This window comes from Persicobacter sp. CCB-QB2, assembly GCF_001274635.1.
Lineage (GTDB): Bacteria > Bacteroidota > Bacteroidia > Cytophagales > Cyclobacteriaceae > Persicobacter > Persicobacter diffluens.
Map to the genome: position 1 here is coordinate 403701 of NZ_LBGV01000001.1, position 115343 is coordinate 519043.

General features: G+C 42.7%; 102 protein-coding genes and 3 pseudogenes (2 of these 105 cut by a window edge). 52 read left to right on the plus strand and 53 right to left on the minus strand.

What is annotated here, in order from left to right; all coding sequences use genetic code 11:
- Together NG22_RS01945 and NG22_RS01950 are read right to left on the minus strand one after the other, a co-directional pair.
- Nucleotides 1–691, minus strand: the start of a protein-coding gene (locus NG22_RS01945; RefSeq protein ID WP_053406863.1) for an ABC transporter ATP-binding protein. It extends 1145 nt beyond the left edge of the window; the window shows 691 of its 1836 coding nt (coding positions 1–691); the start codon lies at nucleotides 689–691; the stop codon falls past the left edge of the window.
- A 92-nt stretch (nucleotides 692–783) separates the two neighbouring features.
- On the minus strand, nucleotides 784–1905 hold the full coding sequence (locus tag NG22_RS01950) for a tetratricopeptide repeat protein (RefSeq protein WP_053404154.1): 1122 nt from the start codon (nucleotides 1903–1905) through the stop codon (nucleotides 784–786).
- 448 nt (nucleotides 1906–2353) lie between these two features.
- On the opposite strand from NG22_RS01950, the gene NG22_RS01960 reads away from it, so the two are divergent.
- Nucleotides 2354–3364, plus strand: a complete 1011-nt coding sequence (locus NG22_RS01960; RefSeq protein ID WP_053404156.1) for a transposase — start codon at nucleotides 2354–2356, stop codon at nucleotides 3362–3364.
- A 160-nt stretch (nucleotides 3365–3524) separates the two neighbouring features.
- Here the strand turns inward: NG22_RS01960 and NG22_RS01965 are convergent, their stop codons facing one another.
- Nucleotides 3525–5237 carry a sodium:alanine symporter family protein gene (locus tag NG22_RS01965; RefSeq protein ID WP_253275641.1) on the minus strand — a complete coding sequence of 571 codons (1713 nt, stop codon included), beginning with the start codon at nucleotides 5235–5237 and terminating at the stop codon, nucleotides 3525–3527.
- A 343-nt stretch (nucleotides 5238–5580) separates the two neighbouring features.
- On the opposite strand from NG22_RS01965, the gene gcvT reads away from it, so the two are divergent.
- Complete coding sequence (gene gcvT, locus NG22_RS01970; RefSeq protein ID WP_053404157.1) at nucleotides 5581–6669, plus strand: glycine cleavage system aminomethyltransferase GcvT; 1089 nt, start codon at nucleotides 5581–5583, stop codon at nucleotides 6667–6669.
- A 54-nt stretch (nucleotides 6670–6723) separates the two neighbouring features.
- Here the strand turns inward: gcvT and NG22_RS01975 are convergent, their stop codons facing one another.
- From NG22_RS01975 to NG22_RS01985, 3 genes are all read right to left on the minus strand, one after another.
- On the minus strand, nucleotides 6724–8208 hold the full coding sequence (locus NG22_RS01975) for an NADH-quinone oxidoreductase subunit N (protein ID WP_053404158.1): 1485 nt from the start codon (nucleotides 8206–8208) through the stop codon (nucleotides 6724–6726).
- Between the two features lie 10 nt (nucleotides 8209–8218).
- Nucleotides 8219–9934 (minus strand): NuoM family protein, encoded by a 1716-nt coding sequence (locus NG22_RS01980; RefSeq protein ID WP_053404159.1) that lies wholly within the window; start codon nucleotides 9932–9934, stop codon nucleotides 8219–8221.
- A gap of 399 nt (nucleotides 9935–10333) precedes the next feature.
- Nucleotides 10334–12430 (minus strand): ATP-binding protein, encoded by a 2097-nt coding sequence (locus NG22_RS01985; protein WP_053404160.1) that lies wholly within the window; start codon nucleotides 12428–12430, stop codon nucleotides 10334–10336.
- Nucleotides 12431–12767: 337 nt separating this feature from the next.
- On the opposite strand from NG22_RS01985, the gene greA reads away from it, so the two are divergent.
- The 3 genes from greA to NG22_RS02000 all read left to right on the plus strand — a co-directional run bounded on the left by greA (nucleotide 12768) and on the right by NG22_RS02000 (nucleotide 16703).
- Nucleotides 12768–13241 (plus strand): transcription elongation factor GreA, encoded by a 474-nt coding sequence (gene greA / locus NG22_RS01990; RefSeq protein ID WP_053404161.1) that lies wholly within the window; start codon nucleotides 12768–12770, stop codon nucleotides 13239–13241.
- Between the two features lie 30 nt (nucleotides 13242–13271).
- Nucleotides 13272–13664, plus strand: coding sequence for an HIT family protein (locus NG22_RS01995; RefSeq protein ID WP_053404162.1), 393 nt, complete (start codon nucleotides 13272–13274; stop codon nucleotides 13662–13664).
- A gap of 450 nt (nucleotides 13665–14114) precedes the next feature.
- Nucleotides 14115–16703 (plus strand): TonB-dependent receptor, encoded by a 2589-nt coding sequence (locus NG22_RS02000; RefSeq protein ID WP_053404163.1) that lies wholly within the window; start codon nucleotides 14115–14117, stop codon nucleotides 16701–16703.
- Nucleotides 16704–17638: 935 nt separating this feature from the next.
- Here NG22_RS02000 and NG22_RS02005 read toward each other — a convergent pair.
- Nucleotides 17639–18226 carry a hypothetical protein gene (locus tag NG22_RS02005; RefSeq protein ID WP_053404164.1) on the minus strand — a complete coding sequence of 196 codons (588 nt, stop codon included), beginning with the start codon at nucleotides 18224–18226 and terminating at the stop codon, nucleotides 17639–17641.
- 251 nt (nucleotides 18227–18477) lie between these two features.
- Here NG22_RS02005 and NG22_RS02010 point away from each other — a divergent pair, with 251 nt between their 5' ends.
- Nucleotides 18478–19398 (plus strand): T9SS type A sorting domain-containing protein, encoded by a 921-nt coding sequence (locus tag NG22_RS02010; protein ID WP_053404165.1) that lies wholly within the window; start codon nucleotides 18478–18480, stop codon nucleotides 19396–19398.
- Nucleotides 19399–19829: 431 nt separating this feature from the next.
- On the opposite strand, the gene ruvC is transcribed toward NG22_RS02010, so the two are convergent.
- Nucleotides 19830–20381, minus strand: a complete 552-nt coding sequence (gene ruvC / locus NG22_RS02015; protein WP_053404166.1) for a crossover junction endodeoxyribonuclease RuvC — start codon at nucleotides 20379–20381, stop codon at nucleotides 19830–19832.
- On the opposite strand from ruvC, the gene NG22_RS02020 reads away from it, so the two are divergent.
- Both NG22_RS02020 and NG22_RS02025 read left to right on the plus strand, forming a co-directional pair.
- Nucleotides 20368–21318, plus strand: coding sequence for a lysylphosphatidylglycerol synthase domain-containing protein (locus NG22_RS02020; protein ID WP_053404167.1), 951 nt, complete (start codon nucleotides 20368–20370; stop codon nucleotides 21316–21318). The two genes, ruvC and NG22_RS02020, sit on opposite strands and share 14 nt — an antisense overlap.
- Before the next feature lie 14 nt (nucleotides 21319–21332).
- Nucleotides 21333–22451, plus strand: a complete 1119-nt coding sequence (locus NG22_RS02025; protein WP_172674307.1) for a glycosyltransferase — start codon at nucleotides 21333–21335, stop codon at nucleotides 22449–22451.
- A 426-nt stretch (nucleotides 22452–22877) separates the two neighbouring features.
- On the opposite strand, the gene NG22_RS02030 is transcribed toward NG22_RS02025, so the two are convergent.
- Nucleotides 22878–23702 carry a carboxypeptidase-like regulatory domain-containing protein gene (locus NG22_RS02030; RefSeq protein WP_053404169.1) on the minus strand — a complete coding sequence of 275 codons (825 nt, stop codon included), beginning with the start codon at nucleotides 23700–23702 and terminating at the stop codon, nucleotides 22878–22880.
- Nucleotides 23703–23787: 85 nt separating this feature from the next.
- Between NG22_RS02030 and NG22_RS02035 the strand changes: the two genes are divergently transcribed.
- From NG22_RS02035 to NG22_RS02105, 15 genes are all read left to right on the plus strand, one after another.
- Complete coding sequence (locus NG22_RS02035; RefSeq protein WP_053404170.1) at nucleotides 23788–24039, plus strand: hypothetical protein; 252 nt, start codon at nucleotides 23788–23790, stop codon at nucleotides 24037–24039.
- An 11-nt stretch (nucleotides 24040–24050) separates the two neighbouring features.
- On the plus strand, nucleotides 24051–25304 hold the full coding sequence (locus NG22_RS17540; RefSeq protein ID WP_253275642.1) for an ABC transporter permease: 1254 nt from the start codon (nucleotides 24051–24053) through the stop codon (nucleotides 25302–25304).
- Nucleotides 25305–25308: 4 nt separating this feature from the next.
- Entirely contained in the window at nucleotides 25309–26529 is a 1221-nt protein-coding gene (locus NG22_RS02045; protein ID WP_053404171.1) for a PP2C family protein-serine/threonine phosphatase, read from the plus strand.
- Nucleotides 26520–27167, plus strand: coding sequence for a polysaccharide deacetylase family protein (locus NG22_RS02050; RefSeq protein WP_053404172.1), 648 nt, complete (start codon nucleotides 26520–26522; stop codon nucleotides 27165–27167). Before NG22_RS02045 ends, NG22_RS02050 begins: the two co-directional genes overlap by 10 nt.
- 194 nt (nucleotides 27168–27361) lie before the next feature.
- On the plus strand, nucleotides 27362–28138 hold the full coding sequence (locus NG22_RS02055; protein ID WP_053406866.1) for a TatD family hydrolase: 777 nt from the start codon (nucleotides 27362–27364) through the stop codon (nucleotides 28136–28138).
- Nucleotides 28139–28153: 15 nt separating this feature from the next.
- Nucleotides 28154–29233 carry an asparaginase gene (locus NG22_RS02060; protein ID WP_053404173.1) on the plus strand — a complete coding sequence of 360 codons (1080 nt, stop codon included), beginning with the start codon at nucleotides 28154–28156 and terminating at the stop codon, nucleotides 29231–29233.
- A gap of 250 nt (nucleotides 29234–29483) precedes the next feature.
- Nucleotides 29484–30305 carry a MotA/TolQ/ExbB proton channel family protein gene (locus NG22_RS02065; RefSeq protein ID WP_053404174.1) on the plus strand — a complete coding sequence of 274 codons (822 nt, stop codon included), beginning with the start codon at nucleotides 29484–29486 and terminating at the stop codon, nucleotides 30303–30305.
- Between the two features lie 61 nt (nucleotides 30306–30366).
- Entirely contained in the window at nucleotides 30367–30690 is a 324-nt protein-coding gene (locus NG22_RS02070; protein ID WP_053404175.1) for a hypothetical protein, read from the plus strand.
- A gap of 6 nt (nucleotides 30691–30696) precedes the next feature.
- Nucleotides 30697–31278, plus strand: a complete 582-nt coding sequence (locus NG22_RS02075) for a biopolymer transporter ExbD (protein WP_053404176.1) — start codon at nucleotides 30697–30699, stop codon at nucleotides 31276–31278.
- Nucleotides 31278–31745 carry a biopolymer transporter ExbD gene (locus tag NG22_RS02080; protein ID WP_053404177.1) on the plus strand — a complete coding sequence of 156 codons (468 nt, stop codon included), beginning with the start codon at nucleotides 31278–31280 and terminating at the stop codon, nucleotides 31743–31745. Before NG22_RS02075 ends, NG22_RS02080 begins: the two co-directional genes overlap by 1 nt.
- Before the next feature lie 304 nt (nucleotides 31746–32049).
- Nucleotides 32050–32784: a 1-acyl-sn-glycerol-3-phosphate acyltransferase gene (locus tag NG22_RS02085; RefSeq protein ID WP_053404178.1), complete on the plus strand. Its 735-nt coding sequence runs from the start codon at nucleotides 32050–32052 to the stop codon at nucleotides 32782–32784.
- On the plus strand, nucleotides 32774–33061 hold the full coding sequence (gene gatC, locus NG22_RS02090; RefSeq protein WP_053404179.1) for an Asp-tRNA(Asn)/Glu-tRNA(Gln) amidotransferase subunit GatC: 288 nt from the start codon (nucleotides 32774–32776) through the stop codon (nucleotides 33059–33061). The genes NG22_RS02085 and gatC overlap by 11 nt, the downstream gene beginning before the upstream one ends.
- A gap of 545 nt (nucleotides 33062–33606) precedes the next feature.
- On the plus strand, nucleotides 33607–36537 hold the full coding sequence (locus NG22_RS02095; protein ID WP_053404180.1) for a hypothetical protein: 2931 nt from the start codon (nucleotides 33607–33609) through the stop codon (nucleotides 36535–36537).
- A 157-nt stretch (nucleotides 36538–36694) separates the two neighbouring features.
- Complete coding sequence (locus NG22_RS02100) at nucleotides 36695–36937, plus strand: hypothetical protein (RefSeq protein ID WP_053404181.1); 243 nt, start codon at nucleotides 36695–36697, stop codon at nucleotides 36935–36937.
- Nucleotides 36938–37022: 85 nt separating this feature from the next.
- Nucleotides 37023–37754 (plus strand): ABC transporter ATP-binding protein, encoded by a 732-nt coding sequence (locus NG22_RS02105; RefSeq protein ID WP_053404182.1) that lies wholly within the window; start codon nucleotides 37023–37025, stop codon nucleotides 37752–37754.
- Between the two features lie 70 nt (nucleotides 37755–37824).
- Here the strand turns inward: NG22_RS02105 and NG22_RS02110 are convergent, their stop codons facing one another.
- The 10 genes from NG22_RS02110 to cdd all read right to left on the minus strand — a co-directional run bounded on the left by NG22_RS02110 (nucleotide 37825) and on the right by cdd (nucleotide 49898).
- Nucleotides 37825–38253: a hypothetical protein gene (locus tag NG22_RS02110; RefSeq protein ID WP_053404183.1), complete on the minus strand. Its 429-nt coding sequence runs from the start codon at nucleotides 38251–38253 to the stop codon at nucleotides 37825–37827.
- 10 nt (nucleotides 38254–38263) lie between these two features.
- Nucleotides 38264–39163, minus strand: a complete 900-nt coding sequence (locus NG22_RS02115) for a hypothetical protein (RefSeq protein WP_053404184.1) — start codon at nucleotides 39161–39163, stop codon at nucleotides 38264–38266.
- Nucleotides 39164–39253: 90 nt separating this feature from the next.
- Nucleotides 39254–42364: an ATP-binding cassette domain-containing protein gene (locus NG22_RS02120; RefSeq protein ID WP_053404185.1), complete on the minus strand. Its 3111-nt coding sequence runs from the start codon at nucleotides 42362–42364 to the stop codon at nucleotides 39254–39256.
- A gap of 76 nt (nucleotides 42365–42440) precedes the next feature.
- Nucleotides 42441–42803 carry a DUF1987 domain-containing protein gene (locus NG22_RS02125; RefSeq protein ID WP_053404186.1) on the minus strand — a complete coding sequence of 121 codons (363 nt, stop codon included), beginning with the start codon at nucleotides 42801–42803 and terminating at the stop codon, nucleotides 42441–42443.
- A gap of 28 nt (nucleotides 42804–42831) precedes the next feature.
- A complete protein-coding gene (locus tag NG22_RS02130; protein ID WP_053404187.1) occupies nucleotides 42832–43359 on the minus strand; it encodes a SiaB family protein kinase in 528 nt (175 codons plus the stop codon).
- A 125-nt stretch (nucleotides 43360–43484) separates the two neighbouring features.
- Nucleotides 43485–46865: a PAS domain S-box protein gene (locus NG22_RS02135; RefSeq protein ID WP_053404188.1), complete on the minus strand. Its 3381-nt coding sequence runs from the start codon at nucleotides 46863–46865 to the stop codon at nucleotides 43485–43487.
- 20 nt (nucleotides 46866–46885) lie between these two features.
- Nucleotides 46886–47704, minus strand: coding sequence for a GAF domain-containing protein (locus NG22_RS02140; RefSeq protein WP_053404189.1), 819 nt, complete (start codon nucleotides 47702–47704; stop codon nucleotides 46886–46888).
- Complete coding sequence (locus NG22_RS02145; protein ID WP_053404190.1) at nucleotides 47701–48297, minus strand: chemotaxis protein CheB; 597 nt, start codon at nucleotides 48295–48297, stop codon at nucleotides 47701–47703. The genes NG22_RS02140 and NG22_RS02145 overlap by 4 nt, the downstream gene beginning before the upstream one ends.
- Before the next feature lie 18 nt (nucleotides 48298–48315).
- The gene (locus NG22_RS02150) at nucleotides 48316–49143 is read right to left on the minus strand and encodes a protein-glutamate O-methyltransferase CheR (RefSeq protein WP_053404191.1); all 828 of its coding nucleotides are present in this window, start codon (nucleotides 49141–49143) and stop codon (nucleotides 48316–48318) included.
- A gap of 272 nt (nucleotides 49144–49415) precedes the next feature.
- Complete coding sequence (cdd, locus tag NG22_RS02155; protein WP_053404192.1) at nucleotides 49416–49898, minus strand: cytidine deaminase; 483 nt, start codon at nucleotides 49896–49898, stop codon at nucleotides 49416–49418.
- A 93-nt stretch (nucleotides 49899–49991) separates the two neighbouring features.
- Between cdd and NG22_RS02160 the strand changes: the two genes are divergently transcribed.
- The 4 genes and pseudogenes from NG22_RS02160 (at nucleotide 49992) to dapA (ending at nucleotide 54988) form a co-directional block, all read left to right on the plus strand.
- On the plus strand, nucleotides 49992–51323 hold the full coding sequence (locus NG22_RS02160; protein WP_053404193.1) for a saccharopine dehydrogenase family protein: 1332 nt from the start codon (nucleotides 49992–49994) through the stop codon (nucleotides 51321–51323).
- A 243-nt stretch (nucleotides 51324–51566) separates the two neighbouring features.
- A pseudogene (gene ligA, locus NG22_RS02165) lies at nucleotides 51567–53566 on the plus strand (NAD-dependent DNA ligase LigA).
- Nucleotides 53567–53569: 3 nt separating this feature from the next.
- On the plus strand, nucleotides 53570–54091 hold the full coding sequence (locus NG22_RS02170; RefSeq protein ID WP_053404194.1) for a hypothetical protein: 522 nt from the start codon (nucleotides 53570–53572) through the stop codon (nucleotides 54089–54091).
- A gap of 6 nt (nucleotides 54092–54097) precedes the next feature.
- Nucleotides 54098–54988, plus strand: a complete 891-nt coding sequence (gene dapA, locus NG22_RS02175; protein WP_053404195.1) for a 4-hydroxy-tetrahydrodipicolinate synthase — start codon at nucleotides 54098–54100, stop codon at nucleotides 54986–54988.
- A 61-nt stretch (nucleotides 54989–55049) separates the two neighbouring features.
- Here the strand turns inward: dapA and NG22_RS02180 are convergent, their stop codons facing one another.
- Both NG22_RS02180 and NG22_RS02185 read right to left on the minus strand, forming a co-directional pair.
- Nucleotides 55050–56147 (minus strand): TIGR04133 family radical SAM/SPASM protein, encoded by a 1098-nt coding sequence (locus NG22_RS02180; RefSeq protein ID WP_053404196.1) that lies wholly within the window; start codon nucleotides 56145–56147, stop codon nucleotides 55050–55052.
- Nucleotides 56144–56590 (minus strand): radical SAM-associated putative lipoprotein, encoded by a 447-nt coding sequence (locus NG22_RS02185; RefSeq protein WP_072159019.1) that lies wholly within the window; start codon nucleotides 56588–56590, stop codon nucleotides 56144–56146. The genes NG22_RS02180 and NG22_RS02185 overlap by 4 nt, the downstream gene beginning before the upstream one ends.
- A 558-nt stretch (nucleotides 56591–57148) precedes the next feature.
- Between NG22_RS02185 and nadE the strand changes: the two genes are divergently transcribed.
- The 4 genes and pseudogenes from nadE to NG22_RS02205 all read left to right on the plus strand — a co-directional run bounded on the left by nadE (nucleotide 57149) and on the right by NG22_RS02205 (nucleotide 64268).
- On the plus strand, nucleotides 57149–59026 hold the full coding sequence (gene nadE / locus NG22_RS02190) for an NAD(+) synthase (RefSeq protein WP_053404198.1): 1878 nt from the start codon (nucleotides 57149–57151) through the stop codon (nucleotides 59024–59026).
- A 321-nt stretch (nucleotides 59027–59347) separates the two neighbouring features.
- On the plus strand, nucleotides 59348–60451 hold the full coding sequence (gene lgt / locus NG22_RS02195; protein ID WP_053404199.1) for a prolipoprotein diacylglyceryl transferase: 1104 nt from the start codon (nucleotides 59348–59350) through the stop codon (nucleotides 60449–60451).
- Nucleotides 60452–60524: 73 nt separating this feature from the next.
- Nucleotides 60525–61925: a BamA/TamA family outer membrane protein gene (locus NG22_RS02200; RefSeq protein ID WP_053404200.1), complete on the plus strand. Its 1401-nt coding sequence runs from the start codon at nucleotides 60525–60527 to the stop codon at nucleotides 61923–61925.
- A gap of 223 nt (nucleotides 61926–62148) precedes the next feature.
- A pseudogene (locus tag NG22_RS02205) lies at nucleotides 62149–64268 on the plus strand (S46 family peptidase).
- A gap of 139 nt (nucleotides 64269–64407) precedes the next feature.
- On the opposite strand, the gene NG22_RS02210 reads toward NG22_RS02205, so the two are convergent.
- Nucleotides 64408–65034: a toxin-antitoxin system YwqK family antitoxin gene (locus tag NG22_RS02210; protein WP_053404201.1), complete on the minus strand. Its 627-nt coding sequence runs from the start codon at nucleotides 65032–65034 to the stop codon at nucleotides 64408–64410.
- Nucleotides 65035–65165: 131 nt separating this feature from the next.
- On the opposite strand from NG22_RS02210, the gene NG22_RS02215 reads away from it, so the two are divergent.
- Genes NG22_RS02215 through NG22_RS02230 form a run of 4 tightly spaced genes read left to right on the plus strand, consistent with a single transcriptional unit; the run spans nucleotide 65166 to nucleotide 68166 of the window.
- The gene (locus NG22_RS02215; protein WP_053404202.1) at nucleotides 65166–65399 is read left to right on the plus strand and encodes a hypothetical protein; all 234 of its coding nucleotides are present in this window, start codon (nucleotides 65166–65168) and stop codon (nucleotides 65397–65399) included.
- Between the two features lie 51 nt (nucleotides 65400–65450).
- Nucleotides 65451–66242 (plus strand): hypothetical protein, encoded by a 792-nt coding sequence (locus tag NG22_RS02220; protein ID WP_157600817.1) that lies wholly within the window; start codon nucleotides 65451–65453, stop codon nucleotides 66240–66242.
- Nucleotides 66239–67363, plus strand: coding sequence for a hypothetical protein (locus NG22_RS02225; protein WP_053404204.1), 1125 nt, complete (start codon nucleotides 66239–66241; stop codon nucleotides 67361–67363). The genes NG22_RS02220 and NG22_RS02225 overlap by 4 nt, the downstream gene beginning before the upstream one ends.
- On the plus strand, nucleotides 67360–68166 hold the full coding sequence (locus NG22_RS02230) for a hypothetical protein (RefSeq protein ID WP_157600818.1): 807 nt from the start codon (nucleotides 67360–67362) through the stop codon (nucleotides 68164–68166). Before NG22_RS02225 ends, NG22_RS02230 begins: the two co-directional genes overlap by 4 nt.
- Here the strand turns inward: NG22_RS02230 and NG22_RS02235 are convergent.
- Nucleotides 68157–69638, minus strand: a complete 1482-nt coding sequence (locus tag NG22_RS02235) for a S8 family serine peptidase (RefSeq protein ID WP_053404206.1) — start codon at nucleotides 69636–69638, stop codon at nucleotides 68157–68159. The two genes, NG22_RS02230 and NG22_RS02235, sit on opposite strands and share 10 nt — an antisense overlap.
- A gap of 115 nt (nucleotides 69639–69753) precedes the next feature.
- On the opposite strand from NG22_RS02235, the gene NG22_RS02240 reads away from it, so the two are divergent.
- Nucleotides 69754–71043, plus strand: a complete 1290-nt coding sequence (locus NG22_RS02240) for an aminopeptidase P N-terminal domain-containing protein (protein ID WP_053404207.1) — start codon at nucleotides 69754–69756, stop codon at nucleotides 71041–71043.
- Nucleotides 71044–71162: 119 nt separating this feature from the next.
- Complete coding sequence (locus tag NG22_RS02245; protein ID WP_157600819.1) at nucleotides 71163–71582, plus strand: hypothetical protein; 420 nt, start codon at nucleotides 71163–71165, stop codon at nucleotides 71580–71582.
- A 35-nt stretch (nucleotides 71583–71617) separates the two neighbouring features.
- Here NG22_RS02245 and rnc read toward each other — a convergent pair whose 3' ends face one another.
- From rnc to NG22_RS02260, 3 genes are all read right to left on the minus strand, one after another.
- Nucleotides 71618–72295 (minus strand): ribonuclease III, encoded by a 678-nt coding sequence (gene rnc, locus NG22_RS02250; protein ID WP_253275643.1) that lies wholly within the window; start codon nucleotides 72293–72295, stop codon nucleotides 71618–71620.
- A 75-nt stretch (nucleotides 72296–72370) separates the two neighbouring features.
- A complete protein-coding gene (fabF, locus tag NG22_RS02255) occupies nucleotides 72371–73624 on the minus strand; it encodes a beta-ketoacyl-ACP synthase II (protein WP_053404210.1) in 1254 nt (417 codons plus the stop codon).
- Between the two features lie 21 nt (nucleotides 73625–73645).
- Nucleotides 73646–73879, minus strand: coding sequence for an acyl carrier protein (locus tag NG22_RS02260; RefSeq protein WP_053404211.1), 234 nt, complete (start codon nucleotides 73877–73879; stop codon nucleotides 73646–73648).
- Nucleotides 73880–74217: 338 nt separating this feature from the next.
- Between NG22_RS02260 and NG22_RS02265 the strand changes: the two genes are divergently transcribed.
- Nucleotides 74218–74646: an IPExxxVDY family protein gene (locus NG22_RS02265; protein ID WP_157600820.1), complete on the plus strand. Its 429-nt coding sequence runs from the start codon at nucleotides 74218–74220 to the stop codon at nucleotides 74644–74646.
- 276 nt (nucleotides 74647–74922) lie between these two features.
- Here NG22_RS02265 and NG22_RS02270 read toward each other — a convergent pair whose 3' ends face one another.
- The 5 genes from NG22_RS02270 to NG22_RS02290 form a co-directional block, all read right to left on the minus strand.
- The gene (locus NG22_RS02270) at nucleotides 74923–76488 is read right to left on the minus strand and encodes an NFACT RNA binding domain-containing protein (RefSeq protein ID WP_053404213.1); all 1566 of its coding nucleotides are present in this window, start codon (nucleotides 76486–76488) and stop codon (nucleotides 74923–74925) included.
- An 11-nt stretch (nucleotides 76489–76499) separates the two neighbouring features.
- Entirely contained in the window at nucleotides 76500–77258 is a 759-nt protein-coding gene (locus NG22_RS02275; protein ID WP_053404214.1) for an MBL fold metallo-hydrolase, read from the minus strand.
- Nucleotide 77259: 1 nt separating this feature from the next.
- The gene (locus tag NG22_RS02280) at nucleotides 77260–77541 is read right to left on the minus strand and encodes a hypothetical protein (RefSeq protein ID WP_053406867.1); all 282 of its coding nucleotides are present in this window, start codon (nucleotides 77539–77541) and stop codon (nucleotides 77260–77262) included.
- A 349-nt stretch (nucleotides 77542–77890) separates the two neighbouring features.
- Nucleotides 77891–78262: a response regulator gene (locus NG22_RS02285; protein ID WP_053404215.1), complete on the minus strand. Its 372-nt coding sequence runs from the start codon at nucleotides 78260–78262 to the stop codon at nucleotides 77891–77893.
- 2 nt (nucleotides 78263–78264) lie between these two features.
- Nucleotides 78265–82509 carry a PAS domain S-box protein gene (locus NG22_RS02290; RefSeq protein ID WP_053404216.1) on the minus strand — a complete coding sequence of 1415 codons (4245 nt, stop codon included), beginning with the start codon at nucleotides 82507–82509 and terminating at the stop codon, nucleotides 78265–78267.
- 221 nt (nucleotides 82510–82730) lie between these two features.
- On the opposite strand from NG22_RS02290, the pseudogene NG22_RS02295 reads away from it, so the two are divergent.
- Nucleotides 82731–83554: pseudogene (locus tag NG22_RS02295) on the plus strand (hypothetical protein); the annotation flags it as partial.
- A gap of 283 nt (nucleotides 83555–83837) precedes the next feature.
- On the opposite strand, the gene pfkA reads toward NG22_RS02295, so the two are convergent.
- A complete protein-coding gene (pfkA, locus tag NG22_RS02300) occupies nucleotides 83838–84809 on the minus strand; it encodes a 6-phosphofructokinase (RefSeq protein ID WP_053404217.1) in 972 nt (323 codons plus the stop codon).
- Nucleotides 84810–85097: 288 nt separating this feature from the next.
- Between pfkA and NG22_RS02305 the strand changes: the two genes are divergently transcribed.
- The 6 genes from NG22_RS02305 to NG22_RS02340 all read left to right on the plus strand — a co-directional run bounded on the left by NG22_RS02305 (nucleotide 85098) and on the right by NG22_RS02340 (nucleotide 92057).
- Complete coding sequence (locus NG22_RS02305; protein WP_053404218.1) at nucleotides 85098–87524, plus strand: YfhO family protein; 2427 nt, start codon at nucleotides 85098–85100, stop codon at nucleotides 87522–87524.
- 210 nt (nucleotides 87525–87734) lie between these two features.
- Nucleotides 87735–88319 (plus strand): ECF-type sigma factor, encoded by a 585-nt coding sequence (locus tag NG22_RS02310; RefSeq protein WP_053404219.1) that lies wholly within the window; start codon nucleotides 87735–87737, stop codon nucleotides 88317–88319.
- 12 nt (nucleotides 88320–88331) lie between these two features.
- On the plus strand, nucleotides 88332–88751 hold the full coding sequence (locus tag NG22_RS02315; RefSeq protein WP_053404220.1) for a PH domain-containing protein: 420 nt from the start codon (nucleotides 88332–88334) through the stop codon (nucleotides 88749–88751).
- A gap of 646 nt (nucleotides 88752–89397) precedes the next feature.
- Entirely contained in the window at nucleotides 89398–90426 is a 1029-nt protein-coding gene (locus NG22_RS02325; protein WP_053404222.1) for a Rieske 2Fe-2S domain-containing protein, read from the plus strand.
- Nucleotides 90419–91096 carry a hypothetical protein gene (locus tag NG22_RS02330; protein ID WP_053404223.1) on the plus strand — a complete coding sequence of 226 codons (678 nt, stop codon included), beginning with the start codon at nucleotides 90419–90421 and terminating at the stop codon, nucleotides 91094–91096. Before NG22_RS02325 ends, NG22_RS02330 begins: the two co-directional genes overlap by 8 nt.
- Before the next feature lie 226 nt (nucleotides 91097–91322).
- A complete protein-coding gene (locus NG22_RS02340; protein WP_157600821.1) occupies nucleotides 91323–92057 on the plus strand; it encodes a phosphatase PAP2 family protein in 735 nt (244 codons plus the stop codon).
- Nucleotides 92058–92339: 282 nt separating this feature from the next.
- On the opposite strand, the gene trxA is transcribed toward NG22_RS02340, so the two are convergent.
- Nucleotides 92340–92690: a thioredoxin gene (gene trxA, locus NG22_RS02345; protein WP_301280963.1), complete on the minus strand. Its 351-nt coding sequence runs from the start codon at nucleotides 92688–92690 to the stop codon at nucleotides 92340–92342.
- A gap of 179 nt (nucleotides 92691–92869) precedes the next feature.
- Between trxA and NG22_RS02350 the strand changes: the two genes are divergently transcribed.
- From NG22_RS02350 to NG22_RS02380, 7 genes are all read left to right on the plus strand, one after another.
- Nucleotides 92870–95488, plus strand: coding sequence for a valine--tRNA ligase (locus NG22_RS02350; RefSeq protein ID WP_053404226.1), 2619 nt, complete (start codon nucleotides 92870–92872; stop codon nucleotides 95486–95488).
- A gap of 195 nt (nucleotides 95489–95683) precedes the next feature.
- A complete protein-coding gene (locus NG22_RS02355) occupies nucleotides 95684–96571 on the plus strand; it encodes a hypothetical protein (protein ID WP_053404227.1) in 888 nt (295 codons plus the stop codon).
- Between the two features lie 204 nt (nucleotides 96572–96775).
- Nucleotides 96776–99928, plus strand: a complete 3153-nt coding sequence (locus NG22_RS02360; RefSeq protein WP_053404228.1) for a two-component regulator propeller domain-containing protein — start codon at nucleotides 96776–96778, stop codon at nucleotides 99926–99928.
- Between the two features lie 274 nt (nucleotides 99929–100202).
- Nucleotides 100203–101078 carry a hypothetical protein gene (locus NG22_RS02365; protein WP_053404229.1) on the plus strand — a complete coding sequence of 292 codons (876 nt, stop codon included), beginning with the start codon at nucleotides 100203–100205 and terminating at the stop codon, nucleotides 101076–101078.
- A gap of 169 nt (nucleotides 101079–101247) precedes the next feature.
- Nucleotides 101248–101742: a hypothetical protein gene (locus NG22_RS02370; RefSeq protein ID WP_053404230.1), complete on the plus strand. Its 495-nt coding sequence runs from the start codon at nucleotides 101248–101250 to the stop codon at nucleotides 101740–101742.
- A 200-nt stretch (nucleotides 101743–101942) separates the two neighbouring features.
- Entirely contained in the window at nucleotides 101943–102206 is a 264-nt protein-coding gene (locus NG22_RS02375; RefSeq protein WP_053404231.1) for a hypothetical protein, read from the plus strand.
- The gene (locus NG22_RS02380; protein ID WP_053404232.1) at nucleotides 102203–103348 is read left to right on the plus strand and encodes a site-specific integrase; all 1146 of its coding nucleotides are present in this window, start codon (nucleotides 102203–102205) and stop codon (nucleotides 103346–103348) included. Before NG22_RS02375 ends, NG22_RS02380 begins: the two co-directional genes overlap by 4 nt.
- 368 nt (nucleotides 103349–103716) lie before the next feature.
- Here NG22_RS02380 and NG22_RS02385 read toward each other — a convergent pair whose 3' ends face one another.
- The 20 genes from NG22_RS02385 to NG22_RS02480 all read right to left on the minus strand — a co-directional run.
- Complete coding sequence (locus tag NG22_RS02385; RefSeq protein WP_053404233.1) at nucleotides 103717–104691, minus strand: DNA/RNA helicase domain-containing protein; 975 nt, start codon at nucleotides 104689–104691, stop codon at nucleotides 103717–103719.
- Nucleotides 104688–106376, minus strand: coding sequence for a hypothetical protein (locus NG22_RS02390; RefSeq protein WP_172674399.1), 1689 nt, complete (start codon nucleotides 106374–106376; stop codon nucleotides 104688–104690). Before NG22_RS02390 ends, NG22_RS02385 begins: the two co-directional genes overlap by 4 nt.
- On the minus strand, nucleotides 106337–107299 hold the full coding sequence (locus NG22_RS02395) for an ArdC-like ssDNA-binding domain-containing protein (RefSeq protein ID WP_053404235.1): 963 nt from the start codon (nucleotides 107297–107299) through the stop codon (nucleotides 106337–106339). The genes NG22_RS02390 and NG22_RS02395 overlap by 40 nt, the downstream gene beginning before the upstream one ends.
- Entirely contained in the window at nucleotides 107296–108387 is a 1092-nt protein-coding gene (locus NG22_RS02400; protein WP_053404236.1) for a DNA cytosine methyltransferase, read from the minus strand. The genes NG22_RS02395 and NG22_RS02400 overlap by 4 nt, the downstream gene beginning before the upstream one ends.
- The gene (locus NG22_RS17705; RefSeq protein ID WP_157600823.1) at nucleotides 108384–108533 is read right to left on the minus strand and encodes a hypothetical protein; all 150 of its coding nucleotides are present in this window, start codon (nucleotides 108531–108533) and stop codon (nucleotides 108384–108386) included. The genes NG22_RS02400 and NG22_RS17705 overlap by 4 nt, the downstream gene beginning before the upstream one ends.
- Nucleotides 108530–108952 carry a 3TM-type holin gene (locus tag NG22_RS02405; RefSeq protein WP_053404237.1) on the minus strand — a complete coding sequence of 141 codons (423 nt, stop codon included), beginning with the start codon at nucleotides 108950–108952 and terminating at the stop codon, nucleotides 108530–108532. The genes NG22_RS17705 and NG22_RS02405 overlap by 4 nt, the downstream gene beginning before the upstream one ends.
- Nucleotides 108933–109577, minus strand: coding sequence for a glycoside hydrolase family 108 protein (locus NG22_RS02410; RefSeq protein ID WP_053404238.1), 645 nt, complete (start codon nucleotides 109575–109577; stop codon nucleotides 108933–108935). The genes NG22_RS02405 and NG22_RS02410 overlap by 20 nt, the downstream gene beginning before the upstream one ends.
- A complete protein-coding gene (locus NG22_RS02415; RefSeq protein ID WP_053404239.1) occupies nucleotides 109574–110017 on the minus strand; it encodes a hypothetical protein in 444 nt (147 codons plus the stop codon). Before NG22_RS02415 ends, NG22_RS02410 begins: the two co-directional genes overlap by 4 nt.
- Complete coding sequence (locus NG22_RS02420; RefSeq protein ID WP_053404240.1) at nucleotides 110014–110355, minus strand: hypothetical protein; 342 nt, start codon at nucleotides 110353–110355, stop codon at nucleotides 110014–110016. Before NG22_RS02420 ends, NG22_RS02415 begins: the two co-directional genes overlap by 4 nt.
- Nucleotides 110356–110444: 89 nt before the next feature.
- Complete coding sequence (locus tag NG22_RS02425) at nucleotides 110445–110627, minus strand: hypothetical protein (RefSeq protein ID WP_053404241.1); 183 nt, start codon at nucleotides 110625–110627, stop codon at nucleotides 110445–110447.
- On the minus strand, nucleotides 110620–111411 hold the full coding sequence (locus NG22_RS02430; protein WP_053404242.1) for a hypothetical protein: 792 nt from the start codon (nucleotides 111409–111411) through the stop codon (nucleotides 110620–110622). Before NG22_RS02430 ends, NG22_RS02425 begins: the two co-directional genes overlap by 8 nt.
- A gap of 16 nt (nucleotides 111412–111427) precedes the next feature.
- Nucleotides 111428–112168 (minus strand): hypothetical protein, encoded by a 741-nt coding sequence (locus tag NG22_RS02435; protein WP_053404243.1) that lies wholly within the window; start codon nucleotides 112166–112168, stop codon nucleotides 111428–111430.
- A 12-nt stretch (nucleotides 112169–112180) separates the two neighbouring features.
- Complete coding sequence (locus NG22_RS02440) at nucleotides 112181–112396, minus strand: hypothetical protein (RefSeq protein WP_053404244.1); 216 nt, start codon at nucleotides 112394–112396, stop codon at nucleotides 112181–112183.
- Entirely contained in the window at nucleotides 112393–112725 is a 333-nt protein-coding gene (locus NG22_RS02445) for a hypothetical protein (RefSeq protein ID WP_053404245.1), read from the minus strand. The genes NG22_RS02440 and NG22_RS02445 overlap by 4 nt, the downstream gene beginning before the upstream one ends.
- On the minus strand, nucleotides 112726–113508 hold the full coding sequence (locus NG22_RS02450) for a hypothetical protein (protein WP_053404246.1): 783 nt from the start codon (nucleotides 113506–113508) through the stop codon (nucleotides 112726–112728).
- Complete coding sequence (locus NG22_RS02455; protein ID WP_053404247.1) at nucleotides 113469–113882, minus strand: hypothetical protein; 414 nt, start codon at nucleotides 113880–113882, stop codon at nucleotides 113469–113471. The genes NG22_RS02450 and NG22_RS02455 overlap by 40 nt, the downstream gene beginning before the upstream one ends.
- A 1-nt stretch (nucleotide 113883) precedes the next feature.
- On the minus strand, nucleotides 113884–114141 hold the full coding sequence (locus tag NG22_RS02460) for a hypothetical protein (RefSeq protein WP_053404248.1): 258 nt from the start codon (nucleotides 114139–114141) through the stop codon (nucleotides 113884–113886).
- Nucleotides 114142–114400: 259 nt separating this feature from the next.
- Nucleotides 114401–115033: a hypothetical protein gene (locus NG22_RS02470; RefSeq protein ID WP_157600824.1), complete on the minus strand. Its 633-nt coding sequence runs from the start codon at nucleotides 115031–115033 to the stop codon at nucleotides 114401–114403.
- Nucleotides 115030–115323, minus strand: coding sequence for a hypothetical protein (locus NG22_RS02475; RefSeq protein ID WP_053404251.1), 294 nt, complete (start codon nucleotides 115321–115323; stop codon nucleotides 115030–115032). Before NG22_RS02475 ends, NG22_RS02470 begins: the two co-directional genes overlap by 4 nt.
- Before the next feature lie 3 nt (nucleotides 115324–115326).
- A protein-coding gene (locus tag NG22_RS02480; protein ID WP_053404252.1) for a hypothetical protein crosses the window boundary here: on the minus strand, nucleotides 115327–115343 show its 3' portion. Its footprint extends 358 nt past the window's final position; only the last 17 of its 375 coding nucleotides appear in the window; its start codon lies off the right edge, out of view; its stop codon occupies nucleotides 115327–115329.

Genomic DNA, 115343 nt, shown 5'->3' on the forward strand with positions numbered 1-115343 from the left:
TAATGCTTGCAAAAGACTGGGCGTGCTTTTTGGAGACCCCTTTTAATCTTTTGGCTAAGCCGGCAATCACTCCGCCGGAAAGTGGCAAAACCAAAAGGGCCACCAGCGTAAGCTTAGCAGACATATTGAACAGCAAGACAAAGTACATGATGATGATCAATGGCTCTTTCAATACTACTGTCCAGGTCTGAACCACAGAGTTTTCTACCTCCGAAACATCAGAAGTAATTCTGGCGATAATGTCACCTTTGGGGTGTTTGTTGAAAAAGCCTAAGTGAAGCTTATTAATTTTATCAAAAGTGATTTTGCGCAGGTTATAAATCACCCTGGAGCGTACCGATATCAAAATTAATTGAGAAAGGTAGCGGAATAAGTTTGATAAGAAATTCGAAACCAATAATACTCCACAAACATATTGTAATGCTCCCGCAGGACCGTAGTCGTTGATGTACTGCGTAAAATAGTAATTGAATAAGCCAATGAAATAGTCTTTGGAAAGCGCAAATTCCGGTAAGACCGTTACTGCATTTGCTTTGGCACCTTCCGCATCAAATAGTAAGTTTAATACCGGGATTAAAAGCGTAAAATTAACCAGGCTAAATATGGTGGTCAATAAAGTCAGGGTGATATATATGGGGACCTTAACGCCAACAGGTTTGGCGAATTTTAAAATTCTAAGGTATTTTTTCATTAAAAGATTGCCTAAAGGCATTTATTAAAACAGTGCACAAATTAGGGCAATTCTCCGCAGTTTTAAAAACAATCCAACTGCAATTAGGTGAATTAGGGCTCACAGTATTGGTTGAGATAGTTGTTGGCCTTTTCCGGACTGAAATCCAATGCCTGGCGAAAATCGTAGCAAGCCTCCTGTAAGTGATTGAGTTCTATATGTGCCATGCCTCTTTCGATATAGGTAAGACCGTATAGGTTTTTTACCCGGAATAGCCGATCCCGGTCATCTTTGGGATCCAATTTTTTCATTTCTTTTTCAAAACGATCCAGGGCCGTGGTAAACAGCTCAATGGCTTTGAAGTAATTTTCTTTATTATGAAAAGCCAACCCCAGATATCGCCAGGTTTGTCCGGTTTCATCTTTATACTTAATAGCAGCATTAAAATCCTTAACGGCCAGATCGTAATTTCCTTTTTTCATGAAAAGCATTCCCCTTTCAAAAAGCTGCTTTTCATCGTATTCTCCCCAGCTAATGGATCGGGTAAGGTCATTCAGGGCCAGATCATCCTGATTGGATTTCAGATAATAATTTCTCCGGATATTATATAGTTCATTGTCCCTTGGGGAAAGGGCAATGGCTTTGTTAATGTCGATAATGGCAGCCCCCAAATCCGGTTCGCCCAGTCTTAAATCAATGGTGGTGGCGTATAAATAGGCCCGGCGTTTATAGAAGTCAGAATTGTTGGGATTGATATTGATGGCTTTGTTCAGGGAGGCAATCGCCTCGGTCTTGGGCTTTCGTTGCAGAAAGTTGATGTAACCTTTTTCGGCAAAACCATCGGCATAATTGGGATTTAATCGAATCACCTGATTGATATCTTTTTCGGCAGAAACGAGATCTTTCCTTTTCCGGTGTAAAATGGCCCGCTGATATAAATAGCTAAAAGATTGAGGCGTATTAGGACCAATCTGATCAATGATATAGGTATAATCTTTTATTCCCGCGGAGTATTTCGCCTTGGCATCATGAATTTGCGCTCGCAAAAGGAAGGCATTTAAAAAGCTGCTGTCTCCTTCAATGGCCTGATTGATGTACTCCAAAGCAGCAGTGTAATCCTGGATGTCGTATTTGCCTTTCGCCAATGTGAAGTATTGGCGGGCATCAATTTGCGCAATAGAACAGGGGGCAAATATCCAAAGACAACATAGCGTGCTCAGCAGTTTTTTGATCATTGTATGGGAATAGTATGATTAAAAATAATGTTGTAAAAATACAATAAATAATAATAAAACCGAGTTTTTGCGTGATTCGACTTTGATTTTTACGTTAAGTCGGGTTTTTCATACTTAAGCCAGATTATTTATGCTTAAATCCTCGTTTAGCTGAATCCAAGAAAGCAGAGAAAGGCGGAGAAAGCAACCTGCCAAGTTGGGATTGCATAAGAATCAGTAAATCCAAAATTAACAAGCTGAAATAAAATTTGCTGCCGTACACAATTTTTTTCACTAAATATCTTGATAAATCAAAAGGAGAACGCATTTTCGTGTATCCAAACCCACTCAAACCCATCCTCCTTTGATATGAACTTTAAAGATCTAAAAAAAATTTGAATCCATATTTATTTCTGCTGAAAATAAAGGTGCTGCTCACTCTAAAAGAATTATAACCCTCTCATTGATAGTGTATACTATTATCCGGCATGGGGAATCATCACTGGAGAAAATCGGAAGAAATGTTACTTTACCGATAGATAAGGAGAGTCGCGTTAAAAAAGTTAAACGCTTTCTTGATTGTAAATATGTTGACCATAAAACATTTTTTCTTCCCTACATTATTCATCTAATCAATGCATTATCTCATATTCCTCTTGTATTTGTTATTGATGGGTCTGAAGTAGGCAATGGTTGTACCGTTTTAATGATCAGTCTTTACTATAAAAAAAGAGGAATCCCAATTTGCTGGGTGGTTAAAGAATGTAAAAAAGGTCATCTTCCGCTTAACTTACACTTAGATGTTATCAACTCTCTTTCAGAAATTATTAGAGGGATCGATCAAAAAATTATTTTTCTGGGAGATGGTGAATTTGACCATGCTGAAATTCAGCTACTTTGCGCTTCAAATGGTTGGCAATACGTTTTGAGAACTGCAAAATCAAACAAGTTCTACAATGCACAGGGAGAATCGTTTAAATTAAAAGACTTGACTCCGGATAAGAATTTAACAACATTCCTATTACCTGACGTAGAATTTACAGAAAACCGTTACGGACCAATTCAAGCTTTAATTTGGCATTCTCCGAAACATAAAAGTCCAATATATTTGGTTAGTAATATGGATTGCGCTTTGGATATTACGACTTATTATAAGCGAAGGTTTAGTATCGAAACCATATTTGGTGATATCAAATCTCGCGGATTTCATATTCACAAAACCAGAATTGCAAAGGCAGACCGATTGACCAATATGCTCATTTTCGTCTGTTTAGCCTTTTTGATTTGCATTCTATTTGAAACCTACCATACTGAATACCAATCATGTTTAGCTCTTTTTTTGAGAAAGAATCGGACTGATCAGTATTCATTGTTCCAAATAGGATTACGAGCCCTTAGGTGGTTTTCAGGAAAGGAAATGTATAATGAATTACTGAATGAGTTTTGCAAAGATCCTTTTAAGTATTTTTGTGTACGGTAGTGAAAAATAAAACTCCTTATGGTATCTAGCTGCATTTAGTGGGGAATAATTCCGCTTGAATTTTTGCTCCTGGACTTTAGCATTACCTGGATTCTAATTTTAAGTGCAAGTTTTTTTGGCATAAAAAAAAGGTGAACCCTGTGGGCTCACCTAAGATCATTTATTTGATTAGTTCCTCTGGTTTATCCGATGGGTGTTGCCCGGGAAATTCATTATCGAAGTCATTCCAATATTCCTGAATGGTAGTCTTCATTTCTTTATGAAGCGTCAGTATGCCGAAGAGGTTCGGCAAGGTCATCAGTGCAATGGCGATGCCCGAGAATGTCCAGATAATGGTGGTGTCGGTGAAAGAGGCAATGAAAAAAGAGACGACATACACCACCCGGAACCAGATGACTGATCTGCTGCCGAAAAGGAAGGTCATGGCCCGGTCTCCGTAGTAGGACCAGGAAATGGCCGTGGAAAAGGCGAAAAGTAGTAGCCCAATGGTGACGATATACTTTCCTTTCTCCCCCAAAAAGCTTTTCGTGAAAGCTATGGCCGTCAGAGGAGAGGAGTGCAGCAGTGATTTTCCCTTAAAAATGATACTTGCTTGACTGTCCCATTTGCCCTTGGTAAAGCGCAGGCTTCCATTATAGGGCATGGTGCCCTTTTCGGTTTTGGTGAATATTTGGATGTCCTCCGCCCAGGACCGGTTATGAAAGACCGTTACATTATTTTGTATTTGCCCGTCAACCACCTGCATCTCACCACTAAAGGTGGGCAGGCTTTTGCCCCCGCTGAAGTATTTGGCCACCGCGGTTTTATCGGCCTGATTGTTTTCATTGAAATGGTCCCTGAGTACGACCATATCAGAGTTTTGGAAAACGTTTTCATGCTTTTCTTTCCAAACACCCGAGGAAAGTAATACTAAGCCGGTTAAAGAACAAATGACGATGGTATCAATAAAGGGTTCCAAAATCGCTACCATTCCCTCTGATACCGGTTCGTGTGCTTTCGCAGAGGCGTGTGCAATAGGTGCTGATCCCTGACCGGCTTCATTGGAAAATAAGCCCCGACCGACTCCTTTGGTAAAAGCAAAGGAAATCGCAGCGCCTAAAAATCCTCCCGATGCGGCGGATCCGGTGAAAACATCCTGAAATACCGCTGATAGGGAAGGTAAAATATTTTCATAGTTATAAATGATGACCAATAAGGCTCCAACAAGGTAAATAAACGCCATAGCAGGCACTAATCTTGAGGTGACCGCCGCGATTCTCTTAATTCCTCCGATGATGACGCCTGCCAAAAGCACGGCCAATACCGCTCCGGTGATCCAGTGGGGAATGCTGAAAGTGGAGAACATGGCGTTGGAAATGGAGTTAATCTGCGGCAATGAACCCGTCCCGAAAGAAGAAATTACCGTGAAAATGGCAAATGCGGCTGCCAGTTTAGGCATTTTCAGGCGGTTTTTCATAAAATACATCGGTCCGCCGGCCATGGTGCCATCCGCTGTTTTTTCCCGGTATTTGTGGGAAAGGGTAACTTCCACAAATTTGGTGGTCATGCCGAAAAAGGCGGTGACGACCATCCAAAAGATGGCGGCAGGACCTCCCAGGTGTACCGCTAGTGCTACGCCGGCTATATTTCCGGTTCCAACGGTGCCACTTAAAGCAGTGGATAATGCCTGAAAATGAGAGGTATCTCCCTCATCGGTGTCCTTATCGTATTTGCCTGAAAGAATTTTCAGTGCATGTCCGAAATACTTGATTTGGGGAAAACCGAGATAGATGGTGAAGAACAAACCCGTTCCTAAAAGGGCGAAGACAAACCACATCGACCCGCCAATATAGCTGTCGATGGTGGCTAGAAAGTTGTTAAGTGATTGAATCATTTGGTATTAGTCAATGAAAATTGGGTTTATAGCACCCCTTGGTTAAGATTTTGGTGAGGGGGAAGATTAAAAGAAAAGACAATATTATGAAAAATTGCCTTAAACTTAATTTTTGATGCCATTTTTCTTGATTTGAGAAATTTTATTTCGTGAATTTTCAAAGGGATTAGAGATGATATTTTGGGATACTTTCTATCCCTTTTAGCACAGCGAAAAGAGTTTGGAATACGGGCGCATATAGCGCTGAGACCTTTAATTTTCCTTTTTTTTCGGCGAATAATAATTACATTTGTTCAGCTGTTAATCAGCTTAAAACCGTAGAACAAAACCCAAATTTTTTAATATGGAGTTAAAAAAAGTAGCGCTTAACGATTTGCATGAAGAATTAGGTGCAAAGATGGTTCCTTTTGCAGGCTATAATATGCCTGTTCGGTATACCTCAGATATTGAAGAGCATAAAACCGTAAGGGAAGGCGTCGGGGTCTTTGATGTATCCCATATGGGCGAATTCATGTTGAGAGGTCCAAAAGCTTTGGATTTGATTCAGCGCGTGACCTCCAATGATGCTTCAAAGCTATTTGATGGCAAGGCGCAGTATTCCTGCTTACCGAATAAGGATGGTGGAATTGTAGATGATTTGCTGGTTTACCGCATTTCGGAGCAAGAATACCTTTTGGTAGTGAATGCTTCCAATATTGAAAAAGACTGGAACTGGATTTCTTCTTTCAATACCGAAGGCGTAGAGATGGAGAATATTTCAGACAGCATGTCTTTGTTTGCCGTTCAGGGGCCGAAGGCAGAGGAGGTATGCCAAAAACTGACGGATGTAAAGCTTTCAGAAATGGGGTATTATACCTTCACTATGGGGCGCATTGGAGATGTGGATGATGTGCTGATTTCTGCTACGGGCTATACCGGTGCCGGTGGATTCGAGCTTTATGTCATGAATGAAGATGCGGAGGAAGTTTGGGAGGCTTTATTTGAAGCCGGAGCAGAATTTGACATTAAGCCCATTGGTTTGGGTGCGCGGGATACCCTGCGTCTGGAGAAAGGATTCTGTTTGTATGGAAATGACATCGACGATACCACCTCTCCTCTGGAAGCTGGTTTGGGTTGGATCACTAAATTCACCAAAGACTTTACCAATGCCGAGGCCCTGAAAGCTCAGAAAGAAGCGGGTGTTACCAAGCGATTGGTGGGCTTTATTATGGAAGAAAAAGGAATTCCACGTCATGATTATCCTATTTTCGATGCGGAGGACAATGAAATTGGTCGTGTGACTTCCGGATCTATTTCACCTATGCTGGAAAAGGGAATCGGGCTGGGATATGTGGAGAAAGCATTTTCAAAAGCGGGTTCTGAAATTTTCATTGGGGTGAGAAAAAGAAGACTAAAAGCGGTGGTGGAAAAGCTGCCTTTATACAAGGACTAAAATAAAAAAAGCAGTTTGAGGATTTTCAAACTGCTTTTTTTTGATTGAATATTATTAAAGAATAATCTGCGGAGCAAAAAACAAAACGATTAGCGGAAGGATAGCCACAAATAAGGCGATGCGGTAGGCCCATTGCAATCGGTTTTCAATGACTACTTCTCGTCTTCGGTAGAAATGGTAATCTTCCTCTCCCTCTTCCTGAAAATAGAAATGATAGGGAAGACGAATATAGTAGAACAAAGCGATAACGGTATTCAAAACGCCAAATACCAATAAAAGCAGGTAGATGGTGGTTGAAGTAGTCTCGTATTGTTCCCATAACGCCAGAAAGACCATCAGTTTGGCATTAAAGCCGGCAGTAGGAGGGAGTCCGGTCAGGGAAATCATAACGATCACCAATCCGATTCCCCAAAGGGCATGTTTCTTACCCATGCCATTAAAGTCTTCATAAGTGATGGCCTTCTTACCGGTTTCAAAGTATTGCACCAGCCCAAAAGCGGCCATATTCATGATGCCATAAATCGCGGCATAGAACAGACCGGCATCCCAGGCCGATTTTGCCGGAACGATGATGCAGGCGATCAGAAATCCGGCATGGGATACTGAAGAATACGCCAGCATTTTTTTGACCTCCTTTTGTCCCAGCGCCAGTAAATTTCCGGCCGTCATCGAAACCAGGGCAATAAAGCCTAAAGCCACAATAATGGCCTGTTTTGCTTCTGCAGAAAGTGGGGGCAAGAGCTGCATGATTCCCATAAAGCAGAAAAAGGCGGCAATTTTTGGTAAAGTGGCAAATAGTGCGGCGATAGGGGTCGGCGCATTTTGGTATACATCTTCCACCCAGGGATGAAGCGGTACCGCGGTGAGCTTGAATAAAAGTCCAATTACAGCCAGAAAAGCAGCAAAAGCCAAAATGCTAACCGGTGCCGTTGATAAATTCATCCAGAAGGAACCGTCTGTCAGGGATAAAGTGCCGGTCAGGCCATAAAGAATGGACATGCCGTAGACTGTTAATGCAGAAGCAATTGCGCCGAATAGCAGGTATTTTAAGGCGGCCTTATTTCCTTTTTCATTAAAGCTGAAGGCAGTTAGCCCGTAAGCGGAGAAAGAAAGAAGCTCTACCGCCAGATAAATCATTAATAAGTTATCTGACATCACCAGCGCTGAACCTCCCAATAGGATGGCGGCTTTTAACAACCAATATTCCATTCTTTCTTCATTTTTAAGCTGTACTTCTACGGCACTTAAATGAAGGGAAAATAAATACAGACCGCCCAATAAAAGCTGCCCGGCAATGCGGTAGTTGTCCAGGCTGATCATGCCCAGAAAACCATTATCCCACTGCCCGTTCCACTGGTTGATTTTTAAGAGGATATAACCGATACCGAAAATCCAGCTCAGGGATTTTCCGACCATAGCCGGCTTTTTCCATGGAATAATGCAGGCAATGGTCAGTAGCAAAATCAATGCTGCCACCATAGCCTCCGGCAAAACCATGGGAAGGGACTGGATGATATTTTTTAAAATTGAAATATCCATAGGAAAAGGCTTAGGCTCCCATTACCAATTTGATCCAGGCGCCCACGCTGCCGTTAATTAAATCAAGTAGTAAAGCTGGGAAAAGTCCATAAAGAATGGTTCCGATCACTAAAGGAATCATAACCACATATTCTTTGGAGGTCATATCGACCATGGCCGATTCCCATTCCGGCTGACGTACAAAGTATTTTCCAAAGAACATTCTTTGAAGTGTCCATAAATAATAGGCAGCCCCCAACAGTAAGCCTAGTAAGGAAACAATGGCCATCCATCTTGGCAATAAGCCATTGATGCCCGAAGAGGAGAATGCGCCCAGGAAGACGAATACCTCAGCAATAAAGCCGCTGAAAGCAGGCAGTCCCAAAGAAGCAAAGAAAGCAATAATCACAATGGTAGTGAACTTTGGTAGCTTTTTGGCCAGCCCACTGTAATTTTCAATTCTCCGGTCATGGGTACGGTCATAAATGAATCCGGCGATCAGGAATAGTAAGGCGGAAATTAATCCGTGGCTAAACATTTGATAGATCGCACCACTTACCCCTTCTGCTGTACCGGAGGCCAAGCCCAATAGTACAAAACCCATATGGGAAATGGATGAATAGGCAATTAGCTGTTTCAGGTCTTTTTGAGCCAAGGCGTTCATCGCACCATAAATGATGGATAGCATGCCGATAAATCCTACCACCCATGCCCAATGATGGCCCGCATCAGGGAATATGGCGTATGCCGTTCTAAGCAGTCCGTAACCTCCTATTTTCAATAAGATGCCGGCCAATACGACTGATACCGGCGTGGGCGCTTCCACGTGTGCATCCGGTAACCAGGTGTGGAAAGGCACCATGGGCAGTTTAATTCCAAAGCCTATAAATAATAATAGGAATGCCCAAAATCTGAAGTTCATACCTAATAATTGTCCTTCATAAAGGCTGCTGAAAATGGAATCGGGAATGAAATTTTGCGCATCCATCATATGCACCATATTGAAGGTGCGTACGATTTTGTCCGCTGGAATCAATTGGTTGGCTAAAGCATCCTGTACTTTCAGAATTATGGACGGATCTACTGCGCGAAAGTCCTGCGCCCAACCCATTGCAACGGCCGTCATTTGAGGGTCAATCACAGAGCTGTATAGTCCGATCATGACCAATAAAATTAATACCGAGCCCAGCAGGGTATATAAGAAAAATTTGATTGCAGCATATTCACGGCGTGGTCCGCCCCAGATTCCGATCAGGAAATACATCGGAAGCAGCATGAATTCAAAGAATACATAGAAAAGGAAGAAGTCCAGGGAAACAAAACAGCCCATAATTGTGCCGCTCAATAACAGCATCAGGGCGTAGTACCCTTTGGTTTGTGTAGTAATTCCCCAGCTTCCGTAAACGGCCAACAGCATGACCAGGGCAGAGAGGAGCACCAGGCTAATATTGAGTCCGTCAATACCGACGAAATATTGAATGGAAAGCTGCCCTAAGCTTCCTAATTGCATATGGATCCAGTCCAGTTGCTGAACGAACTGGTAACCTTCAATAGCGTTAACGCCTACCGGAGCACCTTCCCCACTGAGGTAATTTCCTAAAAGGATTAGGGCTAAAACAAACTGCGCGCCCACACCACCAATGGCGATTGGACGATACCAGTGATTTAAGCTGGAAGGTAGAAATAATAAAATTCCCGCCAGTAGAAGCGGGAGAAATATCATGATGCTGATAAGTTGTTCTATCATAGAGGTTGATCAATCCCGATTTTGATTGTTGAAACACAAATAACAAGGCGAAATTACGGGACTGCATTGAAAAATACTATTAATCCAAAAATTTCCTTGTGGCTTAAGTCGTTCATTGAACAAAAACAAAATTTCTTGTTGTTATTCAAATAAATTCCAAATTAACCACGGTTATTCCTGCTTAAACTCTTCTTGAGCTGGCAAGCTGGAAAATCGAAGGAATTTTTCCTATTACGAGTTTTTTCCAAGGAAGCAAATGAATGAGGAGTAAGCCTGTTTACGCCAATTTGGGCGATTAAAAAATCAGAAACACCGAATCACGAATAAAGGACAATTCCATTAGATCGATCTACTTACTTATTCAGGCGGTGAATAATTCAGCTAAAGAATAGCGTCGGGTTATTCCTGTTCCACCAGGGCGGATTCGCTTACCTTTGGTAGGCTGAAGCTAAAGGTGGTGCCTTCGCCTTCTACAGATTCAAACCAAATGGTGCCCTCATTTTTCTCTACAAATTCTTTACAAAGCAATAAGCCCAGGCCGGTTCCTTTTTCATTGGAGGTGCCCATGGTGGAGTGCTTTTCTCCCACTTTGAATAATTTGTCCTGTGCGTTTTTATGTATTCCAACCCCATTATCCTGTACTGAGATAATGACTTTATCCTGCTTTTCCTGTACCAGAATTTTAACTTTCCCGCCACTTTCAGTGAACTTGAGTGCATTGGAAGTCAGGTTTCGGATTACGGTGTCAATACATTTAACGTCCGCAAAAACCTGATATTGTCCAAATACCTCTTTTTCTAATTGAATGTTTTTATTCGCTGCTTGTTGGTACAGGAGTTCAATGTTTTTTTCAATTAAAGAATTTAGTTCAAAGGATTCTGCTTTTATTTCCAAAGCACCAGTCTGAGAGCGTGCCCAGATCAGCAGGTTTTCCAATAGGCCAAAGAGGTTTTTCAGAGAGCCATCCAGATCAGTGGCCAGCATCTTGATTTCCTCTGTGCTCATGTGTTCGGTATGGTTCATGAGCAGGTTGGAGAAGGAACGCAGGCTGTTTAAAGGTCCTTTTACATCATGCGAAATAATGGAAAAGAATTTATCTTTCGTATGATTCAGGGCTTCCAGCTCTTCGTTTTTTTGTTTAATCTGATGATTGGCCAGGGAGATTTTTCTTCTGTTTCGGATAATCAGGGTGATAATCAGCCCTAGTATCAGGATGATTGCCCCAAGGAAAACCATATAAATTTGCTGTTCCTTGTTTTCTGCTTCATGCTCGCGCTGGGCAGATTTTAACTCTTCTTCCTTTTCCTGGAACTTAATTTTGGATTCCAACTCGGCAATCCGGCTATTGGAAGATTCCGCGATAATTAATTCGTCTAACTGTCTTTGGTTATCCAGAGATTCCTTCGCTTTTTCATAATCCTGAAGGCTACTGTATATAATGGTCAGCTGTTGATAGCCTTTCTGCATGGTGTGTTTCATGCTTTTTTTCCAGGCAATTTTCAAAGACTCCCGCACCAGTTTAATGGCTTGATTGTTTTTATTGAGGTCTTTCTTCCCTTGATCAGATTTGGCCAATGCCATGCCGGAAAGTAAAAGGTTTTGCGCCAAAGCCAGGCTGTCACCAGTATGCCTTTCTAATTTTCTGGCCTTGGTCAGATAACTCAGGGCCATTTCAAATTCGTTTTTCAGGATGAAAACTTCTCCTAGGGCCTGGTGACTTTCATAGATGCCTTTTGGATAGGATAATTCCTGAAAATTGCGAAGGCTTTCTTTTAGTAAAAACTCGGCTTTGTTCAGATTATTCATCTGTCGGTAAGCTTTGCCGGCAACTAACTGATATTCTGCCTCCAGATTTTGGTTTTTTAGTTTGAAGGTTAGAGCTTTTGCGGAATCAAGATTCAGCTCTATTTTATCTTTGTCTTTGGTTTTTTCAGCGAGTTGCGCCTGATCCAAATATAGCAGTAGAATCTCTTTTTGTAAACTCCATTTGCGGGCCATTTGCATGGCTTCCGAATAGCATTCCTCGGCTTTTTTGTAGTCCCCTAATTCACTGTTGATGATAGCCTGTACTTTTTTAGTCTTAATAAGCCCGATCTGATCATTAGCGGCTTTATTGAATTTTAAGGCTTCCAGGCAAAAGTGCATTGGATTCAGGAAGTCTACTTCTCCCTGGTAATCATCTCCCAGGAACTGAATTTCCTTATCATCGTTTTTCAAAAAAAGAAATCCCCCAAAGTCCCGGTAAAACAGGGCCTCTCCCATATAGGGCAGTGCACGGCCAATAAGTAAGTTGTTCTCTAAGGCAGTAGCTTTCACCCAGGCATTTTCAGCAAGCTTGTAAGCTTCATGTGGATTGCCGTTCATTTTCTTCTCAGCTTCTTCCAAAAGTAGCAGTACTTCCTCTTCGGCAGAAAGGGGCGTGTCATTATTGGCCTGACTTTGGGAAAGGCTGAAAAGTAGAAAAATAGTAAAAAGAGTTCTGAAGTATCCTGACATCAGTGGTAATAAAAGTGTATTTGCTAGGGTGAAAATTGATAGCCAATTTAGGCCTTTTTGAGTAATTTTGGGGAGGAAAACCTATTTTTTTAAGATTAATCCAATAAATCTTGTGGCAGATTATAGTTTTTATTCCTGCTTTTCAGGGGCTCATGGTTTTGAAGCTAAGAAAAAAAAATACTATCTTTGAGATCAGGAGCGTACAACATGGTACGTTATTTATCCGGTAGATATTAATCTAATACCCGAAATCATCCGTTTAAAGTACCAATGTTTTTAGCAACGATCCTCCCAAGGGGTCGTTATTCTTTTTTTAATCATTTAGGTAAATTATATCATGAGTAATATATCATACTATACCGAGGAAGGCTTACAGAAATTAAGAGACGAGTTGAGAGACCTTAAATTACGTGGTCGTGCAGATATTGCACAACAAATCGCAGAGGCGCGTGATAAGGGTGATTTGAGTGAGAATGCGGAGTATGATGCAGCAAAAGATGCTCAGGGCCATTTGGAGGCCAAAATTGCTCAATTGGAAAACGTGGTGGCGAATGCCCGCGTGATTCGTCAGTCCGACATTGATATTTCCAAAGTTTCTATTCTGTCTACGGTGAAAATCAAGAATATGAAAAACGGAATGGAAGTAAAATATACCTTGGTTTCTGAGGAAGAAGCAAACCTGAAGCAAGGGAAGATTTCTGTGAAGTCGCCGATCGGAAAAGGTTTGATGGGCAAGAAGGTTGGAGAGATTGCAGAAGTTACCGCTCCGGCAGGTAAAATTGAATTTGAAGTTTTGGATATTAGCATGTAATTTCCCTGAGGAAATCAATCCATCAAAATCATGGCGAGTATATTCACCAAAATCATCAATCGAGAGATCCCCGGTCAAATAGTAGCGGAGGATGATCACCATATTGCCTTCCTGGACATTAACCCATTAGTGGAAGGTCATACTTTAATTGTCCCTAAAAAAGAGGTCGACTATATCTTTGATTTATCGGATGAAGAGTATGTCGCATTGCAACTTTTTGCGAAAAAAGTTGCTGCTGGAATAAAAGCAGCAATCCCTTGTTTGAGAATTGGGGTGGCGGTCATTGGATTAGAGGTTCCACATACGCACATTCACCTGGTGCCGCTGAATGATATGGATGACATTAATTTTAGTCGTCCGAAATTGAACCCCTCGGCGGAAGAGTTGAGTCAGACCAAAGAAAAGATTGCAGAGCAGCTTTAAGCCCGCCTTCTTTTTAGGTTTAAAAATATTGGAAGAGTCATCCTTTTTAGGGTGACTTTTTTTATTGCCCTGAAGCGATTAAAACAGATAAATGTGGAGTAAAAACCATCCTGTTTCCCTCAGTGGATTTTTTAGGTTGTTGCACTTAAAGGTTTTGTTGTGTTAAAAATTAAAGAAAATAGCTTAATTATAGGGATTGTTGCGCCAGGTATTTGGATCTGATTAAAAACAACTTCAACTTCGCAACATCCTAAGAAAAAGGTTTGAAAAATACGATAAAACATATCGCCCCATTAGTGCCAACTCAAGGCCAAAACCGACGACGCTGCCAAGCGTTGAACGGGCGACGTATTATGCGCCGACGATAAAATCGGTGCGCCTCCGCCTTTAACCAGTCCTTTGCTGGTTCATATTAACAGGATTAAATTTTACCCTTTATTATATTTATTGATGAAAACTGTACAGTTGAACGTACTTAACAGTACGATCATCAGAGGTACGATCTTACTTCTGATGCTTTGTGGAAATGTGAGATGTTGGGCACCGGTTTATGCGCAATCAGCACAAATGATCAGTGGTCATGTTGTTGATGAAAATGGACAAGAAATGCCTGGAGTTACCGTGATGATTAGCGGCACCTCTCAGGGTACCATTACCAACCTCGAAGGTGGTTTTGAATTAACTACTGCGCTCCCTACTAATCTACACTTTTCTTATGTGGGCTATGCTGATCAGGACCTGACAGTGAGTTCCGCAGACCAATCTTTACAAATTCAGTTAGATCCTACTGATGTAAAGTTAAATGATGTCGTCATTCTGGGGTCCAGAAACGCCAACAGAGCACTTACCGAAACGCCCGTTCCGGTAGACATCATCGCCCTCGACGAAGTAACCAACTCGACAGGGCAAATGGATTTATCACAATTATTACAATTTGCTGTTCCTTCCTTCAACTCCAACCGTCAGGCGGGTTCCGATGGAAGTGACCACATTGATGCCGCCACTTTGAGAGGCATGGGCCCGGATCAGGTGTTGATTTTGGTGAATGGCAAAAGAAGACATACTTCCTCCTATGTCAACCTATTGGGAACCAGAGGTAGAGGTGCGGTTGCGACTGACCTGAATACCATTCCGGTATCCTCTATTGAAAGAATTGAAGTGCTTCGTGATGGCGCTGCTGCACAGTATGGCTCAGATGCTATTGCCGGAGTCATTAACATTGTATTGAAAAAACAAACCGGAGCAGGTAGCTTGAATGCTGGAGCGGGAATCACCCAGGAAGGTGATGGCGAGAACCTGATGGTCTCCGGAAATTATGGCTGGAAAGCCGGAAAAGACGGTTTTGTAAACGCCTCGGTAGAAATTAACAAAAGAGGCATGACCGACAGAGCACCTGAAGGGGAGATGCGGGTGATCGGTGATGCGGATGTTTTGAACATCGGAACCATGTTGAATGCCGAATTTGGGGTAAGTGAGAAAACAAGCATTTACGCTTTCGGTGGATTTAATTATAGAGATGCACTTTCCGGTGCCTGGGGAAGAGAGGCGAATGATCCTGAAAGAAATATTCTGGAAATTTACCCGAATGGTTTTGTGCCTTATCTGGCTTCAGAAGTAATTGATAACTCGCTTGCCTTTGGTGTAAATTCTGAATGGAAAGGCTGGAAGATCGACCTGGGAAATGCTTTCGGTTACAACCAATCTTCTTTTGACATCACCAAGACATTGAATGCCTCTTTGGGCCCTGATTCTCCTACTTCTTTTTATGCAGGTAAATTCCAGTATGCTTCCAATACTACTAACCTGGATCTTACTAAATTCTATCCTTCGGTAATGGAAGGTTTGAACATTGCCTTTGGTTCTGCTTTCAGAGTGGAGAATTATCAGATTCACCAGGGCGAAGAGGCCAGCTGGAAAAATTACGGTTATGTGGACAGCGAAGGCAATGTGAAGGCTGGTGGTGCGCAAGGATACCCTGGTTTCAGACCAGAAAATGAGGTGAATGAAAGCAGAAATAACATCGGTGGATATGTGGATGTTGAACTGGACCTAACGGAGAAATTCATGATCGGTACGGCAGTTAGAGCCGAGCATTATTCTGATTTTGGCTCCACGGTGACCGGTAAAATTGTATCCAGATACAGCCCGGTAGAAATGTTGTCGATCAGAGGAGCGGTAAGTACCGGTTTCAGAGCGCCATCTTTACAGCAGGCTTACTATAACTCCACTTATACGGACTTCGTCGGTGGTGTAGCACAGGATGTGGTATTGGCGAGAAATGATTCTGAAGTGGCCAAAGCTTTGGGTATTCCGGAATTGAAAGAAGAGCAATCTCAGAACTACTCTTTGGGGATGACCTTGACGCCGGTGGATGGTTTGACCATTACTTTGGATGGTTATCAGATCAATGTTTATGACAGAGTAGTAGTAACTGGCTATTTTGATTCAGAAGATCCGGATGTAGGGCACATTTTGCAGGAGCAAGGCGTGGATCAGGTCGCTTTCTTTACCAATGCGGTAGATACGAAGACTTATGGTTTTGACTTTGTAACGACTTACACCACCAATATCGGTCAGGATAAATTGACCGCGAGTTTGGCAGTGAACCATAACGTAACGGAGGTTACGGCGGTGCATACTTCCGATCAGTTGGCGGGCAAAGAAGATATTTACTTTGGTGAGCGGGAAAGATTATTCTACGAAGGTTCTGCGCCAAAGTGGAAAGGTAATGTGATGTTGAATTATCAGCATAATAAGTGGTCGGCGATGATCAGAGCCAACTATTTTGGTCAGGTAACCTTAGGAACCTGGACGGGTGATGGAATGGTTGCGGTTTATGATCCTAAAACCACCACGGATGTATCTTTTAGCTATCATCCGACAGATAAGTGGAACTTTACGCTGGGCGGATCAAACATTTTCAATGTGTATCCGGACAAGCAGGATCCTTATGAGACTGATAACGGTGGTTATTGGGATCCGGTGCAGATGGGCTTCAATGGGGCTTATTGGTACTCTAAAGTTTCTTTTAATTTCTAGTATTCCAATTAAATCTGGATATTCGTTCAAGCCTCGGCCTTTTGGGTCGGGGCTTTTTTAGTCTAATACGAAAGGGTGATGTGGGGGAGACAGGTCACAAACTAAGTGAAGGAATGGGAAATGGATTGGAGTGTGAATTTTAGCCACAGATTTCACAAATTTTCACTGATTAATGCATTGAGATAGTTTTCAATTAACCGGTTTAGGTTAACGAGGAAGTACGCTGCGAAGTGGGGGAGTTACTAATTAGGAGAATGAAGGAGACTTGGATAAGGGAAGTGAATTTTAGCCACAGATTTCACAAATTTTCACTGATTAATGCATTGAGATAGTTTTCAATTAACCGGTTTAGGTTAACGAGGAAGTACGCTGCGATTTGGGGGAGTTACTAATTAGGAGAATGAAGGAGACTTGGATAAGGGAAGTGAATTTTAGCCACAGATTTCACAAATTTTCACTGATTAATGCATTGAGATAGTTTTCAATGAACCGGTTTAGGTTAACGAGGAAGTACGCTGCGAAGTGGGGGAGTTACTAATTAGGAGAATGAAGGAGACTTGGATAAGGGAAGTGAATTTTAGCCACAGATTTCACAAATTTTCACTGATTAATGCATTGAGATGGTTTTCAATTAACCGGTTTAGGTTAACGAGGAAGTACGCTGCGATTTGGGGGAGTTACTAATTAGGAGAATGAAGGAGACTTGGATAAGGGAAGTGAATTTTAGCCGCAGATTTTACAAATTTTCACTAATGATTGTTTCGTTGGTTTAGGGCACAGCTCTGAATCGGGATTATTGGTGCAGCGCATTTTAATACCTCAAAAGCAGCATTGATAAGTTTTGGTCGCTACTGTTTTGGCTCGTCAATTTTATTCAAAGCCAGGAATTTTTTGTCCACAATCTATTTCCAAAATAAGAATGGAATCGGGGGGATTTAGGGTAGTCGATTGTAAAAGTGAACCGCTTCCTTCATTTTTCTTTTTCGAATGGCTTTAATGATAAAAGAGGACAGTCCTACTCCGGCGCCTGCAAAAAGGAGGGGGGAAGGTTGATTGATATTTTGGAGGCCCTCCGCATTGGTTTGGGTAGCGGTATGCATAATGCCCACGGCCACCAAGGCAATGCCGCTATAGAGTAGGCCGTTTTCCGTCCGTTTCAATCGGTTGATTTTTTTAAAATACTCCTGCATGTCCCTTTCATCTGCCAGCGCTTTTTGCAAATTCTCCCAGCTGGCCTTTTGCAGAGGCGCATCCCCTTTTTGAAAATACAGCTGTGTTAAGTTTTGAGGTGCCAAATGTCCGTTTAATGCATTGTGCCCATACAAAAGCTCTTTTTTGCTGTAGAGTTGAATAGCCTGTTTGCCTGCTTTATTAGTCGTCAGGACCTCTTTTTTGGTTTCGTGCTTGGCAAAAAATGGATATTTGGTCCGATAGTGCTGGTCGAAATGAAAATAGCTTTGACCAACGGCATTCAAGCTGATGAAGAAAGTGAACAGGCAAGAGAAAAATAGAAAGGATCTCATCCGAAAAAATGCTTAGGTAGGTATTAATTGTCTTTTGTGGTGAAAATCTAAAATAAAAATTTGTAAAATAAACAAAACGCAGCGCCTTTCTTTTGTTGTTGGTCGATTTTCTAGAATTCGTACAATTTTAGCGCCTGGTAGAGCGGAGTTTTGCATTGGTTGATTCCTTTCGGGCGTTGGTTGAAATTTTTTTATCTCCTTTTAATTATTGTCGTGATTAGTATTGTAATCGAACAACAAAATTCAACACCATGAAAAATAGAGGTCTGAAATTAATATTACTAATAGGGTGCTTCCTGTTAGTTTCGGTATCGGTTTTTGCGATTAAAGGAAACCGAAAAGGCAAAGGAGGCGGTGAGATGCGGGCTTATTTTAAGGAGACTATTCTTCCGGAAATTCAAGCGCAACGGAAAGCCTTTGATGATAAATTAAGTAATAAGGAAAAGAAAAAAATCACGGAGTTACGCGCAAGGCTTGAAGTTTTGAAAGCGAATGGAAAGCAAAAGAAAGGGCAGGGCAGAGCACTTGAAGAGGAGTCCTTTGAATTGCCCTCTGCAGAAGAAAGAGCTCAAATGCGCGCTGTGGAAAAAGAAAAAAGAGCGATAATGACCGAAGCCTGGGCAATAGCTGATAAGCACGAAGCGGAATTGGAGGAGGTCATCGTAGCGATGGAACCCTTGCTTCAAAAATGGCATGGAGAGATGAAGCTCATGAAGGAGGAGAAGCTGGAGAAAATGAAAGAGCGTCGTGCAGAAAAGGGGAGTCCGGAAGGTCGAGAAAGAAAAGGGCGACATGGGGAAATGCGTCACCGCGGTCCACGGGGCAAACATCAATTTGGGAATATGGGAATGCTTTCAAATGGGGCGATGTTTGTCCTGATGGATCCGGATAAGGACCCAATGGAAGATGATGCGCCGGGTAACAGAGGTCCCCGGGCCTTCCCCAATCCGGTAAGTGATGTGATGAATGTGGATCTTTCAAATTATGAGGGACAGGCGGTAACGCTCACGGTGGTACTGAAAGGTGGCGAGGAAGTAAAGAGTGTTCAGGTACAAGCGGAACATGAAGCCACCTATCAATTGGCTACCGGTGATTTAAGCGCTGGCATGTATCTGTTGAGAATCAAAGCGGAGGGCGAAAAAGCCCAAACCATTCGTTTTATTAAAAAATAATTCATTGAAAATAACAGTCGTAAAGTAGGTGTAGAGGGGAGTCCGAATAGGGCTCCCTTTTTTTGACCGAATGATGCCTGGCAGGTTAAGGCCGAATTAATGATGCTTCCATCCTCGCTTAACGGCAAGGCTGGAAATAGGAAGGGATTTGTCCTGTTTCAAGTTTTTACAGAGAAGCAGATGAATGAGGAGAATGCAAGTCTGCCCCAATTTGGGCTATTAACGAATCAAATAAACCTTTTGATCTGGAAATGAGTCGATTGAAGAGGGTTGTTGGATTTAGTGGTGAATAATTCGAGTTGAAAATCAGGCACACTCTGCTCAATGACTTGAAAGTAAACCTCTGGAGAGTTTTATAGAATCTGGTACTGCAAAATTCGGCCTTGATTTCTTTGGAACCTGGTGGAAAGGGTTCAAATGGAAATTCAGACTTATTTTTGTCTCTCCGGATTGGCTTTCAGGAAAGCTCCCCAGGAAGTGCTTTTGGTCGTTTGTTCGCCGCCCAGAAAATGATGGGTGATGGCCACGCCCAAGGCATCAGTAGCATCCAGATACTCCGGAATTTCCTTTAGGTTCAGCAAGGTTTTCAGCATGGCAGCTAATTGTTCCTTACTGGCATTTCCGTTTCCGGTGACAGATTGTTTTACTTTTTTGGGGGCATATTCGGTAACCGGCAACCCATGATTGAGTGCTGCCACCATGGCAACCCCCTGAGCTCTGCCCAGTTTCAGCATGGACTGCACATTTTGGCCATAAAAAGGAGCCTCTAATGCCACTTCATCCGGAAGATATTCTTCAATAATGCCCCAGACCCTTTCATAAATTTTCTGTAATTTTAGCGCATGGGAGCTGTACTTTTTTAAGTGAATGACCCCGTATTGAAGGCAGGACATCTTATTTCCCTTCACCATGATTACCCCATACCCCATTACTTGCGTGCCGGGGTCCAAACCTAAAATTATCTTTTCTGTGCTAGATGCCATCCCAATTTCAATTGCCAAAAAATATCTGCGCCAGGCCTTCCCTGTATTAAAGGTGGTCCTTTGGTGTGCGCTGATGATTGTTTTATGGGGCAAAATAAGGGATAATTTTTCAGCTCAGGAAATTTATTTACACATTGTCCGAATTCCGGATTTAGGCTTTTGGGGGATGTTGTTGCTTTTGATGATGTTGCTCAACTGGGGGCTGGAGGCGGCCAAATGGAAACTGATCGCCTCTTCGGTGAAAAATATCTCTTTATGGAAGGCCTTTAAAGGGGTTTGGTCTGCATTAGCTTTTTCCCTGGTAGGGCCTATGGGACTAGGTCATCATATGGGCAGAATTTTGTCTTTAAATTCCTCAGGAAGGTTTCGGCTTATCCTGCCTATTTTTGTGGGGCAGGCGGCGCAAATGTTCTGGACGACTTGCTTTGGGCTTTGGGGATTTGGGTTTTACTGGCAGCACGGTCTGGTGACTTTCTTTAGGCATAGTGGGCGTTTAGTCCCGGTGTTGATTGTCCTGATCCTGTTGGTCGTTTTCCTGTTTCGTAAATACGCACCGCGGGATAAGTGGGGGCGGCAGACTCGCTTTCTGTTCAACAGCTTTTCTCATCATGATTTTCTTCGCATTTGGCTGCTGGCGCTGGGTCGCTATCTTGTCTTTTGCCTGCAGTTTTTGCTGATATTTAAATTGTTAGGGATCGAATTGCCTATATTAGAAATTCTCAGGGGCATTGCTTTTATGTTTCTGGCGAAATCTGTTATCCCTGCGGTACATTTATTAGGAGATTTGGGCATCCGGGAGTTTGCACTTTGGTCCTATTTCTCTTTATTACCTGTGGATATCAGTTTGATAATCGCCGGAGGCCTGATGCTTTGGGTGGTAAACGTTTTAATTCCCGCTTTTTGGGGCTCGTTTTTTATTTTCAAATGGTCACAATAATTTACTTAATCATAATGGTACTTTACAGTATCGTCGTCATGATGAATGGCTACGGCTGGCTGAGGAATGTCAAATACCGACAGCCCTACTGTGTGAAGGTGTCCGTGATTGTGGCGGCCAGGAATGAGCAAAATGGCATCGGGGATTTATTAAAGGATTTGAGTCGGCAACGGTATCCGGATTTGGAAGTGATCGTAGTAGATGATCATTCAGAGGATGCGACTGCCATTGTAGTGAAACGATGGGCAGAGCGGGACCATCGGATTAAATACTTCACCCTGGAGGAGGGGAGTGGGAAAAAGAGTGCGGTGAGTTATGGTATTGAACGGGCCGGCGGTGAGATTATGTTATTCACAGATGCGGATTGTAGATTGGGCGCTTTCTGGATAGATCGTATGGTGCGTCCTTTTCAAAACGATCAGGTACATATGGTGCTGGGGCCGGTTATGCTGACGGCTCATCAGGGATTTTTCTCTCGTTTGCAAAAAATGGAATTCAGCAGTCTGATGGGTTTTACCGGCGGAATGAGTGGTTGGGGGAACCCAATTTTCTGCAATGGCGCAAATTTAGCTTATCGTAAATCCACCTTTGAGGCGCTGGGCGGATTTAAAGGGATCGACGGAATCCCCACTGGAGACGATGAACTATTTATGCGGAAAGTATTGAAGGATTTTCCGGATGGTGTAATTTTCCAAACCTCCCAAAAATCGGTGGTGGTTACAGATCCTCCGCTTAGCTGGAAGCAGTTTGAGGCGCAAAGGGTGCGATGGGCCAGTAAATGGAATTATCAGAAAACAGTGGTGGAATCCTTACCGGCGGTGTTGATCTTTGTCATTCATGCTGCTACGCTTTTGATGTTGGTGACCGGTTTTTGGGATCATCTTTATTGGTATGTGGGGCTCTGTGGTCTGGGCTTACGATTGCTTTCCGAATATATTTTGCTTCGGGGAGTGTATTTTTTTACCAGACAGTCCTGGGATTTTGTCGCCTTCGCAGTGATGTTTCTGCTTTATCCTTTTTATGCCATTTATTTTGCTTTTAAAACCCTTTTTGGGGATTATCAGTGGAAGGGGCGACAAAATAAGGAAGAAGAAGAAACCGCTCCCGTACATTCCGGGAAGAGGGTAGATTGAGGAGATTTTTATTCCTTGATCCTGGGAGCTCTCAGTCCGAATATTCAGACGCTCTTTTGAAGTCAGGGTGTCTAATTTCTTCTGTTAAATCCAACACCTTATTTTTCAACGCGCTTTTAGATTACATCATTATTCAAATACGGCTTTAAGTAGGATTATTCATGTTTCATTACTTGTTTAGCTGTAAGGCGGAAAAAATAATGGATTAGTTCTAATTTCAAGCTTTTCCAAGGTAGCAGCTGAACGAGGAGAAAGCGAGCTTTCCTAAATCCGGGCTAATAACAAATCGGCCATTACAACCTTATCGAATAGGATGAAAGCGATTTAAGCCGAAGTACTAAACTGAGTGGTAAATGATTCGGCTAAGCATGCAAAATTTAGATCAAATGAAACAAAAAAAGAAGCCCAAAGACCTCTTTTCTGTAATTATTTTAAATCATATTTTTCATCCAGAAAGCGGTTCCATTTGTTCAGCACCTCCTGCGCAATCCGATATTGCTCGCTCTTGAGTAGAAAGCTTTCATTGAAATTACAATAAGCCATAAATTCCTCCGCTAAACCGGCATTTTCAGGTCCAATCAGGGTAATGACCCAGTCCTTATTGTATTTCTCCGCAATAATTTCCTGGTTGATTTTTTCTTGTTCTTCTTTACTTACTTTCGGTTTTTTATTCTTTTTCGAAAACAATTTGCTTGGGGAGAAGCTCACAAAATCAAATTTATCCGGTTCATCAAAGCCCGGGATGGGAGGTAGCTCTTCCAATTGGTCTTTTTGTTTGCGGCGTTCCTCATATTCCACATAATAGCTCGGGTCCGGCTTCCAGCCCTCGGTGACTACCAGGTCCGAGAATTCATCTTTAAAGTCTTCCACATTTTCCGGTAATACCGTTACGTCGACGTTTTCCAGCGTATAGCTGGTTTTGGAAAGGGTAATATTTACATACAGTTCTCCTTCTCCTTCCGGAATTTCCACCGGGATCCGTTGTTTTTCATAGCCGACATAGGAGCACCAAAGGGTATCCTGAGGCGCCGTGTGCACAATGAAACGGCCTTGTGCATCAGTAGTGGCGCCAAAACGTCCAATTACAGTGATAACATGGACATAAGGCAGGGGGTGGTCATTTTCATCCACGATTTTACCCTTAATTTTTAAGTAAAGGTCGTCAAGGTTTTGCGCCTGACTTTGGGGGAAAGACCAAAGTGTGAGAAATGCGATCAAAAGAAAACTCAAACGTAATTTAATCATGCGCATAAGATAGCGATATTTTAAATTAATTGATATTTACGGGAGGGTCGGACTCAAAAAATCTTCTAAATTTGGCCCCAAATGATATGAAATGACAGCATTGGAATCAGAAATACTGGAAGAACTATTTTTTGTAATTTCCTACCCGGATTTATTGGAGGAGCTTCAAATGGAAAAGGAAGAGTTAGACGTCTCTTTGAAGATTTTAGTCCGTAAAGGGTGGGTGAAAGCCATGGAATCTCTGGATGCAGAGGCGATATCCATGGATTTATTTGAATCTCGCCTTGAAAAATTGTATTATCTGGCGACAAAAGAAGGTTTGTTGAAGTTGCACGGCCATTAAGCGAATAAAAAATGCTCACCAGTACCCCCACGTCAAAAGAAACAATAAAACCATTAAGTCCCTGGGCGGGATTTTGGGAGATTCCGGCCTGTAGATGGGGAGCTATGGGTTTGCTTTTGGCGCTAATGGTGGTGGTGGGTGGTTACGTGATATTGCCGGATCCTTCTCCGAATGCAAATGATGGCAATATTCAATTAAGAAAACAGGCCCCGAACTTTGTGGCGGATATACTGGTAGTGCGGAAAAATGCAGAAATCGATTTCCCTTCCTATATCGAAAGATGGTGGAAAGGGACACCCTCTAAATATTTACTGGAGCCATATGATTCTTTGGTGATTGATGGAGATTTCGTGAAAATTCTGCCTTTCGGATCTCAAAAGGATCGGTGGAAACGCTATCATATTTGTGATGTAACCACGCCCTTGTATGTCGGCCCACTGGAAGAAATGCAATTTCCCTCTGCTCGACCTTATATCAAAGAGCATGGTGGTTATCGTATTCTGATGGCCAATGGTAAGGACCGTTTCCGCTCTATGGCAGAATTGCACCTGGATCTGGAAGACCATCTCAGTAGTCGAAGGTACTGGCTGGGGACGGATCGCGCCGGACGGGATTTACTGAGTCGCTTGCTATTAGGAACCAGAATTTCACTCAGTATTGGTTTGTTAGCCGCCCTTTTGAGCGTAGCCATTGGGGTATTGGTGGGAAGCCTGGCGGGTTATTATGGCGGTTGGCAGGATCAGGTACTCAGCTGGTTCATGACGGTGGTTTGGTCTATTCCGGCCATCATGTTGATCATCGCAATTAGTCTGGCTTTTCAGCAAAAAGGGGTAATGGTATCTTTTATCGCAGTGGGGATGACCATGTGGGTGGAAGTGGCCCGCTTAGTACGCGGACAGGTGATGGCCCTGAAGAATGCGCTTTATGTAGAAGCCGCCCGAACGATTGGACTGAGTGACTTTAAAATTGTTTTTGTGCATATTTTACCTAATATTGTCGGGGAATTGATCGTCATGGGAACGGCGAATTTTGCTGCAGCGATATTATTGGAGGCCGGCCTGAGTTTTTTGGGTTTGGGTGTGCAGCCTCCGGCGCCTTCATGGGGCGGAATGTTAATGGAGGGATTTAATGCTTTGGGCACCAGAAATTCTTTCCATTTGGTGTTTTTTCCTTCGCTGGCAATTATGGGAATGGTAGGCTCGATCAATCTTTTAGGAAATGGTTTAAGAACCTTATCAGACCCTAAGCGGAAAGTAAAGGGCTAGAACAATGATGGAATCGGTAAACTTCGAAAAAAAATATCAACTCAAGGAACTGGAATTAAATGCACTTCTGGAGGTATCTATGGGGATCAACAATAATATGAAAGAGGAGCATTTGTATCGGGTTTTCCAATTTACCCTTCAGGGAACTTTCGGTGTAGAGCGTATGGCGCTCTATGTATGTAATGAGTCGGGCTGGGGTTGTAAGGCCCAGTTCAATACCGACAGTAACTTTGAGGAGAATCCACTGGATGAATGCCTGCTGGAAGTGAAGGACATTAAGAAGGTGGATGAAATCACTCCCTGTAATTCCATTTTTTCTGAATTTGATGTCATCATTCCGGTGTCTCATAAGCAGGAGCGGTTGGCAGTATTGCTGGTGGGGTCCAATGGACAGAAAGAAGAGATGAACCTGAAGTTTATCCAGACCCTGGCCAATCTTATTTTTGTGGCGCTGGAAAACAAGAAATTCGCCCGTAGACAACTGAAACAGGAGCGAATGAACCGGGAAATAGAAATCGCCAATCAGGTGCAGAAAAGTTTGCTGCCTCCTTCCTTGCCCAATTCAGAGAAACTGCAGATGGCAGCAGAATATGTGCCGCACCATGGAATTGGTGGGGATTATTATGATTGCATCACTCTGGAGGATGGTCGTTACCTGATTTGTATGGCGGATGTTTCCGGTAAAGGTATTCCGGCAGCTTTGCTAATGTCGAACTTTCAGGCTTCTTTGAGGACCATCGTCCTGCATACCACCGACCTGAAAGAAGTGGTGGCCTCGGTGAATCAGCAGATCCAACGCCGTGGAGCGCAGGAGCACTTCATCACGGTTTTTCTGGCCATATATGATATGGAGCGCAACACTCTGGAATACGTAAACGCCGGGCATAATCAACCCCTGGTTATTCATGAGAATGGGCAGGTGCAGCATCTAGATAAAGGAAGTACGATCATGGGCTTTTTTGATCCGCTCCCTTTCATTGAAAGTGGTTTACTTACTAATTTGGAGGCTTTTACCTTATTCTGCTATACGGATGGTTTGACCGAAACCTTTAACGATCAGGAGGAAGAATACGGGGAAGAGCGTCTGGAAGCTTTTTTGGTGAATCAGCAAACCTTAACGCCGGAGGAGATTATCCAGGAAATGATGAAGGAGTTGAATAACTACCGGAAAGAAGTCCCTTATGCCGATGATATTTCTATTTTTACCCTTAAAAAATGGGCCTGATCAAACCTCACCGCGTACCGGATTTCCTTCAGCGGTATTTTTCAAGCTTTGTATTTAAAAAAGATGTTAGGGAGCCGACCATCTATCTGACTTTTGATGATGGCCCCATTCCGGAAGTGACTCCCTGGGTGTTGTCCTGTTTGAAAGATTTTGAGGCGCATGCCACTTTTTTCATGGTGGGCGATAATGTTCGAAAGCATCCTGAGGTGTTTAAGCAGGTGCTGGAAGAAGGGCATTTAGTTGGGAATCACACCTTTAATCACCTGAAAGGCTGGTCGGAAAGTAATGCCGACTATCTGGAGAATATTGGCTTATGCCAAAAGTGTTTTGCTGAGGTGAGATTGGAGGAGAATTCTTTTCAAAAACCACTTTTTAGGCCTCCTCATGGTCAGATTAAACCCGGTCAGGTCAAAGAAATTCGTGATTCTTATAAAATCATCCTTTGGGATGTACTCACCTGTGATTATGATCAATCTCTGAAGCCGGAAGAAATTTTAGAGAAAACGATTGAATTGACCCGTTCTGGCAGTATCGTGGTGTTTCATGATAGCCTGAAAGCGGAACGGAATGTTAAATTTGTGTTACCCCGCTATATTTCTCACTTTAAATCTTTAGGCTTTAAATTTGAGACATTGTAATTATTGAAGTACAATTGCCCTTTCGAAATAATGAAAGTTCCCATTCGTCACGAAATTTTCATTTTGCCCCTATGATATTTCTCATCTTGTATTATTTCAAGAAATAATCGCCTATTGGTCTTTGGCGGAAATTTAATATTTTTGTGCAAATTGGTAGAATGCTACCTGCACAAAAAATAACGAAATTAGGGTTAATGCAGCTAATCGATACGCATGCTCATATTTATTTAGAGCAATTTAAGGAAGACCGGAAAGAGATGATAGCAGCAGCAAAAGCTGCCGGAATTGGACGTATTTATATGCCTAATATTGATGTGGCTTCCATAGCGTCGATGATGGAGCTGCAGCAAGAATACCCTGATTATTGTTTCCCAATGATGGGGCTACACCCCTGTGACGTAAAAGAAGACTATAAAGCACAGTTGGAAACCATGCGTGCCTGGTTTGATCGTTTTCCATTTGCCGCTGTAGGTGAAATCGGGACAGACCTGTACTGGGATAAAACCACCCTTGATATTCAGCTGGAGGCTTTGAGCATACAGATCGGCTGGGCCAAGGAACTGGATCTGCCGGTGGTTTTACATTGCCGGGATTCTTTTGCCGAGACCATTGAGGTGGTAGAAGCCGAACAGGATGGTCGTTTGCGTGGGGTTTTTCACTGTTTTACGGGTAGTATTGCTGATGCCCAAAGAGCGATTGACTGTGGATTTATGTTAGGGATGGGTGGTGTGAGCACCTTTAAGAATGGCGGGATGGACAAAGTGATCCCTTCTCTGGACCTGCAACATTTAATTTTGGAAACAGATGCGCCTTATCTTGCGCCCGTGCCTCATCGCGGAAAAAGAAATGAACCTGCTTATGTGCGCTTGGTAGCGGATCGTGTCGCCGAACTACAATCCATTCCTGTGGAAGAAGTGGCTGAGATTACTACCGAAAATGCAATGCGATTATTTCGCGCGCCTAATCTATAATATAAACAGCACTGAATGGCACCTAAATATAGAATAACAAGACTTAATACCGCAGCTCCCTATGAGCCAAAAGCCAAAATTCTGATTGTTTATACCGGCGGAACACTAGGGATGGTGAAAGACCGTTCCGGTTCACTGATTTCTGTGGGTTTTCATGAAATCATCGAACGCCTGCCGGAAATCAATACCTTAAACCTGGATCTGACCGTGATCAGTTTTCCTACCACTATTGATTCCTCCAATGTGCGGATCGAGAACTGGCAGGATGTCGGGTATATTATCAAGGAAAATTTCCATCAATATGAAGGTTTTGTCGTTTTGCACGGAACCGATACGATGGCCTATACGGCCGCAGCCCTCTCTTTTATGTTGCAGGGTTTGAATAAGCCGGTCATTGTCACCGGAGCCCAATTGCCTATTGGTGCCCGCCGTACCGATGCCCGGGCCAATGTAATTACGGCGCTGGAATTAGCCTCTGCGCATGATGGTAATCACGAGCCTTTAATTCCGGAAGTGGCCGTTTATTTTGATTCCAAATTGTATCGTGGGAATCGCGTGAAAAAGATTCGTTCTTCCCAATTTCATGCTTTTGACTCGGAAAATTATCCCGCCCTGGCAGTGGTAGGCACCGAGATCGAATATAATCGCTCTGCTGCTTTGCCATGGATTCCGCAGGATATGCTGCGCTACCAATGGAAGTTTGATCGAAATGTGGCCATTTTGAAAATCTTTCCTTCCATGCCACATGCTTATGTGGACGCGATTCTGAATATTCCGAACCTGAAAGGGGTGGTGATGGAGTCCTATGGTTCTGGAAATGCCCCAACCGTGCGTTGGTTTTTGGAGCGTTTGGAAAAGGCCGTGGAGAAAGGAATTATTGTTGTCAATGTTACCCAGTGTATCGGTGGCTCCGTTTTGCATGGCCGTTATGCTACCAGCTCGGAGTTGGAGAAAATTGGGGTGGTAAGTGGATATGACATGACCACCGAGGCCGCCATGGTGAAATTAATGTTTCTCCTGGGGAATCAGAAAAGTCCTGATTTAGTGAGAAAAATGCTTCAGGTTCCTTTATGTGGCGAAATGACCATTTTGTAAAGGTTTCAAAAAAACATAATATTCTTGCATGAAGAGATATTTATTGATTTATTTGTGTTCGTGATGAACGATCACAATATAATATTTCATAGAAAGGATTTCGCTCTATTTCTTATTGTAAGGAATAGAGCAGAAAGAAGTCCCCTGGATTCTGAGGTTCGCCACCTTACCTTTCTACTTAAACTTTAAATTTTTTCTTACACTTTAACAGTTAAATTCTACACTTAGAGAATTAATTAAAAACTGAACTATGAAAAAGTTATTTGCTTTGTTGATGATCGCTGGTATGGTGTCTTTCGGTACAGCCGCTAAGACCTATGCTCAGGAAGAAGAAGTTGCTCAAACTGAGGAGGTAGCGACTGATGAAAACCAGGTAGTTGAAGAGGCGGCTCCAGCCCCTGTTCAAGAGGAGGCGCAAGTAGAGGAAGTTGTTGCGGAAGACGTGACTTTCCACCAAGCCGTTAAACAAAAATTCATCGAAGGTGGATGGGAGTTTATGGGTATTGTATTGGTGTGTTTGATCATCGGATTGGCAGTAGCGATCGAGCGTATTATTACTTTGAACCTTGCAACTACTAACACTAAGAAGTTGTTGGCTAAAGTTGAAGAGGCACTTCAGTCTGGTGGTGTTGAAGCCGCTAAAGAAGTAACTCGTAACACGCGTGGCCCTGTAGCGTCTATCTTTACTCAAGGTTTGATGCGTGCCTCTGAAGGTATCGAGATGGTTGAGAAATCTGTAATCTCTTACGGTTCTGTAGAAATGGGTCGTTTGGAAAAAGGATTGGTATGGATCTCTCTTTTCATCGCTTTGGCTCCTATGTTAGGTTTCATGGGTACGGTATTGGGTATGATTCAGGCATTCGATATGATCGAGGCTGTTGGTGATATCTCTCCAACCGTTGTAGCCGGTGGTATTAAAGTAGCACTTTTGACTACTGTAGCTGGTTTGATCGTAGCGGTTATCCTTCAGTTGTTCTATAACTACTGTGTATCTAAGATCGACTCTTTGGTTAACGATATGGAAGATGCTTCCATCTCTTTGATCGATCTTTTAGTAAAATACACTAAGTAATTCATCTCCCCAAGACGGGAATGAACTGGAACAATTGTTTGGCTAATTTAACGTAAATAAAATGGATACTATTGATATCGTCCTTTACGTTGCTTACGTTTTGGTAATGATTGCTGCCGCTGCAGCGATTGTATTGCCATTAATCAATGCGTTGAGCAATCCTAAAGGTCTTATGAGATCGTTGGTTGGCGTAGGTGTATTTGCAGTAGTTTTCGGTGGGGCTTATGCCATGGCCGGTAATGAAGTAACTGCAGCTTATGCTAAATTTAACGTAACTCCTGAAATCTCTCAAATGGTAGGTGCTTTCTTGAAGACTTCATACGTTTTCCTTGTAGGTGCTTTCGTTTTAGCAGTGATCACTGAGTTTACAAAAGTTTTTAAATAAAAAATTATGGCAAGAGGAAATAGATCAACCCCGGAAATTAACTCGGGATCTATGGCGGATATCGCGTTCTTGCTGCTGATCTTCTTCTTGGTGACGACAACCATCGCTTCTGATAAAGGGGTATCGTTGCGTCTTCCTCCTAAGGCCGATCCTAATGCGCCGCAGGATGAAATCAAGAAGAATGATCGTAACATCTTTAAGGTATTGGTGAACTCTTCCGACCGTGTGTTGGTAAATGGTGAACCTTTGACTGATTTGGATCAGATTCGTCCCATGGTAAAAGACTTTGTCATGAACTATGGACGTGATCCTAAAATGTCCGATAACCCTAAAGAGGCGGTAGTGTCTTTCAAGGCCGACCGTGGTACAAGTTACGCGACTTACATCGGGATTTTGGATAACCTGAAAGGGGCTTATAACGAAATCTATGCAGCTAACGTGGGGATTACCCTGGATCGTTATTTGTCATTGGATCGTAAAAAGCCAGCCGAGAAGAAGATGTACGAGGATTCTCGTATAGGTCCTGACGGCGAAAAAATTCCAATGAATATCTCTATTGCGGAACCAACAAAAACAGGAGGTAACTAATGTCAAAGTTTAAAAAGAAGTCGAAAGCTAGTCAGGATATCCCTACTTCGGCACTTCCTGACATTATCTTCATGTTGTTGTTCTTTTTCATGACGACGACAACCATGCGTACGGATGATATTAAAGTGCAACAGCGTTTTCCGCAAGCTTCGCAGCTGAGTAAGATCGAGAAGAAGTCTTTGGTTTCCTACATTTATGTAGGTGCACCTAAAGAAACGGATCGTTTCGGTACTGAGCCGGTAATTCAGATCAATGACGTGTTCGCTGAACCGGAAGATTTGATCCTTTACGTAGCGAAGGAAAAAGATAAGTTGCCTGATTACGAACGTGATCAGATCAACATGGCAATGAAAGTAGATAAAGAAGCTAAAATGGGTATCGTAACAGATGTTCAGGAAGCATTGAAAGAAGCAAATGCTTTGAAAGTTCTTTACACTTCTTTGCAGAAAACAGACAAAATGCCTTAATCAAAGGCCTTATACATAAAAAGCCGGTTCTCAGAGCCGGCTTTTTTTATGCTTTTTTTTGGTATTGCGGCTTTTTTACAAATGCTAGGGTTTAGCTATTTTGATTATTGATAGGAGCTTTCATCAAAAGCCAATCTAAAATTAGCCCCATTTCTTAACGCTATTGGCCGTTTCAATATCCCCTCTCATTCATTTTCAGGAAAAAGCTGCCCATAACTCGTTTAGGGCTGAGAAAATTTTATATTTTTGCTCAACTCAATTGGTTTGAGCTTAGAAATCCTTTTTAGTAAGACCCCATTCGTTAATGAAAAATCTGGTGGCGACCGTCAGTGGTTTTTTTACCTTCACTTTGGTGATGCTTTTGTTATTCCCTCTTTTCGCCTTACTCTCCCTTAAAGAAAGTTGGCAGTTGACGGGACTGAGGTTATACCGTTTTTGGGGACGGATTTCATTAAATATGGCAGCTTTGCCTACCCGGGTTATTTGGAAAGGAAACCCCTTACCTTCCGGTCAGCAATGTGTAATAGCCGCAAATCATGGTTCTTATCTAGATATTCCCGTGATTGGAAGTGGTCCTATTTTAACCACCTTTTTGGGAAAACACGAACTGACGAAAATTCCCGTATTCGGTTTTATCTACCGTAAGTTCAGTATAGTAGTAAAGCGTGGTAATCGATCCAGCGCTAAACAGGCCATTGAACTGTGCAAAAAAGCTTTGGATAATGGGCTGAATGTGGCTATTTTTCCGGAAGGAACCATTACCAAAACTCCTCCGCATATGGGGAATTTCAAGGATGGCGCATTTATCATAGCAGTTGATAAGCAGGTGCCCATAGTTCCGGTGAGTATGCCTTATTCCTGGAAAATTCTTCCCAGGGATGACAGGCGTCCACAGGTACATGTACATCCTTCAATAATGATTATTCACGAGGCAATCCCTACCATAGGATTAAGCCATGATGATATTCCGAGGCTAAAAGAACAGGTTAAAACTATTATCGAACAAGAAATTAAAGCCTACAATAAGGATGAATATTAATGAAGAAAGCCTGAAAAAGTTGGCGCATTTAGCCAGACTGGATTTTGATGCATCTGCCTCTGAGAAGATGGCGAAAGACCTGAGTGGTATTTTGGACTGGGTGGAGCAGTTAAATGAAGTGGATACAGAAGGGGTGAAGCCGCTTACCAATATGTCTCAGGAAATAAATGCCTATCGAGAAGATGTGGTGGGTAATCACCTGGAGCGGGAAAAGGGTTTAAAAAATGCCCCCGATCAGGATGGGGAATTCTTTCGTGTTCCCAAAGTATTGGACTAAAAGTGCTCCTTTTGCTAAATATTCACCCGATTTCGCGGGTTTAAATTGTTTAGCTTCAAGGCAGGAAAAAGGAAAGGATAGCACCCTATTTCATTTTTTTCAAAAGCAGCAGCAGAATAAGGAGCATGCAAGCTCGCCCAAATCAGGGCTATTAATAAATAAAGGAAACCCTATAAAAAGCACCTAGCAGGAATAATGCTATAAATCCAACGGTGCATTATTTGACTAAAGGTACTGTATGGCAGTGCCTTTTTGTTTTCAAAGGTTTTTCAAGGCAGAAGACTCACACCATGCCTGAACCCGGCTTATTCATGCTTAAATCCTTGTTCAGTTGCAGGTAGGGGGGAAGGGATTCTTCCTGTTTCAATTTTTTGCAACGAAGCAGATGAATGAGGAGCAAGCAAGCTCGCGTAAATGTAGGCTTTTTATAAGTCAATAAACAACACCTTATCTAATCGGAAATAGGCCATTTAAGGCGAGCTACTGAATTTAGCGGTGAATAATTCGGCTTAAATCCTTATTTTTGCAGGATATAATTAGTATTCATGAGCGATTCGATAAATTTTTGGAAACAGTGGCCAAAGCAATGGTCCTTTTTATTGGCTGGGCTGGGGTTTTTAGTGCTCTTCGCCATCTTAACTTTTTTCTATTTTTATTTTGGCGGAACCGGTTTGGCCATTCACTGGAATTTGGTGAGTCAAACTACTGATTTTCCAATCGCACTACGCATGGTGGAAGTCGGAGCCATGGAAGCTCCCCTGGAAATGAACTTCCTGCTTTTACATCAATACTTTGAAGGCAGCCCTATTCAATATTCTTTCACTGGGCAACTGGTCTTTTGGCTGGCCTGTTTAGGGGCTTTTAATATGCTTTGGGCGGTGGTGAGTGGTTTGAATCGTTTTTGGTATACAGTAGGGCTTTGTGGTTTATTTGCCATATTGGTGTATTTCAAACTGGAAGTGCTTATTCCATTCGGTCAGTTCTATAACTGGGGTTTATTATTAGCAGTGGTGCTTTATGGAGGGCTGTCCTTTTTGTTTCAGGCTATTCTTAGTCAAACGCCGCTTTGGTTAAGGTGGCTGGCTTTTGTGATTTTAAACGCGCTGCTTGTTTATGGATTTCACCTGATGGCAGAGGAAAATTTTGCCCTGGAGCGGGTGATGACCTATGGTGCCTTGCCCTGGGTAGTGCTTACCGTGGTATTTATTTTCATGGTCGGTATAGATAACCTTTGGTTGTTGTTTGATATGGTGAGTCGCAGGCAGGTCGTTGGAAATAACTTTTTCCACTTTATTGCGATATCTTTGTGCTATTTGGCATTGGTCGGCTTAGGTTTTTATCAGCAGAATATTCGTTTGGAGGAGGATGCCCTCTTTTACAGTCCTTTTATACTGTTAGCGGCTTCCACATTGATTGGCTTCTGGGCCATGAAAGGCAAGGATATGAACTGGGGCCGGTTTATTCCTTTTCAGCCTTTGGGTGCTTTGTTATACTTGTCTCTAGCATTAATTTGCTGGAGTACCATTGCGCATTATTTCATCACTGATAGCGACGTGATGCTGGATATGCTGGGGAAGATGGTTTACATTTTTCACTTTTCGCTTTCGTTGGTATTCTTTATTTATCTGTTCGTCAATTTTTCGGATATCATTCAGGCCGGTGCAGCTGCCCATAAAGTGGTTTTTAACGGGCGCAAATTTGGTTTAGGCACCGTTTATTTAATAGGATTTGGAATTGCATTTTTGTTTCTGCTGAAAGACAGTATGGTTCAAAACAACCAGGTGCTGGCGGCTTATAATAATGCCATTGGAGATATGCATTATGCCCATGGGGAAATATTAGAGGCAAAAGGATATTATGAAAAAGGGAGCAGGCTCGGTTGGAAAAATCACCATTCTTACTATGCCCTGGCCATGATAGCCAGTGAGGAAGGGAGAAATGCTCAGGCTTTGGATTATTATAAGGCTGCAAATAAAAAACACCCCAGCCCCTTTGCCTTCGTGAATAGCAGTAATATTTATTTGCAGCAGGAAAAGTGGTTTGATGCCATATTTAGCCTAGAAAAAGGATTAGAACATTTTCCAAATCATCCGGAGATACGCACCAATCTTGCGCGTTTATACGAGAAAACGAACCAGGCTCAGGCTCAGGAACTTTATAAGGCCTTGATGGGTGATCCCGCGGTTGCGGTAGTGAATGCGGCCAATTGGTTAAGTTGGCATAAACGTTCTCAGGGGGCGCTAACTGCTGATATGATTCATTCTTTTGCGCAAAAAGAGGAGGTGGCTATTAATGCTAACTTACTTCCATTTGTGGAAGTAGGGAGTGAGATCAAAGATTTTCAGTTGAATGAATTGGAAAGTAATTCACTTCCGGAAATTGCCCAGATTCACAATAGAAGTATCCACCAAATCTTTTTAGAGGATTCCGGCTGGGAATCAACGCTTCAAGAATGGAAGGAAGAGGCACAATATGAAAGCTATCAGGCATTATTGGATTATGATTTAGCGATTTATCAATATGAAAAGGGCAAGGTGAGCTCTGCTATAGATGCGCTAAAAGATCTTTCTTTTAATAATTTTTTCAGCAAGTCTTTCTATGAAAAAACGCTGGCCCTTTGGATGTGGGAACTGGGAGAGCCTCAGGTCGGTCTGAAGCATATTCAGGAATGTCTGCGCTTCCCGGATCAGGACACCCGAAAATTAGCCTTTAATGCTTTTGTGGAAGCGGGTAGAGGAGAGGAAGCGCTTCGTTTGGCGGCTGATGAAAGTGATAGTTTGTTGGTAGCTCAATTACAATCGCCTGATATGCAGCAAATGGATAATGCGTCTAAGTTTTTACTCATGCGTTATAATATGGTGAACTGGAACTTTGATCAGCAATTCAAAGTAGCACAGGCGATGGATGTGAATGCATGGAAAGTGAAAGCACTTCGTTGGTTATGGGCAGTGACCATGAAGTTTGACCAGTGGCAATATGTCGATCAGTTGGCAGTTGCAGTAGAGCAGGCGGACGGTATTGCATCAGATATTCGTCTTTCCAATGCTATTTATCAAGGTAATATCAGTGAAATCAAGCAGTATCGGGAAATGTTAGTTGGAGACTGGGCCCTGCTTTCTGATGCCGTTTTGGCAGAAAATGCATCAGTACAGGAAGGACTTTCCGCTTATACAGAATTGTTAGAACGAAACCCATTCTTTGTGCCTGGTGTTGTTGCTGCCTCCCGGTTTTTGAATCAATTACCGCAAAAAGAGGAAAGTTATGAGCTATTCCTTACCTACCTCAATAAATATGAGTATTCCATTCCATTGACAAAAGGGTATGCCGTTCAAAGTATTGCTATGGGATTGGACGGTTATGCTTTTAGTGCATTGGAGGAGATTAGTGCTTATGCTTCGCCACAAGCTTTTGAACAACTGAGCGCTAATATTGAGGGGAAAATAGTGGAATCAACTGAGGAAGAGCTTAGTTGGTAAGCGCATAATGGCTTGGTGAGTTTTGGCCGGTTTTTGTATTTTTGCCGGCCTTTATCGTGATCTGGCTCAAAATATTACACCGGTCTTTTTTTTATCAGATTGAAACATTGAAGGCTTTGTCGTACTTACCAATAGGAAGTATCATTAAGTTAATTCAATGAAATACACGCATTTAAAAGGGCTTAGTTTTGAGCGGCAGGCCTCTATCATCATGGATGAGGGGACCTGCATTTCCAGGGTGAATGCTGCGGATCTGGAAATTTCCCTCTATCGTTTGGAAGCAGATTATATTGAGGTCTGGTCCTGCCGCAAAAGTGGGAAGGTAAACCGTGTGATTGAAACCGCCTTTGAATTGATTGATCCCTGCCTGAAGCATTTCCTCAAAATCCACTCCAATTAGCCGTTAAAATAATTCTTCCTCCAACAGTCCTGATTACCTCGCTTTTTTCGGTTTAATTGTTCATATTTTAGAAAATATCTACATTATGAAGCCAATCATCAAGACCGAAAATATTTCCCGCCTGTATAAAATGGGGACAGAAATTATTTCAGCCCTGAAAAGCGTGTCCATTGAAATTAATAAAGGGGAGTATGTTGCTTTTATGGGACCTTCAGGTTCGGGGAAATCTACTTTAATGAACATTGTGGGCTGCCTTGATACGCCAACCGGAGGCAGTTATGAATTAAAAGGGCAGGATGTTTCCCATATGAATGAGTCAGCATTGGCAGAAGTTCGGAATAAAGAAATTGGCTTTGTCTTTCAGACTTTTAATTTGCTTCCTCGTGCGAGTTCTTTGGACAACGTAGCGCTTCCTTTGGTCTATGCCGGAATAGGTAAGAAAGAACGGGAGGCGAAGGCTTTAAAAGCCCTAGAAAGTGTGGGTTTAGGCTCCCGGGCTAATCATAAACCTAATGAGCTTTCCGGTGGGCAGCGGCAGCGTGTCGCTATTGCAAGGGCTTTGGTGAATGATCCCAGTATTATATTAGCTGATGAGCCTACCGGTAATCTGGATACCCGTACCTCCTACGATATCATGTCCATTTTTAAGGAATTGCATGATCAGGGAAATACCATTATTATGGTCACGCATGAGGATGATATTGCCCATTACAGCCACCGTATCGTGCGCCTGAGAGATGGCTTGATTGAAAGCGATATTGTGAATGATGATATCCGCGATCCGGCTTATGAAAAGTCTTTGTTGCCAGCAGAATAATCATTTTTATTCTATATAAAAAAACCTATCCCGATTTGGAATAGGTTTTTTTAGTTCCTTATGGTTTTTATTATCTACTGAAACCTAATACAGATCCTCCGCAATAGTTCTCAGAATCCTTGAAAGTAAAGGTAATGTAATAAATACCGGTGGCATTACAAGGGTAAGTGATGCCCGGGTAAAACTTGCCGTTGGCATGGTTTGTCGCCACAAGTTTACGGTTGGAATCATACATGGTCACAATAATACCATCAACACCATTCTGTCCACAAACGTTGATGTAATACTTGGTGTCTTTACTGAATACATAGCTGTACTCTACTTTTTGTTTTGCACCACCCTGTCCATCAATTTTAAAGCTTTTTAGGAAAGTGAAGCCATCTTTCAGGGATCCTAAGCAGGTGTCCGTAAAACCATCACTGTTGCACTGAGCCTGGGCAGGAGAAACTGCGACTAAACCAAATGCTAAAAATAGAAATACAAATAATAGATTTTTCATAGGAAGGAACTTATTTGGTAACGTTAGCACGGATTTTTTGAGTTTCCGAACCGATTTTCGCCAAAATTTCAGGAGTTATTTTTATTTCAGTAGTGGAGTTGTCAATAATGACCATTTCTCCATCCACCTCTTTCATTTCTGGCTCATGGTAGGTATAAATAAACTCTACCTGATTGAAGGCCTCGATAAGTGGCTCAAAATCTTTTCTTAACTGGCCGATGTTAGGGTCCGAAGTTTTATAGAAATCCAAAAGGAGTTTTACCTGATCCAAAATGATTTTTTGCTCACCAATTTTATCGATAAGTCCCTGATTAGAAACGTCTGACTCAGCAACTTTCGTGGTAATATGAAGAGCCTCAAGCCAACCACCAGTCAATAGTAAAACACTTAAATTTGCTCTCTTCTTCTGTTGAAGATACGCATTAATACTATTGAAGTTTTTAGTAGTAGTTAAAAGTAAAGAATCTAAATTACTACTATTAGTGGCTAATCTTTTGATTTCTTTAAAGTTAAAGAATTGCCCAATATTTAATCCTTCGGAAAGCTTCTGAATGGACTGTAAATAGTAAATCGCATCCTGATTCTGTTCGTAGATGTTGGTATAACCTAGATCAGTACCGTAAATCCCTAAGTTAATCGCTTTTTGAAAGTCACTGTTATAGTTAGAAGTGGCTTTTGGATCATTTAAGAATTCATTGTTATACTTAACTCCCTGGTCTTTTAATAAGAAAGAAATTTCCAAGGGAGAAGGGATTTGCTGGATAATACCTTCAATCACGTCCTGAGATACTTCAGGAGCACTAGTTTCCTGTTGAGCTTCAAATTCAGCATCCAGGTTTTCTGTGTTAGGTTTTTTATCAGAGCACGCCCAAAACATGAAAGGCAAGAGTCCTAATATTAGTTTTCTCATTACAAACAAATTTATTGTTAAAGGTAATAAAAAAAAGTCAATTTGAAATATTTGGTGAAAAGGTTAATCAATACTACTGTGTCTGCTTGATTATCCTTCCGATTTCTTATTAAACTTTAGCTTGCCAAAACTATCAATTAATTTTAGCAATAATTCTTTATACAAGGTAAAATATAAACAAGCTGTCATCAGCCAGATAATCGTAATATTGAACCAGAAGGTGTCAAAATAAACGCCAAATAAATGCTTTTGCGGGGCAAAGAAATGGGTACGATAATCCAACGCATGCTTCGGGTTCTCCGGGATTTGGAAGATAGGGTCCAGCTGCTGAAGCAAATTTCCGTCATACTGTAAAATTCTATCCTGAACCGATAAGTTTCTTACCAAATCAGTAAGGCTTTCATTAGCGTACTCGTTTTTGAATTGATTCAAATCGTAGTTGGAGCCTTCAGCATTTTGAAGTTTATGCATATAGAACTCTTTCTTGGCTACTGCCTTATTAAAAAGTTCCAGATAGTGTCCCTCTAAATGTTCGAGATAGTTTAAAATGATATCCTCAGTGCCTTGATTGAAGTTCTCCCGTTTCAGTAAAAGGTCTAAATCAATGTCCTCTAAGCCTTTTTGAAATTCTTCCCTGGCTAAGGCGTTTTTGATGGTGAGCAGATTATGATCTACCTGAGCAATCTCGTCCGGTTTTTCACTGTTGATATTGTTTTTGATATACAATAATTCTGCTTTGATTTCCTTGATGAAATAGCTGGCCTTAAAATCAGCCTGTCGTTCCTGTTGTTCCATCGGGAAATATACTGCCTCATAGGCATTGTCCCGGAACTGTTTTACGGCCAGGGCTTCATAGGACCATCTGGAAACCATTACATCTGCAATCACGGGTACCTTTCCTTTGGTGGAAATCATTTCATTCATTTTTTCAAATGGGAAAAGTAGTCCACTTAATACCATTTGCGGAATGATCACCAATGGGATTAGGATGTAAACGGTTACGGCTGAATTAAATGCAGAGGAAATATTAAGTCCCAGAATATTAGCAAAACAGGCAACAGAAAACATCACCAGCCAATAGGGGAACAGCATTCCTTTTATTTCGAGAATCATATTACTCACTAATACAAAACCCAAGGCTTGTATAGCGGATAATGTGAATAGGATTCCGATTTTGGACATCAGGTAACTGTTCCAACTCAGGTTCAGGAAGGATTCGCGTTTTCGGATCTTCTTATCCCGGATGATTTCTTCCGCACTGACCGTGAGCCCCATAAACAAGGAAACGATTACCGCCATCATAATGAAGATGGGGATGTTCTCATTAAATCGATAAATATAGCCGGACAAATCCGGGGCTGATTTATATCGAATGATAAAGGCTAACACGAGTGCTAAAACCGGCGCTTCCAACAAATTGATAATCATATACTGTTTGTTGGAAATCTTGGCCAGCACATCCCTTTTGAGGAAAATGGCCGCCTGTTTCAGGTAGTTGGGGATTTTTAAGCTTTTTTGAGGTTTTTCCTTTACGTCCGCAATGCGGGCATGGTCGAAATTTTCCTCGTATTTATTTTTCCACTGAGTGGGGGTGATTTTTCTTTTCTTGGTGAATTCCCCATATTCGTCCACTACCCTCGCTTCAACGATATTGAATATCTGTTCCGGGTTCACATTCCCACAGGAAGGGCACTGCCCACGTTCAGCATCTACCTGATTGGTTTCCCTTTTGAAATAGTTAACCGCTTCCACAGGATGTCCGTAGAAAATCTGATATCCACCCGTATCTAAAATGATCATTTTATCGAACATCTTATAGATGTCCGAGGAAGGTTGGTGAATCACTACAAAAATGAGCTTTCCTCTTAAAGACAGCTCCTTCAAAAGGTCAATCACATTTTCCGAATCTCGGGAAGACAAGCCTGAGGTCGGTTCATCCACAAATAAGACGGCCGGCTCCCGGATAAGTTCCAACGCAATATTTAATCTCTTTCTTTGTCCACCAGAAATGGTTTTATCCAGGACGCTACCCACGCGCAAATCCTTTCTTGCCTCCAGTCCCAGGCTGGACAGAACATCCATAACGCGCTGATGAAGTTCCTCTTCGGGCATATCATCAAAGCAAAGCTTGGCATTATAGTAAAGGTTTTCGTAAACGGTAAGCTCTTCAATCAACAGGTCGTCCTGCGCAATATAGCCGATCACCCCTTTAAGCTCTTCTTTGTCAAGGGGGTGGTTGAGATCGAGATTATTGATGGAGATTTTTCCGGCGGATGGGGCGTTGAGACCAGCCAATACATTGAGTAGGGTAGTCTTGCCCGCTCCCGATGCTCCCATGATACCAATTAACTTGCCGGGGCCTTCCGAGATATTGATGTTTCTCAGACCAATATCACCATTAGGAAAGCGGAATTCCAGTTCATCCGCATTAAAAGAAAGAGCGGTCAGTTTATCTTCATGGAAAAAATTGCGGATTAAATCACTGTAGTACAGTGCAGCTCCTTTGGGCGTTTTAATGGTGCTTCCATTGGAAAACAAATATACTCCCCGGCCTTTCAATATGAAGCCATTGAGAATGATATCCTCATTGCCCACATATTTCACAAAGTACATCTCAACGCTTGGAATGCGAAGGAAATGCAAATAGCCACGGATATCCCCCTTGATGTGTTTGCTTTCTTCACGCTTGGCTGCTTTCGACATGGTCAGAATAGTGTCTATTTCTGAATTGTCGTCCTCTTCCAAAAGGATAAAAGCTTCACAGGCTTTGTATTCGTCAGCGGTTAGTTTAAAAACAGAGGAAACTGTATTGATAATTTCCATTCGCTGAGGGGATAAGTTACGGTCTGACGCAACCAATTCCAACAGCTTCATCAACACCACCACCTTTTGCTTTTGGGTGAGGGTTTTGTTAATTTTTTTGCAGATGCCAAGCGTCCTGACAGAATCCTTCATAAGAGTTCTGCGGGGTTTCTTTTTGACCTCTGTCTGCTCACTGGCAGTATCCTCTTCTTCCTCTTCTTTTTTACCATAGCCCACCAACTCATCATACATGGCGAGATAGTTGACTACCGTATCCTGATCTAATTCCTGTTTAAAAAAGCTGAGAACGTGTTGACGCTCTTTCTCTGTAACCCCGCCGTCTTGCTTGGTGATAATTGCAAAAAGCTGGGTGAGGGCTCTTAGTATCTCCTCACTCATAGGATTTGGTGTGTTGGGTTGATGTTAAAAATGCAGGATAAAGCTACCCTGCATTCTTGTTTCAAGCTAGTGTATATTAATACTCTTTGAATTCAAATTCCAGGTCCACCAATTCAGAGAATTCTTCCCCGGCCTCCTGCATATCTTCATCATCCTCCAGATAATACCAGTGGATTACCGTTCCCTCAATTTCCTCCAATGCCGACAGAACATCCAAAATTAATTTTGAAGAAGCCGTATTAAAATACTCCAACTTAAAAACAAACTCGGTCTTTGGGTTGGCGGCATTTTCATATTCACCGATCCAGTCCAAAATAGGTTGATAGAAACCCTGAGAATCTTCAGGAAGCGAGCGCCCTGAAATCTCAAAAATACCATTGTCCTTGTCTAGCAAGATTTTTGGGGTATCCTCTGTGCCTTCTAGGTTGATAATATTCATTTTTTTGAAATTAGTTTTCTTAAATTTTTTAAGCGCGTCTGATGCAGGTTTTTAGAGAGAAAAAAGAATAAGCATCATCCAAAGGTTTGAAGTCATAAGCTAATTCTTGACCGGATTTACGAGCCATATCCACAAAACCTAGTCCTGCGCCTCCTTTATCGGAGATAGAAGTGTTTTTAATAATCTCTTTATAAAGGCTTTTTAAACCTTCTTTATCTAGAGAGTTGATCTCTTCCAATTTGGATTTCAGGCCTTCCACAAATTCGTTTCGGATAGGGTTGCCGGAAGTGATCACGTATTGCTCATTTTCTTTTCCAATCATGAAAATGGCTTGTTTATTGGCCTCGTCCTCACCATGCTTTACAATGTTTTGCAAGCACTCGACCATTACGTTAAAAACTTTTCTTTTTGTACTCGATTCTTCTCCGATCGAATCCATATTCCTCTCAGCCATGGCAAGAACGGACTTTGTTATTTCCTGGGTAAATTCCCCCTCATAAACCAAAATCAGATTGTTCTCCAACATGGTCTTGTGTAGATCAAAAATGAATTTCATAGGATGAACGGTTTGAAAACAAGATGTATTAACAAATTTATTGATTAACAGTATTAATTTATAATCTTACCTAAAGTTTAAGACTTTGTCTTGAAATATTAAACTTTGAAGTAACTTTTATCCCATTAAAAGCGAATCGCCATTAACAAGACATCATCAGTCTGCTTATAGTCAGCCTTCCAGTCAACCCATGCACCCTCAAAGACTTTCTGCATTTCCTTCATCGGTAAGTTATGGTTAGTTTGAATAAGTTCACGTAGCCTTTTCGGACCGAATTTTCGGTTCAAAGGACCACCAAACTGATCAGGGAATCCATCAGAACAGAACACAATCAAATCGTCTTTCTGCATTTCTAATTCATGCGTGGTGAAGTCGGTCTGATTACGATAACGTCCTCCGCCAATAGCGAATTTGTTACCTTTGATTTCTTCCAATGTACCTTGGTTCACAAAATAAAGCGATCGATGCGCTCCCGCAAATGATACTTTATTTGTTTTTTTATTAATTTTTACAAGTGCCAAGTCCATTCCATCTTTACTCATGGAATCTCCTCTTTCCTGTTTTAAAGTCTCTGTAACTCCCGCATCTAACATGTCGAGGATTTTTCCCGGATCTGATATTTTCTGAGATTTTACAATATCATTCAGTAAGAAGTATCCGATCAGGGAGATCAACGCGCCCGGAACACCGTGGCCAGTACAATCAACGGCTGCTAAATAAACATCATCTCCAACCTCTGCATACCAAGGGAAGTCACCACTGACCACGTCCTTGGCTTTGTAAAAGATCATGGAGTCCGGCAAATGTTTTTCAATGACCTGTTCGTCCGGAACAATGGCCCACTGGATACGCTTGGCATAGTTGATGGATTCCGTAATTTTCTTATTCTGATTTTTAACCTCCAGCTCAATTAATTTGCGTTCGGTAATATCATGAGAAACCACCAATACCGATTCGATATTTTCTTCTTCGTCAAATTCCGGAATACCCCTAAGCTGCATAATCCGCTCTCCCATTTTATCAGAAGGGAAGTTAATCTCCACTGCTTTTTGAGCGCCTATTTCCATTACATCTGCAATGATTTCATTGTATTTTGATGTAATGTTTTCAGGGATTTCGGCTTCTTCAAAGGACTTTTCCGTAAAGTCTTCCGGCGTTTTATCCGTGTATTGCTCAATGGTCGGGTTAATATAGAACACCTTGCCATCCTGATTGAATCGGGTGATAAGGTCAGGAGAGTTTTCTGAAAGAGATTGCATTTTCGATCTCATACGCTCCTCTTGCTCCGCTCTTTTTCTTTCGGTGATATCACGGTAATTGAATAGAAGTCCCGCAATAGCCGGGTCGTTCAGGTGATTATTACCGGTGGCCTCTAGCCAAATGGCTTCTCCATCTTTTTTGCGATACTCAAATTGCAGGTTGACCGCTTCGTTGGCATTATTAATCAGGTTAGTGAATTCCTGCTGTAATGCTGCGCGGTAATGCTCCAGTACTTTTCCGGAATCATTAGTGCCCTCCAGTTCTTCTGGTTTATAGCCAAAAATTTTGGTAACCGATGGAGAAACGTATTTGATATTTCCGTTGCGATCATAAATCGTAATGACCTCGGATGCATTTTCAAGTAAAAGCTGCATTTGTCGCTGCCCACGATTCACTTCGTCAATCTGCTCTTCCAACTGTTGGTTGGTGCGTTGCAGCTCTTCCTGGGTAGCCTGCATTTCTTCTGCATTTTGCTGAAGAATTTCCTGCTTTTCCTGTAATTCGTTGGACATCTTTCTGGATTCATCCAGTAAGCGTCTTGTGGTGGCGTTGACCTTGATGTTGGAAATAGTTCGGGCAATAATCACCGATATTTCCTGAACAAATTTTACGTCAGATGGAGAGAATCGCTCAAAACCGGCAAATTCGACTACGCCATAAACCTCTTCCTCTGTAATTAAAGGCACCACCAAAATACAGGTTGGTCTTTGATCCCCAAGTAGTCCGGAGGTTACGGTAACATAGTCATAGGGAATCTCCGTCCTTAAGACAATGTCTTTCTCTGCCGCGGCCTGTCCCACTAAACCTTCCGCAAATTTGAAGGTACTTTTCAGGTATTTCTTTCTGTTGTAGGCATAACTGGCACGCATAGCGATCGTGCTTTTTCGAATATCGTCCTGATCGTCCTCTTTTTCAATGGTATAGAAGGCGCCCTGGATGGCGTTGATTTTAGCGCAAACAAACTGCACTATTTCATCTCCCAGTACATCAAGTTCATCATGAGAACGAAGGATTTCAGAAATTTCCGCCAGGCCATGGACAATGCGGTTTCGCTCTTTATCTCTGGCTTCCGCTTCCTGAATATTGTCCCGCATGTTGATCAGTGAATTTCCTAAAGAATCTTTATCACTGAGCGGTTCATAATCTACATCAAACTGTCCTTTTCCAATTTTATGGGCAAACTGAGCGGTTCTCTTTAGTCCGGAAACCAAATGAGAGACATCCTCGGCCATTAAACCAATTTCATCTTTGCCCTCCTGATCAATTTTTTCAGGCAACACGCCACTTCCTACCAGCTGCAGGGTTACTCTCAATCGGTGAAGGGCTTGCGTTAGGAATTTGGAGAAGATGGTCGTAATGATAAGTGCAATAATGATTACTGCAATGCCTGCGGCAATAAATTGCCAAATCAGCCTGGTGGAATTGTTGTAAACCTCAGATTCATCAATCTTGGTGATAATCCCCATCCCCAGGTTGGGGATTTCTGCCCAGCTGGCCAATACGCGATCCCCGGCATAGTCTGTTTGGTAGCCCGTCGCCTGTTGTCCTTTAATGGCCCACATATAATAGGCATGAGTGAGGTCTTCCGCATATATATCCTGCTGCTGTTGTTTTTTCAAAGGAGAGGCCAGGATGATTTTTTCCTTTTGGGCGTAAACGATAAACGATTCGCCGGTTTCACCGAGTTGATCCGAACGCTGAATGATGTTGAATAACGATGTCGCATCTGCTTCAGCCAAAAGGGTGTAACGCTTTTCTCCTGCCTGAATCTGTTTTCCTAGCGTATAAACAGTCACTTTTCCTTTCTTATATGCAGGGCTGATCAGGCTTGGGGCGTCGATATTTGATAAAATAACACCGGTAGGATCCTCAATGAATTGATTGACTGCCGCTGCTTCATCTGAGGCCAAAACGATCCCCTCCGCGTCTACTAAATAAAGGTGAGTGAAAGTATATTTTGGGAGAATCTGTTGAATTTTACCCATGGACGGCAGGGAGTCCGTCTCATTTAATTTGTTTTGGACACTATTAGCGATGGTAGTGAGCCAGTTTTTTTGGTTGTTGACCAGCGCATTGATCTGTTCCGCTTTTAACTCGTTGTGCGTCTCAATCGTGCGGCTGAACTGCTCCTGGGTAGTTTTCTTGGATAGGCGATACCCTAAAAATCCCATTAAGCTCACAGCCAACAGCATCATGAAAAATATGATGACCGAGATTTTAGCGCCAAATTTTAAATCTTTTAACATGGTTGACTAGGGATTTTAAATTAACTTTTGGCTAAAGCAGCAGGCTTTGGCAATTGCTCTACCAGCTGATTTAATACATGATTGATGAAATCGATATCCTGAGAGGTGAAAGCAGTAAAGGATGCAATTTCCACCACTCCAAGCACCTGTCCCTCCGACAGAATAGGAAGTACTGCCAGTGCGGTAGGGTTAGACTCTCCCAGGCCTGAGAGAATTCTAATGTATCCTTCAGGAATTTTATTCAAATTGTAAGCCTGACCCTCCTTAATACATTGTCCAATAATACCATCTCCCTGCTCAATTTCGAATTTGGAAGATTCTCCCACAGAGAAGGCATAGCCAGCCTGAAAAATCGCTTTTTTGATTTCTTCCTGCTCTTCGATCAGGTAAAGTGCACCTTGGCCCGCTTCTAATTCCTTACATAATTTATGCAGTACCTTTTCAAGCCCCTCTTTTAATTGGTTGCTTTCATTGAATATTCGTTCCACTAATCCGCTGTCCCAATAGGTACGGTGTTGTTCTTCAGAGGCGATTATTTCTTCGCTGTTGTCTTCATCCGAGTGGCGGTCAATGTAAATTACCTGAGATTCCCCCGCATTTCTAATCGCACTGACATAAAAAAGCAAGGCGACTATGGTCAGGATCAGGTTGCCAACAATAATAAGTTGAAGGGGTAAAACTTCGGATTGAATTTGCGGTAGCTGATCCAATTGAAGGGTTTCCAGATTATTCATTAACTGGTCCGGAAGTAAATATCCGGTAACCGCCGCCACCAGCGAAATGACGATGGTGATGGAAGCCAGGGCTAATCCAAAGATGTTCCTTTTTTGCTGTTTCATGAGTTAAGCTTTTTGTGCAATTGGTTAAGGAAATCTATTATTTCATTTAATTTCAGTTCGTAATCCATGGGGGCAAGATCCAAGGCTGCTTGTGGCATGGTAGAAATCATGCATTCTTCCCGGTCCTGGACGATGGTCAGGCCACCCTTTTGTTGAATCCTGGCCATTCCTATTCCTCCATCGCGATTAGCGCCGGAAAGTAAAATGCCCACCAGGCGATGCCGATAGGCATAGGCGGCAGTCCCCAGGGTGATGTCAATGGCCGGACGAGAATTATTAAACATTTCCTCTGTTGACAAGGAAAAGTAATTGCCTAATTCAATGGAAAGATGATAATTTGCCGGAGCCAGGTAAACCTGTCCCCGCCGAATACTTTCCTTATCCACCGGCTCCACAATGTCCTTGGTGCTTTTGAGCTTTAAAGCTTCCACGAAGCCATTCCGGACGTGTTTTAGCCGGTGTAGGCACATAATGATAGGCAGGGGGAAATCTTCAGGAATCTGGCTAAGAATTTTGGTGATTCCCTGAAAGCTTCCGGCGGATCCCCCGATCACTACGGCTTTATAGTCAGAATTAATTTTGAAATTTCTCATGCAAAAAGATCCTTAGCCTTATTCTTTAATCTTTTTGTAGATCTTTTCCTCATTGTTGACTACAATGAATTTGTTGGCGCTATCACACCAAATCAGGGATTCTTTGGAGCCCACACATAAATAACCGTAGTTGAAAAGGCTTTCATGTAATTTGTTCAGCACAGAATTCTGAAGAGACTGATTAAAATAAATCATCACATTTCGGCAAAGCGCCAAATCAAATTTATTGAAAACGGGTCCCTGAACTAAATCGTGAACGCGGAAGGTTACATTTTCTACCAAGGATGGATCCATGACCGCAAAGCCATCCTCCTCCTTAAAGTATTTGCTCAACTCAAATTTCCCCTGGAAGCGGATATAGTTTTTTTGATTGAGCTCCATGTTTTTGAGGGTATACTTCCCTTTTTTGGCTTTCTGAATAATCTCTTTATCCAGATCCGTGGCGAAAATACGCACTCTATCCAGGAGATTGGCCTCTTTTAGTAAGATGGCCATAGAAAACACTTCCTCCCCGGAAGAGCAGCCCGCATGCCAAATATTGATCGACTTGTGGTTAAGCAATAAGTTGGGTAAGACCTCATCCCGCAGTTGCCTCCAAAAGGAAGGGTCACGGAACATTTCGGTGACATTGACGGTAATTTCGCAAATGAATACTTCCAGAAAAGTAGGTTCACTTTCAATTTTTTCAATGAGCGCATCTACCGATGGCAAGCGATACAATTCCAGTATGCGTAAGATTCTTCTTTTAAAAGAAGACATCGCATAATTGGTGAAATCATAGTTGCCTTTAGTCTTTATATATTCGGTTAATTTCCTTAGATCAGAAATTTCAATATCTAGTATCATAAAAAACGTTGGGTCGAGACAGATATTAATTTTGGTCAAAAATATTTTAAATTCATCCTATATAACGGATGGTAAAACAATTTTCTTCCAGTAAGTAATTAATCTTTATAAAATAGGTTGTTCAACCCCTGAATATAGGAGGACTTTTTAAAAAGTATTCTAAAAAATGAGTGAGAATATGCTGAGTTCAATAAAATCTCGATAATGTTAAAAATATAATTCGAATAGTTTAATTAAGAATCTGTTTTCCAGACGTAATGTAATGGTGGAAATTACAACTGATCTCCCGAAAAGGTAAAGGGTAAAAGATCCCTGACGTTATTGATTTTTATAAATGTACCATTTCCATTTTCCAAAATCACCGCATATGGCTGTTGTTGCTTATCCTGATATTCGGACATCACCTGTCGGCAGGCCCCACAGGGTGTGACTGCCTGAAAGGCGGATTCCCCCGCTTTGATGGCGGTGATCATGATCGTTTTTATTTTGAGGTCAGGGTGATTGGCAGAAGTGGAGAAAAGGACGGTTCTTTCCGCACATAAGCCCGATGGATAGGCGGAGTTTTCTTGATTATTCCCACTGAAAATTTGTCCATCCTCCATTAATAAGGCCGCTCCCACATGGAATTTGCTATATGGGGCATATGCGGACTCGGTCGCTTTTTGGGCGGCAGCAACCAGTTTTTGTTCTTCTGTTGGAAGTTCTTCAATACTGTTGAATACTTGATATTCAATAATCTGTTTTTCCTTCTGCATGTCTTAAAATTAATGGAAAAATTTAAGTATTATAAGGGTCAAGCGGACCGTAAAGCTATTAACAATAGGACAAAACCCAAAATACTATAATCTATGAATACGATTCTTTGCATTGGTGCGGGTAGATCTACCAGGGCCTTAATTTCATATTTATGTCAATTTAATAAAGCGGATGAGTTTCGCCTTATTATCGCCGATAAAAACCTGCAGATGGCGCAGGAGAAAATTACCCTTGGGGGTAAAGCGGAAGCAGTAGCATTGGATATTTTTGAGGAGGAGGCATTGGATCAGTTGGTTGGGGAGGCCAGCCTGGTCATTTCCATGGTGCCGGCCCACCTGCACCACCGGGTGTTGGAGAGCTGCATTCGCCAACGGAAGGATTTCGTTTCCGCCTCATATGTGACCGAGGAGCTTTTGCAATATCAGGAGGCGATTGAAGAAGCGGGGATTTTGGTGATGAAGGAATGTGGGTTGGATCCGGGGATTGACCATATGTCCGCTATGCAGGAATTGGACGCGATTCGAAATAAAGCTGGTAGGATCAATACCTTTGAGACCTTTACGGGTGGTTTGCTGGCGCCAAGCAAGGTGGAGAATCCGTGGGAGTATAAATTCACCTGGAACCCCAGGAATGTGGTATTGGCCGGGCAGGGCGTGGTGAAATTTCTACAAGAGGGGCGGTACAAATATATACCTTATAATAAGTTATTCAATCGTACTGAAATCATCTACATCCCGCAGTACGGTTATTTTGAGGGATATGCCAATCGGGATTCTTTGAAGTACCGGGAGGTATATGGCTTGCAGGACATCCAAACGCTTTACCGCGGAACCTTGCGCAGAGTAGGCTATTGCAAGGCCTGGAATGTTTTTGTGCAAATTGGGGCCACTGATGATTCCTATCAGATGGAAGGAGTTGCACATATGTCGCACCGTCAGTTCATTAATTCCTTTCTGTCCTATAATCCGGATGATTCCGTGGAGCTTAAGTTAGCCCATTACCTGAATATCGGTCTGGATTCGGATATCATGTATAAATTGAAATGGCTGGGATTATTTGAGGACACCCTGGTGGGACTAGAAAAAGGGAGTCCTGCTCAAATACTGGAACATATTCTCCGAAAGAAATGGACGCTGAATACGGAGGAAAAGGACATGGTGGTCATGTGGCACCGTTTTGTTTATGAGTTGGAAGGAAAGCTTTCAGAATACCATACACATATGGTGGTGAAAGGGAAAAATGCCAACGAAACCGCGATGGCAGATACTGTTGGCCTTCCTTTGGGAATTGTGGCCATTAATGTTTTGAATGGGAAAATAAAGACCAAAGGAATCCAGCGTCCTATTTCTGCTGAGGTTTATGAACCCGTGCTGAGGGCGCTGAAAGGTTATGGGATTACCTTTGAGAAGTCTTTGATTCATTGAGCAGGATTGGGGAGGGAAAAAAATTAGTTATAAATTCACGCAGGAATGGGGTAGATGTTCAATTTCTAACTCCTTTCGTTTGTTTTGGGTCAATTGAATGTTCTCCTAATGAATGAAAAGCCCTCTGATTGCATGTGAGGGCGGATTTCTCCTAAAGGGAGGTTTCTTTAAGAAGAGAATGTCCCAAAGCAAGCCGTTTTTAATCAGCCGCAAAAAAGGATATTTTTGTACAAGCAATAAGCTATGACAGTAGAGGACGCAAAGATAAGAATTGATCAGCTTAGTGAGCAGGTCAATTACTATAATCAAAAATATTATATGGAGGACAAATCCGAGATTTCAGACTTGGAATTTGACCAATTGTTAGCAGAGCTGGATCAGCTTGAAAAGCAATTTCCGCAATTCGCGGATCCTAATTCGCCTACCCAGAGAGTGGGAGGGACGATTACCAAAAAGTTTGATACGATTACGCATAAGTATCGAATGCTTTCTTTGGGGAATACCTATTCCGAAGAAGACCTGCGGGATTTTGACCAGAGGGTTCGAAAAGGACTGGAAGGTCAGGAAGTGGAATACATCTGTGAGTTGAAATTTGACGGGGTGGCCATATCATTGACCTATCAGAACGGGTCTCTGGTTTTGGGCGCTACTCGGGAGATGGTACGCAAGGTGATAATATTACGGCCAATGCCCGAACGATCAGAACTCTTCCGCTGAAGCTGAATGCCCCCGCAGTGCCGGCGCAATTCGAGGTCAGAGGAGAAGTGTTTATGTCCATTCGGGATTTTGAAAACCTGAATGCCAGCCTGGCGGAGAAAGATCGCTTTGCCAATCCAAGAAACACGACCTCCGGAACGCTGAAGATGCAAGATTCTTCCGTGGTGGCCAAAAGGAGACTGGATTGTTACCTCTACAGTGTGTTGGGGGAGGATTTGCCTTTCGAAACCCATGCAGAAGCACTGGAAGCCATTAAAGCATGGGGCTTCAATGTTTCGCAAACCTGGCAAAAATGTAGTACCATCGATGAGGTGTTGGCATTTGTTGCCAAATGGGAAGAAGAACGCAAGCAATTGCCACTGGAAACAGATGGAATTGTGATTAAAGTAAATAGTTATGCGCAGCAGCAGGAGCTTGGCTTTACCGCTAAATCTCCACGTTGGGCCATTTCTTATAAATATAAAGCAGAGGCCGCCTGTACACAGCTGGAATCGGTGAGTTATCAGGTGGGTCGCACGGGATCTATCACTCCGGTGGCGAATCTAAAGCCGGTGAGCCTGGCGGGAACCGTGGTGAAACGCGCCTCTTTGCATAATGCCAATGAGATTGAGCGCCTGGATCTTCATGAAGGGGACTGGGTGTTTGTTGAAAAAGGCGGGGAGATTATCCCCAAAATCACAGGCGTGGCATTGGACAAACGTCAGGGAGCTAATGATGTCCTGAAGTTTATTGATCATTGTCCGGAATGTGGAACAGAATTGATCCGGGTGGAAGGCGAAGCCAACCACTATTGCCCGAATACCATGGGCTGCCCTCCGCAGATTAAGGGGAAGGTGGAGCATTTTATTCAGCGTAAGGCCATGAATATTGATTCTTTGGGAGAGCGTACCATTGATCAATTGTACCAAAAAGGGCTGGTTACCAATGTGGCGGATTTATATGATCTGTCTCTGGAGCAGGCTCTGGAATTGGAAGGCTTTAAAGAAAAGTCTGCAGAGAATTTGGTGAGTGGTATCGCGCAGTCCAAGGCAATGCCATTTCCGCAGGTGTTGTTTGCTATCGGTATTCGGTATGTCGGGCAAACGGTGGCGGAGAAGCTGGCCGATCATTTCGAAAATATGGACAACCTAAGGGCTGCTACTGAGGAAGACCTGATTGCAGTGCCGGAGATTGGAGAACGAATTGCAAAAAGTGTAATTGAATATTTCGGGGAACCGAAAAACATAGATATTGTGGAGCGCCTTCAGGCGGCAGGGCTGAAAATGCAAATTGAAGCGACTGCTTTTGAAGGAAATGATCGACTCGGAGGAAAGAGTTTTTGTCTATCTGGCAAATTTTCCACCAAGAAAAGTGTACTGGAAGATCTGATTAAGGCGAATGGAGGCAAAGTAATGTCCTCTTTTTCCAAAAAATTAGATTATCTTGTGTCCAATGCTGAAAAAGAGACCTCTAAAACGAAAAAGGCAAGAGAAATGGGGATTTCCATTTTGTCGGAGGATCAATTACAGGAAATGTTGGAAAATTAAACTATGCTTGGTTTAAAGGAGAAATTTATAAATCAGAAAACCAAAAACTTAATTTCAAAAAGTAAGGTAGATCGTGGAGGGATGAATTTCGAAAATGCGGAATTCGTTGCCATATTTTACACACAGACAAGTGAAAATAAAGATGGTGAAATCCAAAAATTCTGCGATCAGCTTCAAAGGGAAGGTAAAACGGTGGAATTGATCACCTACATTCCCAAGCGTAAAGAGGAACATGCCGTAAAGATAGCATCTTTTTATGGCGATGAGTTCAGCTTTACCGGAGAGGTGAAGTCCGATGCTTTAAGAGATTTTCTCAAGAAAAAATATGATCTGCTGATTCATTGTGACCTGGAAAAGGATGCTGTTACTAAATTTGTGATGGCGAAATCCAAAGCGGTGATGAGGGTAGGCCGATATTTTGAAGAAGAGGCTAAACTATACGAGTTGATGTTTGTGCTCCAGGATGATGAAAAGCCGAGGCAAATGTGCGCGCTTTTTCATCAGTATTTGAAAGCCATACATTAATTAAAGATGATGAGGGATTTTAGTGGTACGGGTGTTGCTTTAGTAACGCCATTTGATGCCCAAGGCAATGTAGATTTCGAAGCACTAGGCCGATTGTTAGATCATACGGCAAAAGGAGGTGTGGATTATTGGGTGGTTCAGGGAACTACCGGTGAGTCTGTGACACTTACTCAAAAAGAGAAGCACGAGGTATTGGCTTTTATTAAGGCGAATAATCCTAAGAATTTACCTATTGTATTAGGTATAGGAGGAAATAATACCCATGTGGTTTTGGAGCAACTTCAGGAAATGGATTTGGAGGGAGTTGATGCCATTTTGAGTGTGAGTCCGGCTTATAATAAACCTACCCAGGAGGGAATTTACCAGCATTATAAAATGGTGGCAGATGCTTCTCCGGTACCGGTGATTTTATATAATGTTCCGGGGAGAACTGCCTCTAAAATCAAGGTGAAGACTACTTTGCGTCTTGCTGCTCATCCGAATATTATCGGGACCAAAGAAGCTACTGGTGATATTGGGGATGCTATCGAAATTGCCCGTAAGGCTCCTGCAGATTTCTTATTAATCTCAGGTGATGACTTACTGACTTTGCCGCTGATTTCGGTTGGTTGTAAAGGGGTGATCTCTGTTTTGGCGAATGCACTGCCGGAGGCTATGCAGGCCATCGTGAAACCTGCCCTGGCGAATGATATGCAGGAAGCGGGAAAAGCAGTCCACCAGATTGCCGAAATTAACCCTTTGATGTATGCGGAAGCCAATCCTGTTGGGGTGAAGCAATTATTGAAGGAAATGCATATTTGTGAAAACCATGTGCGTTTGCCATTATTACCGGCGACTGCACCATTGCAGGAAAAAATTAAAAATGCCTATTCCTCTTTTTTAGTCGTTGAGCATTAAGTCTATAGGTTTAATGCGAAAAATATTGACAAGAGCCTGCCCCTTTGGGGTGGGCTTTTTTTTATGGTTTGCTCCTCTCGCCCTCCTGTATTTTTTGCAGGTGGCAAATCGATAATTCTCCGCTCTGTTCATCGCGCAGGTGCATGCCATTCCCCTGGCAATAGCGGTGAAACTCACAATCTGAGCAAATGCCCTTTTTCGTCCAGCTTCGGTCTCTGAATATCTGATAGCGATTTTCCCAAACTTCTTTTAAATTGTCCTGATAGATATTGCCCTGAATAAAATTTCCTCTGAGATTCGGGCAGGCAGCAATGCTCCCGTCCACCAGAATGGAGGCAATATTGACCCCGGCCTTACAGTTAAAGAATTGGTCGCGTACTTTTCCCTCATAGCTTCCCAAAAATCCCTCGCAGCCATATTCCACCTGAATACGGCCCTCTTCTCTGAAGCGGACAATCTGATCAAATAAGGCTTTGAACTGAACAGGAGAGAGTTGCAAGGCTTCATTGTCTTTAGCTCTGCCGATGGGATAAATAGTGAAAATTCGCCATTTTTTGACCCCTTTGGCTACTAAGAGGTCTTTGAGTTCTTCCAGCTGTTGGACATTGTTTTGGTGCACACAGGTTGCCACATCAAAAAGAAGGTCTTCGGTTTTTGCTAGTATTTCAATGGCCTTCACCGCCTTTTCAAAGCTTTTGGAGGAGCCCCTCAGCCAGTTGTGTCCCTGTTCCAGCCCATCCAGACTTATGGTTACTGCCCGAAGACCTGAATCCAGAAGGCTTTCCAGTTTTTTTTGAGTCAATAGTGCGCCATTGGTTACGATTCCCCATGGAAACTCTCTTTGGTAAAGTTGTTTTCCTATGTTGGGTAAATCTTTTCGCATGAGGGCTTCTCCGCCGGTAAGCACAATCATGGTTTTGTGAGCATTAATGGTGCCTTTTAATTGATCCAGAGCCCGGAAGAAATCCGCCGAGGGCATGTCTGCCTGTTTGCTATTTTTAGTACAATCACTCCCACAGTGAATACAGGCCAGATTGCAGCGGAGGGTGCATTCCCAAAACAGGTAATTGAGGGTGTGAATCTGACTGGCATTTTGTTTCATTTTTTGGAAAACCTTTAATGCCAGTTTTTTTCGAAATCCTAGTGAGCGGACGGTCATTCAGCAGCTTCCTCCTTTTTCTTAAGCGGAATATTGATTTCTTTCTCTATTTTCCCCAAATACCAATTTCCATCTCCGTTCTTAAACTCTTCATCGGTTAGGGAAATCAGCGTGTCCAGCTTTTGGTACTGGCCTGTTTGCTTGGGGTTAAATTCTTCAAAGCGAAGCAATACTGCCGTGGCGGGGAGATCCCGGTAATTCATGACATAATCGCCATTATCCTCATTTTCCACATAAACATAACCATTGTTAGTGCTTACCTTAATGCCGGAGACGCTTTCGCCAGTTGCTGCATCAGTGATTTTACCGCTAAACTTAAAGTCGGCAGTAGGTGTCCCGTATTCAGCGACCGTACTGCTTTCACATCCCATTATACCGAAGCCGAGCAAGCCAATGAGTAAGGAGTATAGCCGGTTAAAAAGTTGAATTGACTTTGTTTTCATTTTTCAAAGGTATTTTTGTAAATATAGGAGTTGTTTCTGGTTAATTATTTGATTATTATCAGCTTGTGGATTGATTTTTAGGCTGAATGCCCCATGTTTAAGCCGGATTATTCACACTAAAATCTTCGTTTAGCGGTTAGGCGGAAAAAAGGAAGGAATTTTCCCTATTTCAAGCTTTTTCGAACGAATCAGATGAAGGAGGAGACAGCCAGCTAGCCCCAATTTGGGCTATTAAAAAATCAGTCGACACGAATGTACTACAGTGATAATTAGTTAATTAAAGCAAGTTCCTGAATCTGGCGGTGAATAATTCGGGTTAGTTTATAAGGTTGAAAATAAACCACTTAATCCGATTCTCTACTTTTAGCGGGGGATAATTCGGGTTAAAATAGCAGTGAGGGTGCTTGGAATGGCTTATTAATGAGCTTGTTGGTGGGCTAGGTGGAGCCAGTTGATGCATCATTTAGCTATTAGAGGTCTTGTTGCGTGTAACAGCATGTGGTTTTATTTCATGAGCGAAAAGTTTTCTCTTTCCTAATAGTCCGTTTACTTTGTAATATGAGAGAAATGATAGTTGCTGGTGCAGCATTAAATCAGACTCCAATGCAATGGGAGGAAAATGTTGCCAACATTAAGCGCGCGATTCGGGAAGCTAAGGATGCCAATGTGAAAATATTGTGTTTGCCGGAGCTTTGCATCACAGGTTATGGATGTGAAGATTGGTTTTTGAGCGATTGGCTGGCCGATAAGGCATTGTCCTTTTTGCCGGAAATTGCAGCAGAAACGGAGGGTATTGCTGTTTGTGTTGGTTTACCCATGTGGAAAAAGGGGAAGCTTTATAATGTGGCGGCACTGATTAATGAGCAAGAAGTGGTGGGCTTTTATGCCAAGCAGCATCTGGCCAATGAGGGAGTGCATTATGAGCCTCGTTGGTTTACAGCCTGGCCGGAAGGCAAGCAATCTTCCATTGAATGGAATGGCCGGCACTATCATTTCGGGGATGATTTCTTTGAGGTTCAAGGCCTGAAAGTGGGCTTCGAAATCTGCGAAGATGCCTGGGTGGAAGACCGTCCGGCGAAGCACTATTTTGAGCGTGGTTGGGAATTGGATGTCGTATTGAACCCTTCTGCCAGTCATTTTGCCTTTGGGAAGAGTTTGATTCGGGAAGATCTCATTGTGCCGGCTTCCAAGCAGTATGGCTTCACTTATATTTATGCCAACCTGTTAGGGAATGAAGCCGGTCGAATGATTTATGATGGGGATATTTTCATTGCCCAGCAGGGGAAATTATTGCAGCGTTCTTCCCGCATGTCTTTTAAAAATGTGGATTTAATTACCGCCAAAGTGAATTTTGACGGGGAGTCCGAGCAGCCGGAATTAAATCCGGATCCCAAGGATAAGAATACAGAATTCATCAAAGCGTCCTCCTTGGCGATGTTCGATTATTTGCGCAAAACATGGAGCAAATGTTTCGTACTATCTCTGAGTGGAGGGGCGGACTCTTCTACCTGTGCGGTTTTGGTAGGAGAATTGGTACAAAGAGGTTTGCGGGAGTTAGGGCTGAAGCGCTTTTTAGAAAAAATCCATCGGGAAGATTTATTCTCGGCATTATCTCAATTAAAGGGAGAGGATTTACGCAAAGCCTTAGGCAAAGAGGTGTTGGTGACGGCTTATCAGGGTACGGTCAACAGTTCTGATGATACCTTCAATTCTGCTAAGGCCCTGGCCGAAGAAATCGGCGCCAACTTTCATCATTGGTTGATTGATGAGGAGGTGAACTCCTATACTGATAAGGTGGAGAAAGCTTTGGGGAGAAAGTTAAGCTGGGAGCAGGACGACATTGCGCTGCAGAATATTCAGGCCAGATCACGAGCTCCTATCATCTGGATGCTTACTAACGTGACCGGTGGATTGCTGTTGACCACTTCCAATCGCTCCGAAGGTGATGTGGGCTATGCGACTATGGACGGAGATACCTCCGGTTCCATTGCACCGATTGCCGGCGTGGACAAGTATTTCGTGTTGAACTGGTTGCAATGGGCGGAGGATACATTGGGCTACCAATCCCTGAACCATGTCAATAACCTGAATCCTTCTGCGGAATTACGTCCGCTGGAAAGGGTGCAGACTGATGAGGATGATCTGATGCCTTACTTCGTGATACAAGCCATTGAACGCTTGGCGATTAAAGAGCGAAAATCGCCACAGCAGGTATATCAGGAATTATCTGAAGAAGCATTGGAGCCGGCAGATTTGCTGAAGCTGCATATTACTAAATTCTTTCGTTTATGGTCTCGTAATCAGTGGAAAAGAGAGCGGATTGCTCCTTCCTTTCATTTGGATGATTTTAATGTAGACTCGCGTACCTGGTGCAGATTTCCCATAATCTCGGGCAGTTTCCAACAGGAGCTTAAAGCATTGGAAAATTTACCTTAAGGCAAATTATTCTCCGCTAGAATTAGGAGATCGCACAAAAGCCCTAAATATCAGTGTTTTTTGGTGGTTTCCTGATTTTGTAATAGGCCGGATGGGGGCAAGTTTGTTTGCTCCTGATTCCTATGCTCCTTTGGAAAAAACTTGTATTAAAAGACTATCTCTTCATTTTTTCCGACTTGCAGCTAAGTAAGGATTGAAGCATGAATAATTCGGCTTAAAGTGGAATAGTTGCCATTGTTTTTTACTTTTACCGAACCGAAGTCTTTTACGATTATTATTTTTGAATAATACTTAACGCTTTTTTATATGTTATCAAATTTGATGGGTTACATCTTATGGTATCCCTCACCGGAAATTTTTCCAGGATTATCTGATGTGCCGGTTTTAGGGCATATTCGCTGGTACGGATTATTATTTGCTTTAGGCTTTGTGGTAATGCAGCAGGTAATGATTTACATTTTTAAGATGGAGAAACGTCCGCTTAAAGATATTGAATCCCTGACCGTACATGCCGTATTGGGAACCATTATTGGTGCCCGCCTGGGACATGTGCTTTTCTATGAGCCGCAAAATTATCTGCCACAGCCCTGGAAAATATTCATGATCTGGGAAGGTGGACTGGCTTCTCACGGGGCCACGATCGGTATTTTGGTAGCTATCTGGATCTATGCCCGCAAGCGAAAGGATCAGCCATTTTTCTGGGTGATTGACCGCATTGCTTTAGTGGTAGGAATTGGGGCCTTTTGTATTCGCACAGGTAATTTGATGAACTCTGAGATCATTGGTTTGCCCACAGATTCCCAGCAGGGTGTCGTATTTGCCCATGATCCGCAGCGTGCTTTGGAAAGATATCAGGGCATAGAGGAGGTGAGCTTTTCTAAAGGAAGTTCGGAGGAAATGGCGGCAGCACCTCAGGATAAAGTGCCGGTCGATATGCATATTACCTTTGCCAAGGGGCTGGATGAGCAGGCAGTGCGTAAGTTTACGGAAAAAGACCTCAAGTACATGCTGACAAAATACGATTATGTGGCGGAGCACATGTATCAGGATCCTGCAGCACCAATGCAATACCGACTGAAACAAGAAGGAGGCCTTTGGACTGCTGATGTGAAGGTATTGGGTATTCCACGCCATGCCGGTCAGGAATATGAGGGAATTTCATCCTTATTACTATTCTTTGGGCTATTCTTCTATTGGAAGAAGCGCAATGTCAATATCCCCAACGGGCAGATTTTGGGTATTTTCCTTACCATTTTGTTTTCCCTTCGATTCATTTACGAATTTTTCAAAGAGAATCAGGTGCCATTTGAGGATACGCTGCCTTTGAATATGGGACAGTGGTTGTCAGTGCCCTTTATTTTGATGGGATTAGCGATTTGGCTCTTGGCCAATAAGAAAAAAGGATTGAGGTTACCAGGAGAATAATCGCTCCGATTTTATGATATTGCGGACTGGTGAATTTCATCAGTCCGCTTTTTTGTACGCAAAACATTAACTCTTGAAAAGTAGGTTATTCTTTTTCATTTTATGCTTTACCGGGCTTCCTCTGATCGTGCTTGCGCAGGAGGATAAAGTGGTGCGGGTGGACCGTATACTGATTTTGGGGAATCGCAAAACGCAGGCAGAAATCATTTTAAGGGAATTGGATTTTGCAGAAGGGCAGGAGGTCAATTATCAATGGCTGATAAACAACCTGAAGCAAAATGAAGACAAATTGATGAATACCTCTCTTTTCATCACCACCAAAGTGGAGGTTATCGAAGGAAATGCCTCCTCAGTAAATGTAGTGGTGAGGGTGAAAGAACGCTGGTATACCTGGCCATTGCCGGTATTTTCATTGGCGGACCGGAATTTAAATGACTGGGTAGAAAACCATGGTGCTGATGTCAGTCGGTTGAACTATGGTATTCAGTTTCGGCAGGAAAATATCAGAGGTCGGGGAGAGGAATTGGGAATGGTGGCACAATTGGGCTATACCCGCAGGTTCGGCATTTATTACAAGATTCCTTATTTGAATGAAAAGCAGAATCTGGGGACTAAATTAAAGTTCAACTATCGTCTGAATCAAAATTTACCGGTTAAAACAGAAGACCATAAACGGGTATTTCTGGATGCACAAACCCCCATTCAGGAATGGTATGAGGTGGACTGGATGTTTACGGTGCGAAATGGTTTTTATGTTCGCCATGAAATGGGTGTAAATTATAACCACCGATGGGCGGCGGATACCATTCTGCAGGAGAATCCGCACTATTTTGCCAATGATCGAAAGGATCAAAGGGTGTTTGGTTTATACTATACCCTGCGGGTGGATCATCGTGATTTTCAAAATTATGCCACCGAAGGAGATTTTTTCTATTTTAATGTGCAGAAAAACGGATTGGGCATTTTCGGGGATGTGGATCAGTGGGAATTTCTGGGGAGGTATTCCAAATACTGGAAATTACCCAAACAGTTCTATATCTCCACTTTAGCGGCGGCAAGTCTGTCTTTTCCCGCGGAGAATCAGCCCTACACGCATTTAAATGGCCTGGGTTTTCGTCCCTATGATATTCGGGGCTATGAGCTCAATGTGATTGAGGGGCAGCACTATTTTCTTAACAAATGGGATTTTAAGAAACGGTTATTGGCAGGTACGTATGATTTTTATCCCATCACCCAGATGAGTCAGTTTAACGGTTTGCCATATGCCTTTTATCTGAAATTTTTTGGCGATTATGGGTATGTGAAGAATTATCCTCAGTATCAGCAGAATAGTAGGCTGACCGATGAGATTATTTACTCTTTCGGCCTTGGGCTGGATATGGTGGCCGCCTATGACTTTGTCTTTCGTCTGGAAGTTTCCTATAACTCCATGCAGCAAACTAATTTTGGCTTTGCCTTTTTATCGGCCATTTAAACCATTATTAACAAAATTTCACCACTGGTAAAGAGCACTTTCCTGATTTGAAGAATAATTGATTTCTTTGAAGTAAATTCATGTAAAATTCATACATAAACCAAAATATATAACGATGAAACGGATACTAGTTGCCGTATTGATGGTCGCGATGAGCTTCCCTGCTTTGGCAGATGAAGGGATGTGGCTGCCTATGCTAATCAAGCGCCTTAATTATGAGGATATGCAGAAGGAAGGCTTGAAGTTGACTCCTGAAGAAATTTATAGCGTGAACCAAGCCAGTTTGAAAGATGCCATCGTATCTTTTGGTGGTTTCTGTACCGGTGAGGTTATTTCTAAGGAAGGATTGTTATTGACCAACCACCACTGTGGATACGGTGCCATACAGGATCACTCCACGGTAGAGCATGATTACCTGACGGATGGCTTCTGGGCCATGAACAAGTCAGAGGAATTGCCTAACCCCAAATTATTCGTTCGCTTTTTGGTGCGCATGGAAGATGTGACAGAGCAGGTGAAAGGGGCTGCAACGGCTGAAATGACGGATGAAGAGCGTAGCCAGGCCATTGGCAAAGCGATGAAAGAAGTTGCTAAAGCGGCAGAAGAGGGCAATGAATATACGGCGGAAGTGAAGCCATTATTCAAAGGCAATGCCTACTATATGTTTGTTTACGAAACTTACCGCGATGTGCGTTTAGTGGGTACTCCTCCATCTTCTATCGGTAAATATGGTGGGGATACCGATAACTGGATGTGGCCTCGTCATACGGGTGATTTCTCTTTGTTCCGCATCTATATGTCACCGGATGGTAAGCCAGCGCCTTATGCAGAAGAGAATGTGCCATTCCAACCTAAGCATTATTTGCCGGTTTCTATGGACGGCGTTCAGGAAGGTGATTTTGCCATGATTATGGGATTCCCGGGCAGCACCAAGCGTTATTTGTCTTCTTATGGCGTGAAAGAAGCCCTGGATGTGTCCTACGCTTTGCGTATCAAATTGATGCAAACCAAATTGGAGTTGTTGAAAAAAGATATGAATGCTGATGATAAAATCCGTATTCAGTATGCTTCTAAATATGCTTCTACCGCAAACTACTGGAAGTATTTGATTGGGCAGACCAAAGGCTTGAAGCGTCTTCATGTTTATGAGAAAAAACAAAAAGAGGAAGGTGATTTTGCCAATTGGGTAGCCACGGACAGTAACCGTAAAGCAGAATTCGGTGCGACTTTGAATGATTTGGAAAGTGGCTTTGCCACCATGACGGATTATTCTGCGCCGGTGCAGTATTCCATCTTTGTGCCTTACCTGACCGAGTTTATCTACTTCACCCGCAACTTTGAGGCGATGAAAGGCATGATGGGCGAGGAAGAAAAATCAGAAGCCCTGGCAGATTTCAGCAAATCTATGGAGGAGCCGGTGAAGGAGCACTTCAAAGATTACAACCCGGCAGTGGACCAAAAAGTATTCCGTGCCTTGATTGAAATGTACTACAATGAAGTGGATTCTGCCTACCGTCCAAAGGTATTTGAAGCAGCCAATAATGTGGCATTGACAGAAGAAGGTGAAAAGACTTCCGCTGATTTCGACGAATTGGTGAATTATATTTTCGAAAAGTCTGTTTTTGTAAATCAGGAGCGTTTAGAAGCATTCCTGGCAGATCCAAAAGCGGAAGTGTTGGAGAACGATCCGGGGATGTTGGTAGCAGATGCTTTCATGGCAAATAGTGGAAAAGTGCGTGCTTTGGTAGGAGAGGCAGCAGCTGCTATTAACCGCGGTGAACGTATGTATTTGAAAGGAATGATGGAAATGTTGCCAGAGCGTGCATTCTATCCTGATGCCAATTCTACCATGCGTGTGACCTACGGACAGGCATTAAGCTATGATCCGGCAGATGCGGTGCATTATGACCTTTATACCACTTTAGATGGGGTCATGGAAAAGGAAGATCCAACGAATCCCGAGTTTGTGGTACCAGCGAAGCTGAAGCAGCTTTGGGAAGCAAAAGATTACGGGCAGTATGCCAATGAAAAAGGAGAATTGGTGACTTGTTTCTTGTCCAATAATGATATTACTGGGGTAACTCAGGTTCTCCGGTAATCAATGGTAAGGGAGAGTTAATCGGTACTGCTTTTGATGGCAACTGGGAAGCGATGAGTGGTGATATCGCCTTTGAACCAAACGTACAACGCACAATTTCTGTAGATGTACGGTATACCTTGTTTATCATCGATAAATTCGCAGGTGCCGGCCATCTGGTAGAGGAAATGACTTTGGTGAAAACCCCCAAAGAAGTGAAGCCTGCAGGTAAGAAGAAAAAGAAAAAGAAATCAAAAAAGGCTTAATTTAGGCTAAATTGGTTCTTCAGCATAAAAGGAATCTCTCCGCTTTGGGGGGATTCCTTTTTTATTGGGCGTAAGGTTCTTTCGATAATTCCTAATTCTTGAAATGTTTTGCGTACAATGACAAAATTCTGACGGGATTTTATTCCTTTTCCTCCATACGTCGCCTATGGCCCTTTTTATCAATAGAGTACCAGGCAGTATCTTGATCTATATGATAAAAACCTACAAATTCTGGCTTTCCATTACGTTTGTAATAAATCCACTCTCCTTCACGTTTTCCTTCCAGAAATTCCCCTTTTTCAATTTTTTTTCCTTTGTCGGAATAGAAAATCCATAAGCCTTCGGGTATTCCAAAAGTATAATTCCCCTCTCGTTTTAAAGAATTATTATTGTGATAAAAAATCCACCTTCCGTCATAGAATCCGTCCTTGTATTTTCCCCTCTTTTCAAGGTTTCCATTTTCATAATAATAGACGCTTTCCCCCTCTAGTAGGCCATTTTTCCATATTTCTCTCCCTGCTACCTGCCCATTGGGATAATAGGTGATCAGGCTGCCATTTAATTGGCCGTCTATATAATTTTCAATTGCACTAAGCTGACCATTAGGGAACTTATACCGCCATTCACCCTCTTTTTGTCCATTATTATTCCGCTTTCCTTCTCCGGTGGAGGGAGTATTTTCGATGTAATTTTGTGAATGTGCTTCAAAACAAAATAGTGTAAAAAATAGTAGAAAGTACCGTAAAGCATTGTAAATGAGGTTCATTTCTTACTTAATCAATTTTAGTCTTTAAAATCTTCGTATTATTGAACTACCACTTGGTTGGAATCTAGAAGCGGTCGAATTCATGCTTACAAATTAGCCAATTATTACATTAAGTCTAATTTTAGTAAATTATGCATCACAGGAGATTACATAAGTTTTACCTCTCTTTCAAAGTGGAACGTGAGGTTCGGACAGTTTGGGTTGAGGGTCTTAATCTTCGTCATGCGAAAGATCGTCTGGCCATGACGGAGCCTGAGGCAATAGACATCATTGACTGGACGTCAGAAAGTCCTGAAAAATTGGAGAATTATCTCTCAAAAATCGGAAATTACTTTGAATATACCCAAGGAGCGATTGCGCAATAAGACATTGCGCTGAACATAAAATACCTAAATGAGTCATAGGGATATCTGCCTATGACTCATTTTTTTCCCACCCTGCTTTTTTTCCTCCTTGGCTTGTCGCTGACCCCCTCCATGGGTCAGGGGACTTTATTTAATCAGGTATCGGATCCTGAGATGAGGACTATTGATGCTAATCCGGCCTCCGCTACTTCCAGGCCAGATCATTTTCATTTATTACTTCAGCATCAGCTATTTTACGGTAAGTTTAATTTACCCCGAACAGGGATTCTCCTGGGCATGCCTTCCCGCTTTGGAAATACCCAATTTGCCTATTCCTATTTTGGAGATCAACTGCTGTCTGAGCGAGGGGCATCCTTGGCTTGGGCTCACCATTTGGGGCAATTTAAGCTCGGATTACGGTTTGCCTATACTTATATCCAAAGTGCTTACAAAATTGAGGGAAGGCAGTTTGCAGTGGATTTAGGGATGCAATGGCAACCGATAACCGAACTGATTATTGGATTTGATGTTCAGGAAATCCAAAAACCATCACCAGCTGAAGTTGTCGCATTGCCGGCAGCTTTAAAAAGCAGATTAGGTATACAATATGAGCTTTCCTCGGATTTGAGGGTTTATTTGCAGTGGCAGCAGGACTATTTTACAGGACCTCTGCTCACCACCTCCTTTCAGTATTTTTTTAAGCCCACATTTTATGTAGTGGGAGAAGTAGAGCTGATGCACTTATCCCAATGTTTTGGATTCGGCTGGGAAAAGGGAGCTGTTGCTTTACAATATTTGGGCGCCTTGCAATACCCTCTGGGTTTTAGCCATCAGTTAAACCTACATTATTTCTTCGGGCAATGAGGTATTGGTTTATCATCGGTTTTTGCATTATCAGCCATTGGTCCCGAGCACAGTTGGATCCCATCGCTGCCGTTTTGAATCATTTGCAACAGCAGGAGGTTCAAGCCATGGATGTGGATCGATTGGAAATGGATTTGGAGGCTTTACTTCATGAGCCCTTAATGGTGAATCAGCAGCCGGTAGATTTATCAGGATTGTTTTGGTTAGATGATTTTCAGCAAAGGGCCTTGGCGAATTATCTAGAACATTTTTCACCGGTTTTTGAACCTTATGAACTTCAATATCTACAAGGCTGGGACCAATCCCTTGCCAAGCTCACGGCCCCTTTTTTGGATTTTAGCTTTCGTAAAAAATCAAAGCCCAAAGGGAGAAGGCAACAGTACCTGTTGTTGGGCTTTCATCGGGCGTTTTTATGGCCATCTGCTCAACGGGAAGATTATTTGGGAGCCAATGCCTGGCGTAATTTGAGGTTTAGAGAAAGTCGTGGTCGGGTCCAAATGGGATTTAACGCTCGATTACAAGCTGGGGAGGCCTGGGTATTTAATCCCCGGAGTAATCAGTATGGGGCCGATTTTTACAGTGGTTATTTGAAGTATGCATGGGGCTCAGGGCAACTGATTGTAGGAGATTTTCAATTGCAAGCTGGCCTGGGGCTGGTTTACCATCAGGGATTTTTCTCAGGCAAGGGGACAGATCCTTTATTGGCCTTCAACCGAATGAATACAAGGTTGAAGGCTATTTCGGGCAGTTTTTCTGCTCAGTTTTTTCGAGGGTTTGCCCTGGCACAACGAAAGGGGCCGCATCAGTGGAAGGCCTTTTACTCTCAACGATATCAGGACTTTCGACTGAAGGATGGCCAAATCTCTACGGCCTATGCAAGCGGATATCATCGTAATGAGGCAGAATTGCTATGGCGGCATAATGTGCTTGATCGCAATGCCGGTATACTATACACCTATGCGAATAAAGAAAATGGTTTGTATGCCGGAGCCAATGGTTTGTGGAAGCTGCCCTACCAGCTGCGGGAAAGCGGAAGGATGGTAGGAGGGCATCAGGTGGTTTTTGGGGCTATGTTGATTATACCAGGGGAATTCACCGAATGGCCATCGCTTCTTCCATGAATAGCTTAGATGGGCTTGGGCTGAACGCTCTGTGGATGGCCGCCCTGAGCAAAAGGTATAGAACGGGGCTCTATTATCGGCATTATGGATCCTCCTATCAAGAAGGAACAGGGCAGGGCTTTTCAGAGACAGGCGCCAGAAGGGGCGAGAAAGGGCTGTATTGGGCTAATCGGCTTTACCTTACGGATAAGTGGCGGTTAGATTTTTACTTTGATCAGTTTTTTATTCGTGCGGGGCAATACCGCATTTCAAAAAGCTTTAAGGGTTATGAGCATTTGGCGGGACTAAGCTATCGATCCAATCGGCAGCAACAATGGAGTTTTAGGTTTAAAATGGAATCCAAAGCACAGGATTTAAGGGAGGAGGATGTGCGATATTTGTCGTTGCAGGAAGTGAAAAAGTTGAATATGGCCGTGATCCATAATGCAAGCTGGAATGAGAAGTGGTCTACTCAAAGCAGGCTGCATTGCTCTAATGCCGGTCAGGAATGGGGCATTTTATGGGTGCAGGATGTCAAGTATCGCTTGGAGAAATGGCGGTTTTTTGGTCGCCTGGCGATTTTTGATATTGAAGATTGGAATAGCCGCCAGTATGTGTATGAGCAAAATGTAAGGTTTCAGTTTTCAAGCCCGCTGTTTTACCGCAGCGGTTTCAGAACTGTTGGCATGGTACAGTGGGTACCCCATCCTAATTTTACTTTTTGGTTACATCAGGTGTGGGAACACTATCCTTTGGAAAAGGTGGAGGAGCAATTGGGATTAAACCGATGGCAATGGCGACTTCAGGCCATGATTCACTGGTAGGAAAGCCAAATTAATTCAATAACTTTTTCTTTGGTAACAACGGTGCTCCTTTTAATGCCTTTGGGCCTCTTGAGCGAAATGCCTTTCTTCTTCCCTTTTTTTATCACTTGCTGTTCTACTATCCGATCATCTGATTTATGAAAAATCAACACCTCCTCAGCAATGGTGGGTACCTTAGCCAAATCTCCATTGGCTCCCAGTGATTCAAAAGGAAACTCTGCCTGTTCTCCCTGACATAATGCTAAAATTCTTCGGCAATTGGGAATGCCCACGCCTACATAGTTATTAGGGGCCTTGTACAGATTGGCCGAAGCTTTTATGATGTTTTTGATCTCCTCATGACTCAAATCCGGTTGATATTGCATGATGCAGGCGACCAGTCCGGTGATAATTGGAGCTGAAAAGGAAGTGCCCGAAGAGGCATAACAAACTACGTCAGGCTTGATGTAGGGCAGTATTTTTGGTCCCTGCGCAGAATATTCATATTTGCGGGGGAGGTGATAATGACTGGCGCCTACGCTAAAAACGCTACGCGCATCTGCCGGGGCAGAGACTACTCTCCAGTCTAATTCATTCCCCTCATTTCCGGCCGAAATAACCAAAAACATCCCTTTTTGATTCGCCGCAATTTCGGCCGCCCGGGAAATGATGGTCGTTTTTCCATCCATATCGCTTGGCCGATAATTTTCCTCCGCCCGGTCATAGCCTCTGGCATAGCCTAAGGAGGAGTTAACCAGTTTCACTCCCAGACTATCCATCCATTCCAGTGCGGCAATCCAGTAATCTTCCTCTCCCCGGAATTCCCGGTCTCCATGGTCGGTACGCGCCAGATAATAATCAGCTCCGGGCGCAAAACCTTTTGGCTGACTCCCTTTTTCAAAAATGCCTGCGGTGCATTCAAAAACCTCCGTGCCGTGCCAGTCCTGGAAGGTTTCAGGGGATTGGTACAAGTCTTTTTTCCATTTATTGATAAAGTCCCGACCCATTATGACCTGATTGTTGTCAAATACATGTTTCAGGCTGGGCTTAACATTGGCGTCAATATAGCCGGCATCAATCAGGCCTATCTTCACGCCCCGTCCATCCAAACCTTTATCGGTAAAAGCTTGTCCTTCCATTTGGTTAAAGGCATATTGAGCCTTTTCCCGGGCAAGATTCCGCTCACCGGAGGCGATGACTATTCCGGGGCTGACCGGCACAATTTCTTTGATAAAGTCCTCTTGCTGCAAGGAAGAGATTTGGCTGGAATCCAAAATTGCGGTAATACCATTTAGCCATTTGGATCGACAAATTTCCTGTACTTCCCATTTCTTTAGCGCCTGTAAATACTGCTCGGAAAGGGGATGGTCCAGGTAGGAGGAGGAGTCTTGAAAGGAGATGTTTTTATCCTGAAAAAAGACCCAGTATTTGAGTTCCTGAGCCTGACAGGGAATTGTAAATAATAGAAAAAGAAAAAAAGAAAAAAGTCGCATGCTGAAAAGTGGGCTCTTTTTTATGGCCGAAAGGCAAATTAAGCAAATATTATTTAACCGTTGAATTTTTTGGTAAATTGAAGCGCTTATTAATTATTGAATCCGGAAACTTAATATGAAATACGAAACTATCGATCCTTCGTTATTTGTGGCGAACAGAAAGCGTCTGGCGAAGATGATGAAGCCTAACTCTCTGGCTGTTTTTAATGCTGCGGACATCATGCCTACTTCGGCGGATGGCACTATGAAGTTTAAGCAACAATCCGATCTTTTTTATTTGTCGGGCATTGATCAGGAGCAAACCATCCTGGTGGTGTATCCGGATGCCATCAATGAAGAGTGGCGTGAAGTCCTTTTCTTGAGAGAAACGAATGAGCATATCGCCATTTGGGAAGGACATAAATATACGAAAGAAGAGGCGACCAAAGCCTCCGGAATTCAACAGGTGAAGTGGTTGGACGATTTCGAGACCATTTTCCAGATGATGATGGCGGAGGTAGACCATGTTTATCTGAATACTAATGAGCATTGGAGAGCCGAGGTCTTGGTGCAGACCCGTGATGCCCGTTTTATTAAAGATTGCAAGGAGCGTTACCCTTTACATCAGTATGAGCGTGCGCAGCCTTTGTTACACCACCTCAGAGCGGTGAAATCGCAACAAGAAATTGATTTGATCGCTCATGCCTGTGAAATTACCAATAAAGGATTCCGACGTCTGCTGGGTTTTGTGAAGCCGGGGGTAATGGAATATGAGGTGGAGGCCGAACTGATCCACGAATTTGTAAAGAATCGTTCCGCTGGTTTCGCTTATGAACCCATCATCGCTTCCGGTTTTAACGCCTGCGTTTTGCATTATTTGGAAAATAACCGCGAGTGTAAGGACGGGGATTTGTTATTGATGGATATTGGTGCAGAGTATGGGAATTATGCTTCGGACATGACCCGTACCATTCCGGTAAATGGCAGGTTTTCTGACCGTCAGCGTGCGGTTTATGATGCGGTATTGCGCGTATTTAAAGGGGCAAATGAAATCCTGCAGCCGGGCACTAACATTCCGGCTTACCATAAAGAAGTAGGGAAAATGATGGAATCGGAATTGTTAGCCTTAGGTTTGATTGATAGGACCGATATCAAAAATCAGGATCCGGCATGGCCAGCCTACAAAAAGTATTTCATGCACGGCACTTCCCATCATTTGGGCTTAGATGTGCATGATTATGGAAAGGTCAATCGGGAAATTGCCGAAAATATGGTCTTTACCATTGAACCGGGAATCTATATTCCGGAAGAAAATATGGGCGTGCGCCTGGAGAATGATTTTGTCGTGAAAGCAGGAGGTAATCTGGACTTGATGCGACAGATACCTATTGAGGCTGAGGAAATTGAAAGTTTGATGAATGCCTAAGCGTATATTGATCATAAAAAAAGCCTCCTTGTCTAGCAGGGAGGCTTTTTATTTATTCAGGTAAAATAAATTCATCTTCTGATGCCGATGGAAAGTTAATAGAGGTAAAACCCATCGACATGAAAAGATTTTACCTAATACTATTAATCATTCCTTTGCTTTACGCCTGTAAAGACGATGAGGACCCCTCTCCAGCCGATCCCGCTGAAGGCACTTATGAGCTTACTTCTGTGTCCATCTTTTCAGATGGTTTTTCTCAGGTTTTTGAAGGCGAGCTACTGGAAGCATTAATTGAAGAAAATGAAGGCGTATTCACCCAAATGACGCTGGAAGGGAAGGAACAGCTGGTGATTGACGGGCAGCCTGTGGCTGAGAAATGGATTCGTGATGGAGAGACGGTTCGGATAATATTCGGAGGTAATCAGGCTGATCTGGTCTTTACCTGGGATGGGGCCAATGAGCTGGTCTGGCAGGCTTCGGAGGAATTTGAAGAGGAGGTGTATATTAGTCAGATGGTATTTACCCGCATAAATCAATAGATAAAATAAAAGCGAACCGGTGACCGATTCGCTTTTTATTTTTGAACGAGCTTTTCCAGCGACTTTTCTGCGGCAGATTGTTCTGCTTTTTTCTTTGAAAGTCCTGTGCCCCGCCCGCAAGGTTCCTCATCAACGAATACCTGGGCAACAAATTCTTTGAAGTGCTTATTGTTCTTAACTTCTTCCACCTCGAAGCGGACTTCTTTCTTTTGTTGATGTGCCCACTCGATTAACTGGCTTTTATGATTGGGGTTCACCTGAATGATCTTCTCTAAATCATAATGAGGGATCAACAGTTTCTTCACCACAAATCGGTGGCAGCGTGCATATCCATGATCTAAATATACTGCTCCAACCAATGCTTCCAGAGCATCTCCATATATGGATTTAAAAGCCAGACCGTGTTTATTCCCCTGATTATATTCCACCAGGTTGTTCAGGCCTATCTTTACCGCAATTTGGTTCAGGGTTTCCCTGTTAACCATTCTTGACCGAATCTCTGTTAAAAATCCTTCATTCTTGAAGGGGTATTTTTTGAATAGAAATTCCGCCACAATGGTGCCCAATACGGCATCTCCAAGGTATTCTAAGCGCTCGTAGGATTCTTTTAAACCGTTCTTATTTTCCTTTGCGACACTGGTGTGCTGGGTCACTAAACGGTATAAGTAAAGATTTAAAGGCTTAAGCCCTACAATCTGACCGATTGAAGACATAAGCCTTTTATCTTTTTTGCTCATTCGAGCACTTAATGTAAAAATCCTTCTTAGAATTCGAATCACAATGAAATCTTAATCCTCTAATTTTTTGAAAATTACTGAGAAATTATGACCACCGAATCCAAAAGTATTGGACAATGCTGCTCTGATTTCACGCTTCTCTGCTTTGTTCAGCGTAAGTTTGAATCGCTTGTCAATATTTTCATCTAATTCCGAATTATTGATGGTCGGAGGTACGACGCCCATTTCCATCGCCTTAATGGAAGCAATGGCTTCAATTGCCCCTGCAGCACCCAATAAGTGGCCGGTCATAGATTTTGTAGAGCTCACGTTCAAATCATAAGCGTGTTCTCCAAATGTTTTCTCAATAGCTTTAAGCTCGGCAACATCTCCTAATGGAGTGGAAGTACCGTGAACGTTGACATAATCAATGTCTTCCGGCTTTAAGCCAGAAACCTGAAGTGCCATTTCCATAACCCTGGCTGCGCCGGTTCCTTCCGGATGTGGGGCAGTCATATGGTGAGCATCTGCAGTAGCGCCACCACCGGTTAATTCACAATAAATCTTTGCACCGCGCGCTTTAGCGTGCTCATATTCCTCTAAAACGATCGCACCGGCACCTTCTCCCAATACAAAACCGTCACGATTTTGATCGAATGGGCGGGAAGCCGAAGCAGGATCATCGTTTCTGGTAGATAATGCTTTCAATGCTCCAAATCCACCAACACCTGCTTCCGTTACGGCTGCTTCAGAACCACCGGCAATGATAACATCAGACATTCCACTCTTGATATAGTGGAAAGCATCCAACAAAGCGTTGGTCGCTGATGCACATGCCGAAACTGTACAGAAGTTAGGGCCGCGGAAACCGTATTTGATAGAGATATGACCCGCTGCGATATCAGCGATCATTTTTGGAATAAAAAATGGATTGAATCTTGGCGTGCCATCACCTTGTGCAAAAGATGTGACTTCCTCTTGGAAGGAACGAAGTCCTCCAATTCCGGATGCCCAAATTACTCCTACACGATCCAAATCTAACTTATCAGAAATTAGGTTTGCATCGTTCACTGCCTCATCTGTAGAGATCATGGCATACTGAGCGAAGAGGTCCATTTTACGAGCATCCTTTCGAGGGATAAAATCCTCTACCTTTAGTCCTTTAACCTCACACGCAAATTGCGTTTTGAATTTTGAGGCGTCGAACTTCGTGATGGGTGCAGCGCCACTGACACCCTCGGTAAGACCGTTCCAGAAATCCTGAACGTTATTTCCTAAGGGAGTCAGCGCACCTAAACCCGTGACAACAACTTTTCTTGAAGACATAAAAATCTTTAAAAATGCTTATTACTTGTTCTCCTCTAGGTAAGACACCGCTTGACCTACAGTAGAAATGTTTTCAGCTTGATCATCTGGAATAGAAACATTGAATTCTTTTTCGAATTCCATGATCAATTCTACAGTATCCAATGAGTCAGCTCCTAGATCGTTAGTGAAGCTAGCTTCCAATGTAACTTCCGATTCTTCCACACCGAGTTTCTCTACGATGATCGCTTTTACTTTCTCTGCGATTTCAGACATTGTTATAAAAGTTTTGTTGTTTAACTACGGTGCAAAGAAATACAATTCGCCCAATAATGTCAAACGATTTATCACAAAGATATTTTCGGCTATTATGCCCTATAAAACGGTTTGCGTGTCCTGTTTTTGTTTGTATGTGACTAAAATTCAGTGAATTATGATTCTTTCTTGTTGAAAAAAAGTCTCGAGAGTTTCCTTTGCGGAAAATAAATATATATCAAAAGCAATTAGTAGAAGGTTAAAAATGGATGATGAATTGGTGAAAAAAGGGGGATTGCGTAAAAATTATTTAGTTTTGTAGCAAAGAAATCTTTGGAGCGATCAATTTTTTTGAAGCATTGAAAAAGCGCAGACTTTTAGTAGAGAATAATTACGACTTCCAGTTGATGGGTATTGTGGCACCCATGCGAGCATACAAAATGGTGTGGTATATCAATCAGGCGATGCGTATCGCTTTTGCTAAGCAAAAGGAATGTACGGTGCATCCTTTCGGACGGGAACCCATTGATATTTCCTTCTATACCTATGAGGCACCATACGGTAATTATCGATTTATTGAAAATCGTGCAGTGAAAAGTCCAAAGGGGGAAATTCATTATCTGATTCCGGAGTTAAAGGAATTTGACTTCCTATTATATGTGCAGGGAGAAATGCACAAAGATTACTTTGAACGGCTGAAGAATGGGCTGGAGCAGTTATCCATTGTTCATTATTTTAAAATATTTGAAGTAGACCGGATTAAGGCGAAGGAAAACCTGATCTTTTAGAAGTAAAAAAAGCGAATCGGTGGGAGATTCGCTTTTTTTTGAGGGCTTTTATGCCGAATGATTCAAGGTAAAATTCATTGATGTAACCCAAGAGCCTACTGTCAGTCCACTATGGTTATTTTCCTTGATTATTAATAGCCGGAATTTGGGTAATCTTGCGTTCTCCTCCTCATCTGCTTTCTTGGAAAAAAATGAAATAGGAAAAATCTTACCATTTCTAATGCTTTGCCTCTCTACGTGCATTGAGGTATGTAGTGATTTGGCTTAAACATTCACTTATGGTTTTTGGGGAGGAACGAGTACTACCTCCTCGCGATCGATGATCACTTTCCCGGCTTCCAGATCCTTTGTTTTACGGATATACTTTCTTGGCGTCACGGATACCGGGCAAAGGCTATCCGTTTTTCTTTTGGAGAAAAAGGCGGCCCATCCGGCTACTTTTTCGATCACGTCTTTTGGGAATGGCTTTCCCGCCTGATGCTTGATCAAAAGGTGAGAGCCTGGAACATCTTTGGCGTGCAGCCATAAATCCTCTTTAAAGGCGTATTGACCGATTAGCTTATCATTGGCCTTGGGGTTTTTGCCCACCCAAACATCGAAGCCCATGCACTCATAACTGTTGTAGGGAAGAATGACTTGTTTTTTGTTCTGCTTCTGGGCATTGTTCTCCAGCTGGTGGTCTTTCAGAATTTTTCTGATTTCCTTAATAGATTCCGCATCCTGAATTTCCCCTACTGCCAATTCCAGGTTTTCCAGCTCTTCCATTTTTGCGGCAATGTTTCCTTCAATATTTTCAATCTCCAGTCTTTGATTCTTCGCTTTTCGATAATATTGCTCGGCATTGCGCTGTGGGCTCAGGTCTTTTTTGAGCTTTATCTTAAGGTCCTTATTGGTGTAGAAGTTAAACAGGCTGACTTCCGTCGCTCTTTTGGGTACCTGATGCAGATTGGCCATTAAAATATCCCCAATATGCTGATAGCTGATGCCTCCTTTTAGTCCCTCTAGCTTTTCTTCATTATTGGTGATATAGGCATAGCCCTTATCAATGTCTTGCTTGAGTTTTTTTAGGTTGCGCCCTCTTTCTTTTTCCAGCCAGTGGGTGCGGGAAAATTGATAGTAATAGGCATTAATGGCTGCTATTGGATCATGTCCTTCGTAGATCAGTTCTCCGACTTCAGTGTCAAACAGGGTGAGCTGCACTTTTTGTTCCTCCTGTCGAACATAAATAGGGCCGTTGTTTAACTGTTCAATGATAAGCTGAAGCAATTTCCATTGTTTTGCACGCTCCAATCCCGGATAACCTTCTTTCTCCAATAAATTTTTCACCTGCTTTCCAAAGGTAGGGTAGAGCTTAAAGTAATCCCCTTCCGCTGCTTCAAGGGCTTCGAAACTTTGATCAATATCGCGTTGCAGGTCGGAAATGCTTAAATCCTGATCTTTGGACAGGTTGTTTCTGAAAAGTTCACGCCGCTCCTCATTTTGAAAAAGGAGGATATTGGACTGAGAGCCATGCAGCTTGAATAACAGTTGGAAGCCTCCGTCAAAAAATATGATAAAGGAACGTTCGTTGGGCAGGCATTTGATTTCCAGAATCTGTTTCTCCAGAATTTCGGAAAAAAGCGTGACCGTATTTTTTTTGGAACGCGCAAAATCTTCCGGAAAAGAAAGCGTGGAGACGTCCGGTGCCAGATTTGCCCGGAAGTAAAACTCCTTTCTTTCCGAATAAAAGCCCATAATCAGCTCATCTCGTTGCTGACTGAAACAGCTGCCCAACTTCCAGCCTTTTAATTTTTCGTCCAGCTGATGCGCCAGGCGGTTGATGAAGAAATAATTATTATGCAAAGCGTCTTTGTTTAAATCTCAATTTTGAGGCCATCGTAAGCCAGGTGAATGCCCATGGGAAGTCCACTATCTACCTGCCCATGCAGCCCCATGTGATGGCTCATATGTACAAAATAGGTTTTGGGGATCGATAGTTTTTTGGCCAGATCCAATGCTTCCTTTAAAGTGAAGTGGGAGTAGTGGTCTTTGTGATGCAGGGCATTGAGGACCAAAACCTTACTGCCGGCAATTTTGTCCCACTCCTTTTCCGGCAATACATTCATATCGGTAATATAAGTAAAATCCTCAATTCGGAATCCAAAACAAGGCATTCCCCCATGCATGCCATCAATGGGAACGATTTCCAGGTCCTCGAAAAGAAAAGCCTGATTACTGATGGGAATGGTGTCAATACGTGGTCGGCCGGCATAGTCCTCGGCAAAGGCATAAGGGAATTCTACTTTTAGTCGGTCTATCACCCGCTGCCGGGCGTAAATCGGGATATTTTTATTTAATGAAAAATTATATCCCCGGACATCATCCAGGCCCGCAATATGGTCTTTATGTTCATGGGTTAGGAGAATAGCGTCCAGCTGATGAATGCTTTCTCGCAATACCTGCTGGCGAAAATCCGGCCCGGTATCGATAACGATGCTTTTTCCATTAACCTCAATATGCACCGAACACCGCAGCCTTTTGTCCCGGAAATCGAGGGATTTGCAAACGGGGCAGTCGCAATTGATAATCGGGACGCCTTGTGAAGTTCCCGTTCCTAAAAAAGTGATTTTCATGTTATTGAGCTTCCGTGTTTACAGCCTCCTGAATTTGCTGGTATAAGGCCAAAGATTTTTCACTTAAGCCCTCGGCGCCAATGGGCAGTTGTTGCAAAATTTGTATCAGGCAGCTGATGCGGCCTTCCAGTGGGTAAAATTTATTGACCACCACTACGCCTTTTTGATTCAGCAGGCACCAGCCAGACTTGAATTGTCCCTTTTCATAGCGCAAGGTATAATCAGATTCGGCGAAGATGTCCTCTAGTTTGCTTAGGAAATTTTTCGTGTACTTTATCGTCATGGCCTTCAAATAAGGCCACAATATCGGAAAAGATGAAGAAAAAAGAGGGCTTAAGCTGAATTATGCATTTTAAAGCCGATTTATTTCTGCTTAAATCCTCGTTTAGCTGCAAGGCGGCAAAAATGAAGGGGTTCAAGTTTTTTACAACGAAGTAGATGAAGGAGGAGAAATTAAGCCTGCCCAGATTGGGGCGATTAAAAAATTCACAAGATTGCTTAAAAAGCACTGAGAATAAGCCGAAATGTCCGGTGCCCTGAATGTAGCGGTGAACATTTCGGGTTAAAATACGCTCTAAAACAAAAAAGCGGTCACCTTTCAGGTAACCGCTCCTTTGCCGAAGATGGTTTAATTAATTCACCAAGGTGTATTTTTTTACTGTTTCCACTAACACATCAAAATCCAGTGGTTTAGGTAAAAATTCATTGATACCTACGGCTTTAAAGTCTTCCATAGAATAGTTTCTTGCATTTCCGGTGATGGCCACTATCGGCACATCATTTCCCTGATCACGTATCGCTTTGGCACATTGCATACCATCCATTTGTGGCATATTAATGTCCATAAGAATGACATCGTAATTTTTCTTGGCCACCTTGTCCATTACTTGTTTACCATTCTTGGCAGAATCGATGTCATAGTTTTGAATCAAAAGGATTTTTTTGGTAAGTGTCTGAATAACAGAGCTGTCCTCGGCAATCAAAACTTTCTTTTTATCGGCCATTTCTATCTTAGTTTATAGGTCTTTAAGAAATTCTTATATTCTGTTTTAAAGATATCAAATAGCTTGCCGATTTTGTCTAAATCGTTTTCCAAATTGTCATACGGTGCAATTTTTAATTCTTGTTCCGTAGCTTTTACTTTTTCTGCAAGCTGTTCAATTCCCAGTGTAGCGGCATTACCTTTAAGTGTATGCAAATTACGTAAAATATTTTCGTAATCTTTTTTTAATGCAAAATTTTTCGCTTCCTGGATAAGATCCGAGGACTCTAAATCAAAATTTTGATAAACTTCATCAATAAGATCACAACCGCCTATGTCATAAAGTTGATCCACTATGGCTTTGTTTATAACTGGGGTGCTGTTTGTTTCCTTTTTTGTTTCAACAGTTTCTTTTTGGGCTAAACTGTGGGTGTGCTCTTGGACTTTTTTGATAATTTCTTGCGCTCTAATCGGCTTAGCTAAATAATCATCCAGGCCTTCCTCCAGGAATCTTTTTTTATCGTCTGACATGGCATAGGCGGTCATGGCAACAATCGGCGGACAAAATTCCAGTCCCAAAGCTTTAATTTCCTTGGTGGTTTGTATTCCGTCTTTACCCGGCATTTGGATGTCCATGAAGACCAAATCGAAGGGCATCTGTTGCACCTTGCTAATAGCCTCTTCTCCACTGTTCGCTGTGGTGACCGCACAGCCTGCTTTCGATAATATTTCTCCGGCTACTTTTCGGTTGATAAAGTTGTCATCTACCAGTAATATTTTAGGCTGTTCTTTAGGGCTGAAAGTGTTCCGAATAAGTTTTGGTTTGGATTCCTTCACGATCGGGATTTGGTCTTCGTCGGGTAATTCGGCCTCAAAAGTAAACCAAAAGGTGCTTCCCAGCCCCAGGGTGGAGTTCAGGTGAATTTCTCCATTCATTAGTCGGCATAATTTCTGACAAATAGCCAGTCCCAGACCTGCTCCTGAAAAAGGTTTTGAGGTTGAATGGTCACCCTGTTCAAAGGCATTGAAAAGGGTTTGTTGAGAGGCAGGGGAAATGCCAATGCCAGAGTCTTTAACCTCTGTCCGGAATAGAAAAACATCGTCCGTTTGTTTTTCCACCTTAAGGTAGATGTTGATAAAGCCCTTGGGTTCTGTGAATTTTATAGCATTGGAAGTAAGGTTGGAAAGCACCTGCAAAAGGCGGGTTTCATCAAGCATCACCACCTCCGGAACATTATTGTCCACCAGTAGGTCAAAGGAAATGTCATGATTATCCGTCTGAGGTTTGAAAAGGTTATGAAGCTTTTCCAGAGTTTCACGAATTTTAATAGGAGTCTTTCTTAGACGCATTTTTCCCGCCTGAATTTTGGATAGGTCCAGGATGTCATTCAGGATTTCCATCAGGGTTTCGGAAGATTTTCTTAGGGCATCTACATAATCTGCCTGTTCCTCCAATAAGGGGGTATGTCCCAAAAGGTCAATCATCCCAATGATTCCATTCATCGGTGTCCTTATTTCATGACTCATATTAGCCAAAAAGGAATCCTTGGCCTTAATGGTCTTTTTTAATTCCTTTTGGGTGTGTTCTAATTCCGTCATGTCCCGAATAAAACCCTCCAGCTCTAATGGCCCTTTTTTATTATCCGCATGACGAAGGTGAAGGAAACAAGGGACGGTTTTTCCGGATTTATGGATGATATGTACCTGTACGTTGGACAGCCGCTTGGACTGGGCCAGGGCTTCGGAGAATTTCCGGGCCGCCCCTTTATACAGGTAATAATCCCCAATATTTTTCCCTATGATTTCCTCGGGATTGTAGCCCATAATATCCAGTGCACTGGGGCTGATCATGGTGATTTTACCCATGATATTACACCTGAAATACAAGTCAGGGGATCGCTCATATATTTTTCGATATTTGCTTTCATTTGCTTCCAGCATAAACAGCTGATGGGTCTCCACGCTGATGTCCTGAATGCTCATGATGATTTTTTCCGCTTGCTCATTTTCCACGCAAGGCAGGAAGGCTATTCGGAACCAGCGCATTTTATTTCCTTTTTTCTGTGCATGGCGAAACTCAAAAGCCATGGGTTTACCTGCGGTGACTTCCTGCCAGTGTTGTGTGAAAATGTCGCGTGTGGCTTCATGATCGGCTTCCGGGCATTTTTCGCCAATCTGGAATGCATTTCCCATCAATTCCGCATAGGCCTCATAATTACCATTTACCGAAATTATTTCAGCTTTTGGATTCAGGTTGGCCAGGCAGATAATGCTCTGTTCCCTATTTTTTTCCTGATGCTGTTGGCCTTTTAAGCGCTGGCCTGAAATGGCCTCCGAAATGGCCGGTGCAACTATGTCGATTAACAGGGTTTCCTGAAATCCATAGTTTGTTCGTGGATTTCGGTGAAGGAAGATCCACTGCCCAATCAGTTCTCCATTCCAAAATAAGGGCATATAAAGGAGGTCTTTTACCGTAGGGTCGGATACGGAGAAATTTTGGAGGCTTTGCTCATTAATAATGGAAGGGCTTGCCAGGGTCGATAATTTTTCAAAAACCTCCTCCTGAAGCTGTACGGGGCTATATAATTGGTCTTCCTGCCATTCATGATAGGCCTCCTGATTGGCTTTAGGCTGTAAGATTTTCAGGGCGCAAAAGTCGTAAAATACGATGGTCTTCAGGGCTTCATTGATCCTGCTGAACCATTTTGGGGAAGATTGCAGGTAGCTGACCCAAGAGGGGAGGCCGGAATATATTTCCTGGGTTTTATTTAATAAATAAGAAGAGTCAAAGCTGTTGATGATCAGTTGAATGGCAGTGACCTCATCCTTTTCCTTGATGGCGATAAAGGTACCTTTTAAGACTTCACTTGAATTATCCCCTTTAATAAATTCCAAAGGAAGGTCCATCTCAGGAATGCCTAATACCAGAAATTGCTCCAAATGGTGTTTGAGCTCTGTAAGTTGATCCTGCGCAATCACTTCCAAAAGAGTGGCCTCCAGAATTTCCTTTTCCGACATTCTCATGCGCTTGCAGAAGGTCTCATTGACATAAGAAAATTCTCCATCAATCTTCATGAAAGCCACCATTTCTGAGATCTTGTCAAAAGACTGATAGTGGAGCAACTGCCCTTTTCGGTCAGTCTTTTCCTCTTCCGGATCTACTCCTCCTACCAGGGTGATCAGGTTAGAACGATTGGTGATTTTACCGGGTACCCGATAAAAATTTAACTCCAGCGGGTTGAAATCTTTATTTTTGGTCAGGCATTTTACGGCATCAAACTCCTCCAAATCCTTTGGGAAGAAGTTATCCTTAAAAGAACTCTTGGGGTTTCCCTTTTTAGGATTGAGGAAATTGGAAATCTTTCTGCCAAACAGTTGCTGGGGCAGAAGGTGGAAAAGCTCCGCAAAAGATTGGTTGCAACTCAGAATGAAACCGTCCAGGGTGACGGTCACAATAAAGGGGGCTCCGGTGCGAGCCGGGTTAATTTTGGAGGTATTGTCACTGGTGAGCTTGATGGGGACCGTTGCGACAATAAAGCCATTAAAGGAGGTTTTATGAGGGTACCTGGGGATGCCGGTTTCCTGTACGGTAATATATTTTCCTTCCTGATTTTTTAGTCGATATTCAATGCGATAGCTTATTTTCCGACGATGGGCATTCTGAATTTTGCTAAAGACGAAGCTGTAATCATCCGGGTGAATCAAATCAATCCATTCGTCGATCAGTTTATTCTCCGGAATGCCGGAAAAGGCCCGCCAATTTTCATCGAAATAATAAAGGTTGTGGTATTCATTGGTCATCCGGGTCATGACTGCCGAAATAGGCAAGTCAAGACTGTCCTTTTTTGTTTCCCTGCTCAGCTTCAGGAAAATCATTTTGGTCTGGCTGATGCGAACAATGGATAAGCTCGCCAGCACGGAGATTTCTTCCCCTGTGGTGGGTTGGAAAGGGATTTGTAGAGTGAGTCCACCGGATAATCCCTGCGCCTCAATATTTTGAAATATAGGTGCTCCTTCTACCTCCTGGGCTAATATGTGTAGAAAAAGAGGGTTTTCAGCAATTTGCTCCTGAGAGTCCAGGCCAAAGAAGTTCAGGCAGGGGGTGTTGGCTGCAATCAAGTCTCCTTCCATACTGATAATCATCGCTGCTTTGGGAGATTCCTTTACCAACAGGCGTGCCTGCGAGGAGGAATCTTTTTGCATGCGTAAAATCTCTTCTATCAGTTCTTCCTTGCTCTTTTGTAGCAAATCGTTTCGATTTCCAAGCATATTTTCCTAAAAGTCTGTATCAAATAAAACATAAAAATAAAGAAATTTATCGGTGTGCCCCTATGGATTGCTCTTCATTTAAAAAATCTACTTTTTGAATTCCTGCGGGAATATTTCGAAATTGGCTCCATAATTAGATAGGAATGGAAGATAAATTACTGGTGGTCATTGTAGGGCCAACGGCGGTAGGGAAAACAGCTCTTTGTGTGGAGTTGGCTAAATTGCTTGAGACAGAGATCATTTCGGCGGATTCCAGGCAGTTCTTTAAGGAAATGGCCATCGGCACGGCCAAACCTACGAAAGAAGAAATGGATGGTGTGCCGCACCATTTTGTAGACTGCATGTCTATAGAGCAGGAATACAGTGCGGGTCATTTTGAAATTGATGCTTTGGCGAAAACCAGGGAATTATTCCAGGATCATGAGGTGGTGATCGCCACCGGAGGGAGTACGCTATATGTTTCAGGGCTGTGTGAAGGCTTTGACGATATGCCCGAACGCCGGAGGAGCTGCGGCAGCAGGTCATTGCAGATTATGAAAATAAGGGATTGGCTTTTTTGGTGGAGGAGCTACAGGCCAATGATCCCGAATATGCTTCGGAGGTAGATTTGAATAATCCGCAAAGAGTCATGCGAGGAGTAGAGATCTTCCGGGTGAGTGGCAAGCCGATGTCCTCTTTTCGTAAAAATAAAATGGATCAGCGGCCGTTTAAGATTTTGAAAATTGGCCTGGAGCGGGATAGAGAAGAGTTGTATGACCGTATTAATCAGCGGATGGACATCATGATTGATCAGGGGCTATTTGAGGAAGCGGAGCGTTTGTTGCCGCATAAGTCTGCTAATGCCCTGCAAACGGTGGGTTACAAAGAAATATATGACTATATGGAGGGTCAGTATGATCGGGAGGAATGCATCCGGTTATTAAAAAGAAATTCTCGCCGGTATGCTAAGCGGCAGTTGACTTATTTCAAAAAAGATGAGGCTTTTCATTGGTTTCATCCAGAGCAAAAAGCAGAAATTTTAGGGTTGATCAAATCCCAAATGAAATAAAAAAAGCCTTCTCTGTGGTGTCAGGGAAGGCTTTTTTGGGCGGTGATGATTTTAACCCGAATGCTTCACCGTTAAATTTATCAAATCATCATAAGTAGCTTTTTTTGCTCATTATGAATTGTTTTCTTTGATTTATAGTAGCCCGAATTTGGGCGTACTTGCTTTCTCCTCATTCCACTGCTTCCCTGGGAAAAACTTAAAATAGGGGACTATTCCTTCATTTTTTCCGCCTTGCAGTTAAACAAGGATTTGAGCAGGAATAATCCGGCTTTAAACACGCTTAGCTATTCAGGATTTCTACCATTCTGACCAGTTCGTCATTCAGTGGTTTTGGGGTATTCACCGCGATGTCCAGCGGAGTGTAGACCACCTCATCCTTGATTATCCCGATCATGACCCCCTTTTTGCCGGACCTTAAGGCTTCTACCGCATTTAGTCCCAGGCGAGAAGATAAAATTCGGTCAAAAGCGGAAGGAGATCCCCCTCTTTGGATATGTCCCAAAGTAGTAATCTTGATGTCCTTATTATTAATATGACTTTTTACTTTTTGTGCAATGTCAATGGCGGAGCCTTCGGCATTTCCTTCTGCGGTTACGACTATGGAAGCGCTTTTGGCACGATCCCAACCCGCCTGTAGGGTGGAGATCACATCCTGAATGGAGGTCTCGGTTTCTGGAACCATGACCAGTTCAGCCCCACCGCCAATGCCGGTCTGAATGGCGATATAACCGGCATCACGACCCATTACTTCCACAAAAAATATCCTATCGTGCGAATTGGCCGTATCACGGATTTTGTCAATGGCGTCCAGCGCGGTGTTGACCGCCGTGTCGAAGCCAATCGTAAAGTCCGTTCCGTAAAGGTCGTTATTGATCGTGCCCGGAATTCCAATGATAGGGAAATCATAAGCTTTGGAAAACCGATCCGATGCCATCATGGAGCCATCCCCGCCAATGACAATTAAGCCTTCAATGCCCCGGCTTTGCAATTGCTCATAGGCCTTATCACGGCCTTCTTGTGCGTGAAAGTCCACGCTTCTGGCGGTTTTTAAGATGGTGCCGCCCAGAGAAATTATATTACTGACGGAATAGGATTTCATCTTATAGATATCACCCTGTATTAGTCCGTCAAACCCACGTTTGGCGCCATAAACCTCCATGCCATAATAGGTGGCTGTACGTACCACTGCTCTTAAGGCTGCATTCATTCCCGGCGCATCACCACCAGAGGTTAAAACCGCTATTTTTTTCATTTTGAAAAATGCTCTTTTGTTCTCTGTTTCTGCGAAACGCTAAAAAAATGATGGTGTTTACATCGATATTTTGCAGAAACCTTATCCAAAGGTATCTGAATTATGTGGTTTATTAGCTGATTTTAGTCAGTATTGCACCATAAGATGGCGCAATAGTTGACGGCTTTTTGAATTAATTGAAGATCTGTTCCACATTTCTCATCAAGCTATTTATCTTTAAGCTGAATAGGGAAATTCTTTAGCCTTATTTGAACAGCATTAGAAATCAATCATTTTTATTACGATTCGATGAATTTTAAACAATACCTGCCGCATATTTATGCAGTTGTGGCATTTTTAATCATTACTCTGGGATATTTTGGTGCCTCGCTCAGTGGAAAAGAACTGCTGCAAAGTGATGTCATCCAGTTCCGGGGAACTAATCAGGAAGCGGAAATTTATTCTGAAAAAGGAGAACGTATTTTATGGACGAATTCTTCTTTTGGAGGAATGCCAACTTTCCGGAGCACGGAAAAGAATATCTTTCAGCAAGTACATGCTTTCACCAAAGCTGTTTTTCCGGATTCCGCGCTTTTAGTGTTTTTGGGCTTTGTCGGATTCTATATTTTGTTGGTCAGTTTCGGGGTGAATCCCTGGTTGTCTTTCGCGGGATCTGCTGCCTATGCATTTTCCACTTTCACCCTGATCAGTATTGAAGCCGGCCATATCAACAAGGTGTATGATATGGTGTATATGGCGCCTACCCTGGCTGGTGTGTTTTTAGCTTTTAGGGGGAAATATTGGTCTGGTGCTGCGATAACAGCTTTCTTCCTGGGGATGGAAGTTTATTATGGTCATATTCAGATCAATTATTATTTATTATACATGATTGTCGGGGTGGGCATCATGGAATTGGTAAAGGCGTTTCGCAGCAACGACTGGCCTGCATTTATTAAACCTTCTGCCTTTTTACTGGTAGCGGCTGTTTTGGCGATTGGAGCGAATGTGGTGAGATTATGGTCCACCGCAGAATTGGCTCCTTCCACTACGCGTGGGGCATCTGAATTAACAGCCAAACAGCATGAAGGAGGCGGTTTGGATTATGATTATGCTTTTGCCTGGAGTAATGGCCTGATAGAGCCGATGACCACATTGGTGCCTTACTTTTATGGTGGAAGTTCGCATGAAGGATTGAGCAAAAATTCGGAAACGTATAAAACTTTACTGAAAAACCAGGTGCCTAAGCCACAGGCGGATCAGTTGGTTTCGGCTTTGCCCATGTATTGGGGAGATCAGCCCTTTACTGCCGGTCCGGTTTATTTCGGAGCCATCGTTATTTTCCTTTTTGTATTGGGGATGATCAGCCTGAAAGGGCCTCTGAAATGGTGGGCACTAACTTTAGTATTGCTATCATTTTTACTTTCTATGGGTAAAAATTTACCCTTGGTTAGTGATTTCTTTTTCTACTATGTGCCGCTGTATAATAAGTTCAGGTCGGTCACGATGATCCTTGCCATTGCGCAGTTGATTATGCCTTTTATTGGGATTTTGGCCATTCAGCGCTGGTTGGATGGTACTACAGATAAGGCCACTTTTGATAAGGCACTTAAATGGGCCACCCTTTCTGTTGGCGGCTTATGTTTGATGCTGGTTTTGGGAAGTTTTATGATGAGTTTTCGGGCTCCCAAAGATGCTGGTTTAGGCTTACCCGAGTGGTTGATTAGTGCTATCCGGGAGGACAGAGCCGGTATGATGAGGGGTGATGCTTTCCGTTCTTTGGTTCTGGTGGTGCTCTCTGCTGCAGGACTGTGGGCTTTGTCTGTTAAAAAACTGAAATTCCAATATGCGATGGCTGGCCTTTGTGTGTTGATGACATTTGATTTAGTCGGAGTAGGGCTTCGTTATTTGAACGGAGAAGATTTCAAGGATGTAAAAGGTTATGAGAAGCAGGTGTTTGCTGCTACAGCAGTGGATGCAGAAATTAATAAAGATACTGATCCCAACTTCCGCGTACTGAATGTGGCCGCCAATACTTTTAACGATGGGGTTACTTCCTTCCATCATAAATCTATCGGGGGCTATAGTGCCATTAAGTTAGGGCGCTATCAGGAACTGATCGAGGGGCAAATTTCCCAAAACAATCAGGCGGTATTGGATATGCTGAATACCAAATATGTAATCTTCCCTGATCAGCAAAGCAGACAGCCGCGCTTACAGCAAAATCCGGGGGCTTTAGGGCATGCCTGGTTTGTGCCGATGGTTAAAATGGTGGCCAATGCCGATGAAGAAATGGCCGCTTTGGGTGGGGATTTCAATGCCCGCCAAACCGCTTTGGTGGATCAGCGCTTTGCCGGTTTAGTGACGGAAAAGTATAAATTTGATCCCGCCTCTACCATTAAGCTGAAAGAGTATAGCCCTATGAAAATGGTGTATGAGTCCAACAGTGCCAGTGAGGCTTTTGGGGTATTTTCGGAAATTTACTACCAGCCGGGCTGGACGGCCACTATTGACGGTCAACAGGCGGAGCATATTCGGACGAATTATGTTTTGAGAGGAATGATGATTCCGGCAGGGAAGCATACCATTGAGTTTACCTTTAATCCGCCAAGTTACGCCAAAGGAGAACCGATTGGTTTAATATGTTCTTTATTGATCGTCCTGATGATCGGATTTGCCATTTTCAAGCACTTTCGCTCTGAGCCGGATCACGCCACGGTAGAAGCGGAAACTGTATAATTCAAATATAGAATAATAATCAAGGGAAGTACATTTACGTATTTCCCTTTTTTATTGTATTTCTTAAGTGAATTTTAGCCTTAGGGTTTTCACTTAAAGGGATTTAAAGTTAATTTTAATTCTTTGATACAGAGTTAACCTATTTCCACTGTGTATCATGATTAATTTTTGGAACCTATTGTTCCGGTGAGCTATTAAAACCGATATGCTATGTCGAATGAGCAAACAAAAGAAGTTACTCAGCTATTAAATCTTGCCAAAGATGGGTCTGAGGATTTTGATGCTGGCCGTTTGTATGAAATGGTTTTCAGTCAAATGCATCAGATTGCTGAAAATTTATACCGCCGCGAAAGAACTGACCACACCCTGCAGCCGACAATATTGGTAAATGAAGCCTTTATGAGCCTGATTGGTCAGGATCATATTGACTGGAAAAGTCGTGCTCATTTTTTTGCCGTGGGCGCCCAGGCGATCCGCCGTATTTTAATTCAACATGCCCGTAAAAAGCATGCCCTCAAAAGAGGAGGGGATTATACGAAAGTGGAGCTGGATAAGGCCGTCAACCTGACCGAGGATGAGGGAGATCAACTGCTGGCGATAGAAGAATCTTTGAAGGAGTTGGAAAAAGTGCATGAACGTCAGGCCAAAGTGGTAGAAATGAAGTTTTTTGCCGATATGAAAATGGAAGAAATTGCCCATGCTTTAGGGGTGTCAAAGAGAACAGTGGAAGTGGACTGGACGGTGGCACGTGCCTGGCTGAAGCGCTATATGGCGGAGCAATTGATGAATGATTAATAGCCTTCGCTTATGGGAAAGGCAAAGATTTACCATTCAGCGATTTCTTGGGGATTGGTGATTTTCCTACTTTTTCCCTTGTTGGGCGTTATGATAGCGGACATTTACTTTCAAACTTGGATGGCCTCCGCTATTATCCTGCTCTCCTTACTTTTTATATTTTATCTGTATCAAACAACAGTCTATTGGCTGGAGGAGGATACGCGGGTATTGAGAATAAAATCGGGATTTTTGATTAATCAGCGTATTTCGATCGATGAAATATACAAAATTGAGGCCAGCAATAGTATGCTTTCTGCACCGGCCTGGTCTTTAAACCGGATCGCTATTTATTTTGGAAACAAGCAGTCGGTTTTGATTTCGCCCAAGCATCAGGAGGCTTTTTTGGAAGACTTGAAACGGTTAAATTCCGAAATAAAAATATCAGTATAATACGATTAAGCCTAATAATTCATCTTTAGCAGGTAGGGTTAAGGGGTTATATGTCAGACTCTTATCGGTGAGTTTGCTGATTTTTTTATAGTCCAAATTGGGGAAAGCAGCTTTCTCCCATATTCCTCTGCTTCCTTGGAAAAGAGATGAAATAAGCCACTATTCTTACATTTTCCTTGCCTTGCAGCTAAAGGAAGGTGCAAGCATAAATAATTCGACTTAGGCGGACCAGCAGGTCCGTTTTTTTTGTTGGTAAAAAAATAATGCTATATCGCTGACCTTTAGGGTGCTATTTCGTTTATAATTATTGATAAATTTCAATTTTTATTGAATTAACGGTCAAGCCCCACTCTTTATGGTCAACCTTTTCAATTTTCTTTTTGGGATTTTAGGTGTATATGTTATGCTCAGTTTATGCCTGTCGATGTATTTGATATTTAGATGGTTGCCCAAAAGGGATAAGACGTTTCGAAATTCTTCCTGGCAATTTAAATTGATTATCCTGCCAGGGATGGTTGCCTTCTGGCCAGTCGTATTATATACTAAAATCAAATAGCTTAATGGATCCCCTCCAACGAAGATACCATGCCAGTATATGGCCCCTATTATTCTTGATTACCCTCTTGCTCTTAATCTTTAGTCTGCCATGGGTCTAAATTATCAAGCGGTGAGCTGGAACCGACAAAAGAAACGGTACGACCTTGTTATTTTATTGGCGGTCTTGGTCAGTTTAATATCCATTTGCCTTTTCCAATGGTGGTTGCATCCGGATATCACCCTGGAAACTTTGTTGCTCAGGGCGACGAGTGTAACCGCCTTTTTGATGTTGCATTTTATACTGAGCATAGGGCCCTTGGCCCGGCTGGATAGCAGATTCTTGCCTTTATTATATAATCGAAGGCACCTGGGTGTTGCCATGTTCATTATTGCAGCTACCCATGGCCTATTGGCGCTGATTCAATTTCATTCGCTGGGAGATCAACCTATTCTCACCAGTATGTTTTTGGCTAATCCTGATTACGGTAGTCTGAAAGAATTTCCTTTTCAGGTGCTCGGCTTTTTTGCCTTGATCATTTTATTTCTAATGGCGGCCAGCAGTCATGACTTTTGGCTCAAGGTCTTGAGTCCACGCCTTTGGAAAGCCCTTCATATGTCCGTTTATATGGCATATGTACTAATAGTGGCTCATGTCGCCTTAGGAGCCTTGCAGTATGAAAGTCAGGAGTTGCTCCGCTATCTCTTGCTCTTCGGCTTTGTATTCATCGCTGGTTTGCATTTTGCCGCTGCCCGTGCAAGTAGCAGAGAGGCCCTTACTTCCTCTGAATGGGTAAAGGCAGTTGCTGTGGCGGACTTGGAAGAGGGTTGCGCGAAGGTGGTTCTGGTGGGGGAGGAGGAGATAGCGATTTTCCTAAATAGGGGTAAAGTTTCTGCCGTAAATAACCAATGCAAACATCAGCAAGGGCCAATAGGCGAGGGGCAAATTATCAATGGCTGTATTACCTGCCCCTGGCATGGATACCAATATTTGCCTGAAAACGGGCAATCCCCACCTCCCTTTAAGGAGCAGCTGAAAACTTACTATTTGAAATTGGAGCAGGAAGAAATTTGGGTAAATCCCCATTCTCCCGGAGAGGGAGTACTTATTGAGCCTATAAACCTTTCAAAAGATGGATAAAAAACCTTTTTATATCGGATGGGAAAAGAAAATGCCCGCATTTCATAAAAAAGGCATTTTTCCGCTTTTGCTGGTGGTTTTTTTACTTTTGCCCGTTCTGGCCTTCCTGTTGGTGTATACTCAAAAAGGATTTAATGATCACCAGTTTGAGCTTGGACAAATTCGAACTTTCCAGGGAGATTATTATGCTTATCCCGTACCCAGATTGGTGGTAACCGCGGACCAGGTGCCGGAAGGTTATTCCCCGGATATGCTTTTGGTGGGTTATGGGAAATTTGGCGCAGAAGGCATTATGAATAAAGCTGCTGAGCAGATTGGTGTTCCGCTAAATGGTCGGAAAATAAAGGTGGAAGGCAGCCTTATTTATGGAGATGGAAAAGTATTGTTGGAGCTTAGCCCAAAACAAGCAGGTATCATTGAAATAATAGAGGGAAAGGTGGAGGCCATGGCCCTTTCCAGTAAGCAACGAGAAATTCTGACCGGAGAAATTTTGGATCCGAAATGTTATTTCGGGGTGATGAAACCCGGAGAGGGTAAAATTCATAAGAGTTGTGCCGTTCGTTGTATTAGCGGAGGTATTCCGCCGGTTTTTCGATCAGGAAAGCCGGGGACTATCAATATTTTGTTTTGTTGGGGACGGCCGGCGAAAAAATCAATGCGGAAATATTAGATTGGGTTGGAGAAAAGGTGGAAATTGTGGCGGAAGTAAGTCAGTCCGGCGGGTGGCAAATTTGTGCTGTTAATCCCGAGGATATCAACCCCATTTAATCAACCCCTGATATGATTCGTGTGCTGCTAAGCATTAGTCTTTTCTTTTTACTTTTTGCAGATTCTTTCGCCCAGTCAAATGCTCGCATGGCTTCAGAGGCTATAGCGCCAGTTTATAAAGTGAATCGGTGGACTACCGGAGGTACCGTTGTGGTGGGCTATGTTACCAGCCAAATTGGATTCAATTTGCTGGGAATAAGCCCCGAATTCCGGAAGATGTGGTCCTCGGGCTCAAGCGGGCTAATGTGAATGCCTTTGATCGGTGGGTGTTTAATTTTGATCCTAATGATCGTAAGCAGGCACAGGATATTTCGGATCTGGGGCTTCGGGCCTCTGTTTTGTTGCCTATCGCCTTATTTATCGATAAAGAAATTAGAAAAGACTGGTTGGATGTTTCTTTAATGTACCTGCAGTCCCAGGTCTTAGCACTGAATATTTATACCTACCTTGGAGCTGGTGCATTTGATCGTTACCGTCCGGTGACTTATGTGGAAGAGCTTTCTGTGGAATATCGAAGCGAAAGTAATAATGCCCGATCGTTTTTTAGTGGGCATACCTCCAATACAGCGGTGGCGACTTTTTTTGCTGCTCAGGTGTTAAATGATTATCACCCTCATTGGTCGACCGGAAAGAAGGCTTTGATGTATGGCCTGGCAGCAGTGCCTCCGGCTTTTGTGGGCTATTATAGAATGAAGGGCTATAAACATTTCCCAACAGATGTGATGACCGGCTTCGCGGTGGGAGCTGCCTCCGGAATTTTGATTCCTTATTTGCATAAGCGTAGCCAAAGAAGAAGTAATTTGGTGTACTTCCCCTTGATTAATCAGGATGCGATGGGTTTGTATCTGGAGGCGCGGTTTTAGGCCGAATTATTCCCTTTAAGATTTAGTAGTTCAGGTTAAAGGCCTAATTGTTAATATGTCTTGGGGTGTATGCTGGGTTTGGGGAGACTTGCATTCCCCGCATTTATCTGCTTTATTGGAATATAGGGAATAGGATACAATCCTATATCTTTCCCGGCTTGCAGCTAAACGAGGATTTAGATAGGTATTATTCGGGATAAGCAGGAATACTCCCGCTTAACAAAAAAATCCCCTCAATTAATGAGGGGATTCAAAATGGTTATGATTGTTTAGGAATTGCTTTTATACATTCGAAGTTATAGCCTGCAGAAGTTGAGGCTTTTGTGCTACTCCAACATTGCGCCAAACGACTTCTCCATTCTTAAATAATAATAGTGTAGGAATGCTCTGGACACCATATTGGGCGGCAGCGGCCTGATTTTTATCCACATCTATTTTGATGATTTTGGCCTTTCCTTCTACCGCTTTGGCTACTTCGGAAAGAATAGGTGTCTGGGCTTTACACGGGCCGCACCAATCCGCATAGAAATCTACCAATACCGGCTGGTCGCCGTTAATTAATTCTTTAAATTTTGACATTTTTATTCCTTTCTTTTCAGTGCAACATTTCGGCAAACGAAAAGCTACCCCCATTTTGTTTCGAATTGTAGTGTTTTTTTTCAACTATAAAGATAAAATGTACAGTAATGCCGTTCAGTGCCATATATCACAAAGGAATTTTAAGGGAAAAATGGAGTGCCGAAAGGAAATTTTCGTAATTTTGCCGACTGCGAAATAATTATTTTCGGATTGAAGATAAAAAACAGTTTACCATGACTTTATCAACAAAGTATAATCCTGCTGAAGTAGAGGATAAGTGGTATCAGTATTGGTTGGAGAATAAATTCTTCGCCTCCAAGCCTGATCCAGAGAAAGAACCCTATACCATTGTAATCCCACCGCCAAACGTAACGGGGGTATTGCACATGGGCCACATGTTGAATAATACCATTCAGGATGTCTTGATCCGTAAGAAGAGAATGGAAGGTAAAAACGCATGTTGGGTACCGGGTACTGACCACGCTTCTATTGCAACGGAAGCCAAAGTAGTAAAGCTTTTGGCAGAGCAGGGCATTAAGAAATCCGACATTACACGTGAGGACTTCTTGAAACACGCCTTCGAATGGAAGGAAAAATACGGTGGAATCATCCTGAAGCAGCTGGAGAAATTAGGCGCTTCTTGTGACTGGGACCGTACACGTTTTACAATGGAAGATGATTTGTCAGCGGCCGTGATTGAGGTCTTTGTCAAATTGTACAATAAAGGATTGATCTATCGCGGAATTCGCATGGTAAACTGGGATCCCGTCGGTAAGACAGCATTGTCTGACGATGAGGTGATTCACCGTGAAGTTCAGTCCAAATTATATTATGTCAATTATCCTGTAGAAGGAGAAGAGGGGCAGTTCGTGACCATCGCCACTACACGTCCGGAGACCATTTTGGGTGACTCTGCGGTGTGTATTAACCCGAATGATGAGCGTTTCCAGCATTTGAAAGGAAAGCGTGTAATCGTTCCAATGGTGAACCGTTCTATTCCGATTATCGAGGATGAATATGTGGACATTGAATTTGGTACGGGTTGTTTGAAAGTAACCCCGGCGCACGATGTGAATGACTACGAATTGGGCATGAAGCACAATTTGGAGACCATCGATGTGATCAATGAAGATGGAACGATGAGCGAGGCGGCGCAATTCTTTGTAGGAGAAGATCGCTTTATCACGCGTAAGAAAATTGCCAAAGAACTGGATGCCCTTGGCCTTTTGACGAAGGAGGAAGATTATAAGAATAAAGTAGGATTCTCGGAGCGTACCGATGCGGTAATTGAGCCAAGAATTTCTACGCAGTGGTTCTTGAAAATGGCCGATTTGGCCAAGCCTGCTTTGGATGCGGTAATGTCTGATGAAATTCAGTTGCACCCACCAAAATTCAAGAATACTTACCGTCACTGGATGGAGAATGTACACGATTGGTGTATCTCCCGTCAGCTTTGGTGGGGACAGCAGATTCCGGCTTACTATTTACCAAACAACCAAATCGTAGTTGCGCAAACTGCGGAAGAGGCTTTGGTCAAAGCACAGGAAATTGATCCTTCCTACACTGCTGCTGATCTGAAGCAGGATGAAGATGTATTGGATACCTGGTTCAGCTCCTGGTTGTGGCCGATTTCTGTATTTGACGGATTCAAAGATCCTGAAAATGAGGACATCAAATATTATTACCCAACCAATGACTTGGTAACAGGTCCGGACATTTTGTTCTTCTGGGTGGCGCGTATGATTATGGCCGGTACGGAGTTCAAAGAGGCGATTCCATTTAAGAATGTTTACCTGACCGGTATCGTTCGTGATGAGAAGCGCCGTAAGATGTCCAAATCTTTGGGTAACTCTCCGGATCCATTGGATCTGATTGCAGAATATGGCGCAGATGGTGTTCGTACGGGGATTTTGTTCTCTGCTTCTGCAGGTAATGATTTGCTTTTCGATACCAAATTGGTAGAGCAGGGACGTAATTTTGCCAATAAAATCTGGAATGCTTTCCGTCTGGTAAAAGGATTGGAAGTTTCGGATAGCATTGAAGCGGATCATTCCGCTACCATCTCCTGGTTCCGTAACCGTATGAATCAGGTGTTGGCGGAAATTGAGGATCACTTCGAGAAATTCCGTATTCAGGATGCCTTGATGGCGGCTTACAAATTGGTGTGGTCGGATTTCTGTTCCTGGTATTTGGAACTGGTGAAGCCAAATTATGGTGATCCAATCGACCGTAAGACCTACGAAGCGACCATCGCTATTTTTGAGGATCTGGTAAAAATGTTGCATCCGTTTATGCCATTCTTGACCGAGGAATTGTGGCATCAAATGGCGGAGCGTTCAGCAGAAGATGCTTTGATTGTGGCGCAATGGCCAGCAGGTGGTGCTTATGATGCCGACCTGATTGCGGCTACGCAAAATGCCTTCGATGTGATCTCTCAAGTGCGTAATGCGCGTTCTTCTAAAGGTCTAAGCCCTAAAGAAGTGTTGGACCTGCATATCAAAGGAGCGGAAGCGAATTATAAAGCTTTCGAAACGATGATCAAGAAGTTGGCGAATATCGAGTCTATCGTTTATGTTACGGAAGCACCTGCCAATGCCACTTCTTTCCGTGTGAAGAATGATGAATTTTTCCTCCCAATGGAAGGCCAGATTGATGTAGAGGCAGAACGTGAGAACCTGACGAAAGAGTTGGAATATACGAAAGGATTCCTGAACTCGGTGATGAAGAAGTTGTCCAATGAGCGTTTTGTGAATAATGCGCCGGAGGCTGTGGTAGCAGCAGAAACTAAGAAAAAAGAAGATGCAGAAGCCAAAATTAAGACTTTGGAAGAAGCATTGAGCAATTTGGGATAATGACTTTATCCTTATCATAATAGAAAGCGTAGCTCATTCCGGGTTACGCTTTTTTTGTATGCAAAAGGGGCGTTAGGGGCTAGCGAATTAGAGGTGTTATTGGTCTGAAAATAATTATAAATATTCTCACTTTTTATTGAACAGTAGTTTTGGTGGCAGGTTAAAAAAATGATTTAACCAATAATTTACTGACCAATGAAAAACCTAACATTTTACCTTTGCCTGTTTGTCGCCTTTATTTTTACCCTATCCTCCTGTTCGGATGATGATGGTGATTTGCCCATTTCCGAAACTCTGGAAATTAATATTCCCAATCAGGATCCTGAGGAAGGTGTTGCCGTGATTGCCGGGCAACAGATCACGGTCGCATTACAGCTAAGGTCTACCGATAATAATCTGGAAACCTTTAGTATTAATGGCCCCGGAATTGACATTACCTATGAGGATATTTTGGATACGGATGATGATGAGAATCTGGAGGGGATTCGTCCCGGTGATACTTATGATCAGGTGAATAAACAATCGGTTAATTATACCATGAATTATACCGTTTCCACTCAGGATATTGAAACGGCTATTGCAAATGATGGTACGCTGACTTATTTGTATACACTTACTGACAAAGATGGGGAAATTACAGCAGAGGCGGTTTTTACGGTTCCCCAATATGCTTTCACCGATGAGCAGTCCATTACACTAATCTATAAAAGTATTAATCAGACTGATGGAGAAAACCAAAGTGAGGAAGCCGGGATTGAGTATAGTGGGAATGATGTAGCGGCAAATATTGGAGAGATGATGGTGTTCAGCGCCACGGATATGGTGGAGGTTAGTCAGGAGGTTTATGATGCGGTCACTGCCGCGGATACAGATTCCTTCAGTGCTGCCAATACAGCTTATGAAGATGGCAGTAAGATAAGTGATATCGCGATTGGAGCCGATGCGGATTTTGAGGCTAAATATGTAGTGGTGAAAAAAGAGGAGGGGCAGTTTTCTGTGGTCCATTTCGAGGATCTGGAATTTGCTCCCGGTGATAATCGGGCATCGATCAATTTTAAATTGATAGGTTTAGCGACAAATTAAGACGGAAGTCTGAATATTCAGGATGAAAACAAGAGCGGTCATTTGACCGCTTTTTTTGTGGAAAAAATTACATAAGGAAGAGTTTGGGATCTCTTTGCAAACGTTTGTATTATTGTGATATGTATAAATATTGAGCTTAAATTTTTAATTTATTTAGAATATTTTAAATTTCTCCCCTATTTTTTACGTAACCCCCCAGCCAACATGTTAAATTTTTCCAGATTCTTACCAGTGCTTTTGGTGTTCCTGGTACACCTACTTTTTTATTCTAATACGCTTGCCAAGCCCAATTTGACTTTTGAACGATACCCAACGATAAGGGGATTGTCGCATAATACGGTTAATGCTTTTGCCGAAGACGCGAATGGTTACCTTTGGGTGGCTACACAGGATGGGTTGAATAGGTTTGATGGAGCTAATTTTCAGCAGTTTAAAAAGCAAACAGTAGATAGCCTTGGGCTACGAGATAATTATCTAAATGCTTTATACCCAGATGGGAAAGCGGGTTTATGGACCGCCTCTAATAATGGATTTCTAAGTTATTTATCTTTTAAAACACAATATTTCCAACATTGGGCCATTAGCGAGGCAGTATTAACCCACTTAAATAAAACAGCTTCAGGGACTTTATTGGTCGGATCAGATAATGGTCTGTATCATTATCATCTAGGAGAAAAGGCGCCGGAGCTATTTGAGGGAACAGCCGGTATTTCCATTGTGAATACTGTAGAATACAAAACGCAACAATTATTGGTCGCTACTGATCAAGGGCTCTTTCAGCTTCATCTCTCCTCAGGTAATTGGAGAAATTTGATAGAAATGAAGGAAGGGATTAATGCTTTGGTCTTTGATCAGGTTAATCAAAGGTGCATTTTGGCAACGAACTCCGGAATCTTTGAGTATCAGGTTGGGACTAAGACCTTGCAGCCACTACTTTTTACCTCAGCGGAAACCATGGTGGAGATTTCTTCCCTGGAATTAAGAGGGGAGGATCTTTGGATTGGGGCTTATAATGGCTTGTTTGTAGCGAATTTGGAAAGTCAAACCGCCGCTTTGTATCAAAATTCCATGATGCCTAATTCCTTAGGGGATAATGAGGTTATGGCATTATTTGAGGATCATTTGGGGGTGATGTGGATCGGAACGCGATACAGTGGGGTGAATAAATGGGCTGCCGGGAAAGCATTCGCCAGTATTCGCAAAACCAAATCAGGCCTCCAGGACAATATTCCGCGTGGTTATGTGGAGGATCTGTCAGGGAACTTGTGGTTTGGTTATGTAGGGAAGAACACCGTTTCAAAGTATAATTTTTCCAATCGCACTTTTGAGCATTTTGAAAATATGCCGGGAACCATTTATACCATTTTGCCAGAGGGAAATGGGAAGTTTTGGTTAGGCTCTTGGGGGGATGGACTGCTGTATTATGATATGCCGCGTCAAAAAATTCTTGGCCATTGGAACAGTAAGAACAGTAATTTACCTCACGATGAGGTGCAGGATATCTTAAAAGATGAAAAGGGAAGGCTTTGGATTGCCTCTAGTGGTGGTTTGGCAGTTTTCGATCCGGTAAAAAAAGATTTTGTTTTATACCAGCAGCAGGAAGCAGGGAATGGCTTGGTGAGCAATTATGTGCAGAATGGAACCGTTCTATTTTCTGATAATATTATCTGGGTGGGTACCTGGGGGGGCTTGTCCAAAGGTTATCTGAACGATGAGGGCTTGGTTGATCACTTTGAAAATTTTCAGAATGTGGAGGGAGATGCTTCTTCTCTACCGGATTCCCGGATTATTTCTATGCTTGAAAAGGAAAACGGGCATTTGGTGCTGGGAACTTTCGGGGGAGGATTGTTTGAAATTGATCCGGAAGGCAAGGTGCTATGGCGTTTAACCAAACAGGATGGTTTGCCCTCTGAAGTGATTTTGGGCATTCATCAGGATTTGGAAGGACGGTTGTGGATGAGTACCACCCATGGACTGGTCCGGTATCAGGAGGAAATGCAGGAATTAGTTGTTTATGGAGAGAAGGATGGTTTGCAGGGCAATGAGTTTTTCTGGGGAGGGCATTATCAAATGCAAGATGGCCGGATGATTTTTAGTGGTACTAATGGTATGAGTTTTTTCGATCCGCAGGAAATAAAGGAAAACCCAGTAGCGGCCAATGTAATCCTTGAAAATATTTATTTGATGGGGAAAGCTTTGCGGGTAGGGGAGCAATTTCCTAATGGGAAGCAGGTATTGCCGGTGGTTCCTGCATTTTTGGAGAAAATTAAATTGAATCATCGTCAGAATATTTTGAAACTTCAATTTACCGCACTGCATTCCATGTCTCCTGAAAATAATAGAATTCGTTATCGATTAGTTGGTTTTGAAGAGGAGTGGAAGGAGACTTTAGGCGCAAGAAAAGAGGCGATTTACACTAATCTGGAAGCAGGGAAATATGAATTTCAGATGCAGGCAGCCAATCCGGATGGGGTTTGGGGCGCAACAAAAACTTTGGAAATAAAGGTGATCCCTCCGTTTTACAGTACCATTTGGTTTATCGCTTTGGTCGTATTATTGATTTCCGCATTAGTGGTATGGGGAATTCGCTATCAGATTTATAATGAAAGGAGACAACAACAAAAACTGCAGGAGAAGGTCAATGAGGCGGTTGCGGAAGTAGAGGAACAAAAACAACTTTTGGAGGAAAAACATCAGGCAGAGGCTGTTCAGCGATGGATGAATGAAGGATTGGCGGTATTTTCGGATGTATTGAATAAAAACCGGGATGAGGTGGCTTCCTTGTGTCAGGCGGTATTGTCCAAATTGGCGGTATATCTGGAGGGTCATTTGGGGATGATTTACCTGTTTGATGAAGATCTGGGTGTTTTAAAACCTTATGCTTCCTATGGGGTGTCGCAAAAGGATTTTACGGTAGAGGTCGGCGAAGGCTTGATCGGAACCGTATTCAAGGATGGAGTGAAGAAACAGTTGGAGCGCCTACCGGAAAATTATTATCAATCGATTAATTCGGGCCTGGGCGCTTCTACCTCCTGTGGGCTGTTATTGGTACCTTTAAAGTATGAGGAAATTGTGGTCGGGGTGATTGAGTTGGGGTATTTCGGTGAAATGAAAGCAGACTATGTATTATTTGCTGAGCGTCTGGCGGAAATGATGACGCTGAGAATTAATGCGGCTCAAATGGCGGAGAAAACAGCCGACTTATTGGAGACGAGTCAGCAGCAGTCTATGGAATTGCAGCAGCGCGAAGAGGAATTGCGTCAGAACCTGGAAGAGCTGCAGGCCACTCAGGAGGAAAGTAGTCGACACATAAAAGCCTTGGAGGAAAAGCTGGCGGCTAGTCAACAAGTGTCATAAATCGGAGGGGTAGGAATGATTTTTTAAATTATTTCAAAAAAGGTACATGTGAGATTTCCAAATGGAACGAAGTCTCAGTACTTCATTTTCTTTGAGTTGTTAAGGGTAATTAAATGATAATCAGCATCTAATATTGATTTAATTTAAACATATTTTCTTTCTTTATTTTTAAACTTACCTAAGATAGATAAAACTAATATTGAATTTGGTTTAAAAACTTAGCTCAAGTATAAATCTTCTTATTTCTTTGTGGAATATTTTAAAAAATAAGAAGATGAAGAATTTTTTCTACTTGCCATTATTGGCGATGATGACTTTGGTATTTACCTCTTGCTCAGAAACAGAGGATATCCTACCGGACTCCACTACTGTTGAGATTACGGCTACTGGTACCCCTACAGGGGTGGTTACACCAGGAACTCAGATTTCTGTGGCTTTAAAGCTGCGCTCTTCGGATAATTCTTTAAAAGGATTGGTGATGAGTGGACCTGGCGTGGAGCACACTTATGAGGATATTGCCAATACCGACAAGGATGAAATGCCTAAAGAAGGTTTGAGATCCGGAGATGAGTATGTTTATACCAACTCCAAGCAGATTGATTATGTAATGAACCATACGGTTTCTCAGGACGAATTCGAAGCGGCTCAGGAGACAGGTAAAATGGTTTATGAGTTCATCCTTTCTGATAAAAATGGTCAGAAAACTACTTCTGTGGAGTTTGAGGTAGAGCAGGATAATTACACTTTCGTGGATGAAGAGGATATCACTTTAGTATACGTTAATATAAATCAGTCTGATGGTAGAAATGAGAGTGAGGCTGCCGGAATTAGATACACTGGAAATGATGTTGATGCAAACACTGGAAATATGATGGTGTTCAGTGCCTCAGATATGATTGAAACAGATGTAGATACCTACCAATCTGTAGTTGCTGCTGATGAATCATCATACATGGCTGCAATGGATGCCTATGAAAACGGTTCCAAAATTTCTGAAATTTCTATCAAAGCTGACAGTCATTTTGAAACGAAATATGTGATTGTAAAGAAAGAGGATGGTGATTTTTCTGTTATTCATTTTACAGGATTAAGATTTGCTGCTGGTGATAATCAGGCAGACTTGACTTTTAAATTAATTGGAATAGAATAAGCATAAAGCTTTTAGCATATTAAAAGGCGGCCAGTTGGTCGCTTTTTTTTTGGTAAGGAAATTTTATCACTTGTTATTGTAATAATTGAATCAATCGAATGAAAAAAATAATCATTTCAATTAAGGTGTGGCATTAATTTTGGCTTGTCAGAGGAAACAAACCTACTTTATGATGAAAAAATTATCTATACTGAGTCTGCTGCTGGTGTTAGTAGGATTTTCCGCCTGTCATTGGGAGGAGCCTATTTCCGGAGCCATAATTACAGGGGTAGATTATAATATTCAGGATGGGCTGATCCTGCAAGAAGGGGAAGATGTTCCCGGGCTTAGGGTTAACATACAAACTGAAATGGGGCTGGAGTTACTCTTCGTGCAAGTGAATAAAATAGATGATAATCGGGACCGATCTCTTTACCATATCGAATTGACGAATGCAAGTGATGGAGATTTGATTAATTTTGGTTTAAAGAAATATACTTCTACGAGGTTATTCAATCCGGGACTGATCGGAGAAAGGGATTTGACGATGAATATTCGCAATATAGTGGCACAGAAATGTGTGTTGTACCAACAGGCACAAACGGAATATGCGATAGATATGATGGTGAGAGATCAGGGAGGGGTTGAAACTACCGAAACGCTTTATGTGACGGTTATGCCTTGATTTTGCCGGTTTATAGCGAAGGTATAAGTTCACCTGCTCAGGCGGTGGACTTTTTTATAAAACTATGAATGGGAAAATTATAGGAATAATCTAGTTCCCAATGAGGGTCTATTTGATTTGAGTGCTTTTTTATGAGTTAGATTACTTTCTTTTACAGAAAGACTTTATAGTATAAAATCTTCCACTTTAATAGTCCGGCCTTGATCAATGGGCGGATAGACAAAGGTGCTGCTGGCGACAAGAAGGCATCAGAGCGACATTTCAGCAATGTTTCACCAGTCTCCCGCCTTTTCCAACGCCTTGATGGATTCCGTCAGCAGGTTCTTTGTCCCGCCGACATTGATCACAGCCTTGATTTTTTTGTTTCGTTTTTTATCAAGGAAAATGAAAAGTATGCCTATTGCGCAATTAAGGATGATTTAGTAGTTTTTGATACACAGACTTTTAAAGCGATAAATTTATGAAGAAAGTAAGATATAACTACTACAATAATGATATAAGTAAACGTTGGTATATCACCTATCCGGTCATTAAAAATGGGAAACTGAAATCGCACCGAAAGTATATTGAAAGCAAAAAATACCCTACAGTGGATGAAAAGCACGCATTTGCAAAAGAATTTATCGCGGATATGGAGCAAAGAATAGAAAATAACGATTTAATAGATATAACTTCTAACGAAACTCCCAAAGAAATCCCAACTCTGGAAAGTGCAATAACGAATATTATTTCGATTTTTAAACAAACTTTAGCGGACAATACTTTGAACTCATACAAATGTGTGCTAAAAAATTTTTTGAAATTTGTTCAGGAAGGGGAAGATTCCGGTATTTTGGTCAATAATGTGACCACTGCCCACGTCCATGAATTTCTAGATTTTAAGGTTTCCGAAGGGCAATTGTGTATTAGTAGTAGAAATCGATATCTCAGAACTCTGAAGGCTTCTTTCGAGTTGATGAGGGAAAGGGAAATCATTGAAATTAATCCAGCCAGAACAATAAAAGGAATCCGTAATCCTGGACAAAAATCTCATCAGCCCTATACCATGTTGGAGGCTACTCAAATATTGAACTATTTAAGGAAACATGACCCACAACTTTTCGTTTTTGTTTCCATCATTTTCCATACCTTTTTGCGTCCTATTGAAATATGTCGAATGCGGGTAAATGACATTGATTTTGATAATCAACGTATCCATGTATCTAAAGAAAATTCAAAAACGAGGATTGCCAAAAACCCAAGGTTCTCCAAACAGCTTCTACAAATTTTAAGAGAGTACTTGGTGGAGCCTAATTTTGGCGATCTATTTATTTCGGTGAATGGTGCTCCAGGTATGAGGAGTTTGAATGTAGATCACATACGTTACAGATACAATAAGGCTTTAAAAGCGATAAATCTTGATGGCAAGGGGCATACACTTTATAGTTGGAAGCATACTGGAAATATTGAACTTTATAAGCAATGTAAGGATGTCAAATATGTGCAGTTTCAAAATGGGCACACCTCGCTATCAATGACGGATCAATATTTAAGAAATCTCGGCCTTATGATGGATGATAGCTGGAGCTACGAAATGCCCGACCTTCAATTTGAAGAAATTGCATAGTAGATAGGTGATTTTCTGTTTCCTCTTTCCTCATCTCATTTTCACGAAATTGTACTTTAAATCCCCCTTCTGGGGCTCCTGGAGTTTTTGGGGTTCTTAAAAGTACAATTATTTTGAGGAAACAGGGGATAAAGTACAATTTTTGAGTAATTATTAGAAAAGTACTAATGAAATAATACAAATGATTACTAACGATCATTTATCGGTGTTTTTGCAAGGCTGATTTCGACGCATTTTTGATTTTTATCTCTAAATACTGGGAATTCTATGGGAATATTTATATTCCGTTTTGAGGGAATAGGAATGAAGTTAGAGGGAGAATAGGTGAAATAGTGAGGAAATGGAGGTGTTTTTCCGGAAAGACAGCCTCACCTCACCACCACTTCAACATCTTCTCCCCCCTCAATCTTTTCCTCAAACACATTAAAAATCCGATCCGTATTCGAATACCTGTTCTTCTCAAACATCGCCCGGCCGCCTTCATGCACATGAATGACCATATCGGAATCGAATTCCACCATATTTCCACCTCGGGTTTGGCGTCCGGTGGTGGATTGGAAGATCATGATGAAGATGGTTTGTTTGTGCTCTTTGCGGAGGTCATTCAGGTCTTGCTGTTTGGCATTGGGGACTTTGTTCCAGGAGTCGACCACCACAACATCAAAGTGCTGGGCGGCTTCGTGTAGCGAAGTAACGCCTTTTGGAGCTTCTGCGGCGGATTGAATTTTGGATCGATTTTCCGGGTGGATGTATTGTTCGGTATAATTTCGGATTACGGGATGCGCCGGGTCCATCTCCAGGGTAAAAAATCCGACTGACTTTCCGAGGCTGGCCAAGCCGTTCATCAGTTGGAAAGCCAGGCGCGTTTTGCCGGCTCCTTTGTCGCCACGGAGGACGATGGCGGATTCATGCGGAGCGAATTCTCCCAACCACAAACCGATCTGTCCAGGGATTTTGATTTTTGGTGTAGGATCTTCGGTTCTTTCTAAGCTGCCAAAACCGGAAAATCCATTTGCCTGCTTTGGGTTTGTTGGTTCAGCTTCCCTATTTTGGGTGATTTGCCGGTATTGTTCCGCTTTGATGGAACTTCCTTTGTGGTCCTCACATTCGCAGCCGCAAATACAGGTCACGGCATTTCCCAAGCCGGCACCGTGGAACTTCCCTCCGCACTTGCATTCACATTTCGGTCCGGTAGCGGACTCGCATTTCCCGGAGTGTTTTTCTGGCATACCTGCTATGGCAGATTCATTTATATTTTCCTCCATAGATGCCAAAATGATCATACGCTCGGTTTCATCTTTGGCATTTTTTAAGGAATCGATGTATTTTTTGGGAATACTCATGAGGCTTTCTTTTTAGTTCCAAAGAGAGAAGTTTGCTTTTTGCCGGCCTGTTTAGCAGCTGATTTTTTCTCCATATGCATGGCTAATTTCCGCTTGATCGTCCCCACCTTGTCAAGGTAGGGCTTGGCCAATTCATCGGCCTTGTTTTTAGAGATTTTTCGTGTGGTATCGCTACTATTCACCGCAGCATAAAATCGTGTCGATTTTTCATGATATTCTTTTTCAGCGACTTTCAACTCTTTTTCAATGCTTATCTTCTGTTCCTCCCAGGCTGCTTCCGATGGAGATTTTGAGAGCTGTCGATTCAGATTGATCACGGCATCAAATTTTCCCATATTCGCAAACCTCTCCAGGTATTGAAAGAACTTGCTTTTAGCTGAAAATTGACCGCTTTTATTTCCATAACCTTGCTGAAATAACCATTTAGCGATCTGATTTTCGTTTTGATGCGTCAGTTTTGGAAACCGTCTTCGCGCCTCTCCAGTCCAGTTGGCAATGGTGGAAAGGTTGTTTAGTGAGGTCTTGTCTTTGCCGTCAAATTGCAATAATTGACCAACCATCCAGCCCTTTGGGTTGAGATATGATAAATTATGGATGGTCGATGCGTTCTTACCCTCTTTCTCGTGGATTTCCTCCTCAATTTGCTTGGCGCAGGATGGTCCGGAAAGCCCACATTCTTCCCGCTTTTTTCGGTAATATCCAGCTCTTTCCAGATCGGTTTCTTTGGTGGAAAGCGTGTTTGAATTCAGCGCAAAATCAATGGCTTGTCGCTCGCTTCCCCCGAATATCTTCGCTGGTATTCTTTTAAAGTAATGGTCAATTTTTGAAATTCTTTTGAAGGCCTCAAAACGGCTGTGCCCACTTAAAACGAAGTATCTATTTTTCTTGTTTGGATCCTCCCAGACGACGATTGGATCAAAAGCGGACCAGTCAAATTTTTGATTGAAATGAGCCGATTCAATTCGCTTTACCGACTCCTCAGAATAGGCATTATTTCGGTTTTGAAAACGCTTTTCATCTGTTTGGATCTTCCACAAATCAATTGTGTGAACCTTTACCTTACTGGAACTGGCTCCCTTTTTGGACTTTACTTGCGACTTTTTAGCCGGAGTGGCAGGCTTTGTCTTTGTCTTTAGTTCACTCTTTTTTTTTAAGATACAGCTCATTTGACCCAAGGCAAGGTGAACCTTTTCCTCATTTGTTGCGGAAAGGGGGATTTGCCAAACTTTCTGTTTTGGAGCCCAGGTGAAGCCATTCGACTTTAGAATTGCCCGGTCTATTTCACTAGGTTTACGACTGAATTTTAGCTGTATGCGTTTGATTTTTTCATTGCGAACCACCTCTGTTTCAATAGTGGATACTGCTTTCTTCGGACTTCCTTTTGCTGCTGCGGGAACTTTGGGTTTTTGGGCAGATTTTGGCGCTGAGCTCGGTTTAGGGACAGATTCAGGCTTTTCCGGACTCGCTTTTTCCGGTCTATTTTCCGGATTAAAGGCTTGGTATTCTCCCTTTTTGAGAATGAAATCAGCGGCCTTTTGTGCCTTGGCCGTAGTGGTGGTAATCCAGCGGTTATCCTCCCTCATTTTTTTGAGAATACGGCTTTTCCAGTTTCGAATATAGGCGGCGCTATTGTCAATCGTAAACATTAAAATGCCCGCCTGCCCACATAAATAGGAAGCGCCCATCTCTGCGATAAGTTCTTCCGCAGCATATCCCGGATCGCCCCAAACAGCTCCCCGCGCGACTTATCATTAAGCCGTTTTCGGTGCTTTGTGCTATGAACCAACTCATGAAAAAGGGTAGCATAGTAACGCTGTTTTTCTTCGAATTGATCAAAATACGGCATGGTCACCGTATCCTTTTGAGGGGTGTAAAATGCCTGATCCCTTTTGGAATGCAGGATAGGAGGCCGTTCCGGCATATGTGCAATTATCTGATTAGCAGAATCAATGTCATCGCCTTTAAATTTTTCTGCTTCTATTTTTGTGAAGTTGTGGTCAATCCCCTCAGTATCATCTAGATTGAATACCCGGTAGTACTTCAGAAATTTGATTTCCTCATTGTTTTGCGGGTCACTTTCATACTCTTCTTTTGTGATGGTATTCCCCTCCGAATCTTTATACATGATGGAATAATAGACCACTATCCGACTTTCTGCCCCCTTTTCAATTTGCCCTTTTAGCTTCTGAACCTGCTTGAAAGTAAGGTAATAAGGCAAGGCTCTCCGGTCCATCATGCTCAGCATAAAGTAGTTCATACCCGTGTAGGGCTTATTACTGACGTAATTTTTAGCAATGGGACCAAGTGGTTTGCCGTTTTCATCCAGGAAGATAGTTTGAGACCAGGGTTTCCTCCAGGGCAGTTCATCCTCTGAGGTGGATTCAATTTTATCAATGATCATTTGAGTGATGATGTCGTTGACATTGGCGGTCTTTCCCAGCCCCATCAAGCCGCCCAGCTCTTCCAAGGGTCGTCCTTCATCTCCAAGGAGTTCCTGTTCTTCCTGCTCGCAGAGGCATGGAATACCGTTTAATAATTCGTTGTCATTATTATTATTGGAGAACATCCACCAGGTAAGTCCTCCCAAGGCTAAGGCTGGAATAATCATATTAAGAAGGGTTTGGAGTTTTGGAATATTACCTCTGCTACCGGGACGCTAATAGAATTGCCTAAGAGCTTATATCGTTGCCACTTTGTGATTTCATACTTCTTTCCATTGGAATCGATACCATATTTTGTCCAATCGTCGGGGAAACCCTGCAAACGCTCACATTCTATTTCCGTAAACCGCCTTATCCTTTTGTTTTTGAGTAGTAGTCCTGGAGGTTGATTGGTGGTTAAAGTACGCGCTTTGTCCTGGATGAATTTTGAACCATTCGCAGCGCTGTCCGGATAAGCCAAATCTACCGTAACTAAACCCTGAGGTTCGTTTGCCGTGATCGTGAATGATCCTCTTTTATCTCGAAAGTATTGAGTCTTTTGGTCGCTGGAATTTATGCTGACCGGGATATGCGTCGTTCTTTTTCGTTTTTCAGAATCCGATCCGAGGCCTCCTTCGATAGGAAGTATTCCCTGTAATCCTTTTTTTGATCCACGATAGGCGACAAAGAAAATTCGTTCTCTGTTTTGGGGTAAAAACCAGTCAGTATTACAGAGTTGCCATTCTGCAAATTCATATATCCCAAGGTCGGTAATTGCTTTTTTGACTTTTTCGAAAGTATTTCCCCGGTCGTGAGTGAGTAATCCTTTGACATTTTCGAAGATGATAAGGTCAGGACACTTGCCTTGCTGATCGAGTTCTTGAAGAAGGCGGATGACTTCGAAAAACAATCCACTACGTGTTTTGCGAGTGATTCCTTTTTTGCCTCCTGCAAGGCTGAGGTCTTGACAAGGAAATCCAAAAGTACACAGGTTAATTTTTGTTGGAATGTCATTAGCGCTAATTTTTCTTATATCACCAAGTGGTTGAGCGTTTGGAAAATTGTATTGATAATTACCTATCGCATCATGGTCTACTTCAGAGAAATAGGTTGTATTTAATGGTATTCCGGCCTTAACCAAAGCTTTGTGGAAGCCACCACAACCACTGAAAAGATCTAAATAGTTGAGGCCCTGAATTCCATCTAAACCAGAATCCGAATTCTCCTGATTAAGCAACCAAAAGAGTATGCCCGATGCGATAATTCCTTCTATCATTTTACCGTATTTTCCGCCAAAATTTCCCCCAGCAATCCCCCCACAAAAAGGAAAGCCGAAGCATCTTTTTTCAGATGCTTGGCTAAATAATAGGCCGCCAACCCGCAGGCACCTACATAAATGGCTTTTTTTGCTGATGGATTCATTTGGGTTCTTTTTTGAATGCGTTAAAATCAAAATGCTGACTCACTTTACCGGCCACCTTTTCAATCGTTCGGCCAGCCACATAACCACCAATGCCTACGGTGAGCAGGTTCCAGAATGGTTCCGGTATACGATGTAATTCAACCGGATAGAAACAGGAAATCATCACAATGAGGGCGAAGCAAACCATCACCGCTGGTCGCCAATTCCGTTGTAGGGCATTTCCTTGGCTTTCACTGAGGATAATTTGTGTCTGCAGGCGACTAATTTCCACCAAATGCTCCATGAGCATATTGGCTAATCGGTTTTTCAGGGCCTGCTTTTCCTCTTCGGAAGTGACTACTTCATCGACCACATTCCCAACGGATTCCACTAGTTTTGATGCACCGCTAGAAATGATTTTAGATAGAAAATTTCCCATAATGCATCAATATTATTCCCCCGATAAGCACCAAGGCTAAACTGCCTAAACCATAGACCTGCCAGTCCGAATAAACAAAAGCCATTGCCCGCTTTTTCCATCCGGATAAAAACTTTTTCAGAGTGCTATTCTTTTGCGCTAAAGCCTCATAATATTCCACTCTGGCCAGCTTGTACCGCTCAAATAGCATGGCTCCATCCACGGAGTTTATCGCACCTATAGTCATTGGACCCATGGCACCATCTACTGAAAGATTAAGGCTAAATGATTTATTTAGAGTTCGTTGTAAAACCTTAATGGCATTCCCTCCGGCATTGACAAAAAAGTCAAATATTTGAGCCTGTAGCGCAGTATTTTGGATATAATCTAGTTGAGCTCTTTTCCAGAAATTTTCAAGGTAAAAAGCTTTAACTAAGTCGTTTAGTTCTGCTGCTTTGACTTGGGTATTCCAGGGTAATTTACCCCCGGCCTGCGTCTTGGCCATATCGATATGGATCCAGCCCGGCCATGAGGGATGATAATTTCGGGCAATACCCTGATAGGTTTCTCCGCCGCTATCTCCAGGGACAAAGGCGTAAAAACCTTCGTGCCTGAGGGTTTCATTTAAAATTTTATCAAAACTCATAAAGCAAAAGCGTTATTTCGAATTTCAATCAACTGTTGTTCGGTTTTATCCAGCACCGGAAATTGGGAGAATTCATCATAAGTCAACATGCTAACAGCGGACTCATGAACGAAATACCGATAGTCCTGACCACCAATTTGAGTCTGAACTTCCAGCATCTGATTTTCCTTTTTTCCACTGAATTTTCCGGCCAGATTATCGCGGTATAAAGTGGTAATCAGTCCGGTTCCATTTCCATCCGGATAAGAAGGTACCACTTTTGTTCCCTGATATACTCCGGTCTTATCCAGCGATACCACCGCATAAAGGGGAGTTTGCACTGGGCTGACCTCCTTCTCTGTTGCCAATACAGGAAGTAAATCCTTCATTCCTTTTTCCCGAATGTATTGAGAGGTAATGAGCAAAATCCCCATTCCCATTAGTAAGTCTTCCGTTCTCATGCTGCCAGAATTTGGTTCAACTTCATCAGGTCGGAGCCGCTGAGTTCATCAGTCAGGTCCTGCACCACATTTCTTTGGTAAAGGGAGCGATAAGCGTTGTTCACTGCCGCCATGGAAATCTTATTGTTTTTCATATCATGAATCACCCGAAAGATTTCTCCTTCATTAGTGCCATCCCAAAGCCATGAAAAAGAAGAAGGATGCATGGCCGCATACAGACGGGTTGCATAAGAGGTACTGAGCCCTTTATCCGATTGCATGCCGAATTGATTGGCGGCCTGAATGGCCTTCGACTTTTTTAATTGTCGATCAATTACCAAATAAACGGCAACACCCACCCCGCCAAAAGGGCGAATTTGATCACCGTCTTTCCGGTATCACTGGAGACCACATTTTTCGCTGTTGATAGTGCCGTTATTGGATTCATTTACAGTATATTTTGATAATTTTTAATCAGCATATTGATGCCGGGTTTCTTACTTTTTCGGGCTAAAATTTCCAAACTTTCCACCGTCAATTGATTGACAATAGTCTGAATAGCACGCGCCAATTTTTGTCCCTCCGCTGAAGATTTTACATTTACCGAAATGCTTAAATTAGCCTTACTCATAGTCCACCTCCTCACCACTTGGTTTCCGGAAATTGCTTAATAATTGCCCCAGTAGTTCCTCGTTTTGAGCGAGTAATTGTACCAAAATGAAGAACTCCTTTTGGTATTGCTCATCTTTGGAGAGTAACCATTTTTCCGTCTCCGCTATTACCTCATTCTCAGTTCCTTCAAAAGCTACATTTGCATTATTTCCAGCAGGCAGGGAGTTGGATAGATCCACGCCCATCAATCGACTTACCGCCACAGCCGCCAAATTGGCCAGTACCGGATTTTCGCCCACTTTTTCCATCACTCCGGCTAAGCCATTGCTCTGCTCAATCTCCTTTTTGCGGTCTTCAATGGCATGGACTTCATCCTTCAGTTGGTTTTCTTTCTGAAGTTTAAAATTTTCTTCTTTGAGCCGTTCATTTTGAGATTCCAGCTGATCTGCTTTCTTCTCCATCTTCAGCAAATCTTTCTCCAGTTGCTGAATCATATAGGCTTTTACATCGTTGAGCTGCTCCTGAGGGAGGCCATGGAGGGCGGAAGTTTTTTCCAGTTCAGCGGTTTCTACGGATTTCTTTCCGGCATCCACAAATTCACCATCCACCTTTTTTTTCGTGTTAACGATGATTTTTTCCGGTTCATAAGTGAATTTGATGTCCTCTAGTATTTCCACCAATTCTTGCTGATCAGCCGTACTTTGGTTTTCATAGACCAGCTGCTCCTCTCCATCTTTGAGGTAGCCAATGTCCACAGCCTCATAACGGGCGGCATGTTTGGCGATATTATGTAATTTATTCATAGCGGGTTAATTTGGTTTATCTTTTACGTCTTCGGAATAAGCGTTTCAATCCTCTTCCGGCGATGGCGGCAGGATGGTATCGGATTACTTTTTTAAAAATGGAAGACCTTCTCTTTGCGGATTTTCTTACAGTCGGTTTTCGACTGGATAGCATAGGTCGCTGACTAAGGGACGATTTTTTTAGTGTGGATGGCAAGCGCCTAAATCTCAAAGATGGTCTGCCAGGGAAGCCTTTTTTTTTGATCTTTGAACGCAGGCTTCTTTTTCTTAGCGTTGGTTTCAACGAAGGTTGCTGAATGCTCCTATTTTGAACTACAGCCCTTCTTTGACCAAAATAGATAGGTCTTTTTTGAATGGATGTCGCACCTTTACAACGCTTCAAGGCCTGCTTCAAAACCCGGTTTTGTCTATGCGCTGCAGCCTGTTTTCTTTTGGCCAGGAGCATGCTTCTTCGCCTTTCTTTTTGAGCTCTTTCCTTCTTTTTTTGAAGTGCAAAGCGTCTTTTTCTCTCCTCACGGTTCCTTCGGAGCTGCGATTGCTTTTTCACTTCCATTTGTTGAGCCACAGGATTGGTATTTTTTCCGGTTTTGACCGTCGGGATACGCTTAATCGCCGGCACCACTTTTGAGCTGCCCGGTAGTTTTTGCAGATTAGCCTGAGGCACTACTTTTCCCTTGGGGCGATTCATCTGGTCCACATCAATACCAAATGCATTGGCTACTCCTGCCGCAAATTGTTGGGTAAGTGTTCTTTGCATGATACTATATGATTAAGGCGTATTTTTAGAATTTTTAGCAGACTTCCATTCCTGTCTGATTTTAAATAGTAGCCATATGATTCCCAACATAGAATTCAGCAATACAAATCCCTTATCGATATGATGCCACTGGATGTCATGAGTAGTTTTGAGGTACTCATTGTAGAAGGTCAGGAAGAAAGCAGCAAAGCCACTTTTATCGAAGAAATTGTATACTAATCTATTCATGTTTTTCCCTCTATTTGCGTAATTCTCGATTCCAGTTTGGTGACTTTTTCGTAAAGCATTTTCATTGCTTTTGCCGAGGCAGCAATAACACTGGAATCTTCAGAAAAACTATCGGTCAGACTGATTTCAAAATTGACCCAATCGGCATTGGTGGAGCCCATTAGTTTAAAGTATTCCTTGCTATCCAATTGAAAAACCATCAACCCCATATAGGCCCGCCCGCTATCTACCAATGCATATCGGCTTTTCTCATCGGCACATACCAAGCGAGAATCCACCGGATCATTGGAGGCGATATACAGCCCATATGGAAGGTTGAACTTGTTCATTTAGGAAATGGTGAAGTCGTAATTTGCTTCTGATGCATAGCCCGAGCCCGCCAAAGTTGAAGTATAGACATCATAATCCCGAAGGTTGCCTCCGGCGTCTTCAATTTGTTTCAGGCTTGCACTAATGGCAAAAGAGCCGGTCACGTCAGCATTGGAAGATTCTCGGAACAATACTTTTAGGGTGCGTCCTTTGGGCACACAAATGGCCAGATTCTTTTCCCCTGCAGGAATAGTCAGGCTGCCGGAAGCGGTATTTCCGCTCAATAATTTTTGCTTCAATCCCCTCGCTTCAGCGCCATTATTCGGGATGGAAATCCCATAAAATACAGCGAATTGGGGCGTGAAAATCAAAATATTACTGTCTTTTAGTCCAGCGGTAATCCGCCCATTGGGATAGGGATTTCCTTTGTTGTCGTTTTTTATTGGTCCTTCCAGATAATTGAGTTCTACATACACTCCAAGGGTTTCGCCCGGATTAGCAAAAGTAATAGGCTCCAAAATGTAGGAGGTGTCTGTATTGGCAATTGCGCCCTGGTTGACCTCGCTATTTTGATTGAAATTATCATTAGGAAAGGAGCGATAAACCGCAATTTCATCGATTTCACCACCATCATTTAGTTGGATAGCCCAGTTGATTTTCGGAGTAATCGTACTTCCCAGCTCCACATTTTTGGCATCCGAACTTGATGCAGAAATACTCGGAGCGGTATAAGTGGGGTTAATGGTGGGATTTTCAATTTCATCTAATCTCGCCAGAATCGATAGGTATTCGGCCTGATCCACGGGACCAATTTCCAGCCAGTCACTATTGGAATCCCCCGAAGACCAAAGTACTGATCCTCCTCTTTGACATAGACCGTCGAGCCCTCCGTCACTTTTCCATCGGTCAACAATTGGTTGCGCTCTGCTAAACTCTGGACAATAAGCGTTCCACCTGAAACTCCAGTAGGGCCAACTAATAGCACCCAGTCTCCGGTTGATTTATCCCGAAGCCCGTAAAGCTCTTTAGTGTCTTGCTGGAAAACAATCATGCCATTGAAAGCCAATCCATCCGAAATCAGGGCGGCTCTGGCCGCGGCATCCGCTACTTGTTGCCTTTGATCAGTAGGATCTGAAGAGGCGATATTGAGGCCAAAAGGTAGGTTGAATTTTGACATATCAAATAAGGGTTATATCGTAATGTGCATCCATGCTATAGCCGGATCCTGCCAGGCTACTGGTGAGTAAGCAGTAGGCCTGGTCATTTCCTCCGGCGTCCTGCACAACTATTTCTTTTTTTATAAAAGCGGCGGTCACCTCTGCGTTGGAAGATTCCCGAAATGTTACTTTAAGTGATAGATCCTTAGGTAAAGCGATAAAGCAGGATTTCTGCCCCTGTGGAATGAATAAGGTTCCGGAGAAGGCGTTTTTAATCAAGTGTTGCTCCCGGATCGTATTTGTTCAGAACTCACAGGGAGTCCTAAACCAAAAAATATTTTTGGATATCCTCTAAAATTAAGGTTGGCAGCTAATGCCCCTGCCGGAATTTGGTACTCTCTTCCCTGAATATCATACCATTTAGGACCGGCCTCATAAGCAGCTTTGGCTTGAAATCCTATTATTCCTAAAGGCATATTCCATTCATAAGAAAAACGGTTTGATCCGCTATGAATCAGTTGGTTGTCCTGGAGTAATTCTATGCTCGGAGTAACAAATTCCCACCATCATTTTGGCTAAATTGGATTTGAAACAGGGCTTCCATCTTGCTGCCCACTTCCGCCTCTGAATCGATATCACAGAGAAGCCTTAGGCTGGGGGCAACGGGTGGGCGGAAAGGGTTGATGAGTTCCTGTATTTTCCAATATTCCGCCTGTGAGAACTGATGAAATTGCCTTACTTTTTGTTCGACAAAATCCCGCTCCCGGATAAACTCTACTTCAATGATTTCAACATAATCTTCCCCTCCGGAAGCTGTATAGGCTTTTTTTACATAGGGATCTAACCACTGAATGACAATATCATTTTCCTCTGAACGGTGAACAAATAGCTTATATCGCGCCCCGACTTGGCCCCGAAATACTTCAATTTGAAAGTCCTGATCGATATGGATTTCAAATTCGGAATACTCCAAATTTTTACAATCCAGGAGTAGATTTCCTGCTGGAATTTTCCGTCCGAATAACGGCATGCCTGCCGGGTAATCCTGCGTGCCATCACTCACGCTCACGAATTGAGGCGCCTTTGCTTTGGCATTGGTAGCATTAGAAAATGACTGATATGGACCGAAAGAAAACATAAAGAGTAGAAGACTTAGCAGTTTGAATTTCATCGAATGGTTTCGTTAAGTTTGGCGACATATTTAAAGATTTTGACCAATCCGGTGCCGGTTTGATCAAATCTGATTTCCATCTCTCCTTCAAAGGCATAGCCGGAAGATGCTGGAAATGAATATCTTTCACCCGCAGGAATATCGATATCCAATGGCTCGCCCACATAGCCAATGCGTGCAGTGGTATCACCGGCATTAATGACGGTAAAGCCAGCGCAGGCATTCAGGCTAAAAGTGTCCCCGTCCTTAAGCAGGGAGTCCGAAGTGAGCTTCATCAGATATAATCCCATGGCTTAAGATTTTAGGGTTC

Coding starts and splice junctions, on each gene's coding strand:
- NG22_RS01950 (WP_053404154.1), bottom strand. CDS start 1,905: ATGATCAAAAAACTGCTGAGCACGCTATGTTGTCTTTGGATATTTGCC.
- NG22_RS01965 (WP_253275641.1), bottom strand. CDS start 5,237: ATGATTCAATCACTTAACAACTTTCTAGCCACCATCGACAGCTATATT.
- gcvT (WP_053404157.1), top strand. CDS start 5,581: ATGGAGTTAAAAAAAGTAGCGCTTAACGATTTGCATGAAGAATTAGGT.
- NG22_RS01975 (WP_053404158.1), bottom strand. CDS start 8,208: ATGGATATTTCAATTTTAAAAAATATCATCCAGTCCCTTCCCATGGTT.
- NG22_RS01980 (WP_053404159.1), bottom strand. CDS start 9,934: ATGATAGAACAACTTATCAGCATCATGATATTTCTCCCGCTTCTACTG.
- NG22_RS01985 (WP_053404160.1), bottom strand. CDS start 12,430: ATGTCAGGATACTTCAGAACTCTTTTTACTATTTTTCTACTTTTCAGC.
- greA (WP_053404161.1), top strand. CDS start 12,768: ATGAGTAATATATCATACTATACCGAGGAAGGCTTACAGAAATTAAGA.
- NG22_RS01995 (WP_053404162.1), top strand. CDS start 13,272: ATGGCGAGTATATTCACCAAAATCATCAATCGAGAGATCCCCGGTCAA.
- NG22_RS02000 (WP_053404163.1), top strand. CDS start 14,115: ATGAAAACTGTACAGTTGAACGTACTTAACAGTACGATCATCAGAGGT.
- NG22_RS02005 (WP_053404164.1), bottom strand. CDS start 18,226: ATGAGATCCTTTCTATTTTTCTCTTGCCTGTTCACTTTCTTCATCAGC.
- NG22_RS02010 (WP_053404165.1), top strand. CDS start 18,478: ATGAAAAATAGAGGTCTGAAATTAATATTACTAATAGGGTGCTTCCTG.
- ruvC (WP_053404166.1), bottom strand. CDS start 20,381: ATGGCATCTAGCACAGAAAAGATAATTTTAGGTTTGGACCCCGGCACG.
- NG22_RS02025 (WP_172674307.1), top strand. CDS start 21,333: ATGGTACTTTACAGTATCGTCGTCATGATGAATGGCTACGGCTGGCTG.
- NG22_RS02030 (WP_053404169.1), bottom strand. CDS start 23,702: ATGCGCATGATTAAATTACGTTTGAGTTTTCTTTTGATCGCATTTCTC.
- NG22_RS02035 (WP_053404170.1), top strand. CDS start 23,788: ATGACAGCATTGGAATCAGAAATACTGGAAGAACTATTTTTTGTAATT.
- NG22_RS17540 (WP_253275642.1), top strand. CDS start 24,051: ATGCTCACCAGTACCCCCACGTCAAAAGAAACAATAAAACCATTAAGT.
- NG22_RS02045 (WP_053404171.1), top strand. CDS start 25,309: ATGATGGAATCGGTAAACTTCGAAAAAAAATATCAACTCAAGGAACTG.
- NG22_RS02050 (WP_053404172.1), top strand. CDS start 26,520: ATGGGCCTGATCAAACCTCACCGCGTACCGGATTTCCTTCAGCGGTAT.
- NG22_RS02055 (WP_053406866.1), top strand. CDS start 27,362: ATGCAGCTAATCGATACGCATGCTCATATTTATTTAGAGCAATTTAAG.
- NG22_RS02060 (WP_053404173.1), top strand. CDS start 28,154: ATGGCACCTAAATATAGAATAACAAGACTTAATACCGCAGCTCCCTAT.
- NG22_RS02065 (WP_053404174.1), top strand. CDS start 29,484: ATGAAAAAGTTATTTGCTTTGTTGATGATCGCTGGTATGGTGTCTTTC.
- NG22_RS02070 (WP_053404175.1), top strand. CDS start 30,367: ATGGATACTATTGATATCGTCCTTTACGTTGCTTACGTTTTGGTAATG.
- NG22_RS02075 (WP_053404176.1), top strand. CDS start 30,697: ATGGCAAGAGGAAATAGATCAACCCCGGAAATTAACTCGGGATCTATG.
- NG22_RS02080 (WP_053404177.1), top strand. CDS start 31,278: ATGTCAAAGTTTAAAAAGAAGTCGAAAGCTAGTCAGGATATCCCTACT.
- NG22_RS02085 (WP_053404178.1), top strand. CDS start 32,050: ATGAAAAATCTGGTGGCGACCGTCAGTGGTTTTTTTACCTTCACTTTG.
- gatC (WP_053404179.1), top strand. CDS start 32,774: ATGAATATTAATGAAGAAAGCCTGAAAAAGTTGGCGCATTTAGCCAGA.
- NG22_RS02095 (WP_053404180.1), top strand. CDS start 33,607: ATGAGCGATTCGATAAATTTTTGGAAACAGTGGCCAAAGCAATGGTCC.
- NG22_RS02100 (WP_053404181.1), top strand. CDS start 36,695: ATGAAATACACGCATTTAAAAGGGCTTAGTTTTGAGCGGCAGGCCTCT.
- NG22_RS02105 (WP_053404182.1), top strand. CDS start 37,023: ATGAAGCCAATCATCAAGACCGAAAATATTTCCCGCCTGTATAAAATG.
- NG22_RS02110 (WP_053404183.1), bottom strand. CDS start 38,253: ATGAAAAATCTATTATTTGTATTTCTATTTTTAGCATTTGGTTTAGTC.
- NG22_RS02115 (WP_053404184.1), bottom strand. CDS start 39,163: ATGAGAAAACTAATATTAGGACTCTTGCCTTTCATGTTTTGGGCGTGC.
- NG22_RS02120 (WP_053404185.1), bottom strand. CDS start 42,364: ATGAGTGAGGAGATACTAAGAGCCCTCACCCAGCTTTTTGCAATTATC.
- NG22_RS02125 (WP_053404186.1), bottom strand. CDS start 42,803: ATGAATATTATCAACCTAGAAGGCACAGAGGATACCCCAAAAATCTTG.
- NG22_RS02130 (WP_053404187.1), bottom strand. CDS start 43,359: ATGAAATTCATTTTTGATCTACACAAGACCATGTTGGAGAACAATCTG.
- NG22_RS02135 (WP_053404188.1), bottom strand. CDS start 46,865: ATGTTAAAAGATTTAAAATTTGGCGCTAAAATCTCGGTCATCATATTT.
- NG22_RS02140 (WP_053404189.1), bottom strand. CDS start 47,704: ATGAAACAGCAAAAAAGGAACATCTTTGGATTAGCCCTGGCTTCCATC.
- NG22_RS02145 (WP_053404190.1), bottom strand. CDS start 48,297: ATGAGAAATTTCAAAATTAATTCTGACTATAAAGCCGTAGTGATCGGG.
- NG22_RS02150 (WP_053404191.1), bottom strand. CDS start 49,143: ATGATACTAGATATTGAAATTTCTGATCTAAGGAAATTAACCGAATAT.
- cdd (WP_053404192.1), bottom strand. CDS start 49,898: ATGCAGAAGGAAAAACAGATTATTGAATATCAAGTATTCAACAGTATT.
- NG22_RS02160 (WP_053404193.1), top strand. CDS start 49,992: ATGAATACGATTCTTTGCATTGGTGCGGGTAGATCTACCAGGGCCTTA.
- NG22_RS02170 (WP_053404194.1), top strand. CDS start 53,570: ATGCTTGGTTTAAAGGAGAAATTTATAAATCAGAAAACCAAAAACTTA.
- dapA (WP_053404195.1), top strand. CDS start 54,098: ATGATGAGGGATTTTAGTGGTACGGGTGTTGCTTTAGTAACGCCATTT.
- NG22_RS02180 (WP_053404196.1), bottom strand. CDS start 56,147: ATGACCGTCCGCTCACTAGGATTTCGAAAAAAACTGGCATTAAAGGTT.
- NG22_RS02185 (WP_072159019.1), bottom strand. CDS start 56,590: ATGAAAACAAAGTCAATTCAACTTTTTAACCGGCTATACTCCTTACTC.
- nadE (WP_053404198.1), top strand. CDS start 57,149: ATGAGAGAAATGATAGTTGCTGGTGCAGCATTAAATCAGACTCCAATG.
- lgt (WP_053404199.1), top strand. CDS start 59,348: ATGGGTTACATCTTATGGTATCCCTCACCGGAAATTTTTCCAGGATTA.
- NG22_RS02210 (WP_053404201.1), bottom strand. CDS start 65,034: ATGAACCTCATTTACAATGCTTTACGGTACTTTCTACTATTTTTTACA.
- NG22_RS02215 (WP_053404202.1), top strand. CDS start 65,166: ATGCATCACAGGAGATTACATAAGTTTTACCTCTCTTTCAAAGTGGAA.
- NG22_RS02220 (WP_157600817.1), top strand. CDS start 65,451: ATGACTCATTTTTTTCCCACCCTGCTTTTTTTCCTCCTTGGCTTGTCG.
- NG22_RS02225 (WP_053404204.1), top strand. CDS start 66,239: ATGAGGTATTGGTTTATCATCGGTTTTTGCATTATCAGCCATTGGTCC.
- NG22_RS02230 (WP_157600818.1), top strand. CDS start 67,360: ATGAATAGCTTAGATGGGCTTGGGCTGAACGCTCTGTGGATGGCCGCC.
- NG22_RS02235 (WP_053404206.1), bottom strand. CDS start 69,638: ATGCGACTTTTTTCTTTTTTTCTTTTTCTATTATTTACAATTCCCTGT.
- NG22_RS02240 (WP_053404207.1), top strand. CDS start 69,754: ATGAAATACGAAACTATCGATCCTTCGTTATTTGTGGCGAACAGAAAG.
- NG22_RS02245 (WP_157600819.1), top strand. CDS start 71,163: ATGAAAAGATTTTACCTAATACTATTAATCATTCCTTTGCTTTACGCC.
- rnc (WP_253275643.1), bottom strand. CDS start 72,295: ATGTCTTCAATCGGTCAGATTGTAGGGCTTAAGCCTTTAAATCTTTAC.
- fabF (WP_053404210.1), bottom strand. CDS start 73,624: ATGTCTTCAAGAAAAGTTGTTGTCACGGGTTTAGGTGCGCTGACTCCC.
- NG22_RS02260 (WP_053404211.1), bottom strand. CDS start 73,879: ATGTCTGAAATCGCAGAGAAAGTAAAAGCGATCATCGTAGAGAAACTC.
- NG22_RS02275 (WP_053404214.1), bottom strand. CDS start 77,258: ATGAAAATCACTTTTTTAGGAACGGGAACTTCACAAGGCGTCCCGATT.
- NG22_RS02280 (WP_053406867.1), bottom strand. CDS start 77,541: ATGACGATAAAGTACACGAAAAATTTCCTAAGCAAACTAGAGGACATC.
- NG22_RS02285 (WP_053404215.1), bottom strand. CDS start 78,262: ATGGCCGATAAAAAGAAAGTTTTGATTGCCGAGGACAGCTCTGTTATT.
- NG22_RS02290 (WP_053404216.1), bottom strand. CDS start 82,509: ATGCTTGGAAATCGAAACGATTTGCTACAAAAGAGCAAGGAAGAACTG.
- pfkA (WP_053404217.1), bottom strand. CDS start 84,809: ATGAAAAAAATAGCGGTTTTAACCTCTGGTGGTGATGCGCCGGGAATG.
- NG22_RS02305 (WP_053404218.1), top strand. CDS start 85,098: ATGAATTTTAAACAATACCTGCCGCATATTTATGCAGTTGTGGCATTT.
- NG22_RS02310 (WP_053404219.1), top strand. CDS start 87,735: ATGTCGAATGAGCAAACAAAAGAAGTTACTCAGCTATTAAATCTTGCC.
- NG22_RS02315 (WP_053404220.1), top strand. CDS start 88,332: ATGGGAAAGGCAAAGATTTACCATTCAGCGATTTCTTGGGGATTGGTG.
- NG22_RS02325 (WP_053404222.1), top strand. CDS start 89,398: ATGGGTCTAAATTATCAAGCGGTGAGCTGGAACCGACAAAAGAAACGG.
- NG22_RS02330 (WP_053404223.1), top strand. CDS start 90,419: ATGGATAAAAAACCTTTTTATATCGGATGGGAAAAGAAAATGCCCGCA.
- trxA (WP_301280963.1), bottom strand. CDS start 92,690: ATGGGGGTAGCTTTTCGTTTGCCGAAATGTTGCACTGAAAAGAAAGGA.
- NG22_RS02350 (WP_053404226.1), top strand. CDS start 92,870: ATGACTTTATCAACAAAGTATAATCCTGCTGAAGTAGAGGATAAGTGG.
- NG22_RS02355 (WP_053404227.1), top strand. CDS start 95,684: ATGAAAAACCTAACATTTTACCTTTGCCTGTTTGTCGCCTTTATTTTT.
- NG22_RS02360 (WP_053404228.1), top strand. CDS start 96,776: ATGTTAAATTTTTCCAGATTCTTACCAGTGCTTTTGGTGTTCCTGGTA.
- NG22_RS02365 (WP_053404229.1), top strand. CDS start 100,203: ATGAAGAATTTTTTCTACTTGCCATTATTGGCGATGATGACTTTGGTA.
- NG22_RS02370 (WP_053404230.1), top strand. CDS start 101,248: ATGATGAAAAAATTATCTATACTGAGTCTGCTGCTGGTGTTAGTAGGA.
- NG22_RS02380 (WP_053404232.1), top strand. CDS start 102,203: ATGAAGAAAGTAAGATATAACTACTACAATAATGATATAAGTAAACGT.
- NG22_RS02385 (WP_053404233.1), bottom strand. CDS start 104,691: ATGAGTATTCCCAAAAAATACATCGATTCCTTAAAAAATGCCAAAGAT.
- NG22_RS02390 (WP_172674399.1), bottom strand. CDS start 106,376: ATGGGCGCTTCCTATTTATGTGGGCAGGCGGGCATTTTAATGTTTACG.
- NG22_RS02395 (WP_053404235.1), bottom strand. CDS start 107,299: ATGATTATTCCAGCCTTAGCCTTGGGAGGACTTACCTGGTGGATGTTC.
- NG22_RS02400 (WP_053404236.1), bottom strand. CDS start 108,387: ATGATAGAAGGAATTATCGCATCGGGCATACTCTTTTGGTTGCTTAAT.
- NG22_RS17705 (WP_157600823.1), bottom strand. CDS start 108,533: ATGAATCCATCAGCAAAAAAAGCCATTTATGTAGGTGCCTGCGGGTTG.
- NG22_RS02405 (WP_053404237.1), bottom strand. CDS start 108,952: ATGGGAAATTTTCTATCTAAAATCATTTCTAGCGGTGCATCAAAACTA.
- NG22_RS02410 (WP_053404238.1), bottom strand. CDS start 109,577: ATGAGTTTTGATAAAATTTTAAATGAAACCCTCAGGCACGAAGGTTTT.
- NG22_RS02415 (WP_053404239.1), bottom strand. CDS start 110,017: ATGAGAACGGAAGACTTACTAATGGGAATGGGGATTTTGCTCATTACC.
- NG22_RS02425 (WP_053404241.1), bottom strand. CDS start 110,627: ATGAGTAAGGCTAATTTAAGCATTTCGGTAAATGTAAAATCTTCAGCG.
- NG22_RS02430 (WP_053404242.1), bottom strand. CDS start 111,411: ATGAATAAATTACATAATATCGCCAAACATGCCGCCCGTTATGAGGCT.
- NG22_RS02435 (WP_053404243.1), bottom strand. CDS start 112,168: ATGCAAAGAACACTTACCCAACAATTTGCGGCAGGAGTAGCCAATGCA.
- NG22_RS02440 (WP_053404244.1), bottom strand. CDS start 112,396: ATGAATAGATTAGTATACAATTTCTTCGATAAAAGTGGCTTTGCTGCT.
- NG22_RS02445 (WP_053404245.1), bottom strand. CDS start 112,725: ATGAACAAGTTCAACCTTCCATATGGGCTGTATATCGCCTCCAATGAT.
- NG22_RS02455 (WP_053404247.1), bottom strand. CDS start 113,882: ATGTCAAAATTCAACCTACCTTTTGGCCTCAATATCGCCTCTTCAGAT.
- NG22_RS02470 (WP_157600824.1), bottom strand. CDS start 115,033: ATGAAATTCAAACTGCTAAGTCTTCTACTCTTTATGTTTTCTTTCGGT.
- NG22_RS02475 (WP_053404251.1), bottom strand. CDS start 115,323: ATGGGATTATATCTGATGAAGCTCACTTCGGACTCCCTGCTTAAGGAC.